Source organism: Sorangium sp. So ce327 (genome assembly GCF_051530205.1).
Taxonomy (GTDB): domain Bacteria; phylum Myxococcota_A; class Polyangia; order Polyangiales; family Polyangiaceae; genus Sorangium; species Sorangium cellulosum_B.
This window is the reverse complement of the sequence record NZ_CP150330.1, coordinates 5,718,159-5,832,820: the sequence shown is the minus strand read 5'-3', so window position 1 is coordinate 5,832,820 and position 114,662 is coordinate 5,718,159. Positions and strand designations below refer to the sequence as shown.

The 114,662-nt window shown below is 71.9% G+C and carries 89 protein-coding genes, 1 tRNA gene and 2 riboswitches (2 of these 92 cut by a window edge); of the genes, 50 read left to right on the top strand and 40 right to left on the bottom strand.

Features of this window, described 5'->3' with window-relative positions; all coding sequences use genetic code 11:
- The 3 genes in view from mxcH to WME95_RS21900 are tightly spaced (at most 49 nt apart) and all read left to right on the top strand, a layout consistent with a single transcriptional unit that may run on beyond the window.
- Positions 1 to 1,440 carry the 3' portion of a TonB-dependent siderophore myxochelin receptor MxcH gene (gene mxcH, locus WME95_RS21910; protein ID WP_437910407.1) on the top strand. It extends 1,161 nt beyond the left edge of the window, so the window shows 1,440 of its 2,601 coding nt (coding positions 1,162–2,601); its start codon lies beyond the left edge, outside the window; it ends in the stop codon at positions 1,438 to 1,440.
- 49 nt (positions 1,441 to 1,489) lie between these two features.
- Positions 1,490 to 2,803 (top strand): hypothetical protein, encoded by a 1,314-nt coding sequence (locus tag WME95_RS21905; protein ID WP_437910406.1) that lies wholly within the window; start codon positions 1,490 to 1,492, stop codon positions 2,801 to 2,803.
- A 26-nt stretch (positions 2,804 to 2,829) separates the two neighbouring features.
- Positions 2,830 to 3,798 carry a PepSY domain-containing protein gene (locus WME95_RS21900; protein WP_437910405.1) on the top strand — a complete coding sequence of 323 codons (969 nt, stop codon included), beginning with the start codon at positions 2,830 to 2,832 and terminating at the stop codon, positions 3,796 to 3,798.
- A 174-nt stretch (positions 3,799 to 3,972) separates the two neighbouring features.
- Here the strand turns inward: WME95_RS21900 and WME95_RS21895 are convergent, their stop codons facing one another.
- From WME95_RS21895 to dhbC, 5 genes are all read right to left on the bottom strand, one after another.
- On the bottom strand, positions 3,973 to 4,749 hold the full coding sequence (locus WME95_RS21895; RefSeq protein ID WP_437910404.1) for a 2,3-dihydro-2,3-dihydroxybenzoate dehydrogenase: 777 nt from the start codon (positions 4,747 to 4,749) through the stop codon (positions 3,973 to 3,975).
- Between the two features lie 12 nt (positions 4,750 to 4,761).
- Complete coding sequence (locus tag WME95_RS21890; RefSeq protein ID WP_437911007.1) at positions 4,762 to 5,607, bottom strand: siderophore-interacting protein; 846 nt, start codon at positions 5,605 to 5,607, stop codon at positions 4,762 to 4,764.
- Positions 5,608 to 5,653: 46 nt separating this feature from the next.
- Complete coding sequence (locus WME95_RS21885; RefSeq protein WP_437910403.1) at positions 5,654 to 6,652, bottom strand: isochorismatase family protein; 999 nt, start codon at positions 6,650 to 6,652, stop codon at positions 5,654 to 5,656.
- 95 nt (positions 6,653 to 6,747) lie between these two features.
- Positions 6,748 to 8,418: a (2,3-dihydroxybenzoyl)adenylate synthase gene (locus tag WME95_RS21880; protein ID WP_437910402.1), complete on the bottom strand. Its 1,671-nt coding sequence runs from the start codon at positions 8,416 to 8,418 to the stop codon at positions 6,748 to 6,750.
- Positions 8,415 to 9,683 (bottom strand): isochorismate synthase DhbC, encoded by a 1,269-nt coding sequence (dhbC, locus tag WME95_RS21875; protein ID WP_437910401.1) that lies wholly within the window; start codon positions 9,681 to 9,683, stop codon positions 8,415 to 8,417. Before dhbC ends, WME95_RS21880 begins: the two co-directional genes overlap by 4 nt.
- A 242-nt stretch (positions 9,684 to 9,925) precedes the next feature.
- Positions 9,926 to 10,152: riboswitch (cobalamin riboswitch) on the top strand.
- Positions 10,153 to 10,310: 158 nt separating this feature from the next.
- Here dhbC and WME95_RS21870 point away from each other — a divergent pair.
- Both WME95_RS21870 and WME95_RS21865 read left to right on the top strand, forming a co-directional pair.
- Positions 10,311 to 12,389, top strand: a complete 2,079-nt coding sequence (locus WME95_RS21870; protein WP_437910400.1) for a TonB-dependent receptor — start codon at positions 10,311 to 10,313, stop codon at positions 12,387 to 12,389.
- Positions 12,383 to 13,615 (top strand): hypothetical protein, encoded by a 1,233-nt coding sequence (locus WME95_RS21865; RefSeq protein ID WP_437910399.1) that lies wholly within the window; start codon positions 12,383 to 12,385, stop codon positions 13,613 to 13,615. The genes WME95_RS21870 and WME95_RS21865 overlap by 7 nt, the downstream gene beginning before the upstream one ends.
- A gap of 34 nt (positions 13,616 to 13,649) precedes the next feature.
- Here WME95_RS21865 and WME95_RS21860 read toward each other — a convergent pair whose 3' ends face one another.
- Both WME95_RS21860 and WME95_RS21855 read right to left on the bottom strand, forming a co-directional pair.
- Entirely contained in the window at positions 13,650 to 14,606 is a 957-nt protein-coding gene (locus WME95_RS21860) for a ribonucleotide-diphosphate reductase subunit beta (protein ID WP_437911006.1), read from the bottom strand.
- Positions 14,607 to 14,665: 59 nt separating this feature from the next.
- The gene (locus WME95_RS21855) at positions 14,666 to 17,128 is read right to left on the bottom strand and encodes a ribonucleoside-diphosphate reductase subunit alpha (RefSeq protein ID WP_437910398.1); all 2,463 of its coding nucleotides are present in this window, start codon (positions 17,126 to 17,128) and stop codon (positions 14,666 to 14,668) included.
- A 252-nt stretch (positions 17,129 to 17,380) separates the two neighbouring features.
- Positions 17,381 to 17,588, bottom strand: a riboswitch (cobalamin riboswitch).
- Between the two features lie 127 nt (positions 17,589 to 17,715).
- Between WME95_RS21855 and WME95_RS21850 the strand changes: the two genes are divergently transcribed.
- On the top strand, positions 17,716 to 18,582 hold the full coding sequence (locus WME95_RS21850; protein ID WP_437910397.1) for an NAD-dependent protein deacetylase: 867 nt from the start codon (positions 17,716 to 17,718) through the stop codon (positions 18,580 to 18,582).
- Between the two features lie 34 nt (positions 18,583 to 18,616).
- Here the strand turns inward: WME95_RS21850 and WME95_RS21845 are convergent, their stop codons facing one another.
- Entirely contained in the window at positions 18,617 to 19,192 is a 576-nt protein-coding gene (locus WME95_RS21845) for a prolyl hydroxylase family protein (protein ID WP_437910396.1), read from the bottom strand.
- A gap of 123 nt (positions 19,193 to 19,315) precedes the next feature.
- Here WME95_RS21845 and WME95_RS21840 point away from each other — a divergent pair, with 123 nt between their 5' ends.
- A complete protein-coding gene (locus WME95_RS21840) occupies positions 19,316 to 22,219 on the top strand; it encodes a helix-turn-helix domain-containing protein (protein WP_437910395.1) in 2,904 nt (967 codons plus the stop codon).
- A gap of 198 nt (positions 22,220 to 22,417) precedes the next feature.
- Positions 22,418 to 23,710, top strand: a complete 1,293-nt coding sequence (gene traA, locus WME95_RS21835; protein WP_437910394.1) for an outer membrane exchange protein TraA family protein — start codon at positions 22,418 to 22,420, stop codon at positions 23,708 to 23,710.
- A 63-nt stretch (positions 23,711 to 23,773) separates the two neighbouring features.
- Here the strand turns inward: traA and WME95_RS21830 are convergent, their stop codons facing one another.
- Complete coding sequence (locus WME95_RS21830; RefSeq protein ID WP_437910393.1) at positions 23,774 to 24,262, bottom strand: type II toxin-antitoxin system RatA family toxin; 489 nt, start codon at positions 24,260 to 24,262, stop codon at positions 23,774 to 23,776.
- A gap of 49 nt (positions 24,263 to 24,311) precedes the next feature.
- Between WME95_RS21830 and WME95_RS21825 the strand changes: the two genes are divergently transcribed.
- Positions 24,312 to 24,905 (top strand): Uma2 family endonuclease, encoded by a 594-nt coding sequence (locus tag WME95_RS21825; RefSeq protein ID WP_437910392.1) that lies wholly within the window; start codon positions 24,312 to 24,314, stop codon positions 24,903 to 24,905.
- A 401-nt stretch (positions 24,906 to 25,306) separates the two neighbouring features.
- Positions 25,307 to 26,695 carry a serine hydrolase domain-containing protein gene (locus tag WME95_RS21820; protein ID WP_437910391.1) on the top strand — a complete coding sequence of 463 codons (1,389 nt, stop codon included), beginning with the start codon at positions 25,307 to 25,309 and terminating at the stop codon, positions 26,693 to 26,695.
- A 119-nt stretch (positions 26,696 to 26,814) separates the two neighbouring features.
- Here the strand turns inward: WME95_RS21820 and WME95_RS21815 are convergent, their stop codons facing one another.
- On the bottom strand, positions 26,815 to 26,937 hold the full coding sequence (locus tag WME95_RS21815) for a hypothetical protein (protein ID WP_437911140.1): 123 nt from the start codon (positions 26,935 to 26,937) through the stop codon (positions 26,815 to 26,817).
- Here WME95_RS21815 and WME95_RS21810 point away from each other — a divergent pair.
- From WME95_RS21810 to WME95_RS21800, 3 genes are all read left to right on the top strand, one after another.
- A complete protein-coding gene (locus WME95_RS21810) occupies positions 26,923 to 28,371 on the top strand; it encodes a serine hydrolase domain-containing protein (RefSeq protein ID WP_437910390.1) in 1,449 nt (482 codons plus the stop codon). The two genes, WME95_RS21815 and WME95_RS21810, sit on opposite strands and share 15 nt — an antisense overlap.
- Before the next feature lie 186 nt (positions 28,372 to 28,557).
- On the top strand, positions 28,558 to 30,069 hold the full coding sequence (locus WME95_RS21805) for a metallophosphoesterase (protein WP_437910389.1): 1,512 nt from the start codon (positions 28,558 to 28,560) through the stop codon (positions 30,067 to 30,069).
- A gap of 239 nt (positions 30,070 to 30,308) precedes the next feature.
- Positions 30,309 to 32,393, top strand: a complete 2,085-nt coding sequence (locus WME95_RS21800) for a hypothetical protein (RefSeq protein WP_437910388.1) — start codon at positions 30,309 to 30,311, stop codon at positions 32,391 to 32,393.
- Positions 32,394 to 32,456: 63 nt separating this feature from the next.
- Here WME95_RS21800 and WME95_RS21795 read toward each other — a convergent pair whose 3' ends face one another.
- Together WME95_RS21795 and WME95_RS21790 are read right to left on the bottom strand one after the other, a co-directional pair.
- On the bottom strand, positions 32,457 to 32,846 hold the full coding sequence (locus WME95_RS21795; protein ID WP_437554370.1) for a response regulator: 390 nt from the start codon (positions 32,844 to 32,846) through the stop codon (positions 32,457 to 32,459).
- Positions 32,843 to 35,833: an ATP-binding protein gene (locus WME95_RS21790; RefSeq protein WP_437910387.1), complete on the bottom strand. Its 2,991-nt coding sequence runs from the start codon at positions 35,831 to 35,833 to the stop codon at positions 32,843 to 32,845. The genes WME95_RS21795 and WME95_RS21790 overlap by 4 nt, the downstream gene beginning before the upstream one ends.
- Positions 35,834 to 35,853: 20 nt before the next feature.
- Between WME95_RS21790 and WME95_RS21785 the strand changes: the two genes are divergently transcribed.
- Genes WME95_RS21785 through WME95_RS21775 form a run of 3 tightly spaced genes read left to right on the top strand, consistent with a single transcriptional unit; the run spans position 35,854 to position 38,800 of the window.
- Positions 35,854 to 35,976, top strand: coding sequence for a hypothetical protein (locus WME95_RS21785; RefSeq protein ID WP_437538562.1), 123 nt, complete (start codon positions 35,854 to 35,856; stop codon positions 35,974 to 35,976).
- A complete protein-coding gene (locus WME95_RS21780) occupies positions 35,973 to 36,959 on the top strand; it encodes a hypothetical protein (RefSeq protein WP_437910386.1) in 987 nt (328 codons plus the stop codon). Before WME95_RS21785 ends, WME95_RS21780 begins: the two co-directional genes overlap by 4 nt.
- Positions 36,956 to 38,800: an ArnT family glycosyltransferase gene (locus WME95_RS21775; protein WP_437910385.1), complete on the top strand. Its 1,845-nt coding sequence runs from the start codon at positions 36,956 to 36,958 to the stop codon at positions 38,798 to 38,800. Before WME95_RS21780 ends, WME95_RS21775 begins: the two co-directional genes overlap by 4 nt.
- Before the next feature lie 6 nt (positions 38,801 to 38,806).
- Here WME95_RS21775 and WME95_RS21770 read toward each other — a convergent pair whose 3' ends face one another.
- The 4 genes from WME95_RS21770 to WME95_RS21755 form a co-directional block, all read right to left on the bottom strand.
- The gene (locus WME95_RS21770) at positions 38,807 to 40,276 is read right to left on the bottom strand and encodes a hypothetical protein (protein WP_437910384.1); all 1,470 of its coding nucleotides are present in this window, start codon (positions 40,274 to 40,276) and stop codon (positions 38,807 to 38,809) included.
- A gap of 64 nt (positions 40,277 to 40,340) precedes the next feature.
- Positions 40,341 to 40,556: a hypothetical protein gene (locus WME95_RS21765; protein ID WP_012236492.1), complete on the bottom strand. Its 216-nt coding sequence runs from the start codon at positions 40,554 to 40,556 to the stop codon at positions 40,341 to 40,343.
- Between the two features lie 118 nt (positions 40,557 to 40,674).
- Positions 40,675 to 41,691 (bottom strand): tetratricopeptide repeat protein, encoded by a 1,017-nt coding sequence (locus WME95_RS21760; RefSeq protein ID WP_437554358.1) that lies wholly within the window; start codon positions 41,689 to 41,691, stop codon positions 40,675 to 40,677.
- Between the two features lie 163 nt (positions 41,692 to 41,854).
- A complete protein-coding gene (locus WME95_RS21755) occupies positions 41,855 to 42,307 on the bottom strand; it encodes a hypothetical protein (protein ID WP_437554356.1) in 453 nt (150 codons plus the stop codon).
- 183 nt (positions 42,308 to 42,490) lie between these two features.
- Here WME95_RS21755 and WME95_RS21750 point away from each other — a divergent pair, with 183 nt between their 5' ends.
- Entirely contained in the window at positions 42,491 to 42,823 is a 333-nt protein-coding gene (locus WME95_RS21750) for a hypothetical protein (protein WP_437554354.1), read from the top strand.
- A gap of 68 nt (positions 42,824 to 42,891) precedes the next feature.
- Here the strand turns inward: WME95_RS21750 and moeB are convergent, their stop codons facing one another.
- Both moeB and WME95_RS21740 read right to left on the bottom strand, forming a co-directional pair.
- The gene (gene moeB, locus WME95_RS21745; RefSeq protein WP_437554352.1) at positions 42,892 to 44,055 is read right to left on the bottom strand and encodes a molybdopterin-synthase adenylyltransferase MoeB; all 1,164 of its coding nucleotides are present in this window, start codon (positions 44,053 to 44,055) and stop codon (positions 42,892 to 42,894) included.
- A gap of 198 nt (positions 44,056 to 44,253) precedes the next feature.
- Positions 44,254 to 45,804: a hypothetical protein gene (locus WME95_RS21740; protein ID WP_437910383.1), complete on the bottom strand. Its 1,551-nt coding sequence runs from the start codon at positions 45,802 to 45,804 to the stop codon at positions 44,254 to 44,256.
- 97 nt (positions 45,805 to 45,901) lie between these two features.
- On the opposite strand from WME95_RS21740, the gene WME95_RS21735 reads away from it, so the two are divergent.
- Entirely contained in the window at positions 45,902 to 46,615 is a 714-nt protein-coding gene (locus WME95_RS21735; protein ID WP_437910382.1) for a cob(I)yrinic acid a,c-diamide adenosyltransferase, read from the top strand.
- Between the two features lie 21 nt (positions 46,616 to 46,636).
- Here WME95_RS21735 and WME95_RS21730 read toward each other — a convergent pair whose 3' ends face one another.
- The 3 genes from WME95_RS21730 to WME95_RS21720 all read right to left on the bottom strand — a co-directional run bounded on the left by WME95_RS21730 (position 46,637) and on the right by WME95_RS21720 (position 49,596).
- Positions 46,637 to 47,434 (bottom strand): CDP-alcohol phosphatidyltransferase family protein, encoded by a 798-nt coding sequence (locus WME95_RS21730; RefSeq protein WP_437910381.1) that lies wholly within the window; start codon positions 47,432 to 47,434, stop codon positions 46,637 to 46,639.
- Positions 47,435 to 47,677: 243 nt separating this feature from the next.
- Positions 47,678 to 48,823: a hypothetical protein gene (locus tag WME95_RS21725; RefSeq protein WP_437910380.1), complete on the bottom strand. Its 1,146-nt coding sequence runs from the start codon at positions 48,821 to 48,823 to the stop codon at positions 47,678 to 47,680.
- 356 nt (positions 48,824 to 49,179) lie between these two features.
- The gene (locus tag WME95_RS21720) at positions 49,180 to 49,596 is read right to left on the bottom strand and encodes a MarR family winged helix-turn-helix transcriptional regulator (RefSeq protein WP_437910379.1); all 417 of its coding nucleotides are present in this window, start codon (positions 49,594 to 49,596) and stop codon (positions 49,180 to 49,182) included.
- Positions 49,597 to 49,915: 319 nt separating this feature from the next.
- Between WME95_RS21720 and WME95_RS21715 the strand changes: the two genes are divergently transcribed.
- Together WME95_RS21715 and WME95_RS21710 are read left to right on the top strand one after the other, a co-directional pair.
- Positions 49,916 to 52,663 carry a transglycosylase SLT domain-containing protein gene (locus WME95_RS21715; RefSeq protein ID WP_437910378.1) on the top strand — a complete coding sequence of 916 codons (2,748 nt, stop codon included), beginning with the start codon at positions 49,916 to 49,918 and terminating at the stop codon, positions 52,661 to 52,663.
- A 187-nt stretch (positions 52,664 to 52,850) separates the two neighbouring features.
- Positions 52,851 to 54,221 (top strand): hypothetical protein, encoded by a 1,371-nt coding sequence (locus tag WME95_RS21710; protein ID WP_437910377.1) that lies wholly within the window; start codon positions 52,851 to 52,853, stop codon positions 54,219 to 54,221.
- A gap of 111 nt (positions 54,222 to 54,332) precedes the next feature.
- Here the strand turns inward: WME95_RS21710 and WME95_RS21705 are convergent, their stop codons facing one another.
- Complete coding sequence (locus WME95_RS21705) at positions 54,333 to 58,763, bottom strand: protein kinase domain-containing protein (protein ID WP_437910376.1); 4,431 nt, start codon at positions 58,761 to 58,763, stop codon at positions 54,333 to 54,335.
- A gap of 258 nt (positions 58,764 to 59,021) precedes the next feature.
- Between WME95_RS21705 and WME95_RS21700 the strand changes: the two genes are divergently transcribed.
- Both WME95_RS21700 and WME95_RS21695 read left to right on the top strand, forming a co-directional pair.
- Positions 59,022 to 59,468, top strand: a complete 447-nt coding sequence (locus tag WME95_RS21700) for a response regulator (protein ID WP_012236479.1) — start codon at positions 59,022 to 59,024, stop codon at positions 59,466 to 59,468.
- Positions 59,469 to 59,571: 103 nt separating this feature from the next.
- Entirely contained in the window at positions 59,572 to 60,342 is a 771-nt protein-coding gene (locus WME95_RS21695) for a carbon-nitrogen hydrolase family protein (protein WP_437910375.1), read from the top strand.
- Between the two features lie 60 nt (positions 60,343 to 60,402).
- Here WME95_RS21695 and WME95_RS21690 read toward each other — a convergent pair whose 3' ends face one another.
- Both WME95_RS21690 and hemW read right to left on the bottom strand, forming a co-directional pair.
- Positions 60,403 to 61,344, bottom strand: a complete 942-nt coding sequence (locus WME95_RS21690) for a pyridoxal-phosphate dependent enzyme (protein WP_437910374.1) — start codon at positions 61,342 to 61,344, stop codon at positions 60,403 to 60,405.
- Positions 61,345 to 61,425: 81 nt separating this feature from the next.
- Complete coding sequence (gene hemW / locus WME95_RS21685) at positions 61,426 to 62,673, bottom strand: radical SAM family heme chaperone HemW (RefSeq protein ID WP_437910373.1); 1,248 nt, start codon at positions 62,671 to 62,673, stop codon at positions 61,426 to 61,428.
- A gap of 259 nt (positions 62,674 to 62,932) precedes the next feature.
- Here hemW and WME95_RS21680 point away from each other — a divergent pair, with 259 nt between their 5' ends.
- A complete protein-coding gene (locus WME95_RS21680) occupies positions 62,933 to 65,107 on the top strand; it encodes a RelA/SpoT family protein (RefSeq protein ID WP_437554329.1) in 2,175 nt (724 codons plus the stop codon).
- 10 nt (positions 65,108 to 65,117) lie between these two features.
- Here WME95_RS21680 and WME95_RS21675 read toward each other — a convergent pair whose 3' ends face one another.
- The gene (locus WME95_RS21675) at positions 65,118 to 65,720 is read right to left on the bottom strand and encodes a YkgJ family cysteine cluster protein (protein WP_437910372.1); all 603 of its coding nucleotides are present in this window, start codon (positions 65,718 to 65,720) and stop codon (positions 65,118 to 65,120) included.
- A 70-nt stretch (positions 65,721 to 65,790) separates the two neighbouring features.
- Here WME95_RS21675 and amrB point away from each other — a divergent pair, with 70 nt between their 5' ends.
- A complete protein-coding gene (gene amrB, locus WME95_RS21670) occupies positions 65,791 to 67,278 on the top strand; it encodes an AmmeMemoRadiSam system protein B (protein ID WP_437910371.1) in 1,488 nt (495 codons plus the stop codon).
- A 112-nt stretch (positions 67,279 to 67,390) separates the two neighbouring features.
- On the opposite strand, the gene WME95_RS21665 is transcribed toward amrB, so the two are convergent.
- Positions 67,391 to 68,620 (bottom strand): FHA domain-containing protein, encoded by a 1,230-nt coding sequence (locus WME95_RS21665; protein WP_437554323.1) that lies wholly within the window; start codon positions 68,618 to 68,620, stop codon positions 67,391 to 67,393.
- A gap of 411 nt (positions 68,621 to 69,031) precedes the next feature.
- Here WME95_RS21665 and WME95_RS21660 point away from each other — a divergent pair.
- Both WME95_RS21660 and WME95_RS21655 read left to right on the top strand, forming a co-directional pair.
- Positions 69,032 to 69,106, top strand: a tRNA-Gly gene (locus WME95_RS21660).
- Positions 69,107 to 69,281: 175 nt separating this feature from the next.
- On the top strand, positions 69,282 to 70,445 hold the full coding sequence (locus WME95_RS21655) for an AAA family ATPase (protein WP_012236471.1): 1,164 nt from the start codon (positions 69,282 to 69,284) through the stop codon (positions 70,443 to 70,445).
- On the opposite strand, the gene WME95_RS21650 is transcribed toward WME95_RS21655, so the two are convergent.
- The 3 genes from WME95_RS21650 to WME95_RS21640 all read right to left on the bottom strand — a co-directional run bounded on the left by WME95_RS21650 (position 70,357) and on the right by WME95_RS21640 (position 73,422).
- On the bottom strand, positions 70,357 to 71,556 hold the full coding sequence (locus WME95_RS21650) for a pseudouridine synthase (protein ID WP_437910370.1): 1,200 nt from the start codon (positions 71,554 to 71,556) through the stop codon (positions 70,357 to 70,359). The two genes, WME95_RS21655 and WME95_RS21650, sit on opposite strands and share 89 nt — an antisense overlap.
- 227 nt (positions 71,557 to 71,783) lie before the next feature.
- A complete protein-coding gene (locus WME95_RS21645; RefSeq protein WP_437910369.1) occupies positions 71,784 to 72,563 on the bottom strand; it encodes a hypothetical protein in 780 nt (259 codons plus the stop codon).
- A gap of 1 nt (position 72,564) precedes the next feature.
- Positions 72,565 to 73,422: a hypothetical protein gene (locus WME95_RS21640; RefSeq protein WP_437910368.1), complete on the bottom strand. Its 858-nt coding sequence runs from the start codon at positions 73,420 to 73,422 to the stop codon at positions 72,565 to 72,567.
- A 314-nt stretch (positions 73,423 to 73,736) separates the two neighbouring features.
- Between WME95_RS21640 and WME95_RS21635 the strand changes: the two genes are divergently transcribed.
- The 11 genes from WME95_RS21635 to WME95_RS21585 all read left to right on the top strand — a co-directional run bounded on the left by WME95_RS21635 (position 73,737) and on the right by WME95_RS21585 (position 86,919).
- A complete protein-coding gene (locus WME95_RS21635) occupies positions 73,737 to 73,946 on the top strand; it encodes a ribbon-helix-helix domain-containing protein (protein WP_012236467.1) in 210 nt (69 codons plus the stop codon).
- A 254-nt stretch (positions 73,947 to 74,200) separates the two neighbouring features.
- The gene (gene lepA / locus WME95_RS21630; protein WP_437554314.1) at positions 74,201 to 76,003 is read left to right on the top strand and encodes a translation elongation factor 4; all 1,803 of its coding nucleotides are present in this window, start codon (positions 74,201 to 74,203) and stop codon (positions 76,001 to 76,003) included.
- An 80-nt stretch (positions 76,004 to 76,083) separates the two neighbouring features.
- Positions 76,084 to 76,731 (top strand): hypothetical protein, encoded by a 648-nt coding sequence (locus tag WME95_RS21625; protein ID WP_437910367.1) that lies wholly within the window; start codon positions 76,084 to 76,086, stop codon positions 76,729 to 76,731.
- A gap of 23 nt (positions 76,732 to 76,754) precedes the next feature.
- The gene (locus WME95_RS21620) at positions 76,755 to 78,197 is read left to right on the top strand and encodes a M16 family metallopeptidase (RefSeq protein WP_437554310.1); all 1,443 of its coding nucleotides are present in this window, start codon (positions 76,755 to 76,757) and stop codon (positions 78,195 to 78,197) included.
- Complete coding sequence (locus WME95_RS21615; RefSeq protein ID WP_437910365.1) at positions 78,194 to 79,558, top strand: M16 family metallopeptidase; 1,365 nt, start codon at positions 78,194 to 78,196, stop codon at positions 79,556 to 79,558. Before WME95_RS21620 ends, WME95_RS21615 begins: the two co-directional genes overlap by 4 nt.
- A gap of 334 nt (positions 79,559 to 79,892) precedes the next feature.
- Positions 79,893 to 80,897: a collagen-like protein gene (locus WME95_RS21610; RefSeq protein ID WP_437910363.1), complete on the top strand. Its 1,005-nt coding sequence runs from the start codon at positions 79,893 to 79,895 to the stop codon at positions 80,895 to 80,897.
- Positions 80,898 to 80,962: 65 nt separating this feature from the next.
- Positions 80,963 to 81,487, top strand: coding sequence for a hypothetical protein (locus WME95_RS21605; protein ID WP_437910361.1), 525 nt, complete (start codon positions 80,963 to 80,965; stop codon positions 81,485 to 81,487).
- A gap of 100 nt (positions 81,488 to 81,587) precedes the next feature.
- Positions 81,588 to 82,988, top strand: a complete 1,401-nt coding sequence (locus tag WME95_RS21600; RefSeq protein WP_437910359.1) for a tetratricopeptide repeat protein — start codon at positions 81,588 to 81,590, stop codon at positions 82,986 to 82,988.
- Between the two features lie 167 nt (positions 82,989 to 83,155).
- Entirely contained in the window at positions 83,156 to 84,691 is a 1,536-nt protein-coding gene (locus WME95_RS21595; protein ID WP_437910357.1) for a protein kinase domain-containing protein, read from the top strand.
- Between the two features lie 36 nt (positions 84,692 to 84,727).
- Positions 84,728 to 85,714 carry a hypothetical protein gene (locus WME95_RS21590; protein ID WP_437910355.1) on the top strand — a complete coding sequence of 329 codons (987 nt, stop codon included), beginning with the start codon at positions 84,728 to 84,730 and terminating at the stop codon, positions 85,712 to 85,714.
- Positions 85,714 to 86,919 carry a lipoprotein receptor gene (locus tag WME95_RS21585; protein WP_437910353.1) on the top strand — a complete coding sequence of 402 codons (1,206 nt, stop codon included), beginning with the start codon at positions 85,714 to 85,716 and terminating at the stop codon, positions 86,917 to 86,919. Before WME95_RS21590 ends, WME95_RS21585 begins: the two co-directional genes overlap by 1 nt.
- Positions 86,920 to 86,973: 54 nt before the next feature.
- Here the strand turns inward: WME95_RS21585 and asnB are convergent, their stop codons facing one another.
- The 7 genes from asnB to WME95_RS21550 form a co-directional block, all read right to left on the bottom strand.
- Entirely contained in the window at positions 86,974 to 88,986 is a 2,013-nt protein-coding gene (gene asnB / locus WME95_RS21580) for an asparagine synthase (glutamine-hydrolyzing) (protein WP_437910351.1), read from the bottom strand.
- Position 88,987: 1 nt separating this feature from the next.
- Positions 88,988 to 90,577, bottom strand: a complete 1,590-nt coding sequence (locus tag WME95_RS21575) for a class I adenylate-forming enzyme family protein (RefSeq protein ID WP_437873186.1) — start codon at positions 90,575 to 90,577, stop codon at positions 88,988 to 88,990.
- 19 nt (positions 90,578 to 90,596) lie between these two features.
- Positions 90,597 to 90,857 carry an acyl carrier protein gene (locus WME95_RS21570; RefSeq protein ID WP_012236454.1) on the bottom strand — a complete coding sequence of 87 codons (261 nt, stop codon included), beginning with the start codon at positions 90,855 to 90,857 and terminating at the stop codon, positions 90,597 to 90,599.
- 383 nt (positions 90,858 to 91,240) lie between these two features.
- On the bottom strand, positions 91,241 to 92,215 hold the full coding sequence (gene nadE, locus WME95_RS21565) for an NAD(+) synthase (protein ID WP_437554291.1): 975 nt from the start codon (positions 92,213 to 92,215) through the stop codon (positions 91,241 to 91,243).
- Between the two features lie 189 nt (positions 92,216 to 92,404).
- Positions 92,405 to 93,370: an aspartate carbamoyltransferase catalytic subunit gene (locus WME95_RS21560; protein WP_272099608.1), complete on the bottom strand. Its 966-nt coding sequence runs from the start codon at positions 93,368 to 93,370 to the stop codon at positions 92,405 to 92,407.
- An 8-nt stretch (positions 93,371 to 93,378) separates the two neighbouring features.
- Positions 93,379 to 93,942, bottom strand: coding sequence for a bifunctional pyr operon transcriptional regulator/uracil phosphoribosyltransferase PyrR (gene pyrR, locus WME95_RS21555; protein WP_437554289.1), 564 nt, complete (start codon positions 93,940 to 93,942; stop codon positions 93,379 to 93,381).
- Between the two features lie 165 nt (positions 93,943 to 94,107).
- The gene (locus WME95_RS21550; protein ID WP_437910347.1) at positions 94,108 to 95,460 is read right to left on the bottom strand and encodes a hypothetical protein; all 1,353 of its coding nucleotides are present in this window, start codon (positions 95,458 to 95,460) and stop codon (positions 94,108 to 94,110) included.
- A gap of 107 nt (positions 95,461 to 95,567) precedes the next feature.
- On the opposite strand from WME95_RS21550, the gene WME95_RS21545 reads away from it, so the two are divergent.
- The 9 genes from WME95_RS21545 to ribD all read left to right on the top strand — a co-directional run bounded on the left by WME95_RS21545 (position 95,568) and on the right by ribD (position 102,857).
- Entirely contained in the window at positions 95,568 to 96,299 is a 732-nt protein-coding gene (locus tag WME95_RS21545; RefSeq protein WP_437910345.1) for a YceD family protein, read from the top strand.
- Between the two features lie 4 nt (positions 96,300 to 96,303).
- Positions 96,304 to 96,498, top strand: a complete 195-nt coding sequence (rpmF, locus tag WME95_RS21540) for a 50S ribosomal protein L32 (protein ID WP_012236448.1) — start codon at positions 96,304 to 96,306, stop codon at positions 96,496 to 96,498.
- An 88-nt stretch (positions 96,499 to 96,586) separates the two neighbouring features.
- Positions 96,587 to 97,582, top strand: coding sequence for a beta-ketoacyl-ACP synthase III (locus WME95_RS21535; RefSeq protein ID WP_437554284.1), 996 nt, complete (start codon positions 96,587 to 96,589; stop codon positions 97,580 to 97,582).
- A gap of 159 nt (positions 97,583 to 97,741) precedes the next feature.
- The gene (gene fabD, locus WME95_RS21530) at positions 97,742 to 98,683 is read left to right on the top strand and encodes an ACP S-malonyltransferase (RefSeq protein ID WP_437554282.1); all 942 of its coding nucleotides are present in this window, start codon (positions 97,742 to 97,744) and stop codon (positions 98,681 to 98,683) included.
- Between the two features lie 6 nt (positions 98,684 to 98,689).
- A complete protein-coding gene (locus tag WME95_RS21525; RefSeq protein WP_012236445.1) occupies positions 98,690 to 99,436 on the top strand; it encodes a 3-oxoacyl-ACP reductase family protein in 747 nt (248 codons plus the stop codon).
- Positions 99,437 to 99,582: 146 nt separating this feature from the next.
- Positions 99,583 to 99,837 carry an acyl carrier protein gene (gene acpP, locus WME95_RS21520; RefSeq protein WP_012236444.1) on the top strand — a complete coding sequence of 85 codons (255 nt, stop codon included), beginning with the start codon at positions 99,583 to 99,585 and terminating at the stop codon, positions 99,835 to 99,837.
- Positions 99,838 to 99,964: 127 nt separating this feature from the next.
- A complete protein-coding gene (gene fabF, locus WME95_RS21515) occupies positions 99,965 to 101,209 on the top strand; it encodes a beta-ketoacyl-ACP synthase II (RefSeq protein WP_437910342.1) in 1,245 nt (414 codons plus the stop codon).
- A gap of 24 nt (positions 101,210 to 101,233) precedes the next feature.
- Entirely contained in the window at positions 101,234 to 101,695 is a 462-nt protein-coding gene (gene nrdR / locus WME95_RS21510) for a transcriptional regulator NrdR (protein WP_012236442.1), read from the top strand.
- Positions 101,696 to 101,711: 16 nt separating this feature from the next.
- The gene (gene ribD, locus WME95_RS21505; RefSeq protein ID WP_437910340.1) at positions 101,712 to 102,857 is read left to right on the top strand and encodes a bifunctional diaminohydroxyphosphoribosylaminopyrimidine deaminase/5-amino-6-(5-phosphoribosylamino)uracil reductase RibD; all 1,146 of its coding nucleotides are present in this window, start codon (positions 101,712 to 101,714) and stop codon (positions 102,855 to 102,857) included.
- Between the two features lie 18 nt (positions 102,858 to 102,875).
- Here ribD and def read toward each other — a convergent pair whose 3' ends face one another.
- Positions 102,876 to 103,388 carry a peptide deformylase gene (gene def, locus WME95_RS21500; RefSeq protein WP_437300843.1) on the bottom strand — a complete coding sequence of 171 codons (513 nt, stop codon included), beginning with the start codon at positions 103,386 to 103,388 and terminating at the stop codon, positions 102,876 to 102,878.
- 135 nt (positions 103,389 to 103,523) lie between these two features.
- On the bottom strand, positions 103,524 to 105,656 hold the full coding sequence (locus tag WME95_RS21495) for an ATPase, T2SS/T4P/T4SS family (protein WP_437910338.1): 2,133 nt from the start codon (positions 105,654 to 105,656) through the stop codon (positions 103,524 to 103,526).
- 999 nt (positions 105,657 to 106,655) lie between these two features.
- Between WME95_RS21495 and WME95_RS21490 the strand changes: the two genes are divergently transcribed.
- The gene (locus WME95_RS21490; protein WP_012236438.1) at positions 106,656 to 106,862 is read left to right on the top strand and encodes a cold-shock protein; all 207 of its coding nucleotides are present in this window, start codon (positions 106,656 to 106,658) and stop codon (positions 106,860 to 106,862) included.
- A gap of 165 nt (positions 106,863 to 107,027) precedes the next feature.
- On the opposite strand, the gene WME95_RS21485 is transcribed toward WME95_RS21490, so the two are convergent.
- Both WME95_RS21485 and WME95_RS21480 read right to left on the bottom strand, forming a co-directional pair.
- Positions 107,028 to 107,972: a metallophosphoesterase family protein gene (locus WME95_RS21485; RefSeq protein ID WP_437554272.1), complete on the bottom strand. Its 945-nt coding sequence runs from the start codon at positions 107,970 to 107,972 to the stop codon at positions 107,028 to 107,030.
- Positions 107,973 to 108,104: 132 nt separating this feature from the next.
- Positions 108,105 to 109,070: a formylglycine-generating enzyme family protein gene (locus tag WME95_RS21480; RefSeq protein WP_437554270.1), complete on the bottom strand. Its 966-nt coding sequence runs from the start codon at positions 109,068 to 109,070 to the stop codon at positions 108,105 to 108,107.
- A 213-nt stretch (positions 109,071 to 109,283) separates the two neighbouring features.
- Between WME95_RS21480 and WME95_RS21475 the strand changes: the two genes are divergently transcribed.
- The 3 genes from WME95_RS21475 to fxsT form a co-directional block, all read left to right on the top strand.
- Positions 109,284 to 110,783 (top strand): SIR2 family protein, encoded by a 1,500-nt coding sequence (locus tag WME95_RS21475; RefSeq protein ID WP_437554268.1) that lies wholly within the window; start codon positions 109,284 to 109,286, stop codon positions 110,781 to 110,783.
- A gap of 26 nt (positions 110,784 to 110,809) precedes the next feature.
- Positions 110,810 to 111,886, top strand: coding sequence for an ATP/GTP-binding protein (locus WME95_RS21470; protein ID WP_437554266.1), 1,077 nt, complete (start codon positions 110,810 to 110,812; stop codon positions 111,884 to 111,886).
- A gap of 147 nt (positions 111,887 to 112,033) precedes the next feature.
- Positions 112,034 to 114,662 carry the 5' portion of an FxSxx-COOH system tetratricopeptide repeat protein gene (gene fxsT / locus WME95_RS21465; RefSeq protein WP_437910335.1) on the top strand. 242 nt of this gene lie beyond the right edge of the window, so only the first 2,629 of its 2,871 coding nucleotides appear in the window; the start codon lies at positions 112,034 to 112,036; the stop codon falls past the right edge of the window.

Below are 114,662 nucleotides of genomic sequence, written 5' to 3'. Positions count from 1 at the left end.
GACGGCTACGTCGCGGCCGGCGGCGCGGCCGAGGTGGGGGTCGCCCGGCGGCCGTGGGCCGACCGCCTGCTCCTCCGCGCCTTTTTCACCTCGCACGACAAGGAGGTGCAGCACGGCCTGCTCGTCGACATGCTCGACGGCAGGGTCAAGTCGCCGCCCTTCGGAGAGGTCACCTTCGGCAGGCAGACCGGCGGCGCGCTGCTGCGGTATGCGCAGCCGTTCTCCGGGAGGGCGCGGCTCGACGCCCTCGCGGGGTACTCGTACGCGCGCACGACCTTCCTCGACGTGGCCACGTGCACCTACGACTGGTCGGGCGGCTGCGTGGCGCGCCCGTATCGGGGGGAGGTCGGGGAAGACGCGAACGACCAGCAAGTCCGCCAGCACACCGCCTTCGCTCGCGTCAACCTGGCCTGGCACCCCGCGACCGAGCACCTCCTGCGCGTCGGGCTCTCGCCGACCCACGTGACGCGCACAGGGAGGAACCTTGTCGTGGCCGACCCCGAGAAGGACCCGCTGACCGCGGAGCGGGCGCTGTGGAGCGGCGTGGCAGGCGTCGAGTACGAGGCCAGGCCCCTCGAGGGCCGGCTCGCGAACATCGCCTTCGCCAAGCTCTACCTGCACGGCGTCCGCACCCGGGAGCACCTGCCGAGCGGCCGGATCGGCGACGTCGATCGAGCGACCCACCGGGTGGGGGCAGGGGACAGCCTGCGCTTCCGCTTCACCGACGCCCTCTACGCCAAGGCCTCGTATGAGTTCGCCACCCGCCTGCCGACGCCGGAGGAGCTGTTCGGCGACGGAGGGCTCATCGTCTGGAATGTCCACCTGGAGCCGGAGGCGAGCCACAACGCCAACCTCGGCGTGACCCTGGAGCGCGCGGAGACCGGCGCGGGACAGCTCCGTTTCAGCGCCAACGGCTTCGGTCGCTTCACCGAGGATCTGATCACGCTGCGAAGGCACCTGGGCTACTCGGAGTACGGAAACACGCTATCGGCGCGATCGATCGGTATCGAGTCGACAGCCGGGTGGACCTCTCCGGGCGACTGGCTGTCGGTCGACGGCCACGTCACATGGCAGGACTTCCGGGACGGCTCGACCGGCGTTCGCATCCAGAACCAGCCGTACCTCTTCGGCGGGGTCGCGGCGCGCGCGCGGTGGCCCGAGATCGCGGCGAGGCGTGATGCCCTGTCGCTGACCTGGCACGCCGATTACGTACACGCCTTCTTCGTCGGCCCGGAAGGCCGCGGCGCGGCCGACTCCAAGGCGGAGATCCCGTCCCAGCTCGTACACACGCTCGCGCTCACGTACCTGGTCGAGCGCGGCGGATGGACGGTGAGCTCGACCGTCGAGGTGCAGAACCTCACCGACGAGAAGGCCTTCAGCTTCTACGGCGTCCAGCGCCCGGGGCGAGCGGCGTACGCCAAGCTCACCTTGAGCCTGTGAGCCGATGTTCGTGCGACAGCGGTTGTAATCCGAACCAAGGAGATCCTTCATGTTATTTCGTGCGCGCTACGCGAATGCCCTCCTCTTGACCCTGCTCCTCCCGTGCTTCGTCGCGTGCGGCGACGACACGAGCGATGCCACGAGCAGCGGCGCGACGAGCGGCGGCACCGGCGGCGCAGGGGGCGCCGGCGGTGAAGGCACCGGCGCCGGCGGAGCCACCAGCGGCACGGGGGGGACGCCCAACGTTGGGCCGGCGTACGCCCTCACGGTCCAGGTGTTCGGGCCGGACGGCGGCGATACCCAGAGCTACGTCATCGTGACGGACGACATCGACTCCGAGGAGACGCTGTCGCTGGACGACGCCATCGAGGTGCAGGGGCGCGCCCTCGGCGTCGGGCTGGACGGCGGAGGCGCGGTGTTCGTGGCGAGCGACGCAGCGGCGACCGTGACCCGCTACGACCTGCAGGAAGACGGCAGCCTCGAGGAAGGCGACACCGTGAGCTTCCAGGGCAAGGGCCTCGCGAAGCTCGGCGAGTACGGCACCCAGTTCCACTTCGTCTCGGAGACCAAGGCGTACTTCTTCGATGGCCCCACCGCCCAGGTGGTCGTCTGGAACCCTCACGAAATGACGGTCACCGGCGACATCCCGCTCGAGGATCTCGTGATCCCGGACGCCACCCTCACGTACTCCTCGTCGTCGCCGCTGGTCCAGGGCGACGACGTGATCACCTTCGGCGGCTGGCGGATCGGCGCGGAGGTCCCGAGCGTGGCCGCGGTCGTCGTCGTGGACAGCGCGACGGACGAGGCGACCGTCGTCACCGACGAGCGCTGCGGCTACGTGCGTGATGGCGTCGAGGGGCCCGACGGCATGATCTACGTGGCCACCGAGGCGTACGGCGCGGCGGTGCACCGGCTCAACGCCGAGAACGCGGCCGCCCCGTGCATGCTGCGCTTCGATCCGGAGACGAGGCAGTTCGACCCCGAGTTCCACGTCGAGCTGAGCACGCTGTTCGACGGCGACGCCGCCGGCTCGCTCTTCGGCGGCCCGGACGGCAAGGCGTTCCTGCGGGTGCTCGACGAGAGCCTCTTCGCGATCGCGGACGACACCCACCCGCGCGTGCTGGCGAGCGCCGCGGCGTGGCGGTGGGCCAGCGTGACGCTCGGCGATACGCCGACCGCCACGGTGCTCGACGCCGCGCCCGGCGGCGGCAGCGTCCTGAGCGTCGCGCTCGGCGACCGCACCTTCCTGCTGGAGTTCGAGGGACAGGAGTCGACGACGCTCCGCGAGATCGGCGAGGACGGGCCCGGCGAGGCGGGCGTGAGCGCGCCTGGGCTCACCTTCTCCGTCGCGAAGATCCGATGATGCTCGCGCCCGATCACGAAGGAGCGATGAGGGACGACGCCGCGCGGGGGCCCCGGTCGCCGCGGGGCCCCCGCGGGCGGCCGCGTTACGGCGCGATCATGAAGGTCGTGCGGCGCGTGCACATGTACCTGGGCTTGCTGCTGTTCCCCTGGATACTGCTGTTCGGGATCAGCGGCACGCTGTTCAATCACCCGCAGATCGGGCGAGACATCGACAGCCGGTCGCTCTCGGGAGAGCGGCTGTCGGCGCTCACCGGGTTCCAGCCCTGGGATCCCGGCGAGCTCGCGCGCCAGGTCGTCGAGCAGCTCAACGCCGGCTCGCCCTCGCGCTACACGCTCGATCCGGGGACCCCGGGCGCGTTCTCCGGGTGGCCCCTGCTCGCGGCGCCGCGCGCCGACGGGGGACGCGAGGTGGTGATCCTGCGCCTCGACGACGGCAGCGCGACGGTCTCCAGCCACCCTCCCGAGCCCGAGGCCCCCGCGCCCCCGTTCGCCGGCGTCGCGATCGACCTGCCTGGATACAGGATGGCGGCGGTGCAGGAGCAGATAAAGGATCTCCTGCCCAAGATCGGCGTCGACGCCGCGGCGCCGCTCCGCGCCCACCCGAAGATCAGCCCCGAGCTGCGCTTCGGCATGCGGGACGCGGACGGCCGCGCCTGGAACGTCACGTACAACCTGGGCACGGGGCGGCTCGACGGGCGGCCGGCCGGCGCGCGGGGGTGGCCTCGCTTCGTCGAGGTGCTCGAGACGCTCCACAAGACGCATCACTTCCCCGTGCACGGCGGCGTGGCGTGGCTCTGGGCGCTCTTCGCGGACATCACCGGGATCACGCTGGTCGTGTGGGCGCTCAGCGGCCTCGCCATGTGGTGGCAGATGAAGCCCTCGCGGGTCCTCGGCGCCCTCGCGATCGCCGCCGCCGTGGCGCTCGCCGCGGTGGTGATGGTCGGCGCGGCGTCGGACGCGCTGTTCGGACACGTGGGCAAGGAAGGCCCCTAGAGCGACAAACGGGTTGAAGCCGCACGTAAACAGCGAGAAGTTGGGACGCCAGAAGACGCCAAGAAACGCCAGAAGACGCCAAAATTTATTGTTTTATTGGCGTCTCTTGGCGTTTCTTGGCGTCTTCTGGTGTCCTGACGGCTCATTCCTCGCTCGAACGAAGCCAGACGAGGATCAGGCGCCCAGCGTGGCGCCTCCGTCGATGCAGAGGTCGTGCATCGTGATGTGCCGCGCCTCGTCCGAGAGCAGGAACAGCACCGCGCTGGCGACGTCGTCCGTCGTGGCGATCCGGTTCAGCGGGATGCCCAGCCGGAACGCCTCGGGGGCGCCGGCGATGACCGCCTGAGCGCCGCGATCGTCCGCCCAGAGCGCGCGCTGCATCGGCGTGTCCGTCGAGCCAGGGGACACCACGTTGCACCGGATGCCGTGCTGCGCGAGCTCCAGGCCGAGGCACTTCGTCCACTGGGCCGCGGCGGCCTTCGACGCCGCGTAAGCGCCCATGTTGATCCGCGGCGTGCGCGCGGCGTTGGACCCGACCGTCACGATCGACCCCGAACGGCGCGGCACCATGCGGCGCGCCACGGCCCGGCTCACGTTGAACACCCCCCGGGTGTTGACCGCGAAGGTGCGCTCCCAGTCGTCGCTCGCCAGCGAGAGGGCGCCGCCCACGCGCAGCACGCCGGCCACGTTGACGAGCATCTCGAGGGGGCCGAGCTCGCGCTCGATCCGCTCCACGGCGCCCTCGACCGCCTCGCCGTCGGCCACGTCCACCGCGAACGCCGCGGCGCGATGGCCGCTCGCCTGCAGATCGGCGACGACGGCGCCCAGGCGCTCCCGGTTCGCGTCCACCGCCGCCACCGCGGCGCCCCGCGCGGCGAGCCTCCGGGCGACGGCCTCGCCGATCCCCTGGGCCGCGCCCGTGACGAGCGCCGCCTTGTGCTTGAACTCCATCGATCGCTCCCGTCAGGCCCTGTCGAGCCCGTCCATGATCCGGTGCCGCTCCGCGTGGTACGCCTCCTCGGACTGGCTGGCCTTCCAGTAGGGGATCGCGTACAGCGCCTCGCGACCGAGCCCGCGCTCGTCGAGCAGGTGATCGCGGATCGCCACGACGGACGACGACTCGCCCGCGACCCAGGCGAAGACGCGGCCCTCTGGCCACGCCAGGGCGCGGACGGCCGCCTCGAGCCGGGGGCCCGGGGCGTGCTCGCCCTGCAGGTAGATCCAGGTCAGCGCGACGTGCGGCGGGCGATCGATCTCCTGCACGTCCGCCGCGTCGGGGACCGCGACGATGGCGTGGCCGCGCGCCGTCTTCGGCAGGGCCTCGAGCAGCGCGCCGATCGCCGGCAGCGCGGAGAGATCGCCGGCCAGGAGGTACCAGTCCGCGGGGCCGAGCATCGGATCGGGGCCGCCCGGCCCGGCGATGCCGATGCGATCGCCCGGCCTGGCGTGGCGGGCCCACCGCGACGCGGGGCCGTCGTCCCCGTGCAGGACGAAGTCCACGTCCAGCTCGCCGGCCTGCGCGTCGTACCTGCGCACCGAGTACGTGCGCGTGATCGGCCGCCGCGGCACCGGAGGCCAGACGGGGCCGTCCGGGCCCAGCGTGGGCAGCTCCGGCGCCGCCTGGTCGCCGCGCGGGAAGAAGACCTTGATGTGCGCGCCGCCGGAGCGCGCGGGGAACCCCGCGATCGCCTCGCCGCCCAGCGTGATCCGCCGCATGCGGGGGGAGATCGCGGTCGTGCGCAGCACCTCGAGGAGGCGCGGCGGGGTGCGCGCCACCGTCCTGGGTGGGGACGTCGCGACCTGATTCATGGTGACCTGTGCCATGGGGAAGCCGTCGTGGGGCAAGCTCGGCCGGTCAGCGGGCGGCTTCCTGGAGGGGCGCCTCCGCGCGGTGCCGGGGCGCTGGCCTCGCCTCGCGCGGCAGCCGGGTCGACAGGAGCTCCCACCAGTGCCCGAGCGTCGGCAGCTCGGCGAGGTCCACGAACGCGACGTCGATCCCCGCGGCGCGCCACTGCTCGACGAGCGTCATGAGCCGTATCGAGTCGAGCCCCAGATCGAGGATGTTGTCGCGATCGGAGATCGCCGAGGGGAGCTGGTCGAGGACCTCGGCGACGTCGCCGCGCAGACGCTCGACCCACGGCGCCCGGTCCTGCGTCGCGCTGAGCGGCGCCTGCGCCGGCGCCGCCGCGTCGCGCTGCGGGGCGCTCGTCCGCTCGCGGGGCGCGAGCGCGGCCAGGACGTCGCTCGTCGGCAGCGCGACGCCGCACCGCTGCGCCACGTAGGCGATGGCCATGTCGTGCTGCTGCCGGGAGAAATCGGCGGTCGCGTCGGTCACGAGGAACGGCTGGACGTCGTTCATGAACGCCTCGCACGCGGTCAGCAGGCACCCGATGTGCGCGTACACGCCGCACACGATCAGCTGATCGCGGCCCCACCGGCGCATGAGATCCAGGAGCTCCGTTCGCTGGAAGGCGCTGTACCGCCACTTGGTGAGCACGGTGTCGGCGCTTCCCGGCGCGAGCTCGCGCACGATCTCGTGTTTGTCGGGCTGCTGCGTCAGCCCGGGCCCCCAGAGATCCGTCAGCAGACCGCGCTGGGCCCTCGTCTGCTCGGCGGGCTGCTTCGTGTAGACGACCGGGATCCCGCTCGCCGCGCACCGCTCCCGGAGCAGGCGGGCATGGGCGATCAGCTCGACCATCGGGGACGCGCTCGCGTCGTAGAAGCCGAGGAAATACTCCTGCATATCGTGGATCAAGAGGACGGAGCGCCCCGGGTCCGGCCGCCATGACACCCGGCTCTCCGGGAGCTCGTCGGCTCGTGGCATGCGATAGGTCTGGATGCGGGGGATGGCCATGATCGTTCCTCTCTTCTCTCTCTTCTGGTCGCAGCGCTCCTGTCGATGGAACGGGCCGCGGGCGTCGCTGCGCCGCCTGGGCCCGCGCTGTCCTCTCAGGCGCGCGCGCCCTGCGCGAGCCTGTCGGCGATCCACCGGCGGAGCGCCTTCTTGTCCACCTTGCCGACGCTCGTCGTCGGGAGGGCGTCGAGCCACTCGATGCGATCGGGCACCTTGAACTGGGCGACGCCGCGCTCGCGCAGGAAGGCGCTGATCTCCCTCGCCGGCGGCGGTTGCCCGCGGGCCACGAGGAACGCGCACGATCGCTCGCCGAGGTGCGAGTCCGGCATGGCGACGAGCGCCGCGTCGCGCACCGCCGGATGCGCGAGGACGTGGTTCTCGACCTCCTCGGCCGCGATCTTCTCGCCGCCGCGGTTGATCTGATCCTTGGCGCGGCCCTCCACGACGAGGTAGCCCTCTCGGGTCCGCCGCACGAGATCGCCCGTGCGGTAGAAGCCGTCGCGCGTGAACGCCTTCTCGTTGTGCGCGTCGGCCCTGTAATAGCCGCGGATCGTGTAGGGCCCCCGCGTGAGCAGGTGACCGACCTGCCCGGGCTCGACGTCGCGGTCGTCGTCGTCCACGACGCGGACCTCGTCGTGGGGCGAGATGGGCCGCCCCTGCGTCTCGAGCGCGATCGCGTCGGGGTCGTCGAGGCGGGTGTAGTTGACGAGCCCCTCCGCCATCCCGAACACCTGCTGCACCTTGCAGCCCAGGGTCGGCCCCACGCGGCGCGCGACCTCCGTGGAGAGCCTGGCGCCGCCGACCTGGAGCACCTTCAAGCTCGACAGGTCGTGCCGCGCCGTCCGGGCCGACTCCACCCAGACCGAGGCCAGCGGCGGCACGAGCGCGGTCAGCGTGACCCGCTCCCGCTCGATCCACGGGAACGCCTCGTCCGGGCTGGGGCGGCGGCAGAGCACAACGCGGCCGCCGGCGTGGAGCACGCCCAGGCTCCCGGGTGAGCTGAGCGTGAAGTTGTGCGCGACGGGGAGGACGGCCAGGTAGACGCTGCCCTCGTCGAGCCCGCAGATCTCCGCGCTGGCCCGCACGCTGTAGAGGTAGTCGTCGTGCGTCCGCGGGATGAGCTTCGGTACGCCGGTGCTCCCGCCGGACAGCTGGAAGAAGGCGACGTCCCCCGCGGCGGGCTCCGGGAGCTCCACGGGCTCCCGATCCAGGGCGGAGAGCGCTGTGTGCTCGCCCGGCTCGCCGGCCACGAGCACGTGCCGCAAGGTCCTGACGTCGCGCCGGATCTGGCTCGCCAGCGCGCGGTAATCGAACCCGCCGTCCCGGTCGGCGATGACGTACGCGACCGCCTCGGTGTGCTCGCAGAAATACGCGATCTCGGCGCGCCGGTGCGCGGGCAGGGCCAGCACGGGGAGCGCCCCGAGCCGGAACAGCGCGAAGCACACCTCGAAGAACTCCGCGATGTTCGGGAGCTGGACGACGACGCGATCCCCCGGCCGGAGCCCGAGGTGCAGCAGGCCCCCGGCGAGGCGATCGGCGCGCCGATCGAGCTCCCCGTAGCTCAGCCGGCGATCGCCGCTGACGAGCGCGATCCGATCCGGGTGCCGCGCGGCCCGCTCGCGGAGCAGGTGCCCGAAGGTCTCGCCGCGCCAGTAGCCGGCGCGCCTGTAGAGATCGGCCATCTCGGCCGGCCACGGAGTCCAGCCGTCGAGCGCCTGCGGTCGCGCCTCCGCGGGCGCCTGCCGGCTCTCCTCCGGAGCGATCATGCCCTCTCCGGCGCCTGGTTGAGGCCGAGCGCGTTCAGCATGGTCCCGAGCTTGGCGGTGGTCTCGGCGAGCTCGTGCTCGCCGTTCGAGCCGATGACGATGCCGGCCCCGGCATAGAGGCGGAGCGCCCGGCCGGCGACGTCGGCGCAGCGGATGACGACCGCCCACTCGCCGTCGCCGCTCGCGTCGGACCAGCCCACGAGCCCCGTGAAGAACCCGCGATCGAACCGCTCGATCGCCCCGATGGCCTCGCGGGCGCGGTCCGTGGGGTATCCGCACACGGCGGGGGTCGGGTGCAGCGCGGTGGCCAGCTTCATCGAGGAGATCGAGAGATCGCGCAGCTCCCCGGTGAGCCGGCTCGACAGGTGCCACAGCGTCGGGGTCTGCGTGAGCGAGGGCTCGTCGGGGACGCTCAGGCGCCGGCAGAACGGCCGGAGCGCGGCGGCGACGGCGTCGACGACGATCGCGTGCTCGTGCCGGTCCTTCTCGGACGCGAGCAGGGCGATCGCCCGCCGGCGGTCCTCGTCGGGGTCGGGGCTGCGGACCGCGGAGCCGGCGAGCGGATTGGCGATCACCCGGAGCCCGGAGCGGGACAGGAGCAGCTCCGGGCTCGCGCCGATGAGCGTCCGCGCGCGCGAGGTCGAGACGCCGCGCTCGGAGCTGGAGAGCCCCGCCGTGGGATCCGAGAGGTTGGCGGCGAAGGTGTAGCCGTTCCGGTTCTGCTGCGAGAGGCGCTGGAGGACGAGGCGGAGATCGACCGGCTCTCGCAGGACCATCTCCAGCATCCTGGAGAGGACCACCTTGCTCAGCGCCTCGGACCGCATCAGGCCCACCGCCGTCTCGACGCCGCGCACGTAGTCGCGGGGCTCGGGGACCTGGCGCAGCTCCTGGATGGTGATCGGCAGGTGCGACCGCGGCGATTCCGACGTGGGGTTGAGCGGGCCCGCGCTCTGGATCGCCCTCGGCACGATGAGGTGCGCCGGCGACGTGCTGTTGAACGGCACCGCGCCGACCACCATGGGGAAGCCCTGGCCGGCGCCGGCCCTCGACGCCGACGCGAGCACCCTCGTGACGCGGTCCGCGAGGCGATCGCCCTGATCCGCGCCGTTCGGCTCGAGGATCATGTCGTGTACGCCCTGCGCGAGGAGCGTGCGTGTCGGCGACGCGAAGAAGAACGCCGACTCAGGGGTGTATTGCTTCAACAGCTGCCCTGCGTTCACCGCGGGCAGCCCGACAGAGGCCGGTATCGAGATGGAACTCGTCACATTCAGCTCCGATGGGCGTCGAGAGCCACGTGGGCTCAGGTCATCGGGCGCTGGACGTCAGGTCTCGGGCCGCTCGTCTCTAACAACTGATAAAGAAAATCAGTTTCAAGTAACTCATGGCACGCGCGTGCAAGACTGTCAAGGGACTCCCGATTCTGTCTCGGGTGTGCGTCGCCGGTGGGCTCGCGGACGGGGCGCTCCGGGCCTTCGCTTCAGCGTTGACATCCTGCGTGGCGGGTGCGACGAGTCGCCCCGCCATCGGTGCTCGTCCGGCCATCCCCTGGCGAGCTGAAAAGGGAACCCGGTGAGAATCCGGGACTGCCCCCGCAGCGGTGAACGGGAACGACCATCACCAAGAAGCACTGGGCATGCACCAGAGCAGCCCGGGAAGCGGTGATGTGTAGGAGAGCGACCGGCGACGGCCGCAGCGCCCGTGAGTCCGAAGACCTGCCGAAGGTGCGCGCGCCGGTGCTCTGGCGCGCGCTGACCTGAGCCTTCGAGGGGAAGGCGTCCAGGCTCTCGACCACCTCGCTCGCGCGCGGTGCCGTGGCCCGTCACCAGCCCCCTCGCTTCGGCTCTCAGCTCACCCGGAGCAGCGCTGGGTCGACGCGGGCAGGCGGCGCGTGAATGGTTGATTCCTCTGATCGTCGGTCGCGTCGGCGCCAGAGCGCCGGCGCGGCGTGCTGGCTCTCGCTCGCCGCCTGCAGCGCCGTGGCAGCCTCGCCTGCCGCCCGCGCCGACGATCCGCGCAGGCCGGAGACCGAGCAGGGGGGTGATCCCGCTGCCGCTCCGCCGGGTGCAGACCCGCTGGAGGTGCGCGTCGAGGGGGATCGCCTGCGCGCGCCCGCGCCGCCCAAGGACAGGTCCGTCGCGGGATCGGTGCTGGGCCGCGAGCGCCTCACCGGCGCGGGGCTCGGGGCGGCGGACGTGCTCCGCACGCAGCCGGGCGTCCTCATCATCGAGTCGGGCGGCTTCGGCGGGCCGGCGACAGCGGCCCTCCGGGGGGCGACCGCCACGCAGACGCCGGTGTACCTCGCCGGCGTCCGCCTGAACGACGACGTCGTGGGGACGGCGGACCTCTCCCTCGTGCCCCTCTGGCTCATCGAGCGCATCGAGATCTACCGCGGCCACGCGCCCATCGAGGCCGACCGCCTCGGCCCCGGCGGCGCGATCTTCTTCGAGCCGCGGCGGCCTTCCCGGACGACGGCCGGCGTGGGCGCCATGGCGGGCTCGCTCGGCGCGCGGCGCGGGTGGGCGTTCGCCGGCGCCAGCGCGGGCCCGGTGAGCGCGATCGTCGGGGTGAGCGCCGAGGCCGCGGAGAACCGCTACACGTTCGTCAACGATGGCGGGACGCTCTTCGACGAGAGCGACGACACCGTGGAGCGCCGGCAGAACGCCGACGTGCGCACGATCGACGCGTGGGCGCTCGCGCGCGTCGAGCTCGGCGGCGGCGCGATCGTCGACGTGATCGCGAACGGCACAGGCCGCGAGCAGGGCGTGCCGAGGCTCGCGCTCCTGCCGTCCCGCGAGGCGCGGGGGGAGTCGCGGCGCGCGCTGACGTCCGTCGCGGCGCGGGTGCCGTTCGGCGGAGAGGCGCAGCACACGCTCGAGGCGCGCACCTCGTTCATCGAGGCGCGGTCGGAGGTCCACGACCCCCTCTTCGAGCTCGCGCTGCAGACGCCTGAGCTCCGCCTCGCCGGCCGCCGCCTGGAGCAGACGCTCGGGGCAACGCTCTCCTTCGCCGACCGGCTCCGGGTGCGGCCCGTGCTCTCGGTCGCGCGCGAGGGCATCTCACGCGCGCCGGACGACGTCCCGCTCGCGCGGTCGCGGCGCTCGTTCGCGCGCGGCGCCGTCACCGCGGAGGCGCGCCTCGGCGAGGGGCTCGCGCTGCACGCCCTCGCGAGCGGGGAGTGCCACGCCACCGGCGCGGACCGGGAGCGCCCTTGCGACGTGCTCGTCCCGACCGGGCGGGTCGGCGTGGAGGCGGGGAGCGACAGGCTCCGGCTCCTCGCGACCGTGGGCCGCTACGTCCGCGTCCCGACGCTCGGCGAGGTGTACGGCGTCTCCGGCGTCGTCCACGGCAACGCGGCGCTCGAGCCGGAGTCGGGCGCCACGATCGAGGCCGGGATCCGGGCGCAGACGGGGCGCGGCGCCGTGCTGCGCGGCGCCTTCCTCGACGTGTTCGCGTTCGGGAGCGCGGTCTCCGGGCTCGTCGCGTACGAGAAGTCCGGTCAGGGCTACGTGAGCCCGTACAACGTCGGCCGCGCCCGCGTCGTGGGCGCGGAGCTGCTGGCCGGGGTCGAGGTGACCCCGTTCCTCCGCGCCGAGATCGCGGCGACGCTGCTCGATCCGCGGGACACGACGCCGGGGCGGACGACCAGGAACGACCTCCTCCCGTTCCGCTCGCGCCTCGTCGTCGCGCCGCGCCTGCACGCCGAGTGGAAGCGCCCGGGCGGCGCCGTGTTCTCGGGCGCGTCGGGCGAGATCCGGGCCGTGTACCAGTCGAGCCGGTACGCCGATCCCGCCGGGCTCGGCGTGATCGCGGAGCAAGCGACCCTCGACCTCGACGCGGAGGCGAGGTGGCTCGGCGGGCACCTCGCGGTGAGAGGTCGCGTCGCGGACCTCCTGGACGCGCGGCGCACGGATGTCGTCGGGTTTCCGCTCCCGGGGCGGAGCGTGTTTTTCACACTGGAGTCAACATGGTGAAGATCAGTCTGTTTGCGTTCGCGATCTCGATTCCGATCCTCGGGTGCAACGTGGATTCGCCGCCGCCGTCGACGGGCGGCGTCCACGGCGGCGGCGACGGCGACGCGTGTGAGGGCGGCGTGGTCATCGTGACGAGCGACTACCAGTCGACGAACATCGCTGTGTCGGAGCTCGACGGGACCACCCTGTCGCCCTCCTTCGTGTCGAGCGGCGCGGCGAAGCCGGGGCTCAGCCTCGCGCTGTCCGGCGACGTCGACGTCCCGAGGGCGGCGCCGCCGTCCGGCCGCGTGGTCCTGCTCGATCGGTTCGGCACGAACGTGATCACCTGGATGGATCTCGAGACCGCCGCGGTCCTCGCGCAGCTCCCGGTCGGGCAGGGGTTCGAGTCGAACCCTCAGGACTACATCGAGGTGGGGGCGGACCGCGCGCTCGTGTCGCGCTACGGGAGCAACCCGAGCCCGGGCGTGGAGCCGTTCGACGAGGGCGGCGATCTCCTGATCGTCGACACGAAGGAGTACTCCATCGTCGGGCGCATCGCCCTGCCGGAGGAGGAAGAGGGGCTCCTGCCGCGCCCGTCGGGGATGGCGCGCGTCGGTGACGACGTTGTCGTGGCCCTCGGCCGGCTCGCCGCGGACCTCTCGACCGTGGGTGAAGGGCGCTTCGTTGGCGTCTCGCCGGCGGAGGCCGCTGTCACATGGACGGTCGACGTGCAGGGGCTCTACGGCTGCGGGCGTCTCGCCGTGTCGCCCTCGGGAGAGCGGCTGGCGGTCGCTTGCTCGAGCCGCTTCGACGCCGAGGCGATGGAGTACGATCCGGCGACGAGCGACGTCGTGATCTACGACGCTCGCACCTCGCCCCCGGAGGAGATCAAGCGGCTCGGCGTGGCCAGGGCGCTCGGCGCAGCGGTCCAGCCCACGCTCGCGTTCGCCTCCGAGGACGTGCTCCTCGGGACGGCCTACGCGGGCAGCGCGTCCGCCGGGGACCGCGCCTTCTCCGTGAGCATCACCACGGGCGAGGTCACGACGCTCGCCCAGGCGACCCAGTCCTACGCCTTCGGCGGCGTCCACTGCTCGCCCGGCTGCGGCGATGTCTGCCTGCTGAGCGACGCGGAGCGGAGCAAGCTCCGGCGCTGGAAGGTGGCGGCGAGCGGCGCGCTCGAGCCGCTGGAGGACGCGACCGTCGACACCGAGATCGGGCTCCCGCCGCGAGGGATCGGCGGGCTCTGATCGGCCCTGCGGGCGGTACGTCGGTCGATCGGCGTCAGAACGCGGCGTCGAGGACGACCTCCCCGGAGACGCCGACCTGGTACGCGGAGACGCGGCGCTCGAAGAAGTTCGTGACCTCCTGGACGTCTTGCAGATCCATGAACGAGAACGGGTTCTTCGCCCCGTAGCGCTTCGGCATGCCGAGCGTGGCGAGCCGCTGGTCGGCGCAGAACTCCAGGTAGCTGCGCACGTCGCGCGCCGACATGCCCGCCACGCCGGCGCCGAGGAGATCCTCGGCGAACCGGGCCTCGCAGGCGATCGCCTCATCCATCATGTCGAGGATCGACCGCGAGAGGCCGGCGTCGAAGAGCTCGGGCTCCTCGCGCCGCGCCGTGTTCACGACCTCGAAGGCGAAGCGCATGTGCGCGCTCTCGTCGCGGAAGACCCAGCTCGTCCCCGCGGCGAGCCCGTGGAGCAGGCCGCGCGAGCGCAGGAAGTACACGTACGCGAACGCGCCGAAGAAGAAGAGCCCCTCGACGCACGCGGCGAAGCAGATGAGGTTCAGGAGGAACCGCCGCCGCTCGGCGCGCGACTCCAGCCGCCCGAGCGACTCGACGGAATCGAGCCACCGCATGCAGAAATCGGCCTTCTGCCGGATCGAGGGGATGTTCTCGACGGCCGCGAAGGCGCGGTGACGGTCCTCGGGATCGGGGATGTACGTGTCGAGGAGCGTCAGATAGAACTGGACGTGGAGCGCCTCTTCGTAGAGCTGCCGTGACAGGTACATCCGCGCCTCCGGGGCGTTGATGTGCCTGTACAGGTTGAGCACGAGGTTGTTCGCCACGATGGAGTCCCCCGTGGCGAAGAACGCGACGAGGCGCTGCACGAGGTGCCGCTCCGCGTCGGTCATCTTCCGCAGGTCGCCCACGTCCGTGGAGAAGTCGACCTCCTCCACGGTCCACGTGTTCTTGATGGCGGAGCGGTACATCTCGAAGAAGGCCGGATAGGCCATCGGGCGCAGGGTGAGGCACTGGCCCGGATCGAGGAGGCGCGCGGGGCGGCTGACGCGGCTCACTGGCAGGCCTCGCAGGCCTCGGGGTTCTCGAGCGCGCACGCCACGTCCGCGGCCGCCTTCGCCGGCGCCGCCTCCACGGTCGCCTTGGTGATGCGCGTCGCGGGGCGCGATCGCAGGTAGTACGTCGTCTTGAGCCCCTTCTTCCATGCGTGGAAGTACATGCTCGAGAGCTGACCGATGGTGGGGTTCTCGATGAAGAGGTTCAGCGACTGGCTCTGATCGATGAAGGCCCCGCGATCCGCGGCCATGTCGATGAGCGAGCGCATCGGGATCTCCCACGCCGTCCGGTACACGGCGCGGAGCTGCTCGGGCAGCTCGTCCATGCCCTGGACCGAGCCCTCCGCGAGCTTGAGCCGGGCGCGCGCCGCGTCGTTCCAGGCGCCGAGCCGCTTGAGCTCCGCGACGAGGTAGCGGTTCATCTGCAGGAAGTCCCCCGAGAGCGTCTCGCGCTTGAAGAGGTTGGACACCTGCGGCTCGATGCACTCGTAGCAGCCCGCGATCGACGCGATGGTGGCCGTCGGCGCGATGGCGACGAGCAGCGAGTTCCTGAGCCCCTCGGCCTGGACGCGCGCGCGGAGCCCCTCCCAGCGCGCCGCGTCCTCCGGGACGGCGCCCCACGCGTCGAACTGGAGCTCTCCGCGCGCGGCGCGCGTCTCGTCGAACGCCGGGTGCGGCCCCTTCTCCGCCGCGAGGTCCGCGGACGTCGAGAGCGCGTGGTAATACACCTCCTCCGAGATCCGCCTGGAGAGCTCCCGCGCCGCCGGGGCGTCGAAGGGCAGGCGCATCTGGAAGAACACGTCCTGCAGGCCCATGAGCCCGAGCCCGACGGGCCGCCAGCGGAGGTTCGATCGCCTCGTCGAGGGGATGGGGTAGTAGTTGAGGTCGATGACGCGGTCGAGCTGGCGGACCGCGGTCCGCACCGTGCACGCGAGCTTCTCGAAGTCGAACGCGATCGCGCCGTCCGCCAGCGTGACCGTGTGGCGAGCGAGGTTGATCGAGCCCAGGTTGCAGACGGCCGACTCCTCGTTCGAGGTCACCTCCAGGATCTCGGTGCAGAGGTTCGAGAGGTGGACTACCCGGCCCGGCAGCGCCGTCTGGTTGCAGGCGCGGTTCGACTTGTCCTTGAACGTCATCCAGCCGTTGCCTGTCTGCGCGAGCGTGCGCATCATCCGCGCGTAGAGCTCGCGGGCCTTCATCGTCTTCTTGGCGAGGCCTGCCCGCTCGGCCTCGACGTACCGACGATCGAACTCCTCACCGTAGAGATCGGGGAGATCGCGCACGTCCTTCGGGTCGAACAGGCTCCATTCGCCGTCGGCCTCGACCCGCTTCATGAAGAGATCCGGGACCCAGCTCGCGAGGTTCAGGTTGTGCGTGCGCGCGGCCTCGTCGCCCGTGTTGTCGCGCAGCGAGAGGAACTCCTCGACGTCGGCGTGCCACGGCTCGAGGTAGACGCAGCAGGCGCCCTTGCGCTTGCCGCCCTGGTTCACGGCCGCGACGGACGCGTCGAGCGTCTTGAGCCACGGCACGATCCCGCTGGAGTGCCCGTTGGTGCTCTCGATGAGCGAGCCGCGCGAGCGCACCCGGTGGTAGGCGAGCCCGATGCCGCCCGAGAACTTCGAGAGCATCGCGACGTCGGTGTAGCGCTGGTAGATGGTCTCGAGGTGATCGTCCGGCGAGTCGAGCAGAAAGCAGCTCGAGAGCTGCTCGTGGCTCGTCCCGGAGTTGAACATCGTCGGTGAGCTCGGCAGGTAATCGAGCGACGAGAAGAGCCGGTAGAGCTCGATCGCCTGCGCCGCCGTCTCGGAGAGCGCGCACGCGATGCGCAGGAAGAACTGCTGCGGCGTCTCGATGACGAGGCGCGTCTCGGGGTGCTTCAGCAGGTAGCGGTCGTAGAGGGTCCGCAGGCCGAAGTACTCGAGCTCGTGATCGCGCCTCGGCTCGATGGCGTCGTTCAGCTTGCGGGCGTTCTGCGCCACGAAGCCGTGGAGCCGATCGTTGATGAGGCCCAGCCGCCGCCCCACGGCGATGGACTGCGAGAAGGCGTGGATCTCCTGATTGCGGACTTCCTTGTCGATGTACGTGGCGAGCAGGCGCGCCGCGAGCTTCGCGTACTGGGGCTCATCCGCGATGAGCGACGCCGCCGTCTGGATGGAGAGCTGGTCGAGCTCGCGCGTCGTCGCGCCGTCGTAGAGGCCGCTGATGGTCTTCGTCGCGACGCGGAGCGCGTCCACGTCGGACAGGGCCGCGCAAGAGCGGCTCACCGCCCGGACGATCTTGTTGACGTCCACGGGCTCGCTGGACCCGTTCCTCTTCTTCACCCGCATCGTCGTGTGCGGGGGCGCCTCCTCCGCGCCGGCGCTCGTCATGGCGGGCGCATCAGGTGCGTGGAGTGCGTGGCGTGCGTGGAGCGCGCGCAACGGCGCCGCGCCGTTGCTCTTCATCAACGGTTCGTTCAGCATGGCATCCTCCTCGTGCTCGTTCCGAGCGGTCCCGGACCGCTCGCGTCGATGCCGCGAGAGCGAAGAGGCCAGCCGATGCGCACGGGTGCGCCAGGCTCTTTGGAGGAGCCCTCGGACCGACCGCTCGCCCCCGCGGGCGAAAGGAAGACAGCGCGGGAGGGGGTCGGAACCGGGACAAGCGCGAGAGTCTGCGCCAGCTCGGACCTACCCGCCTCCCTCGAGGCTTCCAGGTCAAACCGGCGCCGGATGTCTCCCCAGCGCAGGATGTTGGCAGGTCTTCGGGCTCACGAGCGCTCCGGCTCTCGCCGGATTCCTACGGTCCACCGCTTCCCAGCCCGAGGGCCAGTGCTCGTCGTGGAGATCGTTCTCGCTTACCGCTGCGGGGCAGCCCCGGATTCACACCGGGTTCCCTTTTGAGCCCCGGGCCGAAGCCCGAGGCACCAACACGGGCACTACATATGGTGGTGCAGTGAGCCGGTCAAGCGAGATGTTGTGGGGGAGCTCCGTTGCTCGGTTGCTTGCGTGGTTACGCGGTCGACACACGCTGGCCTGGCGGTGCCCGCCGTGGCGGGCCACAACCCGGGCCTATGCCGCTCAGCGAAGCGCGTACGGCCGATCCGCTCGACGACCTCGTCGCGCTCCTGCGCGGCAAGCGGATCGTGGCGCTGACGGGCGCGGGGTGCAGCACCGAGTCCGGCATCCCCGATTATCGAGGGCCCGAGACGCGGCGCCGCGCGCGGAACCCGATCCAGGGGCGGGAGTTCTCCCGCTCGGCCGAGATCCGGCAGCGCTACTGGGCGCGCGCCGTGATCGGCTGGGAGCGTTTCTCCAGGGCCGAGCCGAACCCTGCCCACCGCGCCCTCGCGCGGCTGGAGCAGGCGGGGCAGCTCGATGGCCTCATCACGCAGAACGTCGACGGGCTCCACCAGGCCGCGGGCAGCCGCCGCGTCATCGAGCTGCACGGGACGCTCTCCGAGGTCGCCTGCCTCGCGTGCGGCGCGATGGAGCGGCGCGCCGCCCTCCAGGAGCGGCTCCTCGCCCAGAACCCCGGCTGGCTGCGCCTCGCGGCCGACGTCGCCCCCGACGGCGACGCCGACCTGCCCGCCGAGCACGTGGCGGGCTTCCGTGCGCCGCCGTGCCTCCGCTGCGAGGGGCCGCTCAAGCCGCGCGTCGTCTTCTTCGGCGAGAACGTGGCCCGGCCGATCGTCGACGCGGCGTTCGCGCTCGTGGACGCGGCGGACGCGCTCCTCGTCGTCGGCTCGTCGCTGGCGGTCTTCTCGGGCTACCGCTTCGTGCTGCGCGCCGCGCAGCGAGGCATCCCGATCGCCATGATCAACCTCGGCTCCGCGCGCGGCGAGGAGCTCGGCGCGCTGAAGATCGAGGCCCGCGCCGGCGAGGTGCTGCCGCGCCTCGCCGAGGCGCTCGGCGCCGGCGCGACCGCGGCGCCGCGCTGAGGCGCCGAGCGCCGGCGCACGCGCGGCGCTGGCATCACCCGCGCCGGTACATCACGTCGCTGCGGAGGACGTACTTGCTCCCCCGTGTCACGGCGGCGCCGCGGTGGAGCCGGCGGTGCTCGAACAGGAGCGCCATCCCGCGCCGCGGGGCGATGCTGCGGCCGCCCCAGAAATCGGTCGTGCCGCCCTCGAAGTCGTCGTTCAGGTAGACCATCGCGGTGAACAGGCTCCGCTCGCCGTCGGATCGCACGAACGACCCGTCGCCGTGCCAGTTGAAATATTCGCCCTCGGTGTAGCGATAGTAGCGGAAGCGCTCGTTCAGCCCGACGGCGCGGTGGAGGCCGAAGCTCGGCGGCATCCAGGGCGCGAGCCGCTCCCAGAGGTTCGCGGCGAGGCCCGGATCGTCGATCATGACGCGGCCGTTCCTGCGCACCTCGAGGTTGATCACCTCGCCGCCCCCGATCGGCGCCTGCTCGAAGCCTCGCGCCTCGGCGAGCGCGATGAAGCCCTCGCACTCCTCGGGCGACAGGACGTTCGTCACCGTGAAGATGCGGAGATCGTCGGTGTAGTCGGTGCACTGGGCGGTCCGTTCGGCGTGCAGGGTGCTCATGCGTGAAGCGTGGGTCCGGGCGGACCGGATCCGGAAGGGCGGGACCCGGGCAGGACCGGGCAGGACCGGGCAGCGCGGTGGACAGGAGAGCGCCGCATCGCCGATGATCGAGCGCTCGCACCGATGGCACGGGTCTCCAGGGCGGGCCGCAGCGCGGAGCCCGCGGTCCGCTTCAACCACACGCTCCTCCAGCGGGCGCGGCTCGATCTCGACCTGACGCAGGAGCAGGTCGCCGCGTCGATCGGCGTCGACGTGCGGACCTACCGCCGCTACGAGTCGGGCGCCGTCAACGATCCGCGGCTCGGCTTCTCGGTCCGGAGCCCGTCCCGGCGGCGCATCATCGAGCGGCTCGGCGCCGAGCTCGGGCTCGCCGAGGCGGAGCTGCTCGTCGTCGAGGCCGAGGCCGATGCCGCGCCGGCGGATCGCGCCGCAGAGGGAGCGGGTGCGGCGAGCCAGGCCGTGGAGGCGCCCGACGAGGCGGGGGAGGCGCTCGCGGGGGAGGAGAGGGCGCCCGCCGGGGCGGGGAGGGCGCCCGACGAGGAGGCAGGCGAGAAGGCGCCCGCCGGCGCGCCCGCGCCGTCGCAGGGAGCCGCCCCGGCGTGGCGCCCGCTGCACGCGCACACGCTCCAGCGAGCGCGGCACTTCGTCGGGCGCGCCGAGATCGTCGATCGGCTCGCCGCGTGGGCCGACGGCTCGCCGCCGTCCCCCCGGGTGATCGCGCTCCTCGGCGTCGGCGGGGCGGGCAAGACCGCGATCGCCGAGCGCTTCCTCCAGGGGCTCGGCGACGCCCCGCGGCCCGGCGGGGTGCTCGTCTGGAGCTTCTACGACGACCCCAGGACCGAGGCGTTCCTCGACCAGGCGGCGGCCTACTTCGCGCCGGGCGCGGGCGCCTCGGGCCCGGCGGCGCCGCGGCCTCAGGCGGCGCCCGGAGAGCAGCTCGCGCGGCTGAAGGAGGCGCTGGGGCAGGGGCCGCCGCACCTGCTCGTGCTCGACGGGCTCGAGACCGTGCAGGCCGAGGGGGGCGCAGGGCGCGCGCACGGCGAGCTCCACGACGCGCTCCTCCGGCGGCTGCTCTGCGCGATCGCGTCCGGGCTCGGCGGCGCGCGGGCGCTCGTCACGTCGCGCTTCGCGCTCGCGGATCTGTCCGCCTGGGCCGAGGGCGGGCTCGCGACGATCCGGCCCGAGCCGCTCTGCGAGGGCGACGCCGCGTCGCTCCTGCGCCGCTGGGGCATCCGCGGCGACGACGGCGCCCTCGGGGCGCTGTTCGAGACGACGGGAGGGCACGCGCTCTCGGTCGCCGTCGTCGGCTCCTACGTGGGCGCGTTCCTCGGCGGCGACGCGGGGCGGCTCTCCGCGGCGCAGGCGGCGCACCTCGCCGAGGCCGAGCAGGACGACGTCCTCGCCCGCCGCCTGAGCTCGGTGCTGTCGGCCTACGCGCGCGCGCTGCCGCCGGGCGAGCGGGACCTGCTCGCGCGCCTCTCGGTGTTCCCCGGCGGCGCGGGCGAGGAGGCGCTGCTCCAGCTGATCCGGGCCGGCGGCGAGATCGCGGGCGCCATGGCGGGGTGGGGCGCCGCGGAGCTCGCGCGCGGGCTCGCCCGGCTCGAGCGGCTGGGGCTCGTGTTCGCGGCGCGCCCGGGCGAGCGCTGCTACTCGACGCACCCCTTCGTGCGGCAGCACTTCAAGTCGCTGCTCGGCGTGCCACCGGAGCGCGTCCACGCCGCGGGGAGCGCCGCGCCGCCGCGCCTCGACGAGGCGCCGCGCCGGGCGCCGCGGGAACGCGAGGCCGTCGACGCGTACGAGGCCATCCTCACCGAGCTGCTCGGCGCCGGGCGCGCGGGCGAGGCGTACGACATCTACGCGCTCGCCCTCGGCGGCTTCGCGCACCTCGGGCTCAAGCTCGGCGACATGGCCCGCGGCGCCCGCATCCTGCGCGCGTTCGCCGGCGGCGACGACCCCCGCGGCATGCCGGCCTCGCTGCCCGCGCGGGTGCGCGCGTCGCTCGCGTACGACGCGGGGCTCTACGCGGGCGCGCTCGGGGATCTCGCGTTCGCCTGCGCCTGCTACGAGGCGCACAACGAGATCGCCGGGGCGCTCGCCGACCCGGCCCCGATCGCGACCGGCCTGCGCACGCTCGCGTACACGGAGCGGCTGCGGGGCGACCTGACCGGCGCGCGCCGCCTGCTCGAGCGGTCGGCCGAGATCGCCGGCGGCGCCGCGGGGAGCGCCCGTCGCGCCGCGGCCCACGTGGACCAAGTCCACGCCGTGCGCGCGCTGGCGCTGCTCGCCGCGGTGCTGCACGACCTCGGCGAGGTCGACGCGGCGGGCGAGCGCTTCGCGCGCCTGCGGGCGCTGGGCGACGCGCCGGTGGCGCGCCGCGCGCTCTGGGAGGCGGAGCACGCGCTCGCGCTCGGGCGCCGCGGCGAGGCGCGCGAGGCCACGGAGCGGAACATCGCCGAGTGCAGGCGGAGGGGATGGGAGGGGCACGTCGCGCACGGCCACACGCTGCTCGGCCTCGCGCTGCTGGACGGCGGCGAGGGCGGCGACGGCGACGTCGCGACGGCCGAGGCGCACCTCGTCGAGGCGCGCCGCTGGGCTGCCGCGACGGGCGAGGTGGAGGTCGCGCTGCGGTGCCACGAGCTCGCGGCGCGCATCGCGCTCGCCGCTGGCCGGCTCGACGACGGCGCGCGGCAGGCGCTGGAGGGGCTGCATGTCGCCGAGGCATGCGGGTTTGGCCCGTTCCGCGCCCGGCTCGCGGTCGTGGCCGCGCGGTGCGCGCTGACCCGCGGCGCGGGGGCGGCGGCGTCCGCGACGGCGCTCGCCGACTCGTCGGTGGCGTGGGCGGGTGAGGACGCCTGGGCGAGGGCGGACGCGCTGCACTGGGCGGGCGTGGCGCGCGCGGCGGCGGCGCGCGGCGAGGAGCGCGCGCGAGGGCGGGAGCTGCTCGCCGAGGCGGCGGCGCTGCGGGCGCGCCTGCGCCACCCCGGCGCCGGAGCGTCGCGGGAGGCGCTCGCGCACCTCGGCGGATGAGGGCCGGGCGCGCGGCGCGCGCCGGCGAGTGGAACGGCGAGGGCGGACACTCCGCTGCTCGCCGTCGGGATCGTGCCGTGAGGGGGATTGCCGGGCTCCGCGTTACGAGCGCGGGATAACGTGACGTGACGTGCCGTGCGCCGCGGGTCGCATGCGAGCGGCCGCGTAGTTGCGCGGTTTTCCTTGCCAGGAGCAACCATGTTCCACCGACGTCCCAAGCTGGCGATCTCTTTCGTGCTCGCCCTCTCCACGGCGCTGGGAGCACCGGTATCCGCGAACGCCGAGCCAGTGATCATCGAAGGCGGTCCTGTGGCTCCGCTCCCCGCCGAGGGAGGAACGGGCCTGTGCGGCGCGCAAAGGTTATCGTCCGCGCCAGATGTCGACTTCTGGGTTTCAACGGGCGACAGCGCGGACTTCATCGAGAAGATGAGCACGTTCTTCGACGCGGGGCAGGAAGAACTCGTGAGCTCCGTGGTGCGCACACCGCTCGATCTCTCGAACAAGTACGACGCCGGGAGCGGGGCGAGCTTCGGCGATTTTCTGGACGCTGTCTCCGACTGCCCGGCAGGAGGGTGCGACTTCGACGCGAACGAGCCCGACGTGGCGTTCGGCATGCGCCTGCGCGGGTACCTGGCCGTGCCGTCCGACTACGTCGAGCAGCCTGTCCACTTTGGCATTTACGCCGACGACGCCGTGGCCCTCGTGATCTACGACTCGGCGCAGGCCGCATATCCGGTGCTGGTGCAGCCACCCGCGCTCGGCGCACCCAGCTGGCGAATGACGAATACCGTCACGTTCGCCGAGGAGGGCCTGTACCCCGTCGAGATCCTCTATGCCGCGATCGTCGAGCATTCAGAGCTCGAGGTGTCGGTTCTGGTAGGCGAGTTCCAGGATTTTCAGCTCAATGCCGGCCAGGTCGGCAGCCCGAACCTCGCCGGGTCCGGCTTCACGCTCCTCGAGCCGGCGGCGTTCCATCGGAGCGTGGCGGGCGACACCTCAGCGACGGACGAGGACGCCTGTGCGCAGTGCGGCCGCGAGCTCGTCGGCCAGAGCGAAAACACCGGCTGCGAGGCGGGCTCCTACTGCAACGACGCCGCGCTGTGTGCGCCGTGCGTCGTCGACGCTTTCTGCGGGCCTTCGTGCAACCCGTGCAGCGCGCAGGCGCCGCGCTGCGCCCTCGTGGAGGGGACGCCGGCGTGCGTCGCGTGCGTGAGCGACGCGGACTGCGATGACGGCGAGGCCTGCGACCTCGAGGCGCACGCCTGCGCGGTGCCGCCCGGCCCCGGCGCGGGTGGGGGCGGCGAGGGCGGCGCGGATGCGGGCGGCGGCGGCGGCGCGGCGTCCGGGCCTGACGCGGAGGACGACGACGGCGGCTGCGGGTGCCGGGTCGGCGGCGAGGGGCGGCAGGGCGGCGGGCTCGCCTTCGCGCTCGCGGGGCTCGGGCTCGCGCTCGCGGGCGCTCGTCGCCGGACGCGCGCGGCCTCGCGGTGAGCGGCTCCACGGAGCGCGGCTCGCGCTGAGCTCAGCTCCTGCGGCGCGCGGCCTTGCCGCGCGTCAGACGGCTGCCGGGCCGCGCCTCGGCAGCCGCTGCAAGATATCGGTCGTCTCGGCGCTCTTCTTGAGCCCGGCGAGGCGCTGCTCGATGTCGCGCCTCAGCACGGCCGCCATCACCGGCTCCAGCACCGGGGCGAGGGCCTGCGGGCGCGCGGTGAAGTTGTAGCGGAACGTGACGCGGGTCCGTCGCGGCGACAGCGCCTTGAAGAGCCATGCGCCCGAGAACTGGCGGAAGATCCGCGGTCCATCGACCATCGTGATGGCCACCTGCTCCGGCGGGTTCAGGGTGATGTAACGGGCCTCCATGGACAGCCCGTTCTTCGCCCGCACCCACACCCGCACGCCGACGGCGGGCTCGGTCGCGCCGTCGCTGTAGCGCATCTCGCGGAGAAACGGATCCCACTCGAGCCGGAGAGCGTAGTCCTGGGACAGCGCGAAGAGCTCGTCGGAGGCGGCGTCGATCTCGGCGGTGCTCTGGATCGTGGGCATGGCGCCGAGGATAGGGTCGTGACGCGCTGGCGTGGCATATTGCGGGACCATGAACGAGCCGGCGCGGAGGATCGTCGGGACATACGCCGAGTATCTCGAGCAGGAGCGAGCGAGCCCGACGAAGCACGAGTTCCGGAACGGCGAGATCTTCGCGATGGCCGGCGGGACGCCGGAGCACGCGCGCCTGTGCGCGAGCGTTGGCGCCGAGCTCCGGGCCCAGCTCCGCGGGCGGCCCTGCGCGGTCTACTCCTCCGATCTGCGCGTCCGGGTCCAGGCGACCGGGCTCTCCACGTACGCTGACGTCAGCGTCGTTTGCGGGAGGCTCGAGCGCGATCTTGAGGACAACGACGCAGCGCTCAACCCGATCGTCCTGGTCGAGGTCCTCTCCGAGAGCTCGGAGGCCTACGACCGTGGGCAGAAGTTCGCGCACTACCGGCGGATCCCCTCGCTCCGGGAGTACGTGCTCGTCACGCGGCACGAGCAGCGCATCGAGGTGTTTCACCGCAACGAGGACGACTCGTGGACGCTCCGGGAGGCCCGCGCTGGAGGGGGCGCGCACCTCGAGGCGATCGGGTGCGTGCTGTCGGTGGACGAGGTTTACCGAGACCCGCTCGCCCAGGTCGCGACGAAGACAGAGGGGTGACTCCAGTATTCGTGATGAGCCTCGCTGCATCGGCTGGATGATCGGCTTGAGCGAGTGGTTGCTCGACACCCTCACCCCCGAGGGGGCTCGCGCGTCGTCGCCGTAAGCGGCGCGCAGCCTGCCGCGCCGCGCGGCCGAAGTCCTTGCGCCGCGGCGAGGTCGATGGGGAACCTGCCGTGGTGATGCGCCATGGCGCGGAGGGCGTTCCAACGTCCATCACCCGCCATCGACGGCATCCTGAAGAGAAATTTCGTCTCCGGGCGTGAACGAACCTCACGAGTCCGGGAACAGAGCTCCGAAATCGAGCGGCGCTCTTCGAGCAACGTGGCGATGCCCCGGGGCGTGAGCCGCCGGTCCGCGACGGTGATTCGAGGGAGCCGGCACACGACCAGGAGCCCATCATGAACTTCCCACACCATCGCTTCGCTTCCCCGAGAACACCGGTCGCCCGCGCAGCAGCCACGCGCCTGCGAGGCGTGCTCTCGACGGTGCTCGTCTCGACGCTGCTCGGGTCTTCAGCCCTGCTCGCGGGTTGCTCCGACGGCAGCGGGGCGCCGGCGACGCCGGACGGCGCGAGCGGCGTGGGCGGCGGTGGCGCCGAGAGCGGTGCAGGTGGAGACGAGAGCGGCGGTGGCGGCGAAGTCGCCGGCAGCGGTGGAGACGGAGGCGGAGGAAACCCGTCAGGTGAGTGCACCGGCGATCCCACCCTCCACGCCAACACGGATCCCGACGACGTCGTGCAGCAGGGCGCGGACCGCCTGGTGCGCGACGACGAGTTCCCCGCCGTCCTGGTCGCGGTCGGTGACCGCGACGGGCAGACCCGTTACTACACCGCCGGCGTCGGCGACCTGGAGACCGGCGCGAGCGTGCCTGTCGACGGGCAGGTGCGCATCGGCAGCAACAGCAAGCCCTTCACCGCGGTGGTCGTCCTGCAGCTCGTCGGCGAGGGCAAGGTCGACCTCGACGCGCCGATCGAGACGTACCTGCCGGATCTCGTCCGTGGCGATGGCATCGACGGCCGCGAGATCACGGTGCGTCAGCTGCTGCAGCACACGAGCGGCCTGCCCGATTACGTCGGGCTGGCCCTGGGCGACGACGTCTTCGAGGTCCTGCACACCTACTTCCAGCCCCGCGCCCTGCTCGACCTGGCGCTGACGCAGCCGGGGAAGGCCGCTGGCGCCGAATGGGCGTACAGCAACACCAACTACATCGTCGCCGGCTTGATCGTCGAGAAGGTCACCGGCCGCCCTCTGGCCGAGGAGATCACCCGGCGGGTCATCGATCGCATCGGGCTGCGCAGCACCTATATCCCCGACGTCGGCGAGCAGGGCATCCGGGGGTGCCACCCGAAGGGCTATCACGCGGCGCTCGGTGAGCCGCTGCGCGACGTCACGGAGCTCGACCCGTCCCAGGCGGGCGCCGCCGGAAACATCGTCTCCACGCCGGGCGACGTGAACCGCTTCTTCACCGCCCTGCTCGGCGGCGAGCTCCTCGACGCGGCGCAGCTCGAGGAGATGCGCGCGACCGTCGACGCTTCCAGCATGTGGCCCGGCTACCGGTACGGGCTCGGCCTGAGCAGCAGCCCGCTGCGCTGCGGCGGCGTCCTCTGGGGTCACGGCGGCGACATCTTCGGCTACGAGACCAGCGGCGGCGTCACCGAGGACGGCCGCGCCGTCACCGTCGCCGTCACGGCGCTGCCCTCGGCCGTGCCGAGCGTCCACACCCGCGAGGAGGCCTACGCCGCGTACGCCAACGTCCTCGCGCTCTCCGACGCTGCGCTGTGCGAGTGATCCCCGGGCGCGCCCCCGCGCCGGTGGTCACGACCGCCGCGTCGGCACGATCCGGAGGATGAGTTCTTGCGACAGACTCGCAGGAGGCATGAACGAACCTCACGAGTCCGGGAACAGCGTTACGAGAACGAGGTGCGCTCTCCGATGAACGCGGCGATGCCGGGCGGCGCAAGCCGCCGGCTCGCGGCGGTGAACCGGGGGCGCCCGCACGCGACCAGGAGCCGATCATGAGATCTCTGCACCGTCATTTCACTTCTCCGAGAACCCGGGCTGCCAGCGCAGCAGAGGTGAGCTTGCGAAACGTCTTCTCGATGGTCCTCGTCTCGGCGCTGCTCGGATCCTCGGCCCTGCTCGCGGGCTGCTCCGACGCCGGTGGGACGCCGGAGAACACGGGCGGCGGTGCCGGTGTGGGTGGAGACGCCAGCAGCGGGGGCCAAGACGCCGGCAGCGGCGGCGAGGATTCCGGCAGCGGCGGCGAGGACGCCGGCAGCGGCGGCGAGGACGCCGGCAGCGGCGGCGAGGATTCCGGCAGCGGCGGCCAGGACGCCGGCAGCGGCGGCGGAGGTGATCCAGCGGGCGAGTGCACCGAGGGTTCCACGAGCGGCGCCAACACCGATCCCGACGATCCGGTGCAGCAAGGCGCCGATCATCTGGTGGGCGACCTCAAGTTCCCCGCCGTCCTGGTCGCCGTCGGAGATCGCGACGGGCAGACCCGTCACTACACCTCAGGTGTCGGCGATCTGGAGACCGAGGCGAAGGTGCCTGTCGACGGGCAACTGCGCATCGGCAGCAGCAGCAAGACCTTCACCGCCGTGGTCGTCCTGCAGCTCGTCGGCGAGGGCGATGTCGACCTCGACGCGCCGATCGAGACCTACCTGCCGGACCTCGTGCGCGGCGACGGCATCGACGGCCGCGAGATCACCGTGCGTCAGCTGCTGCAGCACACGAGCGGGCTGCCCGACTACGATGATGTGCTCCTGGCCGAGGGCGTCTTCAAGCTCCAGCACACCTACGTCGATCCCCACGCGCTGCTCGACATGGCGCTGGCGCAGCCGGGGAAGGCCCCCGGCAGCGAATGGGCATACAGCAACACCAACTACGTCCTCGCCGGCATGATCATCGAGAAGGTCACCGGCCGCCCTCTGAACGAGGAGATCACGCGCCGGATCATCGAGCGCATCGGGCTGCGCCACACCTACCTCCCCGGCGTCGGCGAGCAGGGCATCCGCGGGTGCCATCCAAAGGGCTATCACACGGACGTGCCCGGCGAGCCGCTGCAAGACATCACCGAGCTCGACCCGGGATGGGGATGGGCCGCCGGCCAGGTGATCGCGACCCCGAGCGACCTCAACCGCTTCTACACCGCCCTCTTCGGCGGCGAGCTCGTCGAGCCCGCGCAGCTAGAGGCGCTCCGCACCACGGTCGACGCCCCCGCCATGTGGCCCGGCGCCCGGTACGGGCTCGGCGTGATCAGCACCCCGCTGAGCTGCGGCGGCCTCGTCTGGGGCCACGGCGGCGACATCCCGGGCTACCACACCCGCGGCGGCGTCACCGAGGACGGCCGCGTCGTCACCGTGGCGATCACCGTTCTCCCGTACTTCGTGTTCGGCGAGGAGGGCGCCGAGCAGGCGTACATGGACGTCCTCGACCTCGTCGATACCGCCCTCTGCGAGTGACCGCCCGGGGGCGCTCGCGCACGCCGAGCGGCGGCGAGCCGGCGGGCGAGTCGATGCCGGCCGAGCCGTCCGCTCGACCGGCGCTCGCCCGCCTGCGAACCGTCGCGGCACGCGGCTTGCGACGCACGCGGGGTGGGGGACGCGGCCGCCTCTCATGGCGGGATCGTTCGACCCTGGAGCAGGGCAATGCTGGATGTCGCAGCCAGGGATATCTTCGTCATCAGCGATCTGCACATCGGTGACGGCGGCGCGCGCGACAACTTCGAGGCAGGCAAGAAGACGTCGCAGCTGCGTGCATTCCTCGACCACGTGGGCAGCGAAGGAGGCGAGCTCTTCATCCTCGGCGACCTCTTCGAGCTCTGGCAGATGAACCTCAGCCTCCTGTTCGTGAAGCGGCGAGCGCTCCTCGACCAGCTCGCCGCGCTGAGGCTCGTCTACGTGCCCGGCAACCATGACGTCGATCTCGTGCACTTCATCGAGACGGACCTCCTCAAGCACCCCTTCTTCGCGTGCATGCGCGCGCCGTTCACCCGAGAGCTCGGCGGCAAGCGGTTCCGCTTCTGCCACGGGCACGAGACCGATCCGTTCAACGCCGGGGACGAGCCTGGCTTCGGCCGCATGTTCTCCATCCTGGCCGGCGTCGCCGAGGACGAGAACGGCTCTCCTCTCCTCAAGGGCGGCGAGAGCGTGGAGGACGTCCTCGAGCAGTTCGGCGACTCGATACTGACGATCTGGAAACGCACCCTGGCGACGATGAGCCAGCGCGCGACCGAGGGGGACCCGTCCCCCCCCGGGGCATTGACGCCGGCGCAGAACCCGGACCGGCTCGGCGAGCACGTGGTCGGGGTCCGCGCGGAGCTCGACACGGGCGCCTACGACGTGGCTGTCCTCGGGCACACCCACAAGGCAGGCGCTATCGGTGACTGGTATTTCAACAGCGGTTCATGGGCCGGGCCTCTCAACTCGTTCCTTCGCATCTCTCCGGACGGACATGTCCGCTATCTGGAGTGGAAAGACGGTCGCGCCGTCGAGCGCGGGATGCCCCTCGTGCTCCCGGACGCGAAGCCCGATCGCGCACGTCCGGCGACGAAGAGCCCGGTCGCCGCGGCCCTCTCCGCCGCGAGGACGATCTTTCCGAAGCCGACGCGCCCGGAGCGCTCCCGGTGGATCCTCATCGCGCAAGGCGCCCTCGCGCTCTCGGTGGGCGCCGGCGCGCTGACGATCTCCGTCGGTCAGGGTTCCTCCGCGGGGTGGCGCCTGCTCGTCCTGGCCTTCGCTGCCTACGCGCTCGCCGATGGCGCCCTGTCGCTCGTCGGCGCGTTGCGGGAGCCGCCCATCCGACGCCTCCTCTCCCGCGTGCGCGGCGTGGCGAGCCTCCTTCTGGGCCTCGTCGTGCTTCGTCGCGGTTACGTGGTCGAGATGTTCGTGGTCCTCGTGGGGTTCTTTGCGTTCATCTCCGGCGCGCTGCGCGTCGCGGCGTCGATCGTGCTCAAGGGAATGGTGGAGTCGAAGTGGCTCTTCGTCGTGGGCGCTGGCTCGACGCTCGCCGGCCTCGTCCTGCTGCTCTTGCCCGCGTCGGCGGTGCCTCTCAAGTTCGTGCTGGCCGGCTATCTCTGTTACTACGGGGCAGGGGAGCTCCTGGCAGGCGTCTTCGGGCAGCGGCTGCCCAGGGCGGCGGGCGTCCGTCCCTCCTCATGAGGCCGCTCCCGCGCCGCCGGACAACGCTCCTTCCTGCCCGCGCGTAGAAACACCCCCTCTCCGGGCGTCCTTGATCTACGCTCCTGCGCGTCTGGCAGTCCGGCGGCCGATCGCGCGGGGAGGCGTTCTCGCGGCGCGACCAGGGTGCCGGGCGCTCTCGCGGCGCGCCTCCTCGCTCTCGCTGGCCTCCCGGCCGCCCCGCGCGCATCGCAGGTCAAGGGCCCCTCGGAGCTCCAGCCATGAAGATCTCCCTTCCGATCCCGCCGTCCCGCCGCGCCCCGCTCGCCGCCCTCGCCGCGGGCGCCGCCCTCGCCGCGGGCGCCGCCTGCTCGGCTCCGCACCCGCCTCTGCCGCCCGAGCCGCCGCCGGTCGCTCCCCCTGCGCCCACGCCCACCCAGGCCGCGCCCCAGGCCCCGCGCTTCGATCAGATCCCCCGGATCGAGCTCAACCGCATCGCCGTGGAGCTCGATCTCCCGCTGTTCTGGATCGCCGATCGCAACGGCTCGGGCGCCGTCGACCCCGACGAGGTCTCCGCCCTCTGGCGCCACACCCCGGCGCCGGCCTGGGTCGCCTCCGGGGCCTTCACCCCGGCGTTCACGTCGGCGTATGCCGCGATGACCAAGGTCAAGGCCGAGGGCCACCTGCGCGCTGGCCTCGACGAGGCCGAGGTGCGCCGCCGCGATGCCGTCCTCGCGGAGCTCGCGGCCGGCCGCCCCTCGCTCCTCCGGTCCGACTTCCGCGGCGCGCCGGCCGAGGATCGCGCCATCGTCGGCCACCTGCTCAAGGTGGCCGAGCTCATCGAGCAGATCCACGCGAAGCAGCTCGGCTCCGCCGGCATGGCCGACAAGATCCCGGCCGACGACCCCGCCAGCCGGGCGTTGTTCTGGCGCAACCAGGGGCCCTGGTGCCAGCAACCCAGGACGCGCGACGATCCGAGCTGCAGCGCGCTGCCGAGCAGGCCGCCCCGCGTCACGGGCGTCTATCCGGCGCGCCTCCAGCAGGACAAGAAGTTCTGCGCCGCGCTCGAGGCGCGCCCGGATCAGAAGGCGCTCCTCTCTCCCTTCACCGTGGTGGTCGAGGAGCGCGGCGCCCTCAAGGCCGTGCCTTACAGCGAGGCCTACAAGCCCGAGATGGAGGCGGTGAGCCGGGAGCTCAAGGCGGCAGCCGAGGCGATCCAGAGCCCGAGCGAGGCCGCCTTCAAGGCCTACCTGCTCGCGGCGTCGCAGGCGTTCCTCGACAACCGCTGGGAGGCCGCGGACGAGCCCTGGGCGAAGATGAACGCCGAGAACTCCGCGTGGTACCTGCGCGTGGGGCCGGACGAGACCTACTGGGAGCCGTGCAGCCGCAAGGCCGGCTTCCACGTGAGCTTCGCGCGGATCAACCAGGAGTCGCTGACCTGGCAGAAGAAGCTCGATCCGGTGAAGTCCGACATGGAGGCCGCCTTCGCGGGCCTCGCGGGCGCGCCGTACAGGGCGCGCAAGGTCGCTTTCCACCTGCCCGACTTCATCGACGTCCTCCTGAACGCCGGCGAGTCGCGCGCCGCGACCGGCGGGACATCGGGGCAGAGCCTGCCGAACTGGGGACCTGTCGCGACCGAAGGCCGCGGCCGCACCGTGGTCATGGTGAACCTCCTCCAGGACGACGACAGCCGCGCCGCGCTCCGGGAGGCCGCCGCGTCGCTCCTCTGCAAGACCACGATGGAGAGCGTCTCCCTCGAGCGCCCCGTGGCCGCGCTCGGGACGGTGCTGCACGAGGCGGCCCACAACCTGGGCCCGGCGCAGGGCTACAAGGTGCAGGGCAAGACCGACGACGAGCTCTTCGGCGGGCCGCTCGCCGTGATGCTCGAGGAGCTCAAGGCCCAGACCGGCGCGCTCTTCTTCACCGGCTGGCTCGCGCAGAAGGGCGTCCTCGACCCGGCGCTCGCCCGCATGTCCGAGGTGAGGGACGTGATCTGGGCGCTCGGGCAGGCGGGGCAGGGCATGTACACAGCGGGCGGCGAGGCGCGTCCTTACGGCCAGCTCGCCGCGATCCAGCTCGGCAGCCTGCTCGACGCAGGAGCGATCGGCTTCTACCGCGGCGAGACCGCGGCGAACGGCGCGGACAAGGGGTGCTTCTCGATCCAGTCGGACAAGATGCCCGCCGCGGCGGAGGCGCTCGCGAGGACGGTGCTCGGGATCAAGGCGCGCGGCGACAAGGCCGGCGCGCTGCGCCTCCGCGAGACGTACGTCGAGAAGGCCGGCGCCTGGAAGGCGCTCCGCGGCGTGATCGAGGAGCGCATGCAGCGCATGCCGCTCGGCAGCGTCGTCTACGCGATCGAGCTGTAGCGGGTCGTCCCCCTGGGCTGCGCGCTGGCATCCATGCCGAGCCGCGCGCTGCCTGCCGCGCGCTCAGCGGACCGCAGCCCTGACCAGCCGCAGCAGATCGTCGAGATCGACGGGCTTGCGGACGATCCAGAGCGCTCCCTCCTTCATGCAGCGCGCGGCGGCCGTGTCGGAGGCGTGCGCCGTCACCACGATGACCGGCAGGTTCGGGTGGAGCCGCTTCAGGGCGGCCAGGGTCTCATCGCCGCCCATGCCTGGCATCCGCAGGTCGGTGATCACCAGATCGAACGGCTCGCCCTGGACCTGCTCGACCGCCGCTTCGCCGGTCGCTGCGGTGGCGACCTCGTACCCTTCGAAGGACAGGAACGTATCCAGCGTCTCTCGGATGTCTGGCTCATCGTCGATCACCAGGACCCGCGGCCTGTTGCCCTGGGGCTCGCTCAGCTGGTTGTTCACGGCGTGTCCCCGTCGCGGCCTTGCACGTGAGATGCGGGCAGCCACATGCGGATCGTCGTCCCCGCGCCGAGCTCGCTCTCGACGCGGATGTCGCCGCCGTTTTCCTGGATGAACCGATGCGTCAGCGAGAGCCCGAGGCCGGTCCCCTTTCCCGGCGGCTTGGTGGTGAAGAAGGGCTCGAAGAGGCGGTCCAGGTGTTCGGGGCGGATACCAGAGCCGGTGTCGTGCACCTCGATCTGCACGCCCTCGATGTCCCTGTAGCGGAGGGGGTGAGCCTCGACCTCGACGGTGCCGCCGCGCGGGGTCGCGTCGATCGCATTGCCGATCACGTTGAGCAAGGCGGAGTCCAGCTGCGCCGGATTCACGAGCACGGTGGGCAGCGGCGCCGCGGTGGAGCTGTTCACCTTGAGGTGGACGGCGCGCCCGCGCGCCCGCGGCGTGGAGAGCTCGTACGCGCGGCGGAGCGCGGTGGACATGTCGCACGTCTCCCGGCCGATCGTCTTGCCGCGCGAGTAATCGAGCAGCGCTCGCGTGAGGTCGGAGCAGCGGTGGGCCTGCTGCTCGATGGTGCGCAGGACCTTGAGCAGCAGGCGCTCATCGGGCATCCCATGGCCGTCGCGCTGCCGCTTGAGGACGAGCTGGGCGTTCATCAGGATGATGGCGACCGGGTTGTTCAGCTCGTGCGACAGCCCCGCGACCAGGGTCCCGATCGCCGCCATCTTGCCGGCCTGGACGAGCTCTTCCTGCGTCTCCGAGAGCCTCTTCAGGGCCGTCGCGAGCTCGATGTTCTTCGCCTCGAGCTCCTGGTAGGCGCGGTGCAGGCGCTCGGCCGCGCGGACCCGCGCCTTGAGCTCCAGCGGATCGAACGGCTTGACCAGGTAGTCATCGGCGCCGACCTCCAGCCCCCCCACCGTTTCGGCGCGGCTCGCCTTGGCCGTCAGGAGGATGATCGGGATAGAGCGGAGGCCGGGCTCCCGCTTGAGCCGCCGGACCAGCTCGAAGCCGTCCATTTCCGGCATCATCACGTCCGATACGATGACGTCGGGCCGGCTCGCCTTGACCGCTTCGAGCGCCTCGCGGCCGTTGGTCGCCAGCGCGATCTCGTACTCGGCCAGCAAGATGTCCTCGATGTAGGACCGCATGTCCGGGTTGTCTTCCACCACGAGCAGGCGCGGCGCGGGCTCGGTCCGCCGCACCCCGGCGCCGCTCGCGCCCATGGCGCGCAGCTCGGGCTGGGCGAAATCGCCCGCGCCGGCGCGCGTTCCATTCGCGCTCGTCCCCACCGGCGAGCCGAGGGGCGGCGGCGCGATCCGAGGGGCCGCAGCGCGCGGCAGCCGCACGAAGAAGCGAGAGCCAACGCCGGGCTCGCTCTCCACGCCGAGGGTGCCGCCCATCAGCTCCGTGAGCTCTTTGACCAGCGACAGCCCGATCCCGGTCCCCTCGTGCTTGCGCGTCATCGACGCGTCGATCTGCTGAAACCTCTGGAACAAGAGGTGCATCTTGTCCGACGGGATGCCCGGACCGGTGTCCTCGACGCAGAGCTCGACTACGCCGTCGCGCGGCCGCAATCCGACCGTGACCCGACCGCCCGGCGGGGTGAACTTGAGCGCGTTGCCCAGCAGGTTGAGCGCGATCTTCTCGAATTTGCGCCGATCGAGGGGGACCGTGCCCAGCGCGGGGTCGACCTCTAGCGCGAGCTGCAGGAGGCCCCGCTCCGCCGCTGGCCGAGCTTCTTCCACCAGGTCGGCGACGAGCGTCGTCACGTCGACCGCCTCCCAGTCGAGCAGCATCTTGCCGGCCTCGATCTTCTGGTAGTCGAGCACGTCGTCGACAAGCCGGTGCAGCCGCCGCCCGCTGCGCTGAATGCGCTCCAGGTGCGTCCGCACCTTCGGCGACAGCGGCTCGTCCGGGCTCGACAGCAGCGACTCGAGCGGCCCGAGGATCAGCGACAGCGGCGTCCGCAGCTCGTGGCTCATCATCGTGAGGAACTCTCCCTTGGCGCGGGCAGCGGCGTCCGCGGCCTCCTTGGCCTTGTGCAGGTCGAGCTCCATCTGCTTGCGCTCGGTGATGTCGGCGTAGATCCCGAGCAGCCCCGTCACCTCGCCGCTCTCGTCGCGGATGGGCACCTTGCTGGTGAGCAGGACCCGCCGCTGGCCGTCCGGGCGGAGCAGGGGCTCCTCGATGTCGAGCATCGGGACGCCCCGCTCCATGACCTCGCGGTCGATCTTCACGAAAGCGGCCGCGTCCTCCCCCGTGCCCCAGACGTCGAAATCGGTCTTGCCCAGCAGGTTCTCCAGGACCCTTGTGTGGGTGTCGTTGAGGAAGTTCTGGTTTCCTCCGAGAAACCGGCCCTGGCGATCTTTCCAGAAGATCGCGTGCGGGACATTGGCGATGACGTATTTCAGCACCGCTTGTTGCTGGTCGAGCGCGTCCAGCGCCCGCTGTCGTGCGGTGATATCGATGCACGTGGCGAGGGCGCCAGTGACCTTGCCGGCCGGGTCCCGCAGCGGGATGTAGCGAGCCTCCAGCCAGCCTTCCGGCATCTGCCCGACGGTCGTCACCGCTCGTCCCTCGAGGGCATGGCGCGCGTTCTCGGTGACGCACGGGTAGGCGGCGAACACGTGGAACACCGAGCGGCCCACGCGCTCGCCAGGCTTCAGCCCCAGGGCCTCGAGCCCGCGCCCCTCGAAGAGGGTGATGATCCCGCGCTCGTCGAAGGAGAAGAGCGCGAGCGGCGCATGGGTGAGCACCGTGCGCAGCCGCGCCTGGGCATCCACCGGCGTCGGGGCCCGGGAGCTCGGTCCACGGGCGGCGCGCGTTCGGGGGGGGTCGAGATGGCCGACCTCGGCGGGTTGGCGGCAACGGTACGACATGATTTTGTGGGGCCACCAACATAAGGCCGGCACCAGGGACGTTGAAGCTCCACACCGCCAGAAAACCGGCCGCGGGGCAGGCGCCATCCGTCGCGTTTCCTCCATGATTTCCATCGTGTAGGGCTACCGACGGGATGGATCTCATCCGCCGCGCCGCGCTCGCACCGTCGTGCTACAGGCCCGAGCCGGTGATCGCCGTCTCCGCGCTGCTCTTGCCGGCGGCACGCGCCGATCGGCTCGCCCGGAGGACGGCGTGACCTCGGCGCAGCTCCATGAGACGGCCTCGCCCGCGGGCGAGGCGGCGAGCGCGCGCGGCCGGCGCCGCGCCCTCGGCCTGCTCGCCCTCCTCGGCCTGCCGGCGCTCGGCCTCGGGGAGTTCGTGGCGCACGTGTACTTCAGCGAGAGCGCTCCGGATTTCGACGCCTGGCGCGAGGTGGGGGCGCCCCTCGCGGCGATGAAGCAGCCGGGGGACCTCGTGGTCGTCGCGCCCGGATGGGCCGATCCGGCCGCGCGCCGCGCGCTCGGGGACGAGCTGATGCCTTTGCGCGACGCCGCCCGGCCCGACGAGAGCCGCTACGCGGCCGCGGTCGAGATCAGCGTCCTCGGCCAGCGCGCCGAGGAGCTCGCGGGCTTCCGCGAGGAGGCGCGGCAGGAGCGCGGCCCCTTCGTGCTCCGGCGCCTCGTGAACCCGTCGCCCGCGCGCGTCGCCTACGACTTCGTCGACAACGTCGCGCCGGCGTCGGCCGACGTGCGCGTCACGGTTCCTCCGGCCGCGTGCCGCTGGAACCCGCGCGCGCGGATCGCCGCCGGCGGGCTCGGCGGGAACCCGACGTTCCCCGCCGAGCGCTTCGAGTGCCCCGGCGGCCCGTTCTTCAACGTGGGCGTCACGGTGATCGCGGACGAGGAGTTCCGCCCTCGCCGGTGCATCTGGTCCCACCCGCCGAGGGACGGCGAGATCGTCACGCGCTTCCGCGGCGTCCCGCTCGGCTCGGTGATCCGAGGGCACGCGGGCATGTACTGGATCATCGAGCGGGAGCGGCGGGGCGCGCCGGTCACGCTGTCCGTGCGCGTGAACGGCGAGACCGTGGGCGAGGCGACGCACGCCGACGGCGACGGGTGGGCGGCGTTCGAGTTCCCGCTCGCCGCCCACGCGGGCGCGGCCGGGGCCGAGGTGGAGTTCGCCGTGAGATCCGCCGACTTCACGCACCGCCACTACTGCTTCGAGGCGGACACCCGATGAAGCGCTCGGCGCCCCTCGCGCCCGCCGACGGCCTGATCGCGCTCGCGTTCGCGGCGGCGTACGTCGCCCTGCTGCTCGCGACCGCGGGTGATCTCGGCTACGCGCGCGACGAGGGCTTCTACTTCTTCGCCGCGGACCGCTACGGCGCGTGGTTCCAGGCGCTCCTCGAGGCGCCGCGCGCGGCGCTCGATCCGCACCGCGTCGACGCCGCCTGGTCGGTGAACCACGAGCACCCCGGCCTCATCAAGTCGCTCTTCGCGCTCTCCAACCTCGTCCTGCACAAGCGGCTCGGGCTCTTCGCCATGGAGGGCACGAGCTACAGGTTCCCCGCGATGGTCCTGTCGGGCGTGGGGGTGGCGCTCGTGTACCTCTGGGGCACACAGGCGCGCGATCGGCTCGCCGGCGCGTCCGCGGCCGTGCTCTTCGCGATGCTGCCGCGGTACTTCTACCAGGCGCACCTCGCGTGCTTCGACGCGCCGATCGTGACCGTCTGGGCGCTGTGCGCCTACGCCTACTGGCGCTCGCTGCGGGACGGCGGGGCGCTGTGGCCCGTGCTCACCGGGGTCGCCTTCGGCCTGGCGCTCGACACGAAGCACAACTCCTGGTTCTTGCCGATCGTCTGCGTCTCGCACGCCGTCGGCATGGAGCTCAGGGACCGGATCGTCGCGCGCGTGATCGCGGCGAGGGCGGCGCCCGCCGCCGCCGCCGCGGCGTCGCCTGCGCGGCCCGGAGGCGCCCGGCGACCTCTGGCCGCGCTCGCCGCGATGGCGACGATCGGCCCTCTCGTCTTCTACGCGCTCTGGCCGTGGATCTGGCGCGACACGCTCCCGCGCCTCCGCGAGTACGCGTCGTTTCACCTGAACCACGAGTACTACAACATGGAGTTCCTCGGCCGGAACTACTGGACGCCTCCGATGCCGAGGGCCTACGCGCCCGTGATGACGGCGGCGACGGTCCCCGTCGTGACGCTGGTCCTCTTCGTCGCCGGGCTCTGCGCGGCGGCGCGCGAGCGCCTCCTCTATCCGCTCGCGTGCGCGGCGGCGCGGCTCGCCCCGGGAGGCGGGCGGCTCGCGCTCGCCGCGGAGCGGGCGCTCGCCGCGCGGCTGCGTCCGCCCGCGGACGACCCTGGCGGCACGGCGCTCCTCTGGTTCCTCGCCATCGCCGCGGTGTACGGCGCCTGGCTCTCCCCGAGCACGCCGATCTTCGGCGGCACGAAGCACTGGATGACGGCCTACCCGTTCATCGCCCTGTTCGCCGGCGCCGCGTTCTCCGGCGCCGTGCGGCGCGCGCGCGTCGGTCTACGCGCGCTGCTGCTTTCCCGGCGCGCGCGCGGACCCCGCGCGCGCGCCGGCGCGAACACCGCGCGCGCGGCCGCGCTCCCACGCGGCCCGCTGGTCCCGGCGCTGCTCGGGGCGGCGGTGGTCGCGGCGCCCATCGCCGAGACGCTGCACGCGCACCCGTGGGCGCTCTCGAGCTACACGCCGCTGGTCGGCGGCGCGCCGGGCGCGGCGAACCTCGGGCTGAACCGCACCTTCTGGGGGTACACCACGGGCGCGGTCGTCGCGTACCTCAACGAGCACGTCCCGCCTCGAGGGACTGTGTACATCCACGACACCGCTGGCCCGGCGTGGGAGATGTTGCTGCGCGACGGGCGCCTGCGAGAGGACATCCGCGGCGTGGGGGCGGTCGCGGGCGCGGACTTCGCCCTCTACCACCACGAGAAGCACATGCTGGGGCAGGCGTACCAGGCGTGGGTCGCGTTCGGGACCACGAGCCCGGATCACATCGCCGGACCCGATGGCGTCCCGGTGATCCTGGTCTACCGCAACCGCGCCCGCTGAGCGCGATCAGCGCTTCTTCGCCGCCGCCTTCTTGGCGGGCGCCTTCGCCGCCTTCTTGGCGGGCGCCTTCGCCGCCTTTTTGGCGGGCGCCTTCGCCGCCTTCTTCACGGAGGCCGGCGCCGCGGCCTTCCCGGTCGCCGCCTTCTCTGCCGGCGCGCTCGCCTTCTTGGTCGCGGCCGCCGGCTTCTTCGCCGGCTCCTTCTTCGCGCCTCGGACCGCCACGGCCCTGGGCTTGCTCGCCGCGGGTTGCTCCGTCGCCGGCTCGGCCGGCTTGCGGGGCTTCTCACGCGGAGCGGCCTTCTTGGAGGGCGCCTCCTCGAGGTCCTCGTCCTCCTCTTCGTCGAGGTCCTCGTCCTCCTCCTCGTCGAGGTCCTCGTCCTCGTCGTCGAGGTCCTCGCCCTCGTCCTCCTCGTCGAGGTCCTCGTCCTCCCCTTCGTCGAGGTCTTCGTCCTCCTCGTCGAGGTCTTCGTCCTCCTCGTCGAGGTCTTCGTCCGCCACCGCCACCGGAGCAGGCTCGCGGCGTCGTGACGGCGGGGCGTCGTTGCGCAGGGGAGCGGCGGCCGGCTTCCGGGCAACGTCGAGCTCGTCGAGCGGGTCGCCGAGCACCACCGCGATCTCACGCTTGAAGTCGGTCATGTGGCTGTCGACCTCGAGCGCATCCTGCTCGGACAGCGGCGTGAGCTTGAGCTTGAGGACCCGATCGCCCGCGAGCTCCCACGACGCGGCGCAGCCGCCCTCGCGCAGCATCCTCGAAGCGATGGAGTCGATCCGCTGGCGCAGACCGCCGCGCGCCCCGGCCTCGATCTTGCGCTGCAGCTCGAAGCGGCGCTCCATCATCGGGAGCGTCACCACCTTCGCCTCGACGAGATCGGAGAGCTCGTCGGCCACCGCCTCCTCGATCTCGAGCCGCGCGTCGGGGTCGCTGCTCTCGAGCGAGAATATCGCCTCGCGGAGCTCGGGATCGTAGCCCGTCAGCTTGCCGCCGGCGCTCTGGGCCGCGCGCGTCAGCGACTCGTGCAGCACCTGCGCCGGCGCGCGCTTGCCGACCGTCGAGGCGACGTACCCGAGCGTGTCCAGGCGCACGTGCACAGGGCCGTCGTCCTCGAGGGCGAGCTCGGGCCGCGGCCCGAGCAGCGCGTCGCGCATCACGCGGAACACGTCCCGCTTGATCACGTTGTCCTCGGTGAAGATGTCCTCGACGTGCTCGGACTCCATCAACGTGCTCGTGAGGCTCGCCACGAGCTCCTCGACCTGGTCGTCGATCTCGTCGGTGCCGAACGTGGTGGTGGGCTCTCCGTCGACGAGGGCCCACGGCTCGAGCCGAGGCGTGATGGCCGCGATGTCCGCAGCCATCTTGTCCTCCAGCTCGCGCGCGAGCGCCGTCGCGCCGCCCCTGGCCACGAGGATGTGCCCGTGCGCCTTCAACGCGTCAACGATGCTCGTGGAAAGTCGGCGGGAGAGATTGCGCTCGTTCACGAGGCGCGCAGCTTACACGGTTTGCGCGGCCTGGCGATATTTGAAGACCGCGGATCGGCCGTACTCAGGGGTCGTTCTCGATCACCTTGATCAGCACGCCGCCGATGCGCGCCGGGATGACCGCGCGCGCTGCGTCGGCTCCTCCGGACCGGATGCTGACGCGGACGATGAAGCCGACCCCGTCCTCCCGCTCGACCCCGATGCCGACACACCACGGCTCGCCGCTGATCTTGGCCTTGAGCTCGTCCTTGGCCCGCCGGGCCGATCCCACGTCGCTCATCTCGTTCACCTCTCCTGACTGGGAGCGCGGTCTGGCAACCTCTCGCGCTCACTCGCTGGTTCCGACCGCCAAGACCTGCCACGTCGCGGGCGCGTCGGCGACGCCCGCGGCGCCCGCCTCAGAGGTGCCTGCGCGCGATCTCGGCCCACGTGCCGGTCGGCTCGATCTCGAGGTACCTGCGCCAGCACGGGCGCGCCTTCGTCGGATCGCCGATCTGCTCGTAGGCCATCGCGAGGTTGTAATAGGCGTCCGCGAAGCGCGGATCGCTCGCGATCGCGCCCTGAAAATAGCGGATGGCGTCGGCCGCCTGGCCGCGCTCGAGCATCACGTAGCCGAGGTTGTACTGCGCCTCCGGCTGGGCCGCGTCGAGATCGAGCGCCTTCATGTAGAGCGCCTCCGCCTGCTCCTCGGCGTTGCGCCGGAAGCAGATGTTGCCGAGGTTCGTGTAGGCGATGGCCAGCCACGGGTCGATCTCGAGCGCGCGGCGGTAGAGCGCCTCGGCCTCGTCCATCGTCGCCGGATCCTCATCGAGCTGGCTGGCCTGCATGTAGAGCTCGTAGGCCGTGCGCGCGCGCTCCCGACCCACCTTCGGGCGGAGCACCCGCACGACGTCGTCGCGCAGCTCCTTCACCTCGAAGTCGAGCACCATCTGCCCCGTGAGCGGCTCGAACGCGCCCGACGCGCCCCGGACCACGACCGCCTTGCCGTCGAAGGCGACGCGGAGCTCGGCGAGGGGGCGCGTCACCTTGGGGAGCGCGGTCCGGATGTTGTCGATCGCCCGCGCGACGTCGCGCAGGCGCACCTTGCGGGCGATCAGGTCGCGCGCGGCGCGCAGCGCGATCAGGTCGGAGAAGGTGTACGCGCGCCGCCCCCGCCGCCGGCCGCTCGGCGCCGCGATGCCGGCGCGATCGAGCGAGCGCAGTCGCCCGGGCGAGATGCCGAGCAGCCGCGCGACCTCGGTGCCGGTGAACATGTCGGTGACCGGCTCGCGGGCGCCCGGCGCAGGGAGCGGCGCCTCCGTCGCGCCCGCCTGCGGCGCGGGCGGGGGCTGCGACACCCGCCCCCCACCAGGGCCGAACACGACGTGGATCACCTTGTCGGAATTTCCGGAGGCGGAACGGTCCTTGTTGCTCATCGCAGCGTCACCGGCTCCGCGCCGACGATCGGCGGAGGCAGAGCGCGTCGTGGGGAGCGTACCCCGCCTCGCGCCGGAGTGCTCCCGTTCTCCACGTGGACACGCGCGTCAAGGGGGCGCGGCCCGCGGTCGCGGTCTCGTCGGGAAGGTCCTTGCATCGCCATCACGCGCGCGCCGTCCTGTCCGTCGTTATCAGCACGCGCGCCGTGACGTCCACGGTCAGCGCGAACGAGACCGCCGCGGCGCGCGGCGCGAAGCCGCAGCGGATCTCGGCCTGCATCGGCCCGAGCGGGCCCCCCGCGCGCGCGGCGGCCTCTCGGTGCGCCACGCGGAGCGCCCGCAGCCTCAGGTGAGGGTCGAGCGCGAGCGCCCGATCGAGCAGCGCCGCCAGCGGCGCGTCCGGCGGCAGCGCGACGTGCACGCTGGTCGACCCGTAGTAGACGAGCGCGCCCCCCTCGTCGCGGGTGCTGCCCTCGCTCAGCACGTCGGCGCTGTCGAACAGCGCGTGGAGGGGCCCCGTCGAGCAGGTCACGAGCTCGATGTGCCTCCGCTGGAGGAGCGGTGGACGCTGGACCTTCGCCAGACCGGGACCGGGTAGACGCTCGCTGCGCGACATGGCGATCGCGATCGTGGCACCGCTGCGCGCTGCGTCCCAAAAGCGCGCGGAGATTCGCACAAAGTTGCTGCGGCACCTGATTTCGTGCGGGACGCCGGGGGCCGCGCGGCCGCGACGAATTTGGCCACGCGCGGCGCGCCTTGCCACGATGCGTGCCGCGCCGAAGGGCGCGAAGGAGCGAGCATGGACTACACCGGCACGGAGCGCCGCAAGCACCGGGTCTTCATCACCCGCAACACGGAGTATCACGTCCGCGACGACATCTGCGTCGCGGTCCGCGATCGGGCCGCGCGCAAGTTCAGGCCGGCCCACCTCGCGCTGCACCTGAAGCTCCAGGGCGCGGTTCGGATCAACCCGAACGGCGTCGTGATCCCGGAGCCGCAGAACGCGCGCGTCGGCAGCCCCATCTATTTCACCCAGATGGATCACGACGGGATGGAGCGGCAGATCGTGACGAGCCGCGTGGAGGCGATCGAGCGGCCCGAGAAGGCCACGGTGCTCCAGTACCCCTCGTGACACAGCGGAGCGCCCGGCCGCGCGGCGCGGGCGCTCGTCGTCGAGCGCGCCGGGCGTGGCGTGTCCGCTCAGCCGAGCGTGCAGAAGCCTTCGTAGTCGATGTAGCTCGTGATGGTCGGCGACTCGCCGCAGACGGGGCAGTTCTTGTCGCGGCGCAGCTTGAGCTCGCCGAACTTCATCCGCAGCGAGTCGTACGTGAGGAGCCGGCCGATGAGGGGCGCCCCCTTGCCGAGGATCAGCTTCACCGCCTCGGTCGCCTGGATCATGCCGATCGTCCCCGGCAGGATCCCGAGCACGCCCGCCTCCTGGCAGCTCGGCGCGAGGTGGGCGGGCGGCGGCTCGGGGTAGAGGCACCGGTAGCAGGGGCCGACGCCCGGCATGAACGTCGTCACCTGGCCCTCGAAGCGGAAGATCGAGCCGTGCACGACCGGCTTCTTCTTGAAGACCGAGGCGTCGTTCACGAGGTAGCGCGTCGGGAAATTGTCGCACCCGTCGACGATGATGTCGAACTGGTCGAAGATGCGGTCGACGTTGCCGCTGTCGACGCGCTCCTGGAACTTCACGACCTTCACGTCGGGGTTCAGGTCGCGGATCGCGATCTCGGCGCTGTCGACCTTGGGCTTGCCCACGCGCGAGGTCGCGTGGAGGATCTGCCGCTGGAGGTTCGAGTTGTCGACGACGTCGGCGTCGACGAGGCCGAGCGTCCCCACGCCGGCGGCGGCCAGGTAGAGGGCCGCCGGGCTGCCGAGGCCGCCGGCGCCCAGCAGGAGCACCTTGGAGGCGAGCAGCTTGGCCTGCCCCGCCTCGCCGACCTCGGGCAGGAGCAGGTGCCGGGAGTACCGATCCCGCTGCGCGTCCGTGAGGTTGGGCGGCATCTCGACCGGGTAGGCCATGTCCTTCCAGCGGGAGAAGCCCGGGTTGGCGCTCTCCACGTTGGTGTAGCCGAGCTCCTGGAGCGTCTTCGCGGCGAGCGCCGAGCGCGTGCCGCCGGCGCAATAGGCCACGATGTGGGCCGACTTGTCCGGCAGCTTCTGCTCGACTTGGATCTCCAGAAAGCCTCGCGGGATCGAGATCGCGCCCGGGATGAAGCCGGCGCGGTACTCCTCCTTCTCACGCACATCCAGGAGCACCATCGGGACCTTGTCGTCGAGGCGGCGCTTGAGCTCAGTCAGCGAGAGCTCGCGGATGGACTTGCGGACGTCGGAGATGAGGTCGCTATAGGTCGTAGGCATCGTGGCTCCTCAGGGATGGAGAGACTTAGGTGCCCGGCGCTACGAGTCAACGACGGACGGCCGGCGGTCGAGAATTGTGGCCACGCGGGCAGAGCGAGCGCCGCGCCGGCAGACGCGAGGCGCGTCGGATCGGTCTGCCGGCGCGGCGCAGCCGGCCGCTCGGCTGCGGCGGGAGGGCTGGGCTCCGCCAGGGCGGCGCTAGCGGCTGCGGGGCAAGAGATCGGGCCGCGATCGGAGCGAGGCGAGGGGCTCCTCCTTCTGCATGCCGCCCTCGCACTGGATGCGCGCGACGCGGCCTGCGGGCGGCACGTCGATGATCGTCGCCGGCTCGTTCTCCGACTTGCAGAGCGCGAGCACCTTGGTGCCCGGGGCGAGGCGCCCGCTGCGGAGCTGCTTGCGCGACAGCTTGATCTCGGCGTCGTCGGCGAGCCGCCGGACGGTGATGTCGGCTCCCTGGACGTCGCTCACCACGCCGAGCTCGAGCGTCGGCTGCTTCTCCCGGAGCGGGCCCCACACGCGCTCGCCCTTCAGCTGGTCGTTCGGCGGCAGCCAGTCGACGGTCGGCTCCTGGGCGAGGCGCGCCAGCGGCACCCACCCGATCGCGACGTCGAACGCCGCGGTGACCACGGTCGTGCCGGGGTCGACCTCGGTCACAAGCGCGCGATCCTTGGTCTGGCCGATGACCCACACGGGCGTCGAGGGCAGGAGGCTGCGCGTCGGCTCGCCGTCGCTGTCCGACGCCGGCGAGACAGCGACGGTGCCGTGAGACCAGCGCTTTTCCGGCTTCTTCATGGGCTTCATCCGGACCGTCCGCGCCTCGACCCACGCCGCGAGGGCGGCGCGCTTCCGCGCGAGCAGCTCGGGCAGCGCGCCGCTCCCTGGCAGCTCGGCCCCGTCGGGCGCGAGCGCCTCCCAGCGCAGGAGCGCGATGGTGGCGTCGAGCTGTTCGAGCGTGGCTGCCGCGTCCTGGGTGCCGAGCGCCCTGCCGGCGAGCTCGGCCAGCCGTGGCGCCGCGGCCGCGCGGACCCGCCCGAGGATCGCGCGCCCTTGCTCCTCGGAGGTGTCTCCCCGCTTCACGGCGGCGTCGAGCTTCTCGACCACGCTCGCCCAGCGTCCGGCCGAGACGTCCGCCTCGACCTGACCATACAGGACCTCGGCGATGGTGGCGTCGAGCTCCGCCGTGAGCCGGTCCGTGGCGGCGTCGCCGACGACCGCCCTCGTCGGCGGGGCCGCGAGGAACGCGCGCGCCTCCGCGAGCTTGCCCGCGATGGTCGCGTCGTCGACCTTCCTGCTCGCGCACGCCGCGGCCTGCGACGCCACGAGCCGCCGGACCTCGTGGGTGAACGCCTCGCTCTTCAGCTCGTCGATCCGCGCCGACAGCTTGTGGAACGCGGCCTCGCACTCCTTCTTGTCGAGCAGATCGGCGGCGTCGTCGGCCCAGACCTTCGCCTCGCGCCTGTCGACCTTCTCGCGCAGCTCGCCGATCTGGTACCGGTGCGAGTCGACGCCGAGCCCGCTCGCCTTGTCGAGCAGCCCGCGGGCGTCTGCGTACCGCTTGTCGGACAGCGCGCGGCTCGCCTCGTCGACGCGGCGCTGGCTCTCCGCGATGCGCGCCATCTCCGCCGTGACGGCGGGCTTCGGCGCCGGTCGCGCGGCCGGCTCGGCGGCGCAGCCCGCGGCGACGGGGATCGCGGCGAGGACGAGGGCGATGGAGACGGGATGACGGAGCAGCGGCCCTGCTGAGCGCATAGGGACAGGACTCTTCCACTTCCCCCGGAGGATCGTCAACACCGCCTCCGGCGGCGTTTCTTGACCCTCGTACGCCGAGGCCTTACGTGAGCTCCCCGTGAGCGACGACGATACGCGCGGGACGGGCGACCACGAGCCGGACGGCGGGGAGAGCGGCGGCGCGCGCGTCTTCAAGGCGCCGAAGATCACGATCAACCGCGTCTACACGCGGCAGGGGGACGGCGGGCTGACCCGGCTCGTCGGCGGGCAGCTCGTCCCGAAGGACGACGCGCGGATCGAGACCTACGGCACCGTCGACGAGCTCAACGCGCTCGTCGGCGCCGCGCGGCAGACGTTGATCGAGCTGCTCCCGGGGGCGCCGCGCGAGGGCGCCCAGCGCCTCGCGGAGCTCGGGCGCACGCTGCTCCGCGTCCAGCACGAGCTCTTCAACCTCGGGTCGATCCTCGCGACGCTCCCGGAGGACGTCCACCCGAAGCAGCCGCGCGTGACGCAGGCCGAGATCGATCTCCTCGAGGCCGAGATGGACCGCTGCCAGGCCGATCTGCCGCCGCTGCGCTCGTTCGTCCTCCCCGGCGGCTCGCGGCTCAACACGGACCTCCACGTGGCGCGGACGGTGTGCCGCCGGGCGGAGCGCTGCTGCGTGCGCCTCGCCCAGGCCGGCCACGCCGATCCGCACGCGGTCCGCTACCTGAACCGCCTGAGCGACGCCCTCTTCGTCTGGAGCCGCTGGGCGGCCGCGCTCCTCGGCACGCCGGAGCTCCTCTGGGAGCCCGACGCCTCGGCGAGCGGCGGCAAGGCGCCGCCCGCCTGAGCCGCGCCGCCCTGGCCGGCGTCACCGGGGCGCGCTCGTGGCCTTTCCGCCGCGGAGCAGGCGCGGGTGCTCTCCACCGGAGCGCGCCGTCGTCCTCGGCTCGCACGGCGCCGCCGCGTCGGCCGCCGTGAGGGCGGCGCGCGTGCGCTGCACCAGCCGCAGGCCCGCGGCGAGGCCGACGCCTGCCACGAGGGCGAGGCAGGCGATCGTGATCGGGAAGGGGAGGGCGCCGGTCAGCCGCGTGGTCGGCACGGCCGGACCGAAGACGAGCGCGGCGACGAGGTAGGCGAGCCGCTCGTGCCGGCGCATCAGCCCGTCGGGCAGCGAGATCCGGTAGGCGTCGGCCTTGGCGCGCGCGTAGCTCACGAGCGACGAGGCGACCATCGCGACGAGCGGGATCGAGAGCGCCGCGGGGTGCTCTCGGTAGAAGACGGCGAGGCCGATGAGCGGCGCGGCGTCGGACAGGCGGTCGAGGCACGAGTCGAGCACCGCGCCGGCGCGCGACGCCTTGCCGCCTTCGCGCGCCACCATGCCGTCGAGCGCGTCGAGGACGGCGCCGGCGATGAGCAGCGCGGCGCCGGACCGGAAGCGGCCGGCCGCGAGCAACGGCGCGCAGGCGAGCGACAGGCCGAGCGAGAGGTAGGTGAGCGCGTCCGGCGAGACGCCGAGGCGCGCGAGCGCGCGCGCGGGGGCGTGGAACGACCAGTAGAAGGCCTCGACCACCAGCCCGGGGAGCAGCGCGCTCCCAGGAGAGGCGCCGAGCCGCGGCATCGCGGGTCGGCCGCGGCGCGCGACGCGCACGGCGTAGGCGCCGAGCACGGCTGTGCAGATTAGGATCGCAAAGGCGCAGGGGAGGACGGCCACGCCGAGGGCGGTTGCAGGGTTCGATCCGGGGCCGCGGCGGCGACGCGGGCGCATCGCCGCGGGCGATCGGGCTGCGCCGCTGCGCGCGATGATCTCGCGCCGTCGGGGGCGGCCAGGCCGCACGGGCGGCGCGCGCCGCCCGTGCGGGCGGGATGCGGTGAACGGTCGCGGAGGATCGCGCCGCGTGGGCGGGCGGAGCTAAGGGCAACTGGCGCGCGAGAGCCGGATGCCCTGGTCTTGCTCCGTGTAGGCGATACCGAGCTCCTGGCCTGTCCAGGCCAGCGCCGGGTACCGCGCGGTCGCGCCGCCGCTCGCCTCGATCTCGTCGCCCATGGGCTCGAGGTCCCGGCTCAGCAGCGTGACGAAGACCCCCGGGGGACCGTCGCGGAACTGGTAGTACGCGACGGCAAGGCCGCGCCCTGTCCACGCGAGCGCCGGCCAGTTGGCGCTGCCTTCGCCGCGCGAGGCGATGGCCTCGGGCGACAGCTCGTCCTGCGCAGAGATCCGGAGCGCGCGGATCTGCTCCGCGCCGCTGCGGGTGTCCTCCCAGACGAGGAAGGCGTCGTCTCCGCCGAGCACGACGCGCGGCAGCTTCGCCGTGACGCCCTGGTGCGCGATCGGATCGAGCGGAGCGCTCTCCTGACCTGGCCTGGCGAAGTCGAGCGCGTCGCCCCGGGTCCAGACCACCGCGGTCTTCTCCCCGTCCGAGGCGACGGCCGGAAATTGCGCCTGATCCAGCGGCATCGAGCTGCTCAGCGCGCCGCCGTCGAGGTGGCCGAGCTGCGACCCGCCCGCGTCCATCCACGCGATGAGCGTCCCGTCCTGGCTCGCCGCCGCGGTGGGCCAGGACTCGGCCGCTCCGCTCCTGGCCAGATCGAAGGCCGCGCCCTCGGCGACGCCTTCCAGCGTCGCGCGGCGGCCGCGCACGACGCTGCCCGCGCCGTCCTGATCCTGCCAGAGGACGAGCAGGCCCTGCCCGTCGCGGTGAACGCTCGGGTGGCTGGAGACGCCAGGCCCGTCATCGATCACCTCCTCCCGCAGCTTGTTGCCCTCCGCGTCGACCGTGGCGAGGAGGATGTCGCCCTCGTCGGCTGCGCGCTCGTGCCACGCGATGGCGAAGCCCGATCCGGTCCACGCGATCGACGGCGTGATCCCGCGGCCGCTGCTCACCTTCAGGCCCTCGGCCGCGATCGTGCAGGCCGCGGCATGGCTCCCGGTCCCTCCGCCTCCCGCCGCTTGCCCTCCGCCTCCCGTGTCTGCTTGCCCGCCTCGCTCTCCGGAGCCGCAGCCCCATGACGCTGCGATGATCGCCGCGCTGATCGAGCCAAGAACCCAGTGCCTCATGGTTCCCCCGTCGTGCTGATGGGAGGCGCTCGGCGCGGCGCGCGCCGCGCGGAGATCGCGCCGAGTGCCTCGATTCACGGGTCCGGCGCGGCGACGTCCTCCGTCTCGGAGACGGCGAGGCGCGGATCGCCGTGCGGGACGACCGCTGTTTCTCTGTTCGATGTCCGGAGGGGCCGCGGGTCGCGGCCCAGCCCTGCGCTTCACGCAGATCACGCAGCGCGCGCCGCGCTTCGGGCCGCGAAGCGCCGTTCGCTCAGCGCGCCGCGGCTCCAGCGCCGTGCGCGCCTGCAGGCATTCTCCGATCGGCGCTGCCCTGACTGGATCGCGCGCCGCCCGCGCGGATCCGACCGGCGGCGCTACTCGTCGCCCTGCTGCGGCTGCAGCGCCTCGGCGACGGCCGCGAGCACGTCCTGCGCGGCGTCGAGCTTGCGTCGCGGCACCGACTTCAGCGCCTGCCGCACGGCCGCCTCCACCGTGCCGGTGCGGAGGCTGTCGAGCTCGCGTCCGCGCGCGGTGAGGCCCAGGAGCGCGCGGCGCCCGTCCTTCGGGTCGACCCGGCGCTCGATGATCCCGCGCTCTTGCAGCCGCTTCAGCACCCCCGTGAGGGTGCTCGGGTGCAGCTGCATGATCTCGGCGAGCTGCCCGGCGGAGATCCCCGGGTAGCGCCCGACGATGCGGATGACGAGCCGCTGCGGGCCCGTCACGCCCATCTTCGCCTCCATGCGCTTCGACGTCGACTGCAGGCCGTGATCGACGGCCCACAGGAGCTTCATGAAGTCGAGCACCTCGCCCAGCCGAGAGCTCTTCTCTGAAGGGGGTCCGGCTGGAGACGAGCGCATCGCCGATGCTTGCTAGCTCGCCCGGGCGCGGGCGGCTAGTGCTGGTCGCGGCGAGGGCCGTCGGCCCCGCGCAGGCGCGGGGCGCGGCGCCGGGGCAGATCGCCGAGGAATTCGGGCGGGAACATCGCGGGGCGCCGCGGGCGCGCCGGGGCGCGCCGGGAAGCGTGGCGATGTCGAGCAACCCACGGCGCCGCCGTTGTCTCCGCGCTTTGCCGTAGCGCTCGCGGGCGGTTTCGGAGCAAGATCCACGTCGATGAGCTGGGCACGGCGAGCCGCTCTGTGGACCGGGCTCGGCGCGCTGCTCTGCATCTCGGGCGCGGCCGTCGGCCAGGCGCCGTCGGTGCGCGCGTCCTTCTCGGCGGCGTACCGCGCCTTCCGTGATCCCGGCCTGCTCGATCGCGCGCCCGCCCTCGCGCCGACGGCCGACGCCTGTCCTCCGCCCGCTGGCGACGCGCCGCCCGCCCTCACGGCGCTCCTCGTGCACGAGTTCCAGCCCGCGGCGGACGAGGATCTCGAGGACCCCGACGGGGCGGTGCTGGCCACGCTGGCGATGCCGGACCTCGACGTGCCCCTCACGCGCCGCACGATGCGGTTCGTCCGCTTCTTCGCCCAGTCCGACGAGGGGCGCGCCCTCTTCCAGCGGCGCTTCCGGCGCGCCGGCGCGTACCGCGAGATCATCGAGCGCTCGCTCCGCGAGGCGGGCCTCCCGGAGGATCTGCTCTGGGTCGCGGCGATCGAGAGCGGCTTCGACCCGCGGGCGGTCTCGCCGGCCGGCGCGGCGGGGCTCTGGCAGTTCATGCCGAGGACGGGCGAGGCCTACGGCCTGGAGCAGTCCGAGTGGATCGACGCCCGCATGGGCATCACGCGGGCCACGGACGCCGCGACCGCGCACCTGCGCGACCTGTACGAGCGCTTCGGCCGGTGGGACCTCGCGCTGGCGGCGTACAACCTCGGCCACGACGGCGTCCTCCGCGCGCTGTCGAAGGTCGCTGCGGCGCGCGATCCCGAGGCCCGCGGGCCCGTCGGGCTCGCGGAGCTCTCGCAGGCCGGCGCCATCCCCAAGGAGACCGCGGACTACGTGCCGCAGATCGTCGCCTTCGCGATCGTCGCGGCGAACCGCGGGCGCTTCGGGCTGGACTTGCCCGACGTCGCGCCGCTCCCGCCGCTCGACCTCGGCGAGGTCGCGGTGCCGCCGGGGACGCGGCTCCGCACGATCGCGCGCGCCGCCGGCATCTCGACGGCCGTGCTGCGCGAGCACAACCCCGAGCTCCTGCGCGACCGTGTCCCGCCCGGCCGTGTCGACCACCTGATCTCGCTGCCCGCCGATCGCGTCGCGCGCGCCATGGCCCTGTTCCCCGCCTACCTCGACCACGAGGAGCTCGACGAGGACGAGGGCGACGGCGCGAGCGCTGGGCTGCCGCAGCGCGCCGCGATCGGCGAGCTCGCGCTGGACGGCGCGTCGCTGCCGCCCCGCCCCGTGTCGCTCGGTCGGAACCGGCTCCCCCTCTTCACCCCGCCCGGCCAGGCGCCGGCGCCCATGCCGCTCCTCGGCAACCCGGAGGCGCTCGATGCGAGGCTCCCGATCGTGATGATCGGCGGCGGCGTCGGCTTTCGCCCTGCCTTCGAGGACGACCCGCTCGGCATCCGGAGCGGGCGCCTCGTCCCGGCGTCGCCTTTCGACGACGTCGGAGGCCCGAGCGCGCGCCGCGCCCTCAAGGGGCGCGAGGCGGCGATCGAGAAGCAGATCGGGCTCCTCGCGGGCGTCGGCCAGGAGCAGGTGCAGCGCTTCCGCCTCCCGAACGGCATCGCGGTCGACTTCCGGGAAGATCCCGCGGCGCCGCTCGTCTCGATCAGCGCGGCCGTCGCCGTCCCGGCGCGGTCCGCGAGCGACGCCGGCGCGGCGGGGCCCGCGCTCGCCAGCGAGGCGCGCGTCGCGATCACCGTGCCTCCGCGCGATCTCGACGTCGGCATCGACCTCGTCGCCGCGCGGCTCAGGATGCTGCTCGGCGAGGCGAGCGACGCGCGCGTGGCCGAGCTCAGGCGGCAGGCCAGCGCGGCCTCGCGGGGCGCGCTCGAGCGGGCGCCGTACGGCCCCTCGTGGCTGGCGCTCGGGGACGCGCTGTTCCCCACCGGCCACCCGCTGGAGGGCACCTTGATAGGGGCGCGCGGCGACGCAGGCGCGGCGAGCGAGCTCCTGCTCACCGAGTCGCTCCGGCGCGAGCGCGCCGCGGCGCAGGCGACGATCGCGCTCTCTGGCGACGTCTCCCGCGCGGCGGTCGAGCAGGCGCTCGCGCGCTCGCTCCAGCGCGCCGTCGAGGGGCCGGAGCGGCCCATCGGGCCGCACCCGCGCGAGGAGCGGATCGTCATCGAGGACGCGGTGCCGGCGCCGCGGCTGCTCTATGGCTGGATCGCGCCGCCGGAGGGAGGCGCGGACGAGGCGCCGCTCCGGGTGGCGATGGAGATCCTCGTCAGCCCGCGCGTCGCGCGGCTCGCGAAGGCCCTCGTGGCCGAGGGGCAGCTCGCGTCGGAGGTGACGGGGCGCCTGTCGCTCGGCGCGCAGGCGAGCGTCGCGGCGGTGGAGCTCACGCCCGCGCCGTCGCGCAGCGCCGCCGAGCTGGAGCAGCGCCTCGACGCCGAGCTCGCGTCGCTCGCGACGTCCGGGCCCACCTGGAAGGAGCTGGCCCTCGCGAAGGCCTTGCTCAAGCTGGATCTCGAGAGGGAGCTCACCCGGCGCGCGACGGTCGCGCCGCCGCCCGCGTCTCCTCGGCCGATCACCGATCTGCGGCTGCGCGCTGCGCTCGACCCGGGCAGCTTGCCGAGGCTGCTCCGCGCGCTCGAGGAGGTCGAGCCGGCCGACGTGCGCGCCGTGGTCGCGCGGACCTTCGGCCGAGAGCGTCGGGTGAGCGTCACGACCTGGCCGCGCGGCGGGAGCGGCGGAAGCGCCGTGGCGACCGCGGCCCCCCCGACGCTCCCGCCGCTCGCTCCGCCGCAGCAGCCGTGAGGCCGCTGGTGCTCGTTCAATCGGCCGAACGCGGCCGAGCGTGCCCGAGCGTGGCCAGACGCCGCTGAACATGCCGGTGTGTAACCGGCGTCACATGTTCAGCACCCCGCGTGCCAGCCGGCCTTTTTCAACATGAACTTATGGACAGGTATGGACAGCTGGTAGCGATCGGAGATAGCACGGGAGAATGACGACCCCTGTGAAGCCGCTGATGGCTGCGGTACCGGCGAGCGAGCACTCCGGCCATTTCCAGGATGGTGTCTATCGGCCCTCCCTCTCGTCGCCCGCGGAGGCGCAGGCGCTCCGGACGCGGAGCGGCGTCGTGGAGCGCGCGACGCGGACCACCGCGAGGACGCACTCCGGCGTGCGGTTCTCGGAGGCGTCCGAGCTGCCTTCGCTGCTCGACCACGTTCCCGCGGTCATCGCGCTGGAGCGGCAGCCGGTGCTGCGCAACCTGCTCATCACCCAGTGCTACTACGAGATCTCCGCGGAGCTCGTGAAGCTGCTCGGCGGACGCAACGCCCACTGGTGCACCTTCGCCACGTGGGCCTCGAAGACCGCGGGGCGGTTCATCCGCAACGAGGAGGTGCCGGCGGTGCTCCGGCAGCTGATCCTCTCGGACGAGGACGAGCGGGAGGTGATCTCGCAGCGCGCCGGCATCGCGACGGGGCGCGGCAAGGGCGAGCCCGAGCGCTCGCCGCTCGTCAGCGGCGTCAACCTGCTCACGCCCTGGTGGGGTCATGGACTCGATCTGATGGAGATCCCAGAGCGGATCTTGCGCGAGCTGAGCTCGGACATCGCCCTCGGCAATCTCAAGGTCTTCGAGGAGCTCGGACCCCTGTTCGTCCGCATGATCCACCTCTATCGAGAGTGCCCGCGGCCCGGCGACGCGCAGCTCGCCGCGCTGCTCGACGGGCTGCAGACAGGGCAGTCTCGGGAGGGGGGACAGGGGCTGCTCCGCAGCGCCGTGGCGCGCTACCACGAGGCGATGCTCACGGAGGAGAAGGACAGGAAAGCGGAGCTGGTCCTCCTCGCCAACGCGCTCGTCGGGCTGCACGAGCAGGTGCGGCTCCAGCCGTACATCGCGAGGGCGCTCAACGCGCCCGTCCGCTGCCTGCGCGACTCGATCGGCGTTTCCGGACGGCACCTGCCCGAGGCGCTCAGGTCCGTGATCCGCGAGCAGGCCGAGAAGGTGCAGGCGATCTGGCGCCTGATGGCCACGAAGGAAATGATGACCATGCGCCTGCCGGACGAGCTCCTCGATCTCGGCTACGACCTGCCCGCGCCGCCCGGCTTGCCGCTCCACTGCGCGGAGCTCGCGACCATCGAGGATCGCGAGCTCTTCGACCTCCTGAGCGAGTACAACGCGCACGATCAGACGACGCACGGCTGCGGCGCAGAGGACTGGGCGTCGCTGCCCGAGCGCATGGGCTACATCCTCGAGCTGTTCCGCTCACGGCAGTCCTGCACGCGGCTCCTCGAGCGGCCCTTCAGCCGCGAGCAGCACGCCGAGATCGTCGCCTGGCGGGTGCCGATGCGCACCCACGGCGAGCTCTAGCGCCGCGCTCCGGAGCTCCTGCGGCGTCTCCCGCGGTCACCTCGCGGCGGGACGCGCCTCGCGCGCCGCCGAGGCGCGCTGCTTCTTCTCTTCCAGCGCGCCGCCCTCCGCTCAGGGGCGGGCCGCGCGGCGCTCGGAGAGCTGCGCCAGGAGGCCGAGCGCGCCCTGACCCTCCGCGATCTCGCGCCCGCGCCGGAAGGCCGCCTCGGCCCGATCCCGCGCCTCCGCGGCCGTCGGCGCGCCGCGCACGAGGGCGATCTCGCCCTCGAGACGGTAGAGCTCTGGCTCGAAGTAGCGTTCGTCGCTCTTCTCGACGAAGGCCAGCGTGTCGGCGAGCAGCGCGCTCGCCTCGTCGACGTTGCCCGCGCCGAGCTCCGCCTCGATGAGCGCTGACCGCCAGTAGGTGAGCGACACGCGGCTGCCGATGCCCGTCAGCATCGCCAGGCCTCCGCGGATGCGCGCGGCGCCCTCGGCATACCGCGCGCGCGCCGCCTCGCCGGCCGGCCCCTCGGCCGCGCGCGCAGCCGTCGCCCAGCCGAGGTCGATCTGGCTGAGCGCCGCCCAGTGGGGCATGCCCACCTCCCCGGAGAGCTTGCTGAGCGCGTGCGCGTGCGCCTCCGCGCCCGCGAGATCGCCGAGCAGGCAGCACAGCACGGCCGCGAAGTGCTCGACGAAGCCGCGGCTCACGGGCTGGTTGAGCTCCTCGCACAGCGCGATCGCCTCGTCGACCGAGGCCCGGGCGCGCTCCGGCTCGCCGAGGTGGAACGCGATCCAGGCGAGGTGAGACAGGGAGAACGCCGCGGCGTCCTGGCCGAAGAGGAAGGCGAGCGGGAGGTGACGCGCGGGATCGTAGAGCGCGAGCACCTTGTTGAAGTGCTCGCGGGCCTCGCGGAGGTGCCCTCGGAGGAAGCGCGTCGCGCCGAGCGCCTGGTGGGCGCCCAGCGTGATGCCGGCGTCGCCCGTGCTCTCGGCGAGCGCGAGCAGCTGCTCGCCGTGCTGCTCCGCCAGCGCGTAGTCGCCGCGGACGTGGAAGAAGATCCAGAGCCCCCACAGCGCGGGGAAGAGCTGCGGCGAGGAGCCCACCTCGCGGCAGAGCGCGTGCGCGCGCGCATACGTCGCCTCGACCTCCGGGGCGGCGTAGCCGCGCGTGATCATCAGCGGGACGCCGAGCGTGGTCTGCAGCGTGATCTCGTCGCGCGCCCGCTCTTTGGTCTCCGGGAGCTGCTTGAGGAGCTCTAGCCCGCGGCTGAGCTGGCTGATCGCCTCGGCGTGCGCGGACGAGAACAGCGAGGCCTCGCCCGCGCGCTGCCACGCGGCGACGGCGGGGCCGAGCAGCGCGGCCTCGGTGTAGTGCCGCGCGAGCAGCTCGGGCGGCGTATTCGTGGTGCGCTCGGCGAGGACGGCGGCGATGCGCGCGTGGTACACCTGCCGGGTGCCGCGGAGCAGCGACTGGTAGGCGGCGTCCTGCACCAGCGCGTGCTTGAACGTGTACGTCGAGCGCGGGGGGCGCCCCCGCTGGAAGAGCAGCTCGGCGTCGACGAGCTGCGCGAGCGCCTCGCGCAGCGCCTCGGGGCTCGACGCCATGAGCAGCGGCTCCGCGCCCGCGCTGCCCGCCGCGCACAGCTCGAGCGCCTCGTAGCCGAACGTTCGGCCGAACACCGCGGCGAGCTGCGCGACCTCCTTGGCAGGGCCCAGGCGATCGAGGCGCGACGTCAGCGAGTGCTGGAGGGTGGTCGGGATCTCGAGCGCGCCCACCCCCTGGCGCGCGGCGCTCGGCGCGCCGGTCGACTCCCCTGCGGCGGCTTGCGCGGCGGCCGACTCGACCACCATGCGCGTGAGCTCCTCGGCGAACAGCGGGACGCCATCGCTGCGCTCCGCGAGCGTCCGGATCACCTCGTCTGGCAGCGACGCCTTCATGCCCGGCGCGCCGCTCGTCGTCGCGTACGCGCCGGCCAGCTGCTGGACGAGCGCCCGCATTCGCTCGGCGCTGAGCGGGGCGAGGTAGAGCTGGGTGAAGTGCGAACGCACGGGCCACGGCGGCGCGAACGTTGGGCGCGCGGTCAGGAGAAGCAGCAGCGGAGACGGCCGCCCCTCGTCGATGAGCCGGCCGAGCAGCTCCAGGGTCGACGGGTCGGCCCAGTGCAGGTCCTCGGTCGTGAGCACGAGCGGCTGCCGATCGGCGAGCCCGAGGAAGAGCTGCAGGAGCGAGGAGATGGTCTCCTGCCGCTGGCGCTGCGGGCTGAGCGCCGGCGCGGGGTGGCGTCCCTCGGTCGGGATCGACAGCAGCGCGGCGAGCAGCGGCACGGCGAGCGGCCCCGCCTCCGCCTCGGCGAGCAGCTCCTCCAGCCGCGCGAGCCGGTCTTCGCGCGGCTCGATCCCTGCGCCGCGCTCCGTCGACGGCGCTGCGCCGCTCAGCGTGCTCGCGCGCTCGCGGTCGCCCGCGAGCAGCGCGTTGAGCAGCTCGATCACCGGATAGAAGGCGCTGTTCTGGAGCTGCGGCGAGCAGCGCGCCTCGAGCCACAGGTGGGGCGTCCCCGCCAGCCGATCGCGGAAGGCGCGCACGCTCCGCGACTTGCCGATCCCCGCCTCGCCCGTCATCAGCACGACCTGCCCCGCGCCGCTCGCGGCCCGCGTCCACCGGGCCGCGATCTCGTCGAGCTCGCTGTCTCTCCCGACGAGCGGCGTGAGCCCGTGTTGCATCCTCGCGTCCAGCCGGTCCCGCGCGGTCGTGCGCCCGTGCACCGCGAAGACCTCGATCGGCTGGCGCCCCTCCTTCGGGCTGATCTCGCCGAGCGCGTCCACGTGGTAATAGCCCTCGACGAGCTTCAGCGTCGCGCGGCTCACGAGCACCGTGCCGGGCTCCGCGTGGGCCTTCAGCTGCGTCGCGGCGTTCAAGGTCGGGCCTGCGAGCGAGGGCGCGGCGTCGCTGTCCGCCACGACGACGATCCCGGTGTGCACGCCGACCTGCACGGACAGCGGCACGGACACGAGCTCGCGCGTGTTCAGGCTGGACATGTGCTCGACCAGATCGAGCGCCGCCTGCACGGCGCGGAGGGCGTCGTCCTCCCTCGCGACGGGGTGGCCGAAATACGCGATCGTCTCCTCGCCCGGGGAGCGGAGGAACACCCCCTCCTGCGCCCCGATCACCTGGGCGCACACCGCCTGGTACATCTGGACGAGCTCGTGGAACGCCTCGCTGTCGATCGTATCCGCGATGCGCTCGGCGCCGGCGAGCCCGCAGACCAGCAAGGTGAGCTGGCGGCGCTCGCCGCGGCCGGTGGTCGACATCGGCCGCGTCCCGGGCGCGACGCTGGGGCGGGACGTGAAGCTCGTCGCCGGCGCCGTCGGCGGGCTCCCCGAGGCGCCGAGGTGGATCGACGCGTTGCGGATCGGCCTCGCCGGCGCCGCGGCGGGCGCGACATTGCGGCCTGGGATCGCGAGCGTCGGCGCGGCGCCGAGCCGGTCGTCCTGCCGCTGCTGCTCGGGGGATTTGCGCACCGTGCCCGGCGGCGGCTCGGGTTGCTCGGAGGGCACGAGCTGGGTCTCCTGCTCGGCCTCGACCTGCCGCGCCGGTCGCGTCGCGATCGCCCGCTGCTCCAGCGCGCCGCCGCGCCCTTTCACCGATGCGGCGGGGCCAGGATCGGGCGGCAGCGGCCACGGGATCCCCGACACGTCGCACTCCTCCAGCAGCTCGTAGGCGTCGCGGGCGGACCGGAAGCGGTGCACCGGCGACTTGGCGGTCGCTTGCTCGAGCAGCGCGCCGAGGGGGTGGCCGCGGAGGGCGCGCGGGATCGGCACCGGCTCGGGGCTCAGCTGGCGGAAGATGACCTCGGCGACCGTCGCCTCGTGCATCACGGGCGCGCCGAGCAGGCACTCGAGAAAGGTGAGCCCCCATGCATAGATGTCCGCCGCTGTGGTCGGGGTGGACTGCACGAGCTGTTCCGGGGCCATGTAGGCCGGGGTCCCGTTGAACTCCCCGGTGGGGGTGAGCGCGCGGTAGTCGGCGGAGCGGGCCTCGCCGATGAGCGCGGCGATGCCGAAATCAAGCACCTTGGCGTGCGTCCGCTTGCCCGACCCGGCGACCATGATGTTGTGCGGCTTGAGGTCGCGGTGAACGACGCCGCGCTCGTGGGCGAAGCCGATGGCGTCGAGCACCTGCAGCATCAGCCGCTTCGCCTCGTTCGGCTCGACCCCCCTCGTGCGCTGGCAGCGCGCGGTCAGCGTCTCGCCGTCGACGTACTCGAGCGCCAGGTAGAGCTCGCCCTCGGGCAGGCGCCCGGCGTCGAGCAGGCGAACGATGTTCGGGTGGCTCAGCTGGGCGATGACCTGCATCTCCCGCTCGAAGCGCGCTTCCTGGGAGCTCGACTCGCGCGAGCGCCGCAGCACCTCGGGTCGAAGCAGCTTGAGCGCCACGCGCTGGGTGGTCACGATCTGGCGCGCATCGTAGACGACGCTATGGCCGCCGCTCCCGAGGTGGCCGAGCACCTGATACCGGCCGTCCACGAGCGCGCCGACCTCGAGCAATCCATCGCGAGCGGGCATCTCCTGATCTCTTACCGCCGAACGCCGCCGGAGTGGATCGTGAACGCCGCTGCCGGTCCAGGTTGATCGCTCGCGGCGCCTCGAGGCCCGCTGAAGCGACGCGAGACAGGGCGCCGGGGCGAAGCGGCGCTCACATCTGGCGGCCTTTCCGCTGTGTCGCACGCCTGGCTGCCCTTCGCTGGGCGTGATGCAGGCAACCAGATCACCTCGGCTTGAGCGCGTGGTGCAGGAGAACGAGGTCTGATACCCTCGCGCTTGATGGGCAATGCCCCGCACTCCGGCAGCATGCCGCCACCTTCGAGTGGTCGGGGCCAAGGAGCCCTCCTCTACGCCGTCGACGATGAGGAGCTCAACCTGGACCTCATGGATCGGGCGCTCCGCTCGGGCTACCAGGTCCGCACCTTCGGGGACCCTCGCCGCGCGCTGGCGGCCGCGGTGAAAGAGCCGCCCGCCGTGGTCGTCGCCGACTACCGGATGCCTCATTTCAGCGGGCTCGCGCTGCTGCGCGAGCTGCGCCGGCAGGGGCTGAGCTACGTCCCGGTGCTGGTCTGCGCCCCGACCGACGTCGAGCAGATCCAGAAGATCTCCCGGGAGAGCGCGGCGTTCCGGATCATCACGAAGCCCTGGATCGCCTCGGATCTTCGCCGCCAGGTCGACCTGGCGGTGAGCCTCCACCAGCTCCAGGTCGCGCGGAACCACCGCTGAGCCGAGGGCGCGCCGTGGCTTTGCCGTGCGCTGTCCGGGGCGATGCGACCGGATCGCCCGCGGGCGGCGCGCGAGCGTGCCCGCGCCGCGGGGGCGTCCGGTGGTGCCCTTGAGCGATCGCTCCCTCGACGTGGTCGCGCTCGAGCTGCCGCAGCGCTTCGGCGACCGAGGGGGAGCGCTTGCCGAGATCGACCGTCTCCTCGGATCGCCAGCGCTTGCGGGGGCAGACCTGGTGCTGCTGTCCGAGCTCATCCTCACGGGCTATGTCTCGCCGCGGGGGGACAGCGATCTGCGCCGCTTCGCGGAGCCGATCGATGGGGAGTCGGCGGAGCGGCTCGCCGAGCTCGCGCGAAGGCACGGGATCGCGCTGGCCGGCCCCCTCGCCGAGGCGAGCGGGGGCCGCTTTTACAACAGCTTGCTCGTCTTCGACGGCGAGGGACGGCGCGTGGGCCATTACCGCAAGCGTCATCCGTGGTTCCCGGAGCGCTGGGCGGCGCCGGGGGATCTCGGGACGCCGGTCCTCGAGCTGCGCGGGGTCAAGCTCACCGTCGCCATCTGCTTCGATGTTCACTTCGTCTCCGACGACGCGGGCGACGCGCTCGATGAGGCCGATCTGCTGCTCTTCCCTACGGCGTGGGTCGACTCGCCCGGGGAAGGGGACATGCGCGCCGATCTCCTGCCCGTGCTCGCCCGGCGCCATCACATCTCGATCGTGAACGCCAACTGGGGGCCCTCCCGCCCTGCGCTCGACGGCCAGGGCGGCTCGCGCATCCTCGACGCGCAAGGGCGGTCGATCGCAGCGGCGCCGCCCGGCCCAGGGCCGAGCGCTGTACGCGCCACGTTGCGCTTCGCGCGAGAGCGGCGCGCCACGTGAGCCTGGGCGCGCGGAGCGCCAGCGCGCCCTCGCGGGTTAGGCTCGAACGCCCGAGCGCGCTCAGGCGAACGGGAGCCGGGTCAAATCGACGTTGCCTCCGCTCACGATGACGCCGATCCGCGCCCCTTGGATCAAGCGCCGCAGGACCGCCGCCACCGGGACGGCCGCGCTCGGCTCGATGACGAGCTTCATCCGCTCCCAGACCACGCGCATCGCCTTGACGATGTCGTCTTCGCTCACGGTGACGATCTCGACCCCGCGCTCGCGCAGGACCGCGAAGGTGAGCTCGCCGAGCGAGGTGCGGAGGCCGTCGGCGATCGTGACCGGGTCGTTCGAGGGGACGATCCTCCCTTCGCGCATCGATCGCGCCGCGTCGTCCGCGGCCTCGGGCTCGGCGCCGATCGTGCGCGCGCGCGACAGCGAGCCGGTGGCGATGGCGGTCCCGGAGAGCAGCCCGCCGCCGCCCACGGGCGCGACCACGGCGTCGAGATCGTCCACCTGGGCCGCGAGCTCCAGCGCGGCCGTGCCCTGGCCGGCGATGATGCGCGGGTCGTTGTAAGGAGGGACGAAGATCGCGCCCGTCTCGGCGATCACGCGGGCGACCGTCTCCTCGCGCGAGCGGAGCGTGGGGGCGCAGCTCACGACCCGGGCGCCGTAGCCCTCCACGGCGGCGCGCTTCACGGCGGGCGCGTTCTCGGGCATGACGATGTACGCGGCGACGCCGCGGATTCGGGCCGCGAGCGCGAGCGCGGCGGCGTGGTTGCCCGAGGAGTGGGTCGCGACGCCGCGCCGCGCCTCCTCGTCCGAGAGGGACAGGACCGCGTTGCACGCGCCGCGGAATTTGAACGCTCCGACCCGCTGCAGGTTCTCGCACTTGAAGAAGACGCGCGCCCCTGCGATGCCGTCGATCGTCCGGCTGGTCATGACGGGCGTCACGTGGGCGTGGGGCGCGATGCGCACGGCGGCGCCGCGGATGTCCTCGACGGTAGGCAAACGGCTCATGGGACGCTCATCGGAGCGCGCTCCCGGCCCGGCGTCCACCGCGAGCGCCGCGCGCCCACGTGACGCCCTCGCGGCGCTGCTTCAGAACAGGTCGGCCGCGATGCCGTCGGCGAAGACCCAGGCGGCTCGCGGGACGCGGATCCGCCCGCCCGCCACCTCCAGGCGGCCGGCGCGCTCGAGCCGCTCCGCGGCCCTCCGCCGCGAGGGCGGCCACGCCGGCACCCCGAGCGCCGCCGCGGCGGCCTCGAGATCGAGCCCCTCGCGCAGCCGCAGCCCGAGCATGATCCGCTCGGACAGCCTTGTCTCCGGCTCGAGCCGCTCCTCGCTCTCCACGGCGATCGCGTCGCCGCCTTCGGCCGTCGCAGCCATGTACCGTTCTGGACTCACGATGTTCCGGTACCGGACCGCGAACGCTTCTCCGTCATGGCCCTCCGCGCCGGCCGAGCGCAGGCCCCAGCGCGGATCGGGGCGCGACACCGTCCCGTAGGCGGCGCACCCGAGACCGACGTAGTCGACGCCTTGCCAGTAACCCAGGTTGTGGCGCGCCTCGTGACCCGGCCTCGCGTAGTTCGAGACCTCGTAATGGGCGAGCCCCTCGGCCTCGAGGGCCTCGTCGATGGCGAAGAACGTGTCCGCAACGCCATCGTCTCCGGCGAGCGGCAGGCGACCGCGCCGCGCGAGCTCTCCGAACGAGGTGCCGGGCTCGACCGTCAGGCTGTACGCCGAGATATGGGTCACCCCCGTCGAGGCCACGGCGCGCGCCTCGGCGGCGGCGTGCTCGGGGCGTTGCTCCCGCGCCGCCTCGACCGTTCCGACCGCGACACCGTAGATGAGATCGCCGCTCACGCGCGGCATCCCTGACCGGATCGCCGCCGAGAGCGCGCCGAGCCCGCCGTCGGGGTCGTGCAGGCGCCCGAGGAACCGGAGGCGCTCGACGTCGAGGCCCTGAACTCCGACGCTCAGCCGGTTCACTCCGATCGCTCGGAACGCTCGGGCCCGCTGCTCATCGAGCGAGGTCGGGTTGCACTCGACGGTCACCTCGAGGTCGGGCGACAGCCGGCCGGCAGCCGCGGTGATGGCCGAGAGCACCCTGCCCATCTCGTCCGGCTCCCACAAGGACGGCGTCCCGCCGCCGAAGAAGATGCTCCGGAGCTCGCGCTCGCCCAGCAGATCCTCCCGCTTCCGGAGCTCGGCCAGCACGGCGTCGGCATAGCCGCGGTGGTCGATCGCCTCCCGCGCCTTCGCGAAAGACACGAAGTCGCAGTAGGGACACTTCTTGAGGCACCAGGGGAAGTGGACGTAGACGGTGATCGGCTCCATGGTTTTCATGAATCCGCAGCAACATTCGACCCGACGCAAGCGGGCGAAGCGGAAACTCCGAGATGAACCGAGATGAGGACGAGGACGACGTGGATGGCGTGGATGACGACGAGGACGCGCGACGGAGCGCGCGTGCCCTGCGCCGGGCAACGCGCCTGGGCACCTTGCTCTGCGCGCGCGCGCCGCGCATGGTGACACAATTGCGGGGTCTAGATCGCGGTGTTAGCGTGCGAAAGGGAGGGGGCGCATTGCGCCCACCGAACTCTTCATGCTGACGTTGACGGAGCTTGTCGATCGCGTCCGGACCTATCAGCCGGCTGCAGACGTCGATCTCATCGCCCGGGCCTACGCCTACAGCTCTGACGCTCACAAGGGGCAGACCCGCAAGAGCGGTGACCCTTACTTTTCCCACCCGGCCAGCGTCGCCGCGATCATCACCGAGCTCAAGCTGGACACGGCGAGCGTCTGCGCCGGGCTCTTGCACGACGTCGTCGAGGACACGCTCGCGACGACCACCGACATCGAGAACAGCTTCGGCCAGGAGGTGGCGTTCCTCGTCGACGGCGTGACGAAGCTCTCGAAGATCAACTTCGCTTCCAAGGAAGATCGGCAAGCCGAGAACTTCCGCAAGATGCTGGTGGCGATGGCGCGGGACATCCGCGTGCTCCTCGTGAAGCTGTGCGACCGCCTCGACAACATGCGGACGCTCGAGTTCATGAAGCCCGAGGCGCAGGACCGGATCGCCCGGGAGACGATGGATATCTACGCGCCGCTCGCGAACCGCCTCGGCATCGCGCGCTTCAAGAGCGAGCTCGAGGACCTTTCGTTCAGGTACATCGAGCCGGAAGCCTGGTCGGACCTCTCGCAGAAGGTCAAGACGACAGCGAAGGAGCGGGACAAGTACATCCACGAGGTCTCGAAGGTGCTCGCGGGCAAGCTCGCGGAGCAGGGGTTCGCGGTCGACGTCACCGGCCGCGCGAAGCACCTCTACTCGATCTGGCGCAAGATGCAGGCGCAGCAGTGCGATTTCGATCAAGTCTACGACGTCATCGCGTTTCGCGTGCTCGTCGAGTCGGTGGCGGACTGCTACGCGACGCTCGGCGTGATCCACTCGCAGTGGACCCCGGTACCCGGCCGCTTCAAGGATTACGTCGCGCTGCCCAAGCCGAACATGTACCAGTCGCTGCACACGACGGTCATCGGGCCCGGGCGCGAGCGGATCGAGATCCAGATCCGCACCCACGAGATGCATCGCGTCGCGGAGCAGGGCATCGCGGCGCACTGGAAGTACAAGGAGAACAACTCCGGCGGCATCGACCCGAAGGACGCCGCACGGTTCGGTTGGCTCCGCCAGCTGATGGAGTTCCAGAAGGAGCTCAAGGATCCGGCCGAGTTCCTGGAGAGCGTCAAGGTCGACCTGTTCCAGGACGAGGTGTACGTCTTCACGCCGAAGGGGGACGTGCGCGTCTTCCCCCGCGGCTCGACGCCCATCGACTTCGCGTACGCGATCCACACGCAGGTCGGCGAGCACTGCTCGGGGGCGCGGGTCAACGGCGCCATCGTCCCGCTCCGCTCGAAGCTCCGGAACGGCGACGTGGTCGAGGTGATGACCAACCCGAGCCAGCACCCTTCGAAGGACTGGCTCGATTACGTCACGTCCAGCCGCGCGCGCTCGAAGATCCGCAACTACCTGCGCACGGAACAGCGGGAGAAGTCGCTCAAGCTCGGCCGTGAGCTCCTCGAGAAGGAGATGCACCAGCGGAGCATGAGCCTGAGTCGCCTCACGAAGCACGAGGGCGAGCTGCGCAAGGTCATGGAGCGCTTCGGGGTCACCTCGGCCGACGAGCTCTTCATCTCGGTCGGCTATGGCAAGGTGAGCGTCCGCGCGGTGTGCGAGTTCCTCGCGCCCACGCCCAAGGAGAACGAGAAGGGCACGCCGACCCCGCCGCCCGAGTCGATCAAGGAGGGGCGCATCGAGTCGCTCGTCCGCAAGGTCACCGGGCGCGACAGCCACGGCATCCGGCTGAACGGCATCGACGACGTCCTCGTCCGCTACACGAAGTGCTGTAACCCGCTCCCAGGCGACGAGATCGTCGGCTTCATCACGCGCGGCCGCGGCATCACCGTCCACCGCCGTAACTGCGCCAAGGCGTTCGACACGGACCCGGAGCGCCGCGTGGAGATCTCCTGGGACGCGCGCGCGAAGATCAACCGCCCCGTGCAGATCAAGGTGATGACGGCGAACCGGCCGGGCATCCTCGCGACGGTCGGCCACACGTTCCACGAGCAGGGCATCAACATCAGCGAGGCGACCTGTCGCGCGGGCGACGACGGTCGGGCGATGAACACGTTCACGTTCCTGTGCTCCGACCTCGCGCAGCTGAAGAGCGTGATCCGGCGGCTGCAGCGGATCCCCGGCGTGATGGCCGTCGAGCGGACCTGAGCGGCGGGCCTCAGCGGCCGCGGCGAGCGCGCGCCGCGCTGCTCGTCCTGGGCGGCGCGCCCGCGGCGCTCGGTCCAGCCTCCGCCAGGGCGCGGGTGAGCGGACGGCCGAGGTCGCCCCCCGGCTCGTGTCGCGCGGCGATCTCCTGCACCTTGCGGACGAGCCGGGTCACGTCGTGGTGGCGGACCGGGGATCCAGCGGAGGCGCGATCACAAAAGAACGTGCGACACCCGAGGGGCCTCGCGGCGTAGATCGCGCAGCGGCCGGCGTCGGTGAGCATCGGGCACCGCCGCTCCGACGCCTGCGGCAGCGCGCGTCGCCGGCTCGGACCGCTCGCGGGCGCCCCCGACTCAAGCGCTCCCGCCCCGTCCGCTCGCACGATCCCCTCGAGCGCTCGGCGGCCCCCGCGAGCCGCGATCGCGCGCCGGACGGCAGCGAGCTCGACGGACGTCACGTACGGTTCGCGGCCCGTGATGCCGAACCGACAGCACTCGGTCGAGGCCTCGCACGTCCAGCCACTGAAGACCTCTTCCGCCTCGCGGTACACGGCCGAGAGCTCGATGAGCAGATCGGCTTCACGGACGGGTGGATCGAGGGGCGTGGTTCGACGCATTCGTTCGGAGGCGCTCTCGTGGTGATCGGACGTACTGCCAGCCCGAAGCGGCCGCGATGCCAGGGGAGGGGTGCGGAGCAGGGCGGAGCTTCAAGCAGCGACCCTAGTGCCACGCGGCGCCGCTGCGAAGCAGCAATCCGCCATCCTGACGGGCGCTCTGACGCAGGGCACCAGCGCCGTCCGTTCTGGAGCGAGCTGCCGCTGCGACCGCGGGGGGCGTCGGCGCTGTTCTCGGATGCGCGAGGCCGCGCGCTGGGCGGCGAGCGCGCACGCGCTATTCTCGCGCTGGATGCCGGTGCTGCGCCCGAAGCTTCGAGCCCTTGAGATCGTCGTCATCCAGGATGAGCGCCATGGCCGCGCGTTGACGTTGCGCGACACCGAGGGCATCGCGCCGTCTCCGGTCGTCGTTCCCGCCGCGAGCGCTGCCGTGCTCGCGCGCTTCGACGGGAGGCGATCGATCGACGAGATCGCGCGTGACGTCGCCCGGTCGACGGGCCAGCACGTGGACGCCGCCCACGTGTCGCAGCTGGCCGACGAGCTGGAACGCGCGTGGATGCTCGACAGCCCGCGATTCCACGCGCGCCGGCGGAGCGTCGTGCAATCGTTCGACGCGGCGCCGATCCGGGTGGCCGCGCACGCGGGCGGCGCGTACCACGGCGATCGACGGAAGCTCGCCGACTTCATCGAGCGAAAGTGCCTCCAGGTCGCGCGGCCGCAGGGCGGAGCGACGCGCGCTGCAGCGTCGCAAAGCGCGCCAACACGCATGGTCGGGCTCTGCGCGCCGCACATGGATCTCTGGCGCGCCGCGGCGGGCTACGGGCATGCCTATGCTGCGCTGGAGCAGGCGCTGGCGGGTCCAGGGCTCGAGCAGGTCGACACGTTCGTTCTGCTCGGGACGTCGCACGCCGCGATGCGCCGTCCGTACGCCGTCTGCGAGAAGACGTTCGCGACGCCGCTCGGTCCTCTCGATCCGGATCGAGAGATGATCGCGGAGCTCGCGGCGGCGAGCCGCTTCGACGTGCGCGAGGACCAGTACCTGCACAAGAACGAGCACTCGATCGAATTTCAGGCCGTGTTCGTGCGGCACCTCCTTGGCGGCCGCGCGGCGTCGATCGTACCCATCCTCTGCGGCCTCTCGGAGTGTCAGGCGCGGCGTCGCGACCCCGCGCAAGACGATGGTGCCGAGTCGTTCCTGAGGGCGCTCCGCGACGCCCTGGCGAAGCGCCCCGGTCGCGTCCTCGTCATCGCAGGAGCGGACCTCGCCCACGTCGGCCCGCGCTTCGGTGATCCCGCGCCCCTGGACGAGCGGCAGCGGACGGCGCTGCGCGACCGCGATCTCGCCTCGATCGAGCGCGCGACGTCGATCGACGCGCCGGGCTTCTTCGTCGACGTTGCTCGGGACCTCGCCAGCCGTCGCGTCTGCGGCCTCGGCCCCATCTACACGTTGCTGCGCGCGCTCCCGCCGTCGTCGCGCGGCGAGATGCTGCACTACGAGCAGTGCGTCGACCCCGAGGAGGGATCGATCGTCAGCCATACGTCTCTCGGATTTTACGGTTGAAGAGCCGCGCCTGGATGTCCGCCTGGCGCGCGCTGGCGCTTCGTCATCGAGCGCGCCGAGAGCCCCCCGCGCTGGCGCGACGCAGGGCTCCCGGTCGTGAAAGGGGCGTCACTCAGCCGCGCGGGACCCTGCGGCGCGCGATGTCGAGGCCGAGCCGGTCGGCCTCGCGGTAGATCGCCTGCCGCGACATGCCCAGGGCACGCGCAGCCGACGCGACGGAGCCGTTGGCCCGGGCGAGGGCGTCCTCGAGGCGGGCGCGCGCGAGCGAAGGATCCGTCGCGGGCGGGAGGTTCGGCTTCACCCGCGGGCCGCGCGCGAGCGATCCCGCGATCGGCGTGACGGAGAGCGGGCCGTCCGGCGCAGCCTGGGCTGCGGTCACGATGGCGGACTCGAGCTGCGGCACGCCGCCCGGCCAGCCGGCGCGGACGAGCGCCTCCAGGAGCTGCGGGGTGAAGCGGTCGAGGCCGATCGCGTTGCGCTCCGCGATGTCGCGCACGATGAGCGGCACGTCCTCGCGCCGCATCTCGAGCGTCGGGATCGTGATCCGCTTGCCAGAGAAGAGCGAAGCGAACCACGGCGCGACGCGCCCGTCGCCGGCGGCACGGTCGAGCGGCTGTCCGGTCGTCGCGATGATGCTGACGCCGTTCGAGCGACCGACCGAGTGCGCGATCTCCAGCTGCTGCGGGCGCGGCAGGCGATCGGCGTCGAGGACGAGCCATGTCATCGGTCGCGCGCCCGGCGGAATGGCCGGCTTCGTCTCGGCGCTGCCGTCGATGACCAGCGTCTCACCCAGGCCCTCGCGCACCGCTGCGGCGAGGCGAGCCAGCGTCCGCTTCCCGACCCCGGGCGCGCCCTCGATGCAGACGCTGGAGCCCGACTGCACGAGCTTCATCACCGGGTCGATCCAGTCCTTGCGCTGCTTCGAGCCGAACACCAGCGGGCCGAGCCGAGACGGCGCGCCGTCGTACAGCGCGAGGTGCCGCTCGACGAAGACCCCGAGCTGATGCCCGAGGCGCACCACGTCGCCGTGCATCACGCCGATGCGCCGGGCGCGGACGCCGTTCACCCACGTGCCGTCGTGGGTGTCCATGTCCTCGATGTAGCAACCGTCCGAACGGACGCTGATCTTCGCGTGCTCCGGCGCGATCCCTTCGCCCTCGATGCGCCCGTCGCGCGCGGCGCTGCCGATCACGGCGCCGTCCATGAGGCTCACGATCCGCGGCGGAGCGTCGAGCCCGATCAGGACGAGCCCCCACCCGCCGTCGTCATCCTGTCGCTTGGCGTGGACTCCGGACCGGTACTCTTTCTGAAGGACCGGCGCCGTTGTCTCCGCAACGTCCACTCGCAAAGCAGTCTGTTCGTTCATGCTCCCCCCAAGTCCAAAGGACCTGCCTGGTCGACCCAGGCCAACCAAGAGCGCGCCGAGTGGCGGGCACCCTTATGATGTAAGAGCCCCCCACACGGTGCCGCTGTCGCGAACGCGAAGGCTTTTGTGAGCGGCACCGTGCGCGGTGCTGCTTGGCGAGCCCCCTCGCTCGCAATGGCCACACAATACTCGACCAGAGCGGCCGTGCAACCTGCCGGCGACGGAAGTTTTGAGGTTTTGTTGTTGAGAGCTTGACTCCCACCACGCCGATTGGTACTCATCCGCCACGCATCGACGGAGCGAACCTCCGGTGATGACCCGGCGCGAATCAGGATTTTTCTGACAAACGCCTTCAGATGTGGTTTCTGAATTAAGTGATTGACATCTGCGGGAGTAACTCAGTGGTAGAGTGCAACCTTGCCAAGGTTGACGTCGCGGGTTCAAATCCCGTCTCCCGCTCCACGACATAGGCTCTGCGACAGCGAGCAGACCCTGCGAGGCCGGTGTGACCCACCGGCCTCTGTGTTTTGTTCAACGTTTCGCTCAACGTTTTGCTCAACCGCTCGGCGCGGTGGCGTCGTGGGAACGCACGGGGCGATGCGCCAGGCGGCGGGCCTGTGATACGAGGATTCGCCTCATGTCCGCTCCGCTCCACGAGCGCCTGCGCCTGCTTGCCCATAGCCTCGAGCGGCAGTTCCTGGGCAAGGACGAGATCATCCGCCTGCTCATGATCGCGGTCGTCGCGGGCGAGCACTGCGTGCTCCTCGGCCCGCCGGGGACCGCGAAGAGCGCGCTCATCCGCACGCTCGCAGAGCTGATGCAGGCGCGGTACTTCGAGTACCTGCTCACGCGCTTCACCGAGCCGAACGAGATCTTCGGTCCGGTCGACATCGGTGCTTTTCGCGAGGGGGTCTACCGCCGGAACACCTCGGGGATGCTCCCCGAGGCGGAGATCGTCTTCCTCGACGAGGTCTTCAAGTCGAACAGCGCCATCCTGAACGCGCTGCTCACGCTGCTGAACGAGCGCAAGTTCGCGAGCGGCGGCCAGGTGCTCCGCTGCCCGCTCATCAGCGTCTTCGCTGCCTCGAACGAGGTGCCCGGCGACGAGACGCTGACCGCGATCTTCGACCGCTTCCTCCTGCGGGTGCAGTCCGACAACCTCGACGCCTACCACTTCAGCGAGCTGCTCCAGCGCGGCATCCAGCAGGAGATCCGGCACATGGCCGGCGAGCCGCTTCGCCCGCTCGTCGCGGCGCGCGAGCTCGCCGAGCTCGGCCGAGGGTTCGGCGCGCGGATGAACTTCGGCGATGCGTTCCTATCGGCCTACAAGGGGCTGGTGTTCCAGATCCGCGCCGAAGGGATATCGCTCTCGGATCGTCGTGTCGTGAAGATGCTCAAGCTCTTCGCGGCGAGCGCTTACCTCGATGGCCGCCAGACGACCGACGCGAGCGACTTCTTCGTGCTCAAGCACATCTGGAACAACCAGGATCAGGCGGCGATCCTCGAGGGCATCGTGCAGCCGGTGCTCGAGGCCTTCTTTCGCGAGCACCCGGATCGCCGCCGCGTCGGCGCGCTCGGCGTCGGGGTGGAGGCGCTCGCCGCGGAGATCGATCGGATCCGGCAGATCCTCACGGGCGGCGCCTCGCTCGGCGACGTCCAGCTGTTCAGTCAGCTGAAGGCGCTCGGCGAGATCAAACAGGCGCTCGCCGGCATCAACGACGCTCGCGCCCGCGAGCTCGAGGCGCGCGTGTCTCAGCTGCTCGAGGCTTCGTTTCGGAGCGGACGTTTCGCGCAGATCTAGCGGCGCCCGGTCCGGGCGCGGCCGGCGCGGCGACGTCCGTCCTGGAGCGTGCCGTCCTCCCGGCCGGGCTCCGGGCAGGCGTGCTCGGAGCGGCGTCGGTCCTGGAGCGAGCCGTCCTCCCAGCCGGGCTCCGGGCGGAGGTGCTCGGGGCGGCGTCGGTCCTGGAGCGAGCCATCCGCCCGGCCGGGCCCTGACCAGGTGCGCTCGGGGCGTCGGCGTTGGCTCTGGAGCGAGCCCTCGGCTGTGCCGGTCCCCGGCCGCGCGTGGCCGCACCACCGGCTTCCTGTGTAGGCCGAGGTGACGCCTTCGCGCCTGACCGGGCCGAGCTGGCCGTGCGGCGGTGGTCGACCGGACCCGACGACGCGCCCATCATCGCGCCGCGGATCCGCTTGGGCACGCCGAACGCCTCGCGGATGTGGAGGAGCTCATCCACCGTCAAGGCGCGCCACTCTCCCGGCCGGAGTCCTTCCGAGCTCACGCCGGCGAACGTCGTCCGGGCCAGGCGCATCACGGGCCAGCCGGTCGCCTCGCCCATGCGCCGGATCTGCTGGTTGCGGCCCTCGCGGAGGGTCACCTCGATCCACGTCTTGTCGCCCTCGTGGCGGAGCAGCCGCGCCTCGGCCGGCAGCGTGACGCCATCTTCGAGTCGGATCCCCTCGCGCCACGGCGTGAGATCGTCGTCGCTCATGACGCCCTGGACCTTCAGGACGTAGGTCTTCGGCACGCCGCCGCGCGGATGGAGCAGCGCGTTGGCGAAGTCGCCGTCGTTCGTCATGAGGAGGATGCCGCTCGTCGCGAAGTCGAGCCGACCCACGGGGTAGAGCCGCGCGCCCGTGCCGCGCACGTGGTCGGCGACCGTCGGGCGCCCCTCGGGATCGCGCAGCGTCGAGACGACGTTCCGCGGCTTGTGCAGCGCGACATAGACCGGCGCCTCGGAGACGAGGCGCTTGCCGTCGACCTCGATGCGGTCCTTTTGCCGGTCGGCCTTCAAGCCGAGCTCGGTCACGACGCGCCCGTTCACGCGCACCCGCCCGGCGAGGATGAGCTCCTCCGATGCGCGGCGCGAGGCGACGCCGGCGCGCGAGATGATCTTCTGCAGACGTTCTTCCATGGTGTGCTCGGGGACCTACGCCGACGCGATGGTGTCGGCCGACGGCACTGATAAGCACGCCCCTCGCGCCGCGTCGACCGACCTGGGCGGTACGCAGCTGGGATCCGAGGCCTACGCCGGCGCGCCTGCCCTGGCGAACACCTGCGGCGGCAGGAGCACCTGTGCGCGCTTGCGCCGTCAGGGCAGGGGGCGAGGTTGACCCCACCTCGGCTCGAAGGAGGCGCGCTCTATTTCTTCTTGTCGCTGGGGGGCGCCGCGCTCCCGCTCTCGCCCGCGGCCTCGTTCGCCTTGTCCGCGGCCGCCTGATCTTCCGCAGCCTTCTTCGCGGCTGCAGCGGTGGCCTCCTCTTCTTTCTTGCGCTCGTCGTCCTCGAAGCGGCGCTTCAGCTCGTTGTCGTGATCCCACCGATCGACCCGCTCGTCGGCGTCGATGTCCACGCCCATCCGCTCGAGCCGCCCCATGCGGTAGATCTCCCAGACGTCCGGCTTGCCGTCGCGGTTCGTGTCGCGCTTGATGCGCGCGAGCTTGCCGCCGCTGTAGTACTTCCACTCGTCGGGGTTGCCGTCGCGATCGGAGTCGACCTTCACCTCGGCCAGCCTTCCACCGGCGAACGTGAGCCATGTGTCGATCCGGCCGTCGTAGTTCGAGTCGGACTCCTCGTGAAGGCTCTCGCCCTTGTCGTTGTACTTGCGGACGACGTCCTTCACCCCGTCGAAGTTGGTGTCGATCTCGCGGCAGACGAGCGCCCTCTGGCGGTCTTCGCCGGTGCCCACGATCTGCCAGACGCGCCTCACGTTGGGCTGGATCGCGCCTGGCCCGGCGGTCTCGCTCGTCTCGCGATCTTCTTTGCCCTTCCAGTCGCACATCGAGCGATCGTCGATGCTGCCGTCGGCGTTGCGAGCCGCCTCGACCCTCGGCGCCTTCGCGCCTTCGAACCCTGGATCCGAGCCGCACGCCGCGCCGAGCAGGCTGAGCGTGGCCAGCGCGATGTGCGCTTGTCTCCTCATGTCACGGTCCCTTCTTGGCGGCCGGCTGGCCAGGCACGGAGCCCGCGGGCGCGGTGGTCGCCGATGCAGCCGCGCCGGCGGGGGCAGGGGTGGGCGCGGCGGTCGTCGATGCAGCCGCGCCCGCGGCGGGGGCAGCTGCGGCGTTCGGCGCCCCGGCGGCCGCAGGCTGCCCTGCGCCCGCCCCACCCTCCGGGGGCGTGGCGCCGCCCGGCGGGGGCACGGGCGCTCTCGGCGCGCCGTACGACTCGGCGCAGAGATCCACCACGCTTCCGGGATCGGCCTTGCCGTCGGCGTTCTGATCGCTCGCCACGACCGCGCACTTCGCGTCGTTCGGGTTGTTGAACTGCCACCACTGGTCGACGATCCCATCGCCGTCGGAGTCGCGCTCGCGGCGCGCGAGGCGCGGACCCTCGTAGTAGTCCCAGGTGTCGAGCTTGTCGTCGAAGTTGGTCTCGCGCTCCTTCAACACGACGGCGCCGCGCTCGTAGTGAGCGATCTCGTCGGCCCGCCCGTCGCGGTCGAAGTCCGATTCGCGCCGCCGCTCCACCCCCTTGCCGTCGTAGTAGATGAAGGCGTCGATCGCGCCGTCCAGGTTCAGATCGACGACCCGACAGACCTCCCGGCCGTCTTGCTTCACGTGGATGATGTCGGGTATCCGGTCGCCGTTCACATCGACCTTCTCCGCAGAGGCGGAGTCCTTGTCGCAGGGCTCGTGGACGACCGCCGTGTCCCGTTCGCTGGCGGAGCCCTTCGCGCTCGAGGGTTCCGGCGTCGAGGACGCGCAGGAGGCGACCGAAATGGTGATCAGGGCCACAAGCGAGCACCTGGACGACCGCCAGGTGAGCGGGAATCGCGTCATCAAGAGATTCCTCCGGCCAGCCCGGAACCCTCGGGACAGAAGCTCGACGCGCCGGGCGAGCCGTCCCGACGCGGACCAGCTTCAAGCCGCAGTCTAGACCGCGGCCCGCGCGCACATCAAGAAGCCCACTAAACGCGACGGACGCGACGGACGCGACGGACGACGGACGCGACCCGCGGCCCAGCCCGGCCGATCCCTGAACCCCGGCGAGCGCGGTGGCGCCATTCCGATTGACATCATACGTACCGGCATCTAGGGTAACGTCTTGTCAGTCGTACCCTTCGAGACTGGCGGGTTACCCCCCCGGGCGTGACATGTCGCGGAAGAAAGTCTCGACGACCATCTACATCACGCCCGAGCAGGCCGAGCGGCTGAAGATCCTGCACGAACGCACCAAGGTCCCGATCGCCGTCTACATCCGCGAAGGGATAGATATGGTCCTCAAGCACTACGAGCACGTGCTGCCAGGGCAGATGTCCCTGGAGAGCCCGCCGGTCGCCGCGCCGCCGATCCCGAAGAAATGACCGGCGCCGGGGGCCGCAAGGCTCTGGGCCTGGGATGCTGGGCGCCGGTCGCTCGTGGATAGCTTCGCGGCGCGGGTCGCGCTAGGAGCAGCCACGCCGCGGTCCACCATTTCCCGCGGCGCTCGTAGAGCCGCGCGCCGCGGCTCGCTCCCCCGGAGGGGCCCGGACGTTCCCGTCCGCTCCCTCGCATTTCGATCGAGGCCGCGCGCTGCGGCCGCTAACGCTGGTCAGGTCGCCGCGCCCTGAAGCTCGCTATGCCTGTTGATTCCAAGCTCATCCGCAACTTCTCGATCATCGCCCACATCGACCACGGCAAGTCCACGCTCGCCGACCGCATCCTCGACGCGACCGGGGCGCTCACCGCCCGCGAGCAGAAGGAGCAGTTCCTCGACAAGATGGACATCGAGCGCGAGCGGGGGATCACGATCAAGGCCCAGACCGTTCGCCTGGATTACACCGCGAAGGACGGCCAGACGTACCGGCTGCACCTCATCGATACGCCCGGGCACGTCGACTTTAATTACGAGGTCTCGCGCAGCCTCCAGGCGTGCGAGGGCGCGCTGCTCGTCGTCGATGCCACCCAGGGCGTCGAGGCGCAGACCCTCGCGAACGTCTTCCTCGCCCTGGACAACAACCTCGCGATCCTCCCGGTCCTCAACAAGATCGACCTCCCCTCGGCCGACGTCGAGCGGACGACCCGCGAGATCGAGGACGTCATCGGCCTCGACTGCTCCGGCGCCATCCCCGCCAGCGCCAAGACGGGGATCGGCATCGCGGAGATCCTCGAGGCGGTGGTCGCGCGCATCCCGGCGCCGAAGGGCGACCTGAACGCGGCGCCCCGCGCCCTCATCTTCGACAGCTGGTACGACAGCTACCGCGGCGCGGTCGTCATGGTGCGCGTCGTCGACGGCATCATCCGGAAGGGCCAGAAGGTCCGCTTCATGGCGACCGGCCGCGACTACGAGGTCACGGAGATGGGCGTGTTCACGCCCCACGCGACCGCCATCACCGAGCTCGGGCCAGGGGAGGTCGGCTTCCTCGTCGGCAACATCAAGAGCGTCGTCGACACGAAGATCGGCGACACGGTGACCGACGCCGTCCACCCGGCGACGACGCCGCTTCCCGGCTTCAAGGAGGTCAAGCCGATGGTCTTCGCCGGGATCTTCCCGACGGACTCGGCCCAGTACGAGGACCTCCGCGACGCCCTGTCGAAGCTCCACATGAACGACGCGGCGTTCGTCTTCGAGCCCGACACCTCCGAGGCGCTCGGGTTCGGCTTCCGGTGCGGCTTCCTCGGCCTGCTCCACATGGAGATCATCCAGGAACGGCTGGAGCGCGAGTACAACCTCGACCTCATCACGACCGCGCCGAGCGTCGTCTACCACTGCTACCTGAACGACGGCTCGATGAAGTCGATCGAGAACCCCGCGAAGCTCCCGCCGCCGAACCTCACCGATCGCATCGAGGAGCCGATCTTCCGGATGACCGTCCACGTGCCGTCGACGTACGTCGGCGCGGTCCTCGCCCTGTGCCAGGAGCGGCGCGGTGAGCAGAAGTCGATCCAGTACGCCTCGTCCGACCGCGTGATCATCACCTACGACATGCCCCTCAGCGAGGTGCTCTTCGACTTCCACGACAAGCTGAAGAGCGTGTCGCGGGGCTACGCGTCGATGGACTACGAGCTCGTCGGGTACCGCGCCGACGATCTCATCAAGCTGGACATGCTGGTGAACGGCGACCCGCTCGACGCCCTCAGCGTCATCGTGCACCGCGACAAGGCGTACGCCCGGGGCCGAGACCTGGCGGTGAAGCTCAAGGACATCGTGCCGCGCCAGCAGTACGAGGTCGCGATCCAGGCGGCGATCGGATCGAAGGTCATCGCGCGGACGACCGTGAAGGCGATGCGCAAGGACGTGACCGCCAAGTGCTATGGCGGCGACATCAGCCGCAAGCGCAAGCTCCTCGAGAAGCAGAAGGAGGGCAAGAAGCGGATGAAGATGGTCGGGAGCGTCGAGATCCCGCAGGAGGCGTTCCTCGCCATCCTGAAGATCGACTGACGCGCGGGGGCGCTGGTCACCGCGCGCCGCGCGGCCACGCGAGCGTGGCGGCGCGCGGCGCGCGCTCGTATAAGCCGCCCATGCAGCCCGCCCCCGTCCGGCCGCGCGAGCTCCGCGCGGCGTCCCCTGCCTTCGCCCTCGCCCTCGGCCTCGCCGTCCTCGCGTGCGACGATCAGCGCGCCACGGCGCCTCAAGCGTCCGCCTCAGCCTCCGCGCCGTCGGGCGCGGACAGCGCGGCGCCGGCCCCGAGCGCCGCGGCGGCCCCCGCGGCCATGGAGGCCGCGAAGCGGGATTTGCCGCCGCGGCCGATCCCGATCGGGTCGAGCGGGCCGATCCAGCCGAGCGCGCCGGCGGAGCAGCAGATGATGGCGATCCAGTACACGCTCGCCATGGTGTCGCCGCGGTCGACCGACCCGCTCGTCGACAAGGCCTACCTCGAGGGCATCCTGCCGAAGCTCGCCGCGGCGGTGCGCACCGCCGACAAGGGCAAGACCCCGCCGAACCCCGCCAAGGCGACCAAGGGGAACAGGAAGATCGAGGTCGACATGGGCAAGGGGTGCACCGAGCGCACCCCGTCCAACCTGCTCGCGCAGCGGGCAGGCTCCTCTCTGAAGGAGGCGTACGACGCGGGGATCCTCGTCGTCTCCTGCCACGACGACCGATGGGAGTGCCACCAGTCGACGCGGGATCCGAGCGACGTCCTGTGCCACGCAGCGCCGCGGCGCTGAGCGTGGTATGGGCTGCGCCTGCCATGCAGGAGACGCTTGCCTACTCGGTCCCCGACGCCAACGCCCTCCCTCGAATGGGTCCGCTCGCCGAGATGCTCGTCGAGCTGAACCGCGAACGCCCGCCGCTCGCCCGGCTCCACCACGACGCCACCGTCGCGTTCGGTCCGACGATGCGCGTCGAGCGTTTCGCCCTCGGGAACGGGCTCAAGGTGCTCGTGCTCGTCGACCCCTCGGCGCCCGTGGTCTGCCTGCAGACCTGGTTCGGCGTCGGCTCGCGCCATGAGCGCGTGGGCAAGACCGGCATCGCCCACCTCTTCGAGCACCTCATGTTCGGCGAGACGGAGAGCGTCGCCCACGGCGCGTTCGACCGGATGCTCGAGGAGGCCGGCGCCGAGACGAACGCGGCGACGTTCCTCGACTGGACCTACTACCACACGAACCTGCCGAAGGACGCGCTCGCGCTCACCCTCCGCCTCGAGGCGGAGCGCATGGCGCGGCTCGTCCTCCGCGATCCGCAGGTGTCGAGCGAGAAGGAGGTCGTCGCCAACGAGCGGAGGCAGCGGGTCGACGACGACGTCGACGGGGCGGTGAGCGAGCTGCTCTACAAGGAGGCGTTCACCAAGCACGCCTACGGGTGGCCGACCATCGGCTGGATGGAGGACATCAAGGGCTTCACGACCGAGGACTGCGTCGAGTTCTACCGGACGTATTACGCCCCCAACAACGCGGCGCTGGTCATCGTCGGCGACGTCGCGCTCGACGAGGCGCTGCGCGGGGTGCAGGACCACTACGGCGCGCAGGAGCCCTCGAAGATCCCGGTCGAAGAGGTGTGCCCCGAGCCGCCGCAGATCGCGGAGCGCCGCGCCGAGGTGGTGAAGCCGACCGCCACGCACAAGGTCGCGATCGGCTATCACTCGCCGGCGCTCGGCGATTTCGACCATGCGCCCCTCGCCCTGCTGAACGAGATCCTCTTCTCCGGGCGGTCGTCGCGCGTGCACCGGGCGCTCGTTCAGGAGCAGGAGATCGCGAGCGAGGTCCGGGGCTGGGTCGGCTCGTTCCGCGATCCTGCGCTCTACGACATCTATCTCTCGGCCCGCGGCGAGCACACCGGCGAGGCGCTGCTCGCGGCCCTCGAGCCGCTCCTGGAGGCGGTGCGCCGCGCCCCCGTTACCGAGGCGGAGCTCGATCGCGCGAAGGCGCGCATCGAGCTCTCGGTCCTGCAAGGGCTCGAGACCGTCGCCGGCAAGGCAGAGCAGATCGGCTTCTACGAGACGGTGCTCGGCGATCCCGCCGCCCTGTTCGAGCGGCTCGCCGCCTACCGGCGGGCGACCGTGGGGGATCTGCTGCGTGTGGCGCGGCGCTACCTGGTGAGCTCGGCGCGGACGGTGATCCACGTGATCCCGGACGGGACGAGCGACGAGGACGACGAGGACGGGACGGACGGGGAGAGCGAGGAGGCATCGTGAGCCAGAGCGTGAAGAGCGGCCTCGCCTGGGGCGCCGAGGGGCAGGGCAGGGGAGCGACGGGCGGTCGCGTGGCGCCCCGCGACGGCGCGGTGCTCGTGGAGACGAGCCACGCGCTCCCCATCGTCAGCATCGTGGTCGCGTTCTCCTCCGGCTCGGCGCACGATCCGGCCGGGCGCGAGGGGCTCGCGCGCATCACGGCGCGCATGCTCCGCCGCGGCGCGGAGGGCTACAGCGCGAACGAGATCGAGGAGACGATCGACGCGCTCGGCGGGGAGTTCGGCACCGACGTGGCGACGAGCGCGACGACAGTGCATTTCGAGGTGATCAAGCGCTCGCTCGATCGGTTCGTCGAGCTCGGGGCCACGCTCCTCGCGCGCCCCACGTTCTCGCCGCCCGAGCTCGCGCGGCTCCTGCGGGAGGCCGAGGCTGAGCTCATCGAGGCGCGCGACAGCGATCGCTCGCTCTGCAGCCGCGCCTTCCGGCGGACCCTGTTCGCCGGGCACCCCTACGGCCGCCGCATCGCGGGGACCATCCCGACGCTGCGGGAGATCACGCGCGACGACGTCGCCGCGTTCTATGCGCGGCACTACACCCGGCGCAACGCCATCGTCGCCATCTCGGGCGACATCGAGCCCGGCGAGGCGCACGGGGTCGCCGAGCGCCTCCTGTCCGGCCTGCCCGAGGGCGAGGCGATCCCGGATCCGGTGACGGATCCCGGAGCGAGGCCCGGGCGTTGCCTCGTGTTCGTCGACAAACCCGAGCGGACGCAGACGCAGATGGTCATCGGCGGGCTCGGCACCGACGCCCACGACCCCGATCACATGGCGCTCCTGGTCGCGAACACCGCCTTCGGAGGCACCTTCTCGTCGCGGCTGATGCAGGAGGTACGCGCGAAGCGTGGCTGGTCCTACGGCGCCTCGTCGCGCGCGGGCTTCGATCGGCACCGCGACGCGTTCACCATGTGGACCGCGCCCGCGGCGCAGGACGCCGCCGCCTGCCTCTCCCTGCAGCTCGGGCTGCTCGAGGCGCTGCGGCGCGATGGGATCACCGAGGACGAGCTCACGTTCGTGAAGCGCTACCTCGTCCGCTCGCACGCGTTCGAGATCGACACCGCGAGGAAGCGCGTGCACCAGAAGCTCGACGAGCTCCTGTACGATCTGCCGGAGGGGTACCACGAGACCTACCTGAAGCGGATCGAGGACGTCACGCTAGCGGAGGCGAACGCCGCGGTGCGGCGCCGGATCTCGGAGGACGATCTGGTGATTGGCGTCGTCGGCACGCATGAAGAGATCGGCGAGGCGATCGCCGCGGCCGTCCCGAAGCTGGCCGAGGTGAAGGTCGAGCCGTACGATCTCGAGTAGCCGGCGCCGCGCCGAGGGCGATCACGTCGCGGCGCGCAGGCCGCGAGACCCGGGCGCGCGCCGTCTCGGGCGGTCTCACCCCGCGGCGGCGAGGCCTCGGCGCTGGCGACGCCGGCGGCCTGTCCGAGCGGCGTCGGACGACCGGGAGCGCGATCGGAACCGCCCATCGGCCGCTGGCATCCAAGGCGCTGCTCCTTCGCGAGATCGCGGCAGGGATCGCGGCCCGCTCCAGGATCACCGGCGCCTCCGGCCGCGATCGCTCAGCGCGCGCCGCGTGATGCCTGCCACGGCGCACCTTGCGCCGGCTCGCGAGGGCGAACGAGGGGAGCTCGCGATGAAGGCACGAACCATCCACGCGCCGGTCCTTGCGGCGGTGACCGCGCTGTCCGGGCCCGCTGCCGCGGCGGTCCCCGTCACGATCACCCACCAGGGTCGCCTCTTCGATTCGGTGGGCCAGCCCATCGACGACACGCTCGACGTGGTGTTCGCGTTCTACGACGCGCCCGACGCGCCCGTGCCCGTCTGGAGCGAGCTCCACACCATCACGTTCGACCAAGGCTATTTCTCGGTCGACCTCGGCGAGCTCGCGCCCGTCGACAAGCCGGTCTTCGACGGCGCGGCGCGCTACCTGGGGATCACCGTGGGGGACGACCCCGAGATGGTGCCCCGCGCCAAGATCGCGAGCGTTCCGTATGCGCTCCAGGCCAGCAACGTCGCGGGGGACATCACGCCGAACTCGATCTCCATCGGCGGTCGCCTCGTCATCGACAGCAGCGGCGTGTGGGTCGGCGATCCGATCGGCCTGCAGGGCGCGCCGGGGCCGGCGGGCCCGCCCGGCGCGGCCGGCCCGCTCGGTCCGAGCGGTCCGGCTGGGCCGCCTGGGCCGCCTGGGCCGCCTGGCGCCGCCGGGCCCCCGGGGGCGGAGGGGCCGCAGGGACCTCCTGGTGTCATCTCGAGCACCTACGTTTCCGCCGCGGGTGCCGCCCCTCAGAAATCGCTGCAGTTCCTGGCTGCGCCCGCGACCGTGAGCGTGACCGCTTCGGGGCAGCGCGTCGTCGTCGTCTCCAACAAGGCGCTCGGCGCCGCGTCGACCCCGGCGGACCAGCTCCACCTCTGGATCTGCTCTCAGCAGCTCTCGCCTCTCGGGGAGCTCAGCCCAGAGGGGACGGGCGTCTATGCGGTCCAGGTCCCGGCGCACACCCGCATCACCATGGGGCTGAGCGCAGTGCTGTCGCCGCCCCCAGGCCAGTACAACGTCGGCCTATGCGGGAAGTCCGATAGCCCCTTCTGGACCAACAACGACTATTCGTACACCTCCGCTGTCGTCTCGATGCAGTAAGGTCGGGCTGGGCGGCCAACCTCGCGCGCCGCGAGGCGGGCGGCGCCTGCCCTCCGATCGCCACCATGCAGAAGGAGCTGATGACCCCGGCGGCGATCCTGCTAGGCAGCCTCTTCATCGCAGCAGGGCTCTACCTCGGGCTGCAGCGTCCGCCGCCGCCACCTGCGCTTCCGTCGGCCAGCGTGGAGCCCTCGACAGCGCGCGCGGGCGCGCTGCCTGCGACCGCGGGCGCGCCCGCTCCTTCGCTGCCTGTGCCTCACCCCGCGTCGGTAGGGGCCTCGCCTGTGACGAGCGAGCTCTACAAGCGTGTCGAGGGGGATGCCGCCAAGGGGCTCGAAGGGCGCCGATCGCTCTTCGTGAAGCAGTGCTGGGAGCCTTCGCTCAGGAAGAACCCGGCTCCGGCGCGCGCCAGGTACATCTTCAACATGACCTTCGATGCGTCCGGGAACGAGATCGCCCGCGGCATCAGCGAAGTACGAGGGATGGATCGTCCCGACGCGGCGCAATGCCTCCGGATGATGCCGCTCGAGCTCGTCGTGCCGCCGCCCGGAACGCGCGTCTCCGTCGAGATCGAGATGACCCTGCCGTGAGCGCGCCGTGGCTGTGAGCGCGCCCTCGCCACGGAGGCCGTGATGCAACGATGCCTCTCCGCCGTTTGGTCCGCGATGGGCGGTGGGCTAAGGTCACGCCGTGCCTTGGCTTGCCGAGCTCGCCCTGCACCTCTCCCGCGCGCTGCACCTCGTGGTCCTGGCGATCGCGCCCACGTGGCTCTCGCCTGAGCCGCTCCCGGCCGGCGCGCTCGCCCTCTCGGGATCGCTCTCGGCGGCCGCGCTCGCCGCGGCGCTCGGCTTGTCGGCGTGGTTCGCCGCGCGGCTCGATACCCGGCTCGCCAGGAACGGCGCGGCGCTGCTGTGGATCGCGCTCGCCGCAGCGCTCGCGGCCACGCTCTACTACCGCGGGCCTCGCGCGCCGCTCGCGCAGGGGGTCGTGTTCGTCGCCGTTCCCCTGTGGGCGGCGCTCGCGACCCTCGCCGCCGCCGCCGCGGAGCGCTGGCTCGGATCGAGCTTCAAGCACCGGCGCATGGGGGCCGCGATCGCCGTGATCGGCCTCGGCGTCGTCCAGCTGAACGGCGCAGCGCCCCTGCTCGGGTCGCGCGAGCGGATGTGGTGGGCGGCGCTGCGCCGCGACGGCGCACACCTGCGCGCGATCGACGAGCTCACGAGGCCGCTCCGCGAGCGGCGCAAGCTCGACGAGCTCGACGGCGTCGCGGCGCGCTGCCTGAGGATGCACCCCGCCGCCGCCGCGCCCGCCGCGCCGGCCACGTGCGCCTGCCTCGCGCTGCGCGCCGAGGCGAGGCTGCACGCCCGCAACGCTGGCGCCGCCCTCCGCGACGCGGAGTCCGCGCGCGAGCGGTGCCCGGAGCAGAGCGGCACGCGCGCGGTCCTGGCCGAGGCGCTCGCCGTCGCCGGCCGCCCCGAGCGTGCCGAGGCCGAGGCGCGGGCCGCGCTGGAGGAGGGCGGCGACCCGTCGCGGCTCCGCTATGCGCTCGCGCTCGCGCTCGAGCGCGCGGGTCGCCAGGCCGAGGCCAGGGCCGAGGCGGATCGCGCGATCGAGGCCGGCGCCGGCCGGAAGGCGCAGCTCCTCGCGGGGGCGCTCGCGATCCTGGCCGGAGATCTCGACGGGGCGAAGGCGCGCCTCACGCCGCTCGCCGAGCAGGATCCCTCGGACGCCGAGGTGCTCTACAACCTCGCGCTCATCGCCGACAAGCGCGGCGACTACAACGGCGCACGTCAAGGCTACCTTGCCGCCCTGAAGGCCGAGCCCAGGAGCGCCGATGCGCGCTACAACCTCGCGCTCCTGACGTTCCGTGCGGGCATCGCCGAGGAGTCGCGCCACCACGTCCGCAAGTTCCTCGACGCGTTCCCGGACGATCCGCGGGGCAGCCAGCTCGCGCAGGCGACGGGCACGCCGCTCGGCAAGACGTACACGACCGACAAGACGGACAAGGCCGACGGCGGCGCGCTTCCAGGCCGGCCGGCCGAGCGGCGGTCTCTGCAGGAGCCCGCCGCCGCGAGCTCGGGTCCTCGCTAGCTTTCGCCGCGAAGCGTCGCAAACGTCGCAAACGTCGCAAATGCAGGGCGCGGGGGATGGCGGGGCTTCTACGCCATTTCATGCCGTCGGTCCCCGTTCACTTTTGCATGGCGCGAACGTGACCCTGGACGACGACCTGTGTTATTCCAGAAGGTCTGGGAGGCTGCGTGACACCCGCCGCGGGGAACACCGTTGCCGATCGCTTCCGCCTGGTGCGTCCGCTCAGGCAAGGCGGGATGGGTTCGGTGTGGCTCGCTCAGCACCTCGGCCTCGACATCCCGTGCGCGATCAAGTTCATGAACGCGCAGGGCGTCTCCAAGGAGGTGCGGCACCGGTTCGAGCGTGAGGCGAAGGTCGCCGCGCAGATCCGCAGCCCGCACGTCGTGCAGATCCTCGACCACGGCGTCTGGCAGGGGACGCCGTACATCGCGATGGAGTACCTCGAGGGGGAGGACCTCGACACCCGCATCCAGCGCGTGGGGCGGCTCGACCCGCACGACACCATGGCGATCACGGCGCAGGTGGCGCGCGCCCTCACCAAGGCTCACGCGAGCGGCCTGGTCCATCGCGATCTCAAGCCGGCCAACATCTTCCTCGTCCGGGACGACGACAGGGAGATCGCCAAGGTGCTCGATTTCGGCATCGCGAAGGACAGCACGCCGCAGGTCACCTCCACCACGAAGACCGGCTCGCTGCTCGGGACGCCCGCGTACATGAGCCCGGAGCAGGCGCAGGGCACCAAGCGCATCGATCACCGCTCGGATCTCTGGTCGCTGGCCGTCGTCGTGTTCGAGTGCCTCACCGGCAAGCTCCCGTTCAACAGCGAGGCATTCGGCGATCTGCTCCTCAAGATCATGGTCAAGCCGCTGCCCGTGCCGTCGCAATTCGCGCCCGTGCCGCCTGGCTTCGACGCCTGGTGGGCCCGCGCGGCGTCGCGCGAGCCCGACGCGCGGTTCCAAAGCGCGAAGGAGTTCTGCGACGCGCTCGCGCTCGCGCTCGACATCGCGAGCGAGAGCTTCGAGTCCAGGACGAGCATCGTCGGCCCGTTCCGCGTGTCCGGCGAGCGCATCTCGGTGGAGCTCGGGTTCGCGCCACGATCGAGGGAGAGCGCGGCGCTCCCCGACGCGGGGCCCGACAGCGCGGCGCCTTCGTTCGGGGACGCGGTCACGCTGATCGCCTCGGCGGACGGCGAGGCTGCGCGGACCTCGGCTGGGCCCGGCGCGACGGTGGCCTCGCCAGGAGCCGCGGAGGCCGCGTCCGCGATGGCCGGCCGCCAGATGCGGCCGCAGACCACCAGCGCGCTGGTCTCGGTGGTGTCTCCCCCGGCGCGACGGCCGGTCGTCGGACGCGCGCTCGCCGCCGTGGCGGCGGGCGCGGTCGCTCTCATGGCCGTCGCGTTCTTCGCCCTGCGCGGCGGGAGCCCTGACGCGACGGGGCAACCGCTCGCGCAGCCGGCTCCCACGGCTTCGGTGGCCGATGCGCCGCGGGGGCCCGACGTCGTGGCGCCGGCCACCGCCTCCGCGCAGGCGCCGGAGCCGCCCCCCTCTGTGGCCTCGACGGCTGCGGCCTCGGCGACGGCGTCTGCGACGCCGGCGAGCGGCCCGCGTGCGCCATCGGCTCAGCCCGCTCAGGCGAAGCCGCGCTCCCCCGCGCCGCCGGGGAGCGTCCGCCGCAAGCCGAAGCCGACGGACTTCGGCATCTGACGTTCACCTGCAGCACTGCGCACGGACCTCCTTCGTATGGCTCGTCGACTCGGGATCGCTTCCTTGCTGCTCGCCCTGACCTTCACGCCCGCCGCGCTGGCGCAGGTCTCGGACGCTGATCGCGCGACCGCGCGCTCGCTCGCCGTGGAGGGGCAGGAGGCCCTCGAACGAAGGGACTTCGCGGCCGCGCTCGATCGGTTCAGCCGCGCCGACGCCATCATCCACGCGCCGACGCTGTTGCTCGGCGTAGCCCGCGCCCAGGTGGGCGTGGGCCAGTGGATCGCGGCCCAGGAGTCGTACAGCCGCATCCTCCGCGAGGGGGTGCCGGAGAAATCGCCCGAGCAGTTCTTCGAGGCGATCGCGGCCGCTCAACGCGAGCTCGACGCGCTCACGCCCCGGATCCCGCAGGTGCTCATCTCGGTGATCGGGCCGGACACCACCGCCGTCACGATCGACGATGCGCCGGTGCCGCGCGCCGCGCTCGGGGTCCGGCGGCCGGTCGATCCAGGCGACCACGTCGTCCGGGCGGCGGCCGCGGGGTTCGCTCCGCTCGAGGTGAAGGTGACGCTCGCCGAGGGCGCCAGCGAGACCGTCGCGCTCGAGCTCAAGCCGGTCGCGCCGCCTCCGGTCAAGCCGAGTCCGCCGGTGGCGCCGCGGCCAGACCAGGGCGCTCCTGCTTCCGGCTCCGGCGGCAGCAGCCGCACGGTGCTGGCGATCGCCGCGTTCGGGCTCGGCGGCGCAGGGCTCGCGGCCGGCGCCGTCGGCGGCGTGCTCGCGCTCGGCAAGCACGGCGATCTCTCGGGGCGCTGCCCTGCCAGCCGGTGCGACCCGGCGTTCAAGGGCGATATCGACAGCTACCACGCGCTGGGCACCCTCTCGACGATCGGGTTCGCGATCGGCGCGGTGGGCGTCGGCGCGGGGGCGTTCCTGCTGCTCACAGCGCCGAGATCGCCGCAGCGCGCCGGGATATCGATCACGCCCGTGATCGGGCTCGGCTCCGCGGGAGCGAAGGGGAGTTTCTGATGCGTCAGGCGTTCGGAATCGGCTCGATGGTCTGCGTTGCCATCATGACCGCCGCGGCATGCACCAGCGTGCTCGGGGACTTCACGGTGAGCGAAGCCGGCGCGAGCTCGGCCGGTGGATCCGATGCGTGCGCGACCGGCACGGCGGACTGCGACGGCAACCCCGACGACTGCGAGGTGAACCTGCTCGACGACCCCCAGAACTGCGGCGCTTGCGGCGCGGTGTGCCTGGACGGCGGGACGTGCAGCGCGACCGGCTGCAGCGGGGCCACGGAGATCGCGCGCGGGTTTCCCACCATCGAGGCTCCGAACGCGAACCTCCTCACCGTCTACCAAGGCGAGGTCTACTGGACCGCCGGCGAAGGCACGGACGGCAGCGTGCAAAAGGTGTCGGTCTTCGGCGGAGCCGTCACGACGCTCGCCGTCGGCCAGAACGCTCCGTACGGGATCGCCGTCAACCAGCACGGCGTCTTCTGGTCCAACCTCAACGACAAGGACGTCTTGATGGTGGACCGCAACGGAGCACGCGCGCCAGAGGTCCTCTTCGACTCGGACTTCGCGACCCTCGGCGTGGCTGCGGACGACAACGCGGTGTTCTGGGCGCAGCGCGCGGCTGGCATCGGCACGCCGGGCGACGGGAGCCTCATCGGCCAGATCCTGATGCCCGGCGAATGGGCGGACGACGAGTTCCTCGAGGTCAGCGATGCTTCGCCGCACCTCATCGCGCTCGATCAAGAGCACGTGTACTGGGTCGACAGGAGCCTGCGCGGCACGGTGAACCAGACGCATCGGCAGACCGGCGACACGAAGCGGCTGGCCGACGAGCAGCTGTTTCCGTACGCCATCGCCGTGGACGACGACCACGTCTACTGGACCAACAGCCCGCGCGGGGATCACGCGAGCGAGCTGTCTGCCGTCATGAGGGCGCCAAAGGACGGCTCGGAGGACGCGGTGGCCGTCTGGACGGCCGTCGAGGATGATGACGTGGCGCATGCGTCCCCCGACTGCATCGCCGTGGATGGGCTCGATGAGTTCGTCTACTGGACCGATCAGGGGTCCCCCCGCGTGATGCGGAAGCGCAAGGACGGCATGGCAAGGGCGCGGCCGCTGTACGAGGGCGGCACCCCGCGCGGGATCGCGGTCGCTGGCGGGTTCGTGTACTGGGCAGACGAGAGCAGCGGCACGATACGCAAGCTCCCCCGCTGAGGGGCGGCCCGCATGCGCCCCGCGCTTGCTCAGCGCGGGGCCGAGCGTGCCCGCTCAGCCTGCGGCGTCGCGCACCCGATCGACGTCGACGCCCAGCCGACCTGACGTGTCGTCGGCGGCCGAGACGACGCGCGCGCCCTGGAGGATGTCGCGCGCCATGAGCTGCGTGGAGAGGATCGCGCAGAACGCCATGTCGTCGGTGTTGCTCATCGATTTGCCGCCGGTCTTGCGGCACTTCGCGACGAGCGCCGCGACGGGCTGCGCCTGCCAGATGCCGGCGTCCTTGATGGCATCCGGCGACAGGCACGCCTCGACATAGTCCGGCGTCCCGCTCCCGAAGAAAGGCTGCACCACGGGCGCGCGGTACGGCTGCTTCTTCCGCGCGAGGACGCCGGGCGGCAGGAGATCGCCCATCGCGCGCTTCAGCACGTGCTTCTCGTCGAGGGTGCGGAGCTTGAGCGCGTCCGGCAGCGCGTCCGCCACGTCCATCACGTTGGGATCGAGGAACGGGAAGCGCCCCTCGACCGAGTTCGCCATCATCATGCGCTCGCCCTGCGAGGAGAGCAGGTAGCCGGAGAGCAGCGTCGTGATCTCCAGGTACTGCGCGCGCGCGAGCGGCGTCCAGCGCATGAAGTCGCGCGGCAGCTGCTCCCTCAGGCGATCGGCCGCGGCGGTGTCGCCGATGCCCTCGCGCATCGCGGGATCGAGCATCAGCTTGATGCGGCTCGTGGCGTCCCAGCGCGGGCGGTGGGAGTAGAACGGGTCGTCCGTCTGCGCGAGGTTCCTCCCGAAGAAGGCCTTGGCCATCTCGACCTGCGCGACAGGCGACCGCTGCAGGTAGGGGTAGAGCCGGAGGAGGAGCTGCGGCCTGAGCTTGCTGTCCGGGTGGCGCGCCCAGAAGCGGCGTACCCGGTCCTCGCGGAAGATGTCGTACCCGGCGAAGAACTCGTCGGCGCCCTCGCCCGTCAGCACCACGCGGTAGCCGCTCTGCCGGACGAGGCGCGCCAGGATGAACAGCGGCGCCGGGGCGGTGCGCAGGAGCGGGGCCTCGGCGTGGTAGACGACCTCCGGGAAGACGCCGGCGATGTCGGCGTCACCGCACTGGATCGACGCGTGCGACGTGCCGAGGTGCGCCACGGCGGCGCGCTGGTACTCGGCCTCGTCGAACTCGCGCTCGGCGAACTCGACCGAGAACGTGCGCAGCGGCACCTCGCGGTTCGAGGCGATGAGCGCCGCGACGATCGTGGAGTCGAGCCCGCCGCTCAGGTAGCTGCCGACGGGGACGTCGGCGCGCAGGCGGATCGTCGAGCCGCCGCGGACCGCCTCGCGCACGCTGGACACGAGCCCCGCCTCGTCGCCGCCGGGCGCGCGCCCGACGGGGAACTCGGGGCGGAAGCGGACCGAGACGCGCGGCGCCACGTCGCGATCGAGATCGAGCGTCGCCACCGCGCCCGGCGGGATCTGCTGGATGCCCTCGTACGGCGTGAGCGGGGCGATCGGCGCCCAGAACGTCAGCGCTTCGTCGAGGCCCTCGCGGGAGATCGCGCGGGGGATGGTGGGGTCCTGGAAGAGCGACTTCACCTCGCTGGCGAACCGGAGGACGCCGCGGTGGACCGTCCAGAAGAGCGGGTTGATGCCGACGCGGTCGCGCGAGAAGAACGCGCGCCTCCGCTGGACGTCCCAGATGACGAACGCCCACTGGCCGTTCAGCCGATCGACCATGGCCTCGCCGTACTCGGCGTAGGCGTGGATCAGCGCCTCGGTGTCGCTCTTGGTCCGGAAGTGATGGCCCTTCGCCGTGAGCTCCTCGCGGAGCTCGATGTAGTTGAAGATCTCGCCGTTGAAGCAGACCCAGAGCGTCTCGTCGGCGTTGGCCATCGGCTGCCAGCCGCCGTCGAGGTCGATGATCGACAGGCGCGAGTGGGCGAGCGCGACGTGGCGATCGCGGTAGATGCCGAAGCCGTCAGGGCCGCGGTGGCGGAGCGCCCGCGCCATCTTGAGGGCGAGCTCGCGGTCGGGGTTCGGCGCGTCGGTGCGTAGGTTGATGAGGCCGGCGATACCGCACATATCAGATGAGCTCGCTCTTCTTGACTTTGCCGCTCGCCGTCTTGGGGAGCGAATCCATGAACTCGACGAACTTGGGCACGGCGACCTCGTCGAGCTCGGACCGCACCTTCTTGCGGACGTCGTCGGCGGTCACCGCGGCGTCAGGGGCCTTCACCACGGCGGCCTTCACCGCGACCCCGAGCACCTGATCCGGCACGCCGACGACCGCCGCCTCGACGACGCCCGGGACCTTGCAGATCACCGACTCGACCTCGAGGGGGCTCACCTTCTCGCCGCGGGTCTTGATGATGTCGTCCTTGCGCGCGACGAAGTAGAGGTACCGGTCCTCGTCCATCTTGAAGAGGTCGCCGGTGTGGAGCACGACCTCGCCCGGGAGGGGCCCCGGCCGGAGCGCGCGCGCGGTCGCGTCGGGGTTCCTCCAGTAGCCGCGCATCACGTTCGGCCCGCGCACGACGAGCTCGCCCACCTCGCCCGGCTCCGCGTGCGTGCCGTCCTCTCGCTCGATCCAGAGCTCCTCGTTCGGCATCGCGATGCCCACGGAGGACGGCCGCTCTAGCGCCAGGGAGGGCGGCAGGTAGCAGACGCGCGTGCACTCGGTCTGGCCGTACATCGCGAAGAAGGAGACGTTGGGCAGGAGCTCGCGGAGGCGCAGGAGCTGCGGCGCCGGGAGCCCGTACGCGGCGTTCGTCATGTACCGGAGCGCCGAGAGATCGGCCTTCGCGAAGTTCTTGAGCGAGAGCATCGACGCGAAGATCGTCGGCACGCCCGCGAAGCCGGTCGCCCGCTCCTCGGCCATGCGCTGGACGATGGGCCACGGCATGGAGAAGCCCTTCTCGAGCACGACGGTCCCGCCGAACGCGTGGGTCACGAGCAGCTGGAAGAGCCCGTAGGTGTGCGACAGCGGCAGCACGCAGAGGATCACGTCGTCCGCCGTGTGCTCGAGGTACGCGCCGATGGCCGCGGTGCTGTTGCGGAGGTTCTGGTGCGTCAGCATGACCCCCTTCGACTCGCCCGTGCTGCCGCTCGTCCAGCAGAGCGTCGCCAGGTCGAGCTCGATCGCGCGGCGCGCAGGGGGCTCGCCAGGCGCGCCGGCCAGGGCCTCCTGGAAGTCGCGCCCGTCGGGTGGGGGCCCTGCAGCGGCCGGGGGAGCCGCGCCGCTCAGGAACGTCGCCGCCGGCCTCGCGCCGGGCGGGAGCTCGGCCACGGCGGCGAGGCTCTCGCGCATGCCGCGCGCCGCCACGAGCACGCGGGGGCCCGCGAGCTCCATCACCTGGCCGAGGCGCCGCGGTCGCATCGCGGTGCCGAGCAGCGACGGCACGCCGTCGGCCCGGAGCGCTCCGTAGTACGCGACGACCGCGTCCACACCGTTGTCGAGCGCGACCATGACGCGATCGCCGCGCTGCACGCCCGCCTCGCGGAACAGGGCGGCGCAGCGATCGGCCAGCGCGTCCAGCTCCCGGTACGTGATCCGCCGTCCCTCGCAGACCAGCGCGACGTGGTCGGGGCGAGAGGCGGCGAACGATCGCAGCGCGGAGTCGATGAGGAAGCGATCCGAGCGCGGATCGCGACGAGCGGTGTGCTGCGTGCTCATGCGCCCCCCGGGGTTCGGGCTAGTTGCTGCTCTTCTTCCCGCTCACGTAGGTGACGAGCCTGGCGATCGAGCCGAAATTCTCCGGCACCATCTCCTCGTCGGCGACCTGGATGCCGAGATCCTGCTCGAGGAACTGAACGATCTCGAGGACGGCCGTCGAGTCCAGGATCCCTTGATCGAGCAAAGCGACCTCGGACCCGAGATCGGCGGTAGCGCCCCGGTATCCGAACGAGGTGACCAGGAAGTTGCGAATCGTCGATTCGATGCTGGAAGTGCTCATGGAGGTAGTCTCCACGTCTATCACCCCCCCGGCTTTCCTGTCGAGAACACTCCGCGGAGCGACGGCCAGCGCGCGGATCGCGGCAGGACGCGGTTGCGGCTCATCGTTCACGCACGCACGTCACGCACGCGCGCACCCGTCCGTGCTCGTTCGCGTTCGGTGTTCCCCGTGCCGTCCGCGTTCGAAAGCCGCCGCCAGGGCGCGCCGCGGAGGTGAGATTGGCGACTGACGATCTCGCTGCGAGCCCGTCCGTCGCCGTCGTTAACGTGAGTGGATGTCAGCGAGGCTCCGCGCTGTTTCCGGCGGGTTTCACGACCGGGGCACGGCGTACCAGGCTGAGAACGCCGTTGACAGCGGCGCGCGTCGTCCGACGGCGCGGCTCGTCAGGCGTGGCCCTGATCGCGGACGAGCTGCGGCTGCGCGTGGAGGTACTGCGCCACCCGGCGCTTGGCTTCGATGTCCTTGAACACGCGCTCGACCTGCTGCGGCGTGATGCCGACGGCAGACGCCGCGTCCGCGGCCGGGACGTTGTTGTTGTAGGCGTACAGGCAGAGGTCCATCTTGTCGTAGGGGAGCGCGAAGTAGAACTCGTCCTGCCCCTGCGGCATCGAGAACGTGTCCGTCGTCGGCGCGCGCCTGCGGATGTCGGCAGGGACGCCGATGTACTCGGCGAGCGCGTAGACCTGGCTCTTGTACAGGTGCGCGATCGGCTTGAAGTCCGCGGCGCCGTCGCCCTGCTTGACGAAGAAGCCCTGATCGTACTCGAGCAGGTTCGGCGTGCCGGCGACGGCGTAATTGAGCCTGTCCGCGTGGTAGTACTCCATCATCTTGCGGATGCGCTGCTTGAAGTTCGTCGCGGCGACGAGCTGCAGGTACGCGTTCAGGGGCATCCGCTTCACGCGCGGCTCCTCGCCGGGCGGCTGCGCCGTCAGCTGCGAGACGTTCAGCCTGTCGCTCTCGAGGATCGAGGGAAGCGTGATCTTGAACTTCCAGCTCTCGTTGTAGTCCGGGTAGACCATCCGGATCGCCTCGTCCTGCCGCTCGTAGCAGCGGAGGCCGGTCAACGCGGGCTTGATGTTCTCGATGACCGCCTCGATGCCGAGCCCCTCGGCGAGCAACTTGCCGAGGCGGAGCGCGTCATCGGAGGTGTCGCGCTCGGGCATGAAGATGCCCAGCACCTTGTCCTTGCCGAGCGCGCGGACGCACAGCGTCGAGACGACGGAGCTGTCGATCCCGCCCGAGATCCCGACCACGGCCCCGCGCCGCCGCAGCGTACCGAACACCTGATCCCGGATGGCCTGCTCGATCTCTTGCGCTACCGCCGGGGCATCGATCCTGAGGACGTCTCGCGAAAACATGGTTGGCTCCACCCTTTCAAAAAGATGGACCAGCCTATTAAAACGAGACGCAACAGGGAACCCTGTTCGCTGCGAGCAGGCGTATGCCGGGGAGGAGCCGCGCGCGGGGCCGCGTCTTTCATGGTTCGGTGGGCCAGGGCGTCCGCCTGCCCCGGCTGCGCCGCCGCGCCCGGACGGCTGGGGCGGTTGTCAGGGCGCGGGCCGTGGCTCGCCGGTCGCGGAGAACTCGTTGGCCTCCGCGGCCAGGATCCAGAGCACGGCCATCCTGACCGCGACGCCGGCCTCGACCTGGTCGAGGATCACGCTCTGTGCGCCGTCCGCGACGCGCGGATCGATCTCCACGCCGCGGTTCATCGGCCCCGGGTGCATCACGATCGCGTCTGGCTTGGCGAGCGCGAGCCGGGCCGGGTTCAGCCCGAACGTGCGGCTGTACTCGCGCGTGCTGGGCAGGAAGCTGCCGCTCAGCCGCTCGCGCTGCACGCGCAGCATCATGACCACGTCGGCCCCTTCGAGGGCGGGCTCGATCCGATCGTAGACCGTCGCGCCGAGCGACTCGCCCGCGATCGGCAGGAGCGTGCGCGGGCCGGCGAAGCGGACCCGCGCGCCCATCGTCGTGAGCAGGTGCGCGTTCGACCGGGCCACGCGGCTGTGGACGATGTCGCCGCAGATGGCGACCTCCAGCCCTTCGAGTCGGCCTTTGGCGCGCCGGATCGTGAACGCGTCGAGCAGCGCCTGCGTCGGGTGCTCGTGCGTGCCGTCCCCCGCGTTGACGACCGCGGCGCGCGTGTGCGCGGCGACGTGGTGCGGCGCCCCCGACGCGGCGTGCCGGATGACCAGCACGTCCGGCTGCATCGCCTGGAGGTTCTGCACCGTGTCGAGCAGCGACTCCCCCTTGACCGCGCTCGAGGTGGAGACGCTGATGTTGATGACGTCGGCGCTGAGCCGCTTGCCCGCGAGCTCGAACGACGTCCGCGTGCGCGTCGACGGCTCGTAGAAGAGGTTCACGACCGTCTTGCCGCGGAGCGTGGGCACCTTGCGCACGCTCCGCCGGGAGACGTCGAAGAGCGACTCGGCGGCGTCCAGGAGGGCCACGATCTCGGTACGCGAGAGACCCTCGATGCCGAGCAGGTGTCGGTGCGGGTAGATCCTCCTCATGCGCTGGCTTACGTTCCTTCCGGTGGCGGGGGGGGCTCCGAGAGCTTTGTGCCGGCGGCGGTGACGAGAGCCCAGAGCTCGCCCGCGCGCTCCACGACGTCGATGCGCTGCCCGGGGGCGAGCTCGACCGCGCGGACGATGTAGTCGGGGTGAATCGGCAACTCCCTGCCGCCGCGATCGACGAGCGCGACGAGCTCGATCCGCTGCGGTCGCCCGTAGTCGAGCACCGCGTCGAGCGCCGCGCGGATGGTGCGACCGGTGTAGACCACGTCGTCGATCAGCACGATGCGCCGGCCGTCGACGGGGAAGGAGATGTGACTGGGCCCGATGCGCGGGTTCGGCAGGGCGGTCGCGGCGTCGTCGCGGTAGAGCGTGATGTCGACGGCGCCGACCGGCGGCGCGTGCCCCTCGATCTCGAGGAGCAGCGCGGCCAGCCGCTTGGCCAGCGGCTCACCGCCCCGTCGGATCCCGATGAGCGCCAGATCTTCCACGCCGCGGCCGCGCTCGGCGATCTGGAGCGCGATACGCCGCAGGCCGCGCCCGATGGCGGCCGGGTCGAGCAGAGCTTCCATGGCGCGGCGAGGGCTAGCACGGCGAGCGCCCTGCACCCAAGGCCCGCGTGCGCCGCCCGCCGGAACGCCCGCGCGCCCGAGGGAGCGCGCCCCCTCCGGCCGTGCTGAGGGGGAGGAGCGCGCTCGGCGCGGCGTCGCGACAGCGTCGCGGAGGCGCGGGCGGCCTCAGTCGGGCTGGTGCAGGACCCGCTGGGTGCGCTCGACGAAGTAGAACCGCTCGAAGCCCGCGCGCTGGAACGTGAGCGCGCCGAACCCGTTGACGGCGATCGCGGCCGCGCCGAGCGCGTAGAACGGCGCGCTGAAGCGGCGTCCGGAGACGGCGATCATCGCGAAGAGAAACGGGGCGAAATCGTTGGAGAAGCGGTAGCCGAACTGGAGCCAGCCGGTGTTCTGGTAGAGGAGGCTCGGCAGCGCGACCGCGGACACCGTGGCGGCGAGCGCCCAGAACGGGGGCGGCGTCCGTCGGGGCCAGAGGGCCCACGCGTAGATCGGCGTGGTCACCCAGAGCGCGAGCCCGTGCGCGTTGATCTGGAAGGGGGCGCCCTGCACGTGGGTGTACGGCAGGCCGGTGAGCACCACCGCGAGGTTGCGCGGCAGGTAGTGGTACGAGAAGAGCCCCCACTTCTCGATCCGCGCGCGCCACGCGATGTGGAGGTACCGGTGGCCGAACTCGGCCGCGTCGCCGAAGCGCGCGTGGTTGTGCCAGAGCAGCGCCGAGAGCACGAGCGCCGCCGGCGCGGCGAACAGGGCGAGCCGGCGCACGAGGGCGCGCGGGTCCGAGCGGTCCACGCGGAGCGCCTCGAACAAGAACAGCGGCAGGGCGAAGCCGAGCGGCGTGCGGGTCGCGAAGCCGAGGCCCAGGGCGAGGCCCGCGGCGAGCGGATGGGCGGCCTCGAGCGCGCAGTAGAGATAGACGCACGCCAGCGCGACGCCGACGACGTGCGCCGCGAACCACACCGTCCCTTGCACCGCGCTGAACCAGTAGACGCTCCCGAGCGCGAAGAGCAGCGAGAGCGCGACGTTCTCGGCCTGCGTGCGGTGGCTGCGGCGCGAGGCCGAGAGCTTCTCCAGCGCGAGGAAGAGGACAGCGGGCCCGACGCCGGCGAAGGCCAGGAAGAATTGCCCGTCGCGCACGCGCTCCGCGCTGCCGGCGAGCTTGACGAGCGGCGCGATGAGGACCGCGGGGAAGGGGGGGAAGCTGACGTAGTAGCGGTCGTCGAATACGGCGAAGTCGTTGCCGCCCGCGTGCGCCGGCGGCGGTCCGCCGAGATCGAGGCGGCCGTGGAGCCACGCCTCCGCGAGCAACGCGTAGTGGTTATAGGGCGTGTGGGCCGCGAAGATCTCGCGGGAGGAGCTCACGGCGTACGCGAGCGTCACGAGCGCGTAGAGGGCGATCGCGACCGCTGCGCGGCGGCCTGCGCGCCGTGCTTCCCCTGAAGGTTCCGGCCGCCGATCGGCGGAGCCCGGCGGCGGCGGCGGCGGCTGGCGCCGGGCCTCAGGCGTGGCGCTACGGTCCATGCGCGGGCGACGCTACCATGCAGCCTGATGTGACGGCGGCCGCCGGTCGTTCTTGCGAGCCAACGCACCCCGCGCTAAACGCTCCGCTTTCACTGGCCCGGAACCCCATGTCCCAGTTTGCCGTCTCTGCCAATGACATCGACATCTCCGGTATTTCGCTGGACATGCCGCTGCCACTCGACTGGATGAACGCGGCGCTCGCTGACGCCGACGTCACCGGGCGCGCGCCAGGTCACCTCTCGGCCCGCCTCTCGCGGACGGGGAACGAGATCGTCGTGCGCGGCCGCGTCAAGGCGCCCGTCGCCACGCCCTGCGCGCGGTGCCTTGCCCCTGCCGCGCTGGACGTCGACGCCGAGCTCTCGCTCCTCTTGCGTCCTGCCCCGAAGGCGGACGGCCACGGTCACGGCCACCGGCGGGACGACGCTGCCCGCAACGGCGCGGCGAAGCCTGGGGCCAGCAAGGTCAAGGAGCCGGAGTACGAGTTCACGGCGGACGAGGCCGACGTCGACACGTACGACGGCGAGACGGTCGCGCTCGATCCGTTCATCCGCGAGGCCATTCTCCTCGAGATGCCGAACTTCCCCTTGTGCTCGGAGGCTTGCCCGGGTATCGGTCCTGCCGCGTCCCGAGAGGACCGCGAAGGCGGCTCCTCGTCCCTCGTCCGCGGGGCGGCGGAGGAGGATGAGGCCGCTCCAGGCCTCGACCCGCGGCTCGCGCCGCTCAGCGCGCTCCGAGAGAAGCTTGGACAGAAGCCCAGCGGCTCTGACAGGCGCGCGCAACCTGCATCGTCCCCCCCGGCCAAGGCCGGGACACCGAAGAAGAAGACCAAGAAGGAGTAGTTCCGTGGCCGTCCCCAAGAGGAAAACCACCCCCAGCAAGCGCGACATGCGGCGCGCCAACCACGACAAGGTGACCCCCGTCCAGCTCGTCTCTTGCGAGAACTGCGGGGAAGCCCGGCTCCCGCACCGCGCCTGTGGCGCATGCGGGCACTACAACGGGCGCAAGGCGAAGGCGACCAAGGCGACCGCGGCCTCATGACGGGCGCGGGTGCGCCGGCGCGCGCGAACGCTGCGCCCGCGCACCTGGGCGCGGCGCCGGCTCGCGCGGACGCGCGAGGGGCCGTCGCATGAGCTCCCCGCAGCCGAGGAGCCGCATCCTCGGGACGGGCAGCTACGCGCCCGCCCGAGTCGTGCACAACACCGATCTCGAGAAGATCGTCGACACCTCCGACAGCTGGATCAGCGAGCGAACGGGGATTCGTCGACGTCATATCGCTGCCGAGGGAGAGCTCACGAGCGACATGGCCGCCGCGGCCGGCCGCTCTGCGCTGGAGGCCGCCGGGCTCTCGGCGGCTGACCTCGACATGATCATCGTCGGGACGATCAGCGGCGACACCCCGATGCCCTCCTGCGCCGTGTACGTGCAGCAGAAGCTCGGCGCTCAGGAGATCCCCGCGTTCGACATCTCGGCGGCCTGCGCGGGCTTCGTCTACGGCCTCACGATCGCCGATCAGTTCATCGCGAACGGGGTGGCCCGGCACGTCCTCGTGATCGGCGTCGAGCTGCTCTCGCGCATCCTGAACTGGAAGGATCGCACGACGTGCGTCCTGTTCGGCGACGGCGCGGGCGCGGTCGTGCTCGGGCCTGCGTCGGGCGACGGCAGGGGCATCATCTCGACGCGGATCTTCAGCGACGGCACGCTCGCGAACTCGCTGGTCATCCCGGGCGGCGGCACGGCCGAGCCGCTGACGCCCGAGGGCATCGAGCAGAGCCGCAACAAGGTCCACATGGTGGGGCAGGACATCTTCAAGGTCGCCGTAAAGAACCTCTCCAGCGCCTCGCTGATCGCGCTCGACACGGCGGGCATGGCGGCCGGCGACCTGGACTGGGTCGTCGCCCATCAGGCGAACCTGCGGATCATCAGCCAGGTCGCCGCGCGGCTCAGCCTCCCTCTGGAGAGGTTCGTGCTCAACATCGAGGAGTACGGCAACACCTCGAGCGCATCGATCCCCATCGCCCTCGACGAGGCGGTGCGCGACGGGCGCATCAAGCCGGGGCAAAACGTCCTGTTCTGCGCGCTCGGCGCCGGCATCTCCTGGGGCGCGTCCGTCATCCGGATGTGAGCGGGCCATGCGCGTGTGCCCGCGTTGCGGTCGAGGTCTGCGCGTTAGCTTGAGCTCGCCGGGCGATCCGGCCTGAGGTAGTCTCGCGCGCGCCGGCCGCATGACGTGGTTCGGGGGACGGACGACGTCCGCCTCCCTGGCTTGGAATTGAGGGCAAACGTGAAAATCGCTTGGCTGTTTCCAGGGCAAGGGGCGCAAGAGGTGGGGATGGGCAAGGCCCTCGCGGAGGTCTCGGCGGCCGCGCGCGGCGCGTTCGCGCGGGCGGACGCGGCGCTCGGCGAGCCGATCTCGCGGCTTTGCTTCGAGGGGCCGATGGAGGCGCTGACGCAGACGAGCAACACCCAGCCCGCCATCGTGGCGACGAGCTGCGCCGTGGCCGCGGCCCTCATCGAGCACCTGCCCAACCTCGATCCGCCGCTGTACGCGGCTGGCCACTCGCTCGGCGAGTACAGCGCGCTGGTCGCCGCCGGCGCGCTAGAGATCGAGGATGCGGTAAGGCTCTGCCGGATCCGGGGCAGCGCCATGCAGGAGGCCGTACCGGCGGGCGAGGGGGCCATGGCGGCGCTCATCGCGCTCGACCAGGAGGTGGTGCTCGCGATCTGCGCCGAGGCGGCGCAGGGCGAGGTGGTCGCGCCGGCGAACTACAACGGGCCGGGGCAGATCGTGATCGCCGGGCACGCCGGCGCGGTCGCGCGCGCGGGCGAGCTCGCCGTCGCCCGCGGCGGCAAGGCCATCCCGCTCAAGGTGAGCGCTCCGTTCCACTGCGCGCTGATGCGGCCTGCGGCCGAACGCTTGCGCCCCGAGCTGGAGCGCACGCAGCTGATGCCGCTCGCCTTCCCCGTGATCGCGAACGTCGACGCCGCGCCGAACGCCGATCCGGAGCGGGTGCGGTCGCTCCTCCTGCGCCAGATCGATGGCACCGTGCAGTGGATGCGCACGATCGAGCGCATGGCAGAGGATGGCGTGACGCACGCCCTCGAGATCGGCCCTGGCAAGGTGCTGGCCGGGCTGGTGAAGCGGATCACGAAGCAGATCAAGGTGCTCAGCGTGAGCGACATGGCGGGGATTGAGCGCGTTAGCGCGTTCCTTTCGGAGGCATAGGCATCGATGTTCGACCTTACGGGCAAAGTTGCGATCGTCACGGGTGGATCGCGGGGAATCGGGCGTGCCGCGTCGGAGGCGCTCGCGGCGCAGGGCGCGCACGTGATCGTCAACTACGTGCGCGGAGAGGCCGAGGCGCGCGCGGTCGTCGATGCGATCACCGCGCGCGGCGGGAAGGCCGAGGCGCTCGGGTTCGACGTCGCGGACCTGCCGGCGACGGAGGCGGCCATCGCCGAGGCGGCGAAGCGCCTTGGCCGGCTGGACATCCTCGTCGCGAACGCGGGGATTGCGATCGACGGACTGCTCCTGCGGATCAAGGAGGAAGACCTCGATCGCCTCTTCGCCGTGAACGTGAAGGGCTCGATCGCGTCCGCGCGCGCGGCGACCAAGGTCATGATGCGCGCGCGCACGGGCCGCATCGTCTTCCTCTCCAGCGTTGTGGCGGAGATGGGCAACGTCGGCCAGGCGGCCTATGCCGCGACGAAGGCGGCCCTGCTCGGCGTGACGAAGTCGCTCGCCCGCGAGTACGCGGGGCGCGGCATCACGGTCAACGCCGTGGCGCCCGGGTTCATCGACACCGACATGACGACGACGATCAGCGCGGAGATGAAAGAGGGGCTGACGAAGATGGTCCCGCTCGGGCGCACGGGCCGAGCCGAGGAGGTCGCCGCGGCGATCGCATTCCTATGCTCCGACGAGGCAAGCTACGTGACGGGCGAGACGCTGCGCGTCAACGGCGGGATGTACGTGTGAGAGCGCTGGCTTGAGGACCCCGGCTGCCAGGCGTCACGCACAGCGGCAAACCAGGCGCACACGAAAAAAGCGGTCGCAGGTAATTCGATGGTGCAACGCTGATGGCGATGGGCTACTAGGGGTTCCGTTTTCCCGGGAGGAATACCATGGCTGAAGGTCGCGACATCACGGCCGAAGTAAAGCGGATCATCAAGGAACAGCTCGACGTCGACGAGAAGGACATCAAGCCTGAGGCGAGTTTCATCGACGATCTGGGCGCCGATTCGCTGGGCCTGGTGGAGCTTGTCCTCGCGTTTGAGGAGGCGTTCGAGATCGACATTCCGGACGAGGACACGGAGAAGATCCGGACTGTCCAGGACGCGATTGACTACATCGAAAGGAATGCCAAGGACAAGAAGTAGCGTCCCCACCGCCCTACCGGACGCGGCGTCACCATGGAGGTGGGTTGGCGCGTGAGCCAGCGAAGGCTCTGCTCTTCGCCGATGCACGTGCTCTCACCTCTGTGGTGGCGCTAGGGCAAGAAGAGCCATGGAACGCGTTGTCATCACCGGTATCGGGCTCGTCACGCCCAATGGCCTCGGCACCCAGGCCACCTGGCAATCTTTGCTAGCTGGTCAGTCTGGTATCGCACCCATCACCCTCTTCGACGCGAGCACGTTTCCCACGCGCTTCGCCGGCGAGGTGAAGGGCTTCGTGCCGGAAGAGTACATCCCCAAGAAGAAGGTGAAGGAGATGGGCCGCTTCGCCCAGCTCTCCGTCGCCGCATCGCAGATGTGCATGCAGGACGCGGGGATCGAGCTCACCGACGAGGACCGCGATCAGTGCGGCACGTTCATCGGTGTCGGCCTCGGGGGCCTCGAGTACCTGTTCCAGCACTCGATCACGCTGCACGAGAAGGGCCCCCAAAAGGTCAGCCCCTACTTCATCCCGACGGTCATCGCCAACCTCGCCGCAGGGCAGGTGGCGATGGCGCTCGACCTGCGGGGCGCGAGCTACTGCAACACGAGCGCGTGCTCGTCGAGCGCGCACTCGCTCGGTGAGGCGTTCGAGTGGATCCGCCGAGGTCGCTCGCACATCATGCTCACGGGCGGCGCGGAGGCGACGATCACCGGCCTCGGCATCGGCGGCTTCTGCGCGATGTTCGCCCTCTCGAGGCGCAACGAGGAGCCGCAGCGGGCGAGCCGCCCCTGGGACAAGGGACGCGACGGCTTCGTCTGCGCCGAGGGCGCCGGGTCGCTCCTGCTCGAGTCGCTCTCCCACGCGAAGAAGCGCGGCGCGAAGATCTACGCAGAGGTCGTCGGGTACGGCGCCTCGTGCGACGCGTACCACATCACGAAGCCGGCGCCCGACGGCGCTGGGGCGCAGCGAGCGATGAAGATGGCGCTCGACGACGCCAAGCTCGCGCCCGACGCGATCGACTACATCAACGCTCACGGCACCTCGACCCCGCAGGGGGACATCGAGGAGACCCGGGCGATCCTCAAGACCTTCGGCGATCACGCGGCGTCGAAGCGCCTCTGGGTGAGCTCGACGAAGTCCGCGATGGGCCACCTGCTCGGGGGCGCAGGTGGGGTCGAGGCGGCGGTCTGCGCCCTCGCGCTGCGCCACGGCGCGGTGCCGCCGACGCTCAACCTGGACGATCCCGACCCCGAGTGCACCCTCGACTACGTCCCGTTCACCTCTCGCGAGCGCCGCATGAAGCACGTGATGTCGAACTCCTTCGGCTTCGGCGGCACCAACGTGTCGCTCGTGTTCTCCCAGTTCGACGGCTGATCGCGCGCCGCGCCGGATGGCTCGATGAAGTGCCCATTTTGCGGCCATCTCGAGGACCGGGTCATCGACTCCCGCGCTGGCGGCGCGGGTGAGGTGATCCGGCGCCGGCGCGAGTGCGCCTCGTGCGAGCGCCGCTTCACGACGTACGAGCGCGTCGAGGACATCCTGCCGACGGTCGTCAAGAAGGACGGTCGGCGCGAGTCGTTCGACCGGCAGAAGCTCGTGCGAGGGCTCCGGATCGCATGCAACAAGCGGCCCGTGTCCACCGACCAGATCGAGGCCATCGCCGACGCGATCGAGCGCGAGGCGCAGGAGTCCGAGCGGCGGGAGATCTTGTCGACCGAGCTGGGCGAGCGGGTGATGAACCACCTGCGTACCCTCGATGAGGTCGCCTATGTCCGGTTCGCAAGCGTTTATCGTTCCTTTCGGGACATTGACCAGTTCATGGTCGAGCTTGGCAAGCTTGTGAAGGCCAAGGCGCCCTAGTAGATCCGGCACTTCGATGTCTGCGAAGCCCCCCAGCCCCGATCCCGAGCTCGACGTCGCGATGATGCGCCTCGCCATCGAGGAGGCGCACAAGGCGATGCCGTCGCCGAACCCCCCGGTCGGCGCGGTGGTGCTGAACGCTGCGGGGGAGGTCGTCGCCGTCGCGCACCACGCGCGCGCGGGTGAGGACCACGCCGAGGGGCTGGCGCTCGCGGCCGCCGGCGACGCGGCGCGTGGGGGGACGCTCTACGTCACGCTGGAGCCCTGCAACCACGAGGGGCGTACGCCGCCCTGCGTGGACGCGATTCTGAGCGCCGGCATCAAGCGCGTCGTCGTCGGCGCGCCCGATCCGAACCCCGCGGTGGTCGGCGGCGGGGCGCAGCGGCTCAGCGACGCCGGGCTCGCCGTGGAGCTCGGCGTCGCCGGCGCCGAGGCTCGCGCGCTGATCGCGCCCTGGACCAAGTTCATCACGACAGGCATCCCCCACATCGCGCTCAAGCTCGCCCTGTCGCTGGACGGCCGCATCGCGACCCGCACGGGGGCCTCGAAGTGGGTCACCGGCCCCGAGGCGCGCGCCAAGGTCCAGGAGCTCCGCTCGCGGCACGACGCGGTGGCGATCGGGATCGGCACGGCGCTCGCCGACGACCCTCGGCTCACCCTGCGCGAGCCTGCGCTCGCGCCCGGTGGGCGGAGCCCCATCCGGCTCGTCTTCGACACGCGGCTCAGGCTGCCGCTCCACACGCGCCTCGCCCAGACGGCGCGGGAGGTGCCGACCTGGGTGCTCACGGGCGCCGACGCGCCCGAGGAGGCGGAGCAGGTGCTCGTCGACGCTGGCTGCATCGTCCTGCGCGCCCCGACCTCAGCCGAGGGCCGGGTCGACGTGACCGCCGCGATGCGCCTCTGCGCCTCCCAGGGGATCGTCTCCATCCTGGTCGAAGGAGGCGCCGAGCTCGCCGGCAGCCTGCTCGCGTCGCGCCTGCCCGACGAGCTGCACGCCTTCGTCGCCCCGATCCTGCTCGGCCCCCGCGGCCGGCCGGGCGCGGTCGACTGGGCGGGCCCGGACACGCCAGGCGACGCGCCCCGGATCGTCGATCCACGCTGGGAGCTCTGCGGCCGCGACGCGTACGTCAGCGGCCCTCTCGCCTTCCCGGCGCGCAGCTGATCGGCGCGCCCGGGCAGGTCAGCTCGCGGCTTCTGCTCCGCGCTTCTGCATCTTCCGCTGGACGATGCGCTTCTTGAGCGTGCCCATCCGGTCGATCATCAGCACGCCGTCGAGGTGATCGAGCTCATGCTGGATGGCCACGGCGAGCAGGCCGTCGGCCGCGATCTCGAACGTCGCGCCGTCGCGCCCGCGGGCGCGGACGGTGACGCGCTCGGCCCGCTTGATGTCCTCGCTGATGCCAGGGAACGAGAGGCACCCTTCGGGGCCGGTCAGCTGCCCCTCTTGCCGCACGATCTCCGGGTTGATGAACACGAGGAGGTTGCTCGGCTCGTTGTCCGCGGCGATGTCAACGAGGAAGACGCGGTGTGGCTCCCCGATCTGCGTGGCCGCAAGGCCGACGCCGGGCGCCGCGTACATGGTCTCAGCCATGTCGTCGATAAGCTTCGTGATTTCGGGCGTGATGTCCCCGACCGGCTGTGCCTTCTGACGCAGGCGCGGGTCGGGATAGTGGAGGATGGTGCGGATGGCCATGGCTACTGAGCATCATAACCTCCGTTCCTAGCTGGCGCCCGTCAAGACGCTCTCCTCTCGCGTGTTGCGTGGGTTGCGCGTCGGTTGCGCGTACTTCGCGCTGGCCACGCTGGCCAGCCTTCGCGCGGCCAGCCGCTAGCGATTTCGCCGGAACGAGGTCGACGTATCGACGCTGAGCCCGCGGGACTGAAGATCTTCCACGATGTCCGGCACCAGCCCGGAGGGGTGAAATGTCCCCTCGAGCGCGCCGCCGGCGGCCGTCCGCTCGACCACGAAGGTGAAGACGTCGCGAATGGCGATCTGCCCGCCCTCCACCGCGAGCTCCGCGATGCGGAGCACCCGGTGGCGACCGTCGCGGAGCAGCGCGATCTCGATCGCGAGGTCGAAGGACGAGACCAGCCACTCGCGCGCCGTCTCTGGCGTGATCCCGGGGCGGGTCGCGGCGATGTCGGCGGGGAGCCTCGTCACTGCCTGCCGCAGCGTCGGCGCCCGGGAGGCCGCGAGCACGCCGTCCATGCCGCCGCCGATGGCGTCCACGATTTCGGCCGCGACGTGGCCAGAGAACGAGCTCACCACGACCCGCTCCGGCCGGATGCGTACGGCCGCCCGCACGGCCCGGGTGCGTTCGTCCGTCGTGGCCCCGAGCGCGATGGACAGCGTGTTCGGCTGATCGAGGGCGAGCTCGTCCTCCTCCTGGAGCACCACGAACCGGTCGTCGGGCTGCGCCGCGGTAGCGAGCGCGCCGAGCAGCCAGCCCGTCCCGGCGTCCCGCGTCCCGGTGACGAGGAGGTTGCCGCGACCGAGCACGCACTGGGCGAGCAGCCCGGCCATCGCGCGCGAGATCGTCCCGTTGCGCACCAGGTCGTCCAGCGTGACGTCGGGGCGCTGCGGCTTCCGGATCACCAGGGTGGAGGTCGCGGCCGGCGGCAGCACCGCGAACAGGCGGCGCCCTTTCGGCAGGGTCCGCTCGACGAAGCTCGCGCCCGCCTCGATCGGCTGGCCGGCTGCCATGCAGAGCCGGCGGATGGCCCGGCCGACCGCGCGCTCGCTGCTGAACCCGACCTCCGCGATGACGCGCCTGCGCCCGTGCATCGCGATGACGTGGTCGTACCGGAACACCTGGATCTCGCTCACCTCGGCGTCTTCGAGCAAGCGGTCGAGCGGGCCGAGCGAGAGGAGCTCCCGCTGCGCGTCGGCCACGAGCGCCTCGACGTCGATCTCGGGGGGGAGCTCGCCTGCCGCGCGGAGCGCCTCCGCGCCCGCCGAGGTCGCCTGCGCGATGCGCTGGGCGAGCGCGCTGTCCGGCGGCGCGCCGCTGTCGAGCGGCGTGAGATCGACCACGTCGGCGAGCCGGTCCATCAGGCGCCCGAGCGCCCGGCGGTGCGCCACGGCTTGCATCGAGTCGCCCTGTCCCCGGTCGACCCGATCCGAGACGGGTGGGATGGCGCGCCGGCTCGGGATGGGGACCACGCTCGGATGGACGGCGACGTTCGAGGCGCCCTGCGGCGACAGGGCGGCGGTGCTCGTTGTGCTCTGTGCAGGCAGCGGGGTCGCGGTCGCGTACGGGCGCGGCGCCTGGGGGGGCGGGGTGGCGGCGTTGACGGCGCGGCCGTCGCGCGCCGGCGGTGCGGTGGTCATCGCCGGGTGCGCAGGCAGCGGCGGCACGGACGCACCGCCCTGCGGGCCCGGCGTGAGCGGCGGACGAGGCGAAGGGATGCGCGGCGGACCGGGGACAGGGATGGCCGCGGCCGCGTCGACCGACTCGTCCGGATCGTTCTCGAGGGGAAAGTGGCTGATCACGCCCTGGCTGGTGCGCGACGGCTCGCCCCTCTCGTTGATCAGCGGCAACGGCGCCGACCGGTGCAGCCCTTTGTCGGCGGACGGCGGCGGCCCGCGATCGGGCAGAGGTCCCGGCTCGCCGGACATCTCTTCCGGCGCGCGCGGAGGCGCCGTGCTGTCCGGAGGGGCCGTTCCGGCCGTCGCCGTCTCGATCCGCAGCACGAAGTCGCCGATGTAGATCTTGTCGCCTTCGCGAACGATCGTCGCCTGAGCGATCTTCCGGCCGTTGACGTACGTGCCGTTCGTGCTCTTGAGATCGGTGACGATGAAGCGCCCGTCGCGGAAGAGCAGCCGAGCGTGTCGCTTCGACACGTTGCCCTTCGGCAGCATCAGGTCGTTGCCCTGCACGCGGCCGACGTTGATCTCTGTCCGGTCGAAGGTTTCGCGGCGCTCCGCGCCCCCTTTCTCGCTGATGATCACCGAGAACATCTCGTCGCCTCGCGGGGCCAGGGCGGAGGTGAGACCCGATGCCCTCGCCACGCCATACGAGCAAGCTCGAACAGACATGTCAACGAGATGCCTTCGATTCCTGCTCCCGGGCGGCGAGCGGCCTCGAGCCCGGGACTGCGCCGCCTGCGCCCCCTGAGCGCACGGGGCGCGGTGCAGGTCGAGCGCGCGATGCCGGTCCCGGGATCGAGCCGCCGCGCTGTCGCGCCAGCGCGCGCAGGAGAACGTCGGCGAACAGGCTGAGCCGGTGCCGCCGGGTGCGTGATGTCCTTCGAGCAGGTCGCCTGCTCCGCTGCGACGCTCGATCGATGTTCTCGGCAAAAGCTCGGCGAGCGCCTGGCCTGCGCTCGGAAAGCGCCCGGAGCGCGCTGCGTCGCTCGCTCCCACGGCGCGCGCAGCACGAGGAGCGCGCCCGAGTCGCCGCGCCATTGCGGCGGAGGCCAGGAGCACGGCTGCCCGACGTGCGAGGCTCGTTGCGTGACATGCCGAAGCCCTCACGGACCACGACACGCCCTGCGCGGGCCGAAGGACAAGGTTCTTCGATAAGAGCGCAAATCTTGACGGCTGCGCGAATTCTGCTTCGCACCCCACGGCGCGCCGACACCGCGCGTGATCGTGTACTCGCCGTCAGGATCCGCTGTACGGCGCGAAATTCTCATCGGCGGCTGCTGCAACCGGAGACTGCCGGTGAAGCGGTACTGCCTCGCGCAAGCGCTCGGCGAACCATCATCGCTGCTTGACCTTGGCGCATCGAGCCGTTTACGTTGGCGCCCGCTCGGACCGGGGAGAATCGTCGAAGTCGCCGCGCATGCACATCAACCAGCGGCTGGGCAGCCGCCCTGCGCAAGCTGGATCTGTCTACGAGGGGGGTTTGCTGCATGCAGCCAAGCCCGCATCGGAATCAGGGACCGCAGCCGTGGTCACCTCCCGACTGCCAGCTTGCGCGCCTCGGGTATCGACGAGCTCTGAAGTGGAGGAAATATGGCAGTTGGCAAGGTTAAGTGGTTCAACGACGAGAAGGGTTGGGGCTTCATCAAGCAAGAGACTGGCCCCGACGTCTTCGTTCACTATTCGCAGATCAACGGGGAGGGGCGCCGCCGTCTGTTCGAGGACGAGACCGTTGAATTTGAGATCAAAGAAGGTCCCAAAGGTCTGCAGGCGGTCAACGTGATCCGCGCCACCGCCTGACTTTCCTCCTGACCAGAGCCCCACCGGACTGCCCGCGCTGCGCCCCCGCTGCGCTCGAGTCACGGCATTGCCGAGCCCCGAACATCGCGCGCCCGCCTGGACGGTCCTGCGTGCGGCGGATGGATTGCGCGCGGCTCCGGTGGGGCGCTCGGCCGAGCGCCGAGCTCATCGCTCGGGGACCGGGACCTCGCGGAACGCGTCTTGACCCGGGACGAAGCGGTGCGACGTGATGCCCCCGATCGTCCCCGCGTCGTCGATCTCGTAGACATTGAACCCGGCCATCCGTTCGTCGCTGTCGTGAAGGAGCGAAGCGCTGGTGGCGCCCACGGCGTCGATGTGACCCCGCTCGGTGTGCAGCTTGCGGTGAATGCGCCGGTGCAGGTGCCCGTGCAGCAGCAAGCCGCGGCGCACCTGCCGCAGCAGCCGCCCCTCAGCCGCGGCATCACCCAGGCCTTCCAGCAACGTCTTCGCCCGGCTCGCCGGGTTATGGAAGGGGTGGTGCTGAAGCACGACCGGCGTTCGCCGCCGGACCTCCGGGTGCGCTAGCGCTCGCTCGAGCGCGCGCAGCTGGACCGGGCCGAGCCGCCCCGATGCCACCAGCGGGGGACGCGGCCAGGCGGTCGACAGGCCGATGATCGCGACGGGCCCGCGCAGGTGCACGAAGGGGAACGCCGAGCCTCCGCCATCGCGGGTGGCCTCACCGTCGTCGCTCTTCCCAGGCGCGTCGAGGACGAGGTCGGAGCGCAGGTACGGCGCGAAGTACTGAGAGAAGCGCTGCGAGCGGTGCGCGCCCTTCGTGTACGCGTCGTGGTTCCCCGGGACGATGCTCACCCGCTCGGGCGGAAGGCCGAGACCGCTCTGCAAGAAGTCGCGGACCAGGACGAACTCTCGTTCGAGCGCGAGGTTCGAGACATCGCCGGTGATGACGACGTGGTCCACGCCGAGCCGCCGTATCTCCCGCGCCGCTGCGTGCACCGCGTGCGGCTTGTGGATGGCGTGGCGCCGGAAGCGGAGGTTGAGGTAGCCCGTGAGACGCTTGTTCAGGAGCCGGAACGGGATGGCCCCCTCGAGGGAGAGGAGGTGCAGGTCAGAGAGGTGCGCGATCCTCACGGCCGCAGTATGGGCTCTTCCGGCGCGGCGGCCAACCGCCGCGCGCCTCGGCCAGCGCAGCGGCCAACCGCCGCGCTCCTCGGAGCGCTCGTCGCGCGCCCGCGCCTCGGCTCGAGCGTCGCCCGCCGCGGCTCAGGCGTCGCGCGCGCAGCGGAAGCCGCGCCACGCACGGCGGCTTGTCGGCGAGTCGTGCCCCCGCGCGGCGCCACGCAGCCAGGGCCGACCCAGGATGTAGCTTCCGCCGCGCAGCACGCGCTCCTCCCCCATGTCGGGCCCCCGCGGGTTCTTCGCGCTGCCGCTTGGATACTCGGGATGGTAGTAGTCAGCGACCCACTCCTCGACGTTGCCGGCGAGGTCGTCGATGCCGTCGGGCGTGCGGCCGGCCACGAGCGATCCGACGGGCGCGAGCTCGAGGAAGCCGTCGCCGTCGTCGAGCTCGTCGAACGACAGCCTCCCGTGGTTCGCGTGGAATGGGTTGTAGACATGGCCCCAGGGGTAGCGGCGCCCGGCCACGCCACGCGCCGCCCGCTCCCATTCGGCCTCGGTCGGCAGGCGACCGCCGGCCCAGACGCAGTAGCGCTGCGCGTCGCTCCACGAGACGAGCACCACCGGAACCTCGGGCCGATCGAACCGCTGCCCGCCGGAGGCGTACGGAGGTTCGGCGCAGACGCCGGCCGAGACGCACCGGCGGTAGCTCGCGACGGTCACCTCGGTTCGGTCGATCCAGAAATCCGACAGGTACACCTCGTGGGGCACGAGCTCGTTCGCGAAGCTCGCCTCGGTCTCGTCGACGCACAGCTCACCGGCCGGCTCGAGCTTGCAGAGCGTCACCGCGTGCGCGATCTCGACCTCGCTCGATCCCATCATGAAGCTCCCCGCGCGCACGAGAACGGCAGGCGGACCGGGCGCGCGCAGCGCGACGACGCTCGCGGGCGAGCGCGCGGGCTGGCCCGCGGCGGCCGCCGAGAGCGCGGCCTCCGCCCGCGCCGGGAGGCGCGGGGCGCGCCGCGCGCGGGGGGGTGGAGCGGCCACGCCGGCCAGGGAGAACGCGACGAGCGAGGCCACCGTGGCCAGCGTGAAGAGGGCCGCCGGACGCATGTCGGAGACGTAGCATGCTCCAGCCTCGCGGACTGTTTTCGCCTCTTCCGACTTCGCTCGATGCGGCGGTCAGTCGTCTCGGACGTGATGACCGCAGCGGGCCGCCTGGTCGAGCATTCGACCCTGCGCCGCGCGGCGCACTTTTGCGGCGCGCCGCGCGACGCGCCGCAAAAGTGCGCTGCGCGCCGAGGAGCGATAGACTCGAGGGGCTCGATGTCAACCCTTATGGACAACGCGAACACGGTGAGCGCGGAGGTCGACGCCGCGGTGATCGAAGCGCTGCATGAGGCGCTCGAGAGCGGAGAGCTCGTGCTCTTCGTGGGGGGAGGCATCTCGGCCGCGGCCGGGCTGCCGACGTGGCGTCAGCTCGTCGACCTGCTCGTCGAGAGGGTGCGCGAGCAGACCAGCGACGAGGTCGCGATCGCCGAGGTCGCGTCCCTCGCGCGATCGCAGCGCTACAGCGAGGCGCTGGGCGCGGCGGAGCAGGCGCTCGGCCCAGCGGAGTTCAACGCGTTCGTCGAGGATGCGCTCGACGACGAGGGGCTCGAGCCGCCGCGGATCGCGATCGCGATCGCCGCGCTGCGAGACAAGCTGCGCGCCGTGCTCACCACGAACCTGAACCACCTGCTCGAGCGCGCCTTCGGCTTCGAGTGGGACACCATGTGGCGCGTCACCGACGAGGTCGCGTGGCGGCGGCGGTTCATCCTCAAGCTCCACGGCACGCTGAAGGAGCCGCACAGCTGGGTGTTCGCGCGCGAGCGCTTCCTCGCGTCGATCGCGCCGCCCGACGTGCGCAAGTCGCTCACGACCGTGCTCTCGCGGTGCCCCGTGCTCTTCATCGGCTTCGGGCGCGCCGACGGGAACTTCGACGAGATGCTGGCGGACATCCACGCGCTCTCGGGCGCCTCGCCGCCGCCCCGCTTCGTCATCGCCCCGGGCTCGAGCCTGACGCCGCTCCGCCGCAAGACGCTCGCGGACATGGGGTTCCTGCTCCTGCCTTACGACACCCCCGACGGCAGCCACGACCGGGTGCTCGCGATCCTGGAGCGCACGTGCGCGCCCCGGCCGCGCGCGATCACGTCGCGCGGCCGCTCGATCCTTCCGCCCCCGATCCCCGATCTCGAGCTCCCGCCCTCGTCGTCGCCGCTCGGCGCGCCGTACGATCTCCCGCCGGACTCGGCCGCGTACGACGACACGGTCACGATGACGGGGGCGCTCGGAGCGTCGCGGCGCGAGCGGGTCTCCGAGCCTCCCGCGAGCCCGATCGAGGTCTTCTTCTCGTACTCGGAGAGCAACCGCGAGCTGCGCGACAAGCTCGAGACGCACCTCGCCATCCTCAAGCGGAAGGGCGTCATCCGCGGCTGGCACGACGGCGAGATCGGCGCTGGCGAGGAGCGCGACACGGCGCTGGCCGAGCACCTCGAGACCGCGAAGGTCATCCTCCTGCTCATCAGCGCGGACTTCCTCGCGTCGGACTTCTGCTACGACGTCGAGATGCAGAAGGCGATCGAGCGCCACGAACGGGGTGAGGCGCGCGTCATCCCCGTCATCCTCGACGCCTGCGACTGGGAGGGCGCGCCCTTCGGCAGGCTGGGCAGCTTGCCGCGGGGCGGGCGCCCGGTGACGAGCTGGGTCAACCAGAGCGAGGCGTTCACGGACATCGCAAAGGGCATCCGAAAGCAGGTCGAGCAGCTCACCCAAAACCCCTCCTGAGCTCACCGAGCGCCGGCGCCCAGCCGGTGAGCCATTCAGAGGTGCCACCGCCGCCCGGGATCTGGAGCGTCCCCGCGTCGACCAGCCGGAACCTGGCCGCGCGCGACGATCTGCTCGCCGAGATCGGCGCCGCGCTCGCCAGGCGCGGCGTGGCGCCGCTCTGCGGGCTCGGCGGCACCGGCAAGACGAAGCTCGCGATCGAGTACGCGTACCGCAACGCCGGCGCCTACGACACCGTCTTCCTGATCGACGGTCAGAGCCAGGCGACGATGGACGCCTCCTTCGTCACGCTCGCCGCGGAGATGAGGCTGCCCGAGCACGAGCAGCTGGATCCCGCGCGCGCGGTCGGCGTGGTGCGCAGCAAGCTCGGGCGCCGCGGTCGCTGGCTCCTCCTCTTCGATGGCGTGCGCGACCCGAGCGAGGTCGAGCCCTACATCCCGAGCGTCTCCCACGGCGGCCACATCCTCACGACGTCGCAGAACCCTATCTGGCGCGGTCTCGCGACGGTGAACGTCCGCGGCATCGAGCGCGCCGAGTCGGTGCGCTTCCTGCTCCAGCGCACGGGCGAGACCGACGCGGAGTCGGCCGACGCGCTCGCAGAGGAGCTCGGCGATCTGCCGCTCGCCCTGGCGCAGGCCGGCGCTTACATCGAGGAGACCGGACGCCCGCTCGCGGAGTACCTCGCCCTGTTCCGGCAGCGGCCGGCCGCGCTCCTGGAGCGCCCCGTCAGCTTCCCGGTGACGGTCGCGACCGCCTGGGAGAGCTCGCTCGCGGCCGTGTTCAGCCACCAGGCAGCGGCGGAGCTCCTCAGCTTGTGCTCGTTCCTGCCGATGGACGCGATCCCTCGGCGGTCGCTCGGCGAATACGATCCGCTCGCGCTCGACGACGCCATCGCGATGCTGCGCCTGCACTCGCTGATCGAGGTGCGGCCGCACGCGCTCAGCGTCCACCGCCTCGTGAAGATCGTCGTCCGCAACCAGCTGCGGCGGGACGATCGGCGGCGATGGATGGAAGCGGCGCGCCGCATCGTTCAGGCTTCCGGCCGGATCTCCCCGAGCACGGAAGAGGAGCGCGAAGGTAGGACGGAGCCGGAGTCGGGGTAAGGCAAGCCCCCCACGAGACGATGGAGGTTCGACCCGCATGTACCCGCCGAGTGCGACAACTACCGTCTCTTCCTGGGTCTTTTCCGACCGCGTATTCTCGTTGCGCGTCAGGTCCGTCGTGAGACTTTAAGGCCCGCGAGAGGAACTATGGTTGCCTTGGCGACGAGCCCCGCCGATGTGTTCTTCTCCTACTCACCGAGGGACGAGGACCTGCGGCCCAAGATCGAGACCCACCTCGACGCGCTGAAGCGGCAGGGGGTCATCCGGAATTACCAGGGCTTCGCGCTCGGCGGAGGGAGGGAGCGGCGAGAGGCGACCGCGGCGAGGCTGCGCGAGGCGCGGGTCGTGCTGCTGCTCGTGAGCGCGGATTTCCTCTCCACCGACGCGTGGCTCTCTCCGGAGATGCGAGACGCGATCGCTCGCCACGAGTCCGGCGAGTGCCGGGTCATCCCCGTGATCCTGCGGCCCTGCGCCTGGGAGAAGACGCTGCTCGGCGAGCTGCAGCCGCTGCCGAGCCGCGCGCGGCCCGTGACGAGCTACCCCAACCAGAGCGAGGCGTTCACGGAGATCGCGAAGGGGATCCGGAGCGCCGTCCGCGAGACGGAGCCGCCGACGCAGCGGCCGACCGCTCGAAGGCCGTCGAGCTCGCCCGACGCGGAGCCTCACATCAAGAAGCTGCCGCCGCGGAACCCGGGCTTCACCGGTCGCGACCAGCTCCTGAGCGAGCTGCGGAGCACGCTCACCACGGGGGGGCCCGCTGCGCTCACGCAGTCCATCAGCGGCCTCGGCGGCGTCGGCAAGACGCAGCTCGTCGCCGAGTACGCGCACCGGTACGCGAGCCAGTACAGCGTCGTCTGGTGGATCCGCGCCGAGGAGCCGGCCACGGCGGCCGAGGACTTCGCGCGCCTCGCCGCGGCCCTCGACCTGCCAGAGCAGAACGAGGCCGACCAGCGGATCGCGATCGAGGCGGCCCGGTCGTGGCTGTCGCGCAACGACAGGTGGCTCCTCATCTTCGACAACGTGAACGACCCGCAGGACGTCGCCCCGTACCTCCCGCACCCGCGCACCGGGCACATCCTCATCACCTCGCGCAACCCGAGCTTCCGCGGCATCGCCACCCCGCTCACCGTGCCGGCGCTCGATCGCGCCGACTCGGTGAAGTTCCTGCTCGATCGGGCCGGGCAGAGCGACGCGCGCGCCGCGGAGAAGCTCGCCGAGACGCTCGGGGATCTCCCCCTCGCGCTGGTGCAGGCGGCGGCGACCATCAAGGAGACGGGCTCGTCCATCGCGACCTACCACGCCGCCTTCGGTGATCACCAGCGCGGGCTCCTGCTCCGCGGCATGCCGATGGACTACCCGACGCCGATCGCCACGACCTGGGGCCTCGCGTTCCAGGAGGCGCAGCGCTTCTCGCCCGTCGCGGTCGACCTCTTGAGCCTGTGCGCGTACCTGGCGCCCGATGACATCCCGCGCGAGGGCCTCGCCGACGCCGCGCCGCACCTGCCGGCGGCGCTCGCGGAGGCGCTGAGCGATCCGCTGATGCTCGACGAGGCGGTCGCCGCGCTCCGCCGCTACTCGCTCATCGACGTGCACGAAGGCGCGCTCTCCGTGCACCGGCTCGTCCAGGCGGTGGTCCGCGATCGCCTCTCGCCCGAGGATCGGAAGGTGTGGGCCGAGGCGGCGGTCCGGCTCGTCGACCACGCGTTCCCGGAGAGCAGCGACGAGGTGGAGACGTGGCCCTTCTGCGCCCGATGGCTGCCGCACGCGCTCGCCGCGGCGAGCCAGGCCGAAGCGCACGACGTCGCGCGGGAGGTGCGCGGGCGGCTCCTCGCCCGGTTCGCCGTCTACCTGCAGGGGCGCGCCGCGTTCGCGGAGGCGAAGGGGTACCTGGAGCGGGCGCTCGCGCTCCACGAGGCGGTGTTCGGCCACGACGATCCGAAGGTCGCGGCCGTGCTGCGCAGCCTCGGCAGCGTCCTCCACGACCTCGGCGATCTCGGCGGCGCGCGGGCGCACCTGGAGCGCGCGCTGGCCATCGACATCGCGAGCTTCGGCCCCGATCACCCGGACGTCGCGCGCGACGTGAACGACCTCGGCAGCGTGCTCATGGATCAGGGCGATTTGCCGGGCGCCCGCAAGCACCTGGAGCGCGCCCTCGCCATCGACGAGGCGACGTACGGCCCCGACGATCCGAGCGTCGCGATACGGCTCAACAACCTGGGCGCCCTCTTCCGCGACCTCGGCGACTTCGCGGGCGCGCGCGTGCACCTCGAGCGGGCGCTCGCGATCGACATCCGCGCCTACGGCCCGGACCACCCGACGGTCGCGATCGGGCGCACGAACCTCGGTCGGCTGCTCCACGATCTCGGCGACCTCAAGGGAGCGCGCGAGCAGTTCGAGGAGGCGCTCAAGATCGATGAGCACAGCTACGGCCTCTACCACCCGCGCTTCGCGCTCGCTCTGAACAACCGCGGGCGCGTGCTGCGCGATCTCGGAGACCTGGCCGGGGCGCGCGCCGACTTCGAGCGGGCGCTCGCGATCGTCGAGGACACCTACGGGCCGGATCACCCGGACGTGGCGCGCGACATCAACAACCTCGGCAGCGTGCTGCGCGACCTCGGCGATCTCGAGGGCGCGCGAGCGAACTTCGCGCGCGTGCTGAAGATCGCCGAGGCGACGTACGGCCCGGACCACCCGGCGGTGGCGATCGGCTGCAACAACCTCGGCAGCGTGCTGCAAGCGCTCGGCGAGCTGCCCGGGGCGCGCGAGCAGCTGGAGC

What these genes read in the sequence shown, in the direction of transcription:
- WME95_RS21585 (WP_437910353.1), top strand. Translation starts at nt 85,714, where the DNA reads ATGCGTCAGGCGTTCGGAATCGGCTCGATGGTCTGCGTTGCCATCATG.
- moeB (WP_437554352.1), bottom strand. Translation starts at nt 44,055, where the DNA reads ATGCCTACGACCTATAGCGACCTCATCTCCGACGTCCGCAAGTCCATC.
- WME95_RS21705 (WP_437910376.1), bottom strand. Translation starts at nt 58,763, where the DNA reads ATGCCCGCTCGCGATGGATTGCTCGAGGTCGGCGCGCTCGTGGACGGC.
- WME95_RS21900 (WP_437910405.1), top strand. Translation starts at nt 2,830, where the DNA reads ATGAGGGACGACGCCGCGCGGGGGCCCCGGTCGCCGCGGGGCCCCCGC.
- WME95_RS21865 (WP_437910399.1), top strand. Translation starts at nt 12,383, where the DNA reads ATGGTGAAGATCAGTCTGTTTGCGTTCGCGATCTCGATTCCGATCCTC.
- WME95_RS21785 (WP_437538562.1), top strand. Translation starts at nt 35,854, where the DNA reads ATGGATCTCATCCGCCGCGCCGCGCTCGCACCGTCGTGCTACAGGCCC.
- WME95_RS21700 (WP_012236479.1), top strand. Translation starts at nt 59,022, where the DNA reads ATGGGCAATGCCCCGCACTCCGGCAGCATGCCGCCACCTTCGAGTGGT.
- WME95_RS21860 (WP_437911006.1), bottom strand. Translation starts at nt 14,606, where the DNA reads ATGGCCTATCCGGCCTTCTTCGAGATGTACCGCTCCGCCATCAAGAAC.
- WME95_RS21525 (WP_012236445.1), top strand. Translation starts at nt 98,690, where the DNA reads ATGTTCGACCTTACGGGCAAAGTTGCGATCGTCACGGGTGGATCGCGG.
- WME95_RS21810 (WP_437910390.1), top strand. Translation starts at nt 26,923, where the DNA reads ATGAGATCTCTGCACCGTCATTTCACTTCTCCGAGAACCCGGGCTGCC.
- traA (WP_437910394.1), top strand. Translation starts at nt 22,418, where the DNA reads ATGTTCCACCGACGTCCCAAGCTGGCGATCTCTTTCGTGCTCGCCCTC.
- WME95_RS21475 (WP_437554268.1), top strand. Translation starts at nt 109,284, where the DNA reads ATGTCAACCCTTATGGACAACGCGAACACGGTGAGCGCGGAGGTCGAC.
- WME95_RS21675 (WP_437910372.1), bottom strand. Translation starts at nt 65,720, where the DNA reads ATGCGTCGAACCACGCCCCTCGATCCACCCGTCCGTGAAGCCGATCTG.
- WME95_RS21625 (WP_437910367.1), top strand. Translation starts at nt 76,084, where the DNA reads ATGCAGCCCGCCCCCGTCCGGCCGCGCGAGCTCCGCGCGGCGTCCCCT.
- WME95_RS21635 (WP_012236467.1), top strand. Translation starts at nt 73,737, where the DNA reads ATGTCGCGGAAGAAAGTCTCGACGACCATCTACATCACGCCCGAGCAG.
- WME95_RS21855 (WP_437910398.1), bottom strand. Translation starts at nt 17,128, where the DNA reads ATGCTGAACGAACCGTTGATGAAGAGCAACGGCGCGGCGCCGTTGCGC.
- WME95_RS21535 (WP_437554284.1), top strand. Translation starts at nt 96,587, where the DNA reads ATGAGCTCCCCGCAGCCGAGGAGCCGCATCCTCGGGACGGGCAGCTAC.
- WME95_RS21740 (WP_437910383.1), bottom strand. Translation starts at nt 45,804, where the DNA reads ATGCGCTCAGCAGGGCCGCTGCTCCGTCATCCCGTCTCCATCGCCCTC.
- WME95_RS21765 (WP_012236492.1), bottom strand. Translation starts at nt 40,556, where the DNA reads ATGAGCGACGTGGGATCGGCCCGGCGGGCCAAGGACGAGCTCAAGGCC.
- WME95_RS21710 (WP_437910377.1), top strand. Translation starts at nt 52,851, where the DNA reads ATGACGACCCCTGTGAAGCCGCTGATGGCTGCGGTACCGGCGAGCGAG.
- WME95_RS21715 (WP_437910378.1), top strand. Translation starts at nt 49,916, where the DNA reads ATGAGCTGGGCACGGCGAGCCGCTCTGTGGACCGGGCTCGGCGCGCTG.
- acpP (WP_012236444.1), top strand. Translation starts at nt 99,583, where the DNA reads ATGGCTGAAGGTCGCGACATCACGGCCGAAGTAAAGCGGATCATCAAG.
- WME95_RS21610 (WP_437910363.1), top strand. Translation starts at nt 79,893, where the DNA reads ATGAAGGCACGAACCATCCACGCGCCGGTCCTTGCGGCGGTGACCGCG.
- WME95_RS21620 (WP_437554310.1), top strand. Translation starts at nt 76,755, where the DNA reads ATGCAGGAGACGCTTGCCTACTCGGTCCCCGACGCCAACGCCCTCCCT.
- WME95_RS21830 (WP_437910393.1), bottom strand. Translation starts at nt 24,262, where the DNA reads ATGCCCACGATCCAGAGCACCGCCGAGATCGACGCCGCCTCCGACGAG.
- nadE (WP_437554291.1), bottom strand. Translation starts at nt 92,215, where the DNA reads ATGTTTTCGCGAGACGTCCTCAGGATCGATGCCCCGGCGGTAGCGCAA.
- WME95_RS21495 (WP_437910338.1), bottom strand. Translation starts at nt 105,656, where the DNA reads ATGTTCTCGGTGATCATCAGCGAGAAAGGGGGCGCGGAGCGCCGCGAA.
- WME95_RS21545 (WP_437910345.1), top strand. Translation starts at nt 95,568, where the DNA reads ATGTCCCAGTTTGCCGTCTCTGCCAATGACATCGACATCTCCGGTATT.
- fabF (WP_437910342.1), top strand. Translation starts at nt 99,965, where the DNA reads ATGGAACGCGTTGTCATCACCGGTATCGGGCTCGTCACGCCCAATGGC.
- WME95_RS21490 (WP_012236438.1), top strand. Translation starts at nt 106,656, where the DNA reads ATGGCAGTTGGCAAGGTTAAGTGGTTCAACGACGAGAAGGGTTGGGGC.
- WME95_RS21605 (WP_437910361.1), top strand. Translation starts at nt 80,963, where the DNA reads ATGCAGAAGGAGCTGATGACCCCGGCGGCGATCCTGCTAGGCAGCCTC.
- WME95_RS21720 (WP_437910379.1), bottom strand. Translation starts at nt 49,596, where the DNA reads ATGAAGCTCCTGTGGGCCGTCGATCACGGCCTGCAGTCGACGTCGAAG.
- WME95_RS21650 (WP_437910370.1), bottom strand. Translation starts at nt 71,556, where the DNA reads ATGGAAGAACGTCTGCAGAAGATCATCTCGCGCGCCGGCGTCGCCTCG.
- WME95_RS21845 (WP_437910396.1), bottom strand. Translation starts at nt 19,192, where the DNA reads ATGAGCACCCTGCACGCCGAACGGACCGCCCAGTGCACCGACTACACC.
- pyrR (WP_437554289.1), bottom strand. Translation starts at nt 93,942, where the DNA reads ATGGAAGCTCTGCTCGACCCGGCCGCCATCGGGCGCGGCCTGCGGCGT.
- nrdR (WP_012236442.1), top strand. Translation starts at nt 101,234, where the DNA reads ATGAAGTGCCCATTTTGCGGCCATCTCGAGGACCGGGTCATCGACTCC.
- WME95_RS21850 (WP_437910397.1), top strand. Translation starts at nt 17,716, where the DNA reads ATGCCGCTCAGCGAAGCGCGTACGGCCGATCCGCTCGACGACCTCGTC.
- WME95_RS21805 (WP_437910389.1), top strand. Translation starts at nt 28,558, where the DNA reads ATGCTGGATGTCGCAGCCAGGGATATCTTCGTCATCAGCGATCTGCAC.
- WME95_RS21750 (WP_437554354.1), top strand. Translation starts at nt 42,491, where the DNA reads ATGGACTACACCGGCACGGAGCGCCGCAAGCACCGGGTCTTCATCACC.
- WME95_RS21760 (WP_437554358.1), bottom strand. Translation starts at nt 41,691, where the DNA reads ATGAGCAACAAGGACCGTTCCGCCTCCGGAAATTCCGACAAGGTGATC.
- WME95_RS21590 (WP_437910355.1), top strand. Translation starts at nt 84,728, where the DNA reads ATGGCTCGTCGACTCGGGATCGCTTCCTTGCTGCTCGCCCTGACCTTC.
- WME95_RS21840 (WP_437910395.1), top strand. Translation starts at nt 19,316, where the DNA reads ATGGCACGGGTCTCCAGGGCGGGCCGCAGCGCGGAGCCCGCGGTCCGC.
- WME95_RS21690 (WP_437910374.1), bottom strand. Translation starts at nt 61,344, where the DNA reads ATGAGCCGTTTGCCTACCGTCGAGGACATCCGCGGCGCCGCCGTGCGC.
- def (WP_437300843.1), bottom strand. Translation starts at nt 103,388, where the DNA reads ATGGCCATCCGCACCATCCTCCACTATCCCGACCCGCGCCTGCGTCAG.
- WME95_RS21655 (WP_012236471.1), top strand. Translation starts at nt 69,282, where the DNA reads ATGTCCGCTCCGCTCCACGAGCGCCTGCGCCTGCTTGCCCATAGCCTC.
- WME95_RS21645 (WP_437910369.1), bottom strand. Translation starts at nt 72,563, where the DNA reads ATGAGGAGACAAGCGCACATCGCGCTGGCCACGCTCAGCCTGCTCGGC.
- WME95_RS21790 (WP_437910387.1), bottom strand. Translation starts at nt 35,833, where the DNA reads ATGGAAATCATGGAGGAAACGCGACGGATGGCGCCTGCCCCGCGGCCG.
- WME95_RS21550 (WP_437910347.1), bottom strand. Translation starts at nt 95,460, where the DNA reads ATGGACCGTAGCGCCACGCCTGAGGCCCGGCGCCAGCCGCCGCCGCCG.
- WME95_RS21725 (WP_437910380.1), bottom strand. Translation starts at nt 48,823, where the DNA reads ATGAGGCACTGGGTTCTTGGCTCGATCAGCGCGGCGATCATCGCAGCG.
- WME95_RS21880 (WP_437910402.1), bottom strand. Translation starts at nt 8,418, where the DNA reads ATGATCGCTCCGGAGGAGAGCCGGCAGGCGCCCGCGGAGGCGCGACCG.
- WME95_RS21820 (WP_437910391.1), top strand. Translation starts at nt 25,307, where the DNA reads ATGAACTTCCCACACCATCGCTTCGCTTCCCCGAGAACACCGGTCGCC.
- WME95_RS21575 (WP_437873186.1), bottom strand. Translation starts at nt 90,577, where the DNA reads ATGAGCACGCAGCACACCGCTCGTCGCGATCCGCGCTCGGATCGCTTC.
- WME95_RS21890 (WP_437911007.1), bottom strand. Translation starts at nt 5,607, where the DNA reads ATGAATCAGGTCGCGACGTCCCCACCCAGGACGGTGGCGCGCACCCCG.
- WME95_RS21905 (WP_437910406.1), top strand. Translation starts at nt 1,490, where the DNA reads ATGTTATTTCGTGCGCGCTACGCGAATGCCCTCCTCTTGACCCTGCTC.
- WME95_RS21800 (WP_437910388.1), top strand. Translation starts at nt 30,309, where the DNA reads ATGAAGATCTCCCTTCCGATCCCGCCGTCCCGCCGCGCCCCGCTCGCC.
- WME95_RS21870 (WP_437910400.1), top strand. Translation starts at nt 10,311, where the DNA reads ATGGTTGATTCCTCTGATCGTCGGTCGCGTCGGCGCCAGAGCGCCGGC.
- asnB (WP_437910351.1), bottom strand. Translation starts at nt 88,986, where the DNA reads ATGTGCGGTATCGCCGGCCTCATCAACCTACGCACCGACGCGCCGAAC.
- WME95_RS21560 (WP_272099608.1), bottom strand. Translation starts at nt 93,370, where the DNA reads ATGAGGAGGATCTACCCGCACCGACACCTGCTCGGCATCGAGGGTCTC.
- WME95_RS21755 (WP_437554356.1), bottom strand. Translation starts at nt 42,307, where the DNA reads ATGTCGCGCAGCGAGCGTCTACCCGGTCCCGGTCTGGCGAAGGTCCAG.
- WME95_RS21640 (WP_437910368.1), bottom strand. Translation starts at nt 73,422, where the DNA reads ATGACGCGATTCCCGCTCACCTGGCGGTCGTCCAGGTGCTCGCTTGTG.
- ribD (WP_437910340.1), top strand. Translation starts at nt 101,712, where the DNA reads ATGTCTGCGAAGCCCCCCAGCCCCGATCCCGAGCTCGACGTCGCGATG.
- WME95_RS21775 (WP_437910385.1), top strand. Translation starts at nt 36,956, where the DNA reads ATGAAGCGCTCGGCGCCCCTCGCGCCCGCCGACGGCCTGATCGCGCTC.
- lepA (WP_437554314.1), top strand. Translation starts at nt 74,201, where the DNA reads ATGCCTGTTGATTCCAAGCTCATCCGCAACTTCTCGATCATCGCCCAC.
- WME95_RS21570 (WP_012236454.1), bottom strand. Translation starts at nt 90,857, where the DNA reads ATGAGCACTTCCAGCATCGAATCGACGATTCGCAACTTCCTGGTCACC.
- WME95_RS21825 (WP_437910392.1), top strand. Translation starts at nt 24,312, where the DNA reads ATGAACGAGCCGGCGCGGAGGATCGTCGGGACATACGCCGAGTATCTC.
- WME95_RS21895 (WP_437910404.1), bottom strand. Translation starts at nt 4,749, where the DNA reads ATGGAGTTCAAGCACAAGGCGGCGCTCGTCACGGGCGCGGCCCAGGGG.
- WME95_RS21480 (WP_437554270.1), bottom strand. Translation starts at nt 109,070, where the DNA reads ATGCGTCCGGCGGCCCTCTTCACGCTGGCCACGGTGGCCTCGCTCGTC.
- hemW (WP_437910373.1), bottom strand. Translation starts at nt 62,673, where the DNA reads ATGAAAACCATGGAGCCGATCACCGTCTACGTCCACTTCCCCTGGTGC.
- WME95_RS21680 (WP_437554329.1), top strand. Translation starts at nt 62,933, where the DNA reads ATGCTGACGTTGACGGAGCTTGTCGATCGCGTCCGGACCTATCAGCCG.
- WME95_RS21885 (WP_437910403.1), bottom strand. Translation starts at nt 6,652, where the DNA reads ATGGCCATCCCCCGCATCCAGACCTATCGCATGCCACGAGCCGACGAG.